Source organism: Teichococcus aerofrigidensis, from assembly GCF_054073225.1.
In genome coordinates this window covers 1-99,605 of the sequence record NZ_JBSXMU010000004.1, presented here as the reverse complement: position 1 = coordinate 99,605, position 99,605 = coordinate 1, and the positions used below count along the sequence as shown (strand labels likewise).

The 99,605-nt window shown below is 72.1% G+C and carries 83 protein-coding genes, 2 tRNA genes and 2 pseudogenes; 23 read left to right on the top strand and 64 right to left on the bottom strand.

Annotated elements, in window-relative coordinates; genetic code table 11:
• On the top strand, positions 1 to 980 hold a 980-nt coding region (locus ACVMLK_RS02535), incomplete at its 5' end, for an AMP-binding protein (RefSeq protein WP_457485518.1).
• Positions 977 to 1,426, top strand: a complete 450-nt coding sequence (locus ACVMLK_RS02530; protein WP_198364419.1) for a MaoC/PaaZ C-terminal domain-containing protein — start codon at positions 977 to 979, stop codon at positions 1,424 to 1,426. The genes ACVMLK_RS02535 and ACVMLK_RS02530, both read left to right, overlap by 4 nt.
• A 10-nt stretch (positions 1,427 to 1,436) precedes the next feature.
• Here ACVMLK_RS02530 and ACVMLK_RS02525 read toward each other — a convergent pair whose 3' ends face one another.
• From ACVMLK_RS02525 to ACVMLK_RS02515, 3 genes are all read right to left on the bottom strand, one after another.
• Positions 1,437 to 2,396 (bottom strand): ABC transporter substrate-binding protein, encoded by a 960-nt coding sequence (locus ACVMLK_RS02525; RefSeq protein WP_457485517.1) that lies wholly within the window; start codon positions 2,394 to 2,396, stop codon positions 1,437 to 1,439.
• Positions 2,397 to 2,647: 251 nt separating this feature from the next.
• Entirely contained in the window at positions 2,648 to 3,418 is a 771-nt protein-coding gene (locus ACVMLK_RS02520) for an ABC transporter ATP-binding protein (protein WP_198364417.1), read from the bottom strand.
• Between the two features lie 4 nt (positions 3,419 to 3,422).
• Complete coding sequence (locus tag ACVMLK_RS02515) at positions 3,423 to 4,274, bottom strand: ABC transporter permease (RefSeq protein WP_422921498.1); 852 nt, start codon at positions 4,272 to 4,274, stop codon at positions 3,423 to 3,425.
• Between the two features lie 459 nt (positions 4,275 to 4,733).
• Between ACVMLK_RS02515 and ACVMLK_RS02510 the strand changes: the two genes are divergently transcribed.
• Complete coding sequence (locus ACVMLK_RS02510) at positions 4,734 to 5,534, top strand: glucose 1-dehydrogenase (RefSeq protein WP_457485516.1); 801 nt, start codon at positions 4,734 to 4,736, stop codon at positions 5,532 to 5,534.
• Positions 5,535 to 5,710: 176 nt separating this feature from the next.
• Here the strand turns inward: ACVMLK_RS02510 and ACVMLK_RS02505 are convergent, their stop codons facing one another.
• The 9 genes and pseudogenes from ACVMLK_RS02505 to ACVMLK_RS02465 all read right to left on the bottom strand — a co-directional run bounded on the left by ACVMLK_RS02505 (position 5,711) and on the right by ACVMLK_RS02465 (position 15,779).
• Positions 5,711 to 6,688, bottom strand: a complete 978-nt coding sequence (locus ACVMLK_RS02505; RefSeq protein ID WP_457485515.1) for a tripartite tricarboxylate transporter substrate-binding protein — start codon at positions 6,686 to 6,688, stop codon at positions 5,711 to 5,713.
• Between the two features lie 103 nt (positions 6,689 to 6,791).
• On the bottom strand, positions 6,792 to 7,865 hold the full coding sequence (locus ACVMLK_RS02500) for a tartrate dehydrogenase (protein WP_457485514.1): 1,074 nt from the start codon (positions 7,863 to 7,865) through the stop codon (positions 6,792 to 6,794).
• 124 nt (positions 7,866 to 7,989) lie between these two features.
• The gene (locus ACVMLK_RS02495; RefSeq protein ID WP_422921500.1) at positions 7,990 to 9,240 is read right to left on the bottom strand and encodes a type III PLP-dependent enzyme; all 1,251 of its coding nucleotides are present in this window, start codon (positions 9,238 to 9,240) and stop codon (positions 7,990 to 7,992) included.
• Positions 9,241 to 9,615: 375 nt separating this feature from the next.
• On the bottom strand, positions 9,616 to 10,518 hold the full coding sequence (gene speB / locus ACVMLK_RS02490; RefSeq protein WP_457485513.1) for an agmatinase: 903 nt from the start codon (positions 10,516 to 10,518) through the stop codon (positions 9,616 to 9,618).
• Between the two features lie 119 nt (positions 10,519 to 10,637).
• Positions 10,638 to 11,840 carry a CaiB/BaiF CoA transferase family protein gene (locus ACVMLK_RS02485; protein ID WP_457485512.1) on the bottom strand — a complete coding sequence of 401 codons (1,203 nt, stop codon included), beginning with the start codon at positions 11,838 to 11,840 and terminating at the stop codon, positions 10,638 to 10,640.
• A 158-nt stretch (positions 11,841 to 11,998) separates the two neighbouring features.
• Positions 11,999 to 12,976 (bottom strand): SLC13 family permease, encoded by a 978-nt coding sequence (locus ACVMLK_RS02480; RefSeq protein WP_457485511.1) that lies wholly within the window; start codon positions 12,974 to 12,976, stop codon positions 11,999 to 12,001.
• 94 nt (positions 12,977 to 13,070) lie between these two features.
• Positions 13,071 to 13,304: pseudogene (locus ACVMLK_RS02475) on the bottom strand (SLC13 family permease); the annotation flags it as partial.
• A 119-nt stretch (positions 13,305 to 13,423) separates the two neighbouring features.
• On the bottom strand, positions 13,424 to 14,980 hold the full coding sequence (locus ACVMLK_RS02470; protein ID WP_198364410.1) for a malonyl-CoA decarboxylase: 1,557 nt from the start codon (positions 14,978 to 14,980) through the stop codon (positions 13,424 to 13,426).
• Between the two features lie 124 nt (positions 14,981 to 15,104).
• The gene (locus ACVMLK_RS02465) at positions 15,105 to 15,779 is read right to left on the bottom strand and encodes a GntR family transcriptional regulator (protein WP_422921505.1); all 675 of its coding nucleotides are present in this window, start codon (positions 15,777 to 15,779) and stop codon (positions 15,105 to 15,107) included.
• A 132-nt stretch (positions 15,780 to 15,911) separates the two neighbouring features.
• On the opposite strand from ACVMLK_RS02465, the gene ACVMLK_RS02460 reads away from it, so the two are divergent.
• Positions 15,912 to 16,838, top strand: a complete 927-nt coding sequence (locus ACVMLK_RS02460) for an NAD(P)-dependent oxidoreductase (protein ID WP_457485510.1) — start codon at positions 15,912 to 15,914, stop codon at positions 16,836 to 16,838.
• A 93-nt stretch (positions 16,839 to 16,931) separates the two neighbouring features.
• Entirely contained in the window at positions 16,932 to 17,918 is a 987-nt protein-coding gene (locus ACVMLK_RS02455; RefSeq protein ID WP_422921507.1) for a Bug family tripartite tricarboxylate transporter substrate binding protein, read from the top strand.
• Between the two features lie 14 nt (positions 17,919 to 17,932).
• Here the strand turns inward: ACVMLK_RS02455 and ACVMLK_RS02450 are convergent, their stop codons facing one another.
• Positions 17,933 to 18,751, bottom strand: a complete 819-nt coding sequence (locus tag ACVMLK_RS02450; protein WP_457485509.1) for an IclR family transcriptional regulator — start codon at positions 18,749 to 18,751, stop codon at positions 17,933 to 17,935.
• 162 nt (positions 18,752 to 18,913) lie between these two features.
• Between ACVMLK_RS02450 and ACVMLK_RS02445 the strand changes: the two genes are divergently transcribed.
• The 3 genes from ACVMLK_RS02445 (at position 18,914) to ACVMLK_RS02435 (ending at position 23,650) form a co-directional block, all read left to right on the top strand.
• Entirely contained in the window at positions 18,914 to 20,302 is a 1,389-nt protein-coding gene (locus ACVMLK_RS02445) for an amidohydrolase family protein (RefSeq protein ID WP_457485508.1), read from the top strand.
• 136 nt (positions 20,303 to 20,438) lie between these two features.
• The gene (locus tag ACVMLK_RS02440; protein WP_457485507.1) at positions 20,439 to 22,022 is read left to right on the top strand and encodes an ABC transporter substrate-binding protein; all 1,584 of its coding nucleotides are present in this window, start codon (positions 20,439 to 20,441) and stop codon (positions 22,020 to 22,022) included.
• Positions 22,023 to 22,051: 29 nt separating this feature from the next.
• Positions 22,052 to 23,650, top strand: a complete 1,599-nt coding sequence (locus tag ACVMLK_RS02435; protein WP_457485506.1) for a M20/M25/M40 family metallo-hydrolase — start codon at positions 22,052 to 22,054, stop codon at positions 23,648 to 23,650.
• 34 nt (positions 23,651 to 23,684) lie between these two features.
• Here the strand turns inward: ACVMLK_RS02435 and ACVMLK_RS02430 are convergent, their stop codons facing one another.
• From ACVMLK_RS02430 to ACVMLK_RS02405, 6 genes are read right to left on the bottom strand one after another with little or no spacing between them, the layout of a single operon-like run.
• Positions 23,685 to 24,332 carry a GntR family transcriptional regulator gene (locus ACVMLK_RS02430; RefSeq protein ID WP_198364402.1) on the bottom strand — a complete coding sequence of 216 codons (648 nt, stop codon included), beginning with the start codon at positions 24,330 to 24,332 and terminating at the stop codon, positions 23,685 to 23,687.
• A 3-nt stretch (positions 24,333 to 24,335) separates the two neighbouring features.
• Positions 24,336 to 24,992 carry an ABC transporter ATP-binding protein gene (locus tag ACVMLK_RS02425; protein WP_198364401.1) on the bottom strand — a complete coding sequence of 219 codons (657 nt, stop codon included), beginning with the start codon at positions 24,990 to 24,992 and terminating at the stop codon, positions 24,336 to 24,338.
• Complete coding sequence (locus tag ACVMLK_RS02420) at positions 24,979 to 25,749, bottom strand: ABC transporter ATP-binding protein (protein WP_198364400.1); 771 nt, start codon at positions 25,747 to 25,749, stop codon at positions 24,979 to 24,981. The genes ACVMLK_RS02425 and ACVMLK_RS02420 overlap by 14 nt, the downstream gene beginning before the upstream one ends.
• Positions 25,746 to 26,687: a branched-chain amino acid ABC transporter permease gene (locus tag ACVMLK_RS02415; RefSeq protein WP_198364399.1), complete on the bottom strand. Its 942-nt coding sequence runs from the start codon at positions 26,685 to 26,687 to the stop codon at positions 25,746 to 25,748. Before ACVMLK_RS02415 ends, ACVMLK_RS02420 begins: the two co-directional genes overlap by 4 nt.
• Positions 26,684 to 27,616 (bottom strand): branched-chain amino acid ABC transporter permease, encoded by a 933-nt coding sequence (locus ACVMLK_RS02410; RefSeq protein WP_422921515.1) that lies wholly within the window; start codon positions 27,614 to 27,616, stop codon positions 26,684 to 26,686. Before ACVMLK_RS02410 ends, ACVMLK_RS02415 begins: the two co-directional genes overlap by 4 nt.
• A 4-nt stretch (positions 27,617 to 27,620) precedes the next feature.
• Positions 27,621 to 28,985: an ABC transporter substrate-binding protein gene (locus tag ACVMLK_RS02405; protein WP_457485505.1), complete on the bottom strand. Its 1,365-nt coding sequence runs from the start codon at positions 28,983 to 28,985 to the stop codon at positions 27,621 to 27,623.
• Positions 28,986 to 29,168: 183 nt separating this feature from the next.
• On the opposite strand from ACVMLK_RS02405, the gene ACVMLK_RS02400 reads away from it, so the two are divergent.
• The 3 genes from ACVMLK_RS02400 (at position 29,169) to ACVMLK_RS02390 (ending at position 32,504) form a co-directional block, all read left to right on the top strand.
• Positions 29,169 to 30,659: a phospholipase D-like domain-containing protein gene (locus tag ACVMLK_RS02400; RefSeq protein WP_422921517.1), complete on the top strand. Its 1,491-nt coding sequence runs from the start codon at positions 29,169 to 29,171 to the stop codon at positions 30,657 to 30,659.
• Between the two features lie 121 nt (positions 30,660 to 30,780).
• Entirely contained in the window at positions 30,781 to 31,785 is a 1,005-nt protein-coding gene (locus ACVMLK_RS02395; RefSeq protein WP_457485504.1) for an NAD(P)-dependent oxidoreductase, read from the top strand.
• 5 nt (positions 31,786 to 31,790) lie between these two features.
• Complete coding sequence (locus ACVMLK_RS02390) at positions 31,791 to 32,504, top strand: metallophosphoesterase (protein ID WP_457485503.1); 714 nt, start codon at positions 31,791 to 31,793, stop codon at positions 32,502 to 32,504.
• A gap of 8 nt (positions 32,505 to 32,512) precedes the next feature.
• On the opposite strand, the gene ACVMLK_RS02385 is transcribed toward ACVMLK_RS02390, so the two are convergent.
• From ACVMLK_RS02385 to ACVMLK_RS02360, 6 genes are all read right to left on the bottom strand, one after another.
• Positions 32,513 to 32,647 (bottom strand): hypothetical protein, encoded by a 135-nt coding sequence (locus ACVMLK_RS02385; RefSeq protein ID WP_255528536.1) that lies wholly within the window; start codon positions 32,645 to 32,647, stop codon positions 32,513 to 32,515.
• Positions 32,648 to 32,723: 76 nt separating this feature from the next.
• Positions 32,724 to 33,785 carry an ABC transporter ATP-binding protein gene (locus ACVMLK_RS02380; protein ID WP_198364393.1) on the bottom strand — a complete coding sequence of 354 codons (1,062 nt, stop codon included), beginning with the start codon at positions 33,783 to 33,785 and terminating at the stop codon, positions 32,724 to 32,726.
• Positions 33,782 to 36,001, bottom strand: a complete 2,220-nt coding sequence (locus ACVMLK_RS02375; RefSeq protein WP_457485502.1) for an ABC transporter permease — start codon at positions 35,999 to 36,001, stop codon at positions 33,782 to 33,784. The genes ACVMLK_RS02380 and ACVMLK_RS02375 overlap by 4 nt, the downstream gene beginning before the upstream one ends.
• A 9-nt stretch (positions 36,002 to 36,010) precedes the next feature.
• On the bottom strand, positions 36,011 to 37,042 hold the full coding sequence (locus tag ACVMLK_RS02370) for an ABC transporter substrate-binding protein (protein ID WP_422921523.1): 1,032 nt from the start codon (positions 37,040 to 37,042) through the stop codon (positions 36,011 to 36,013).
• Positions 37,043 to 37,147: 105 nt separating this feature from the next.
• Positions 37,148 to 37,546, bottom strand: a complete 399-nt coding sequence (locus ACVMLK_RS02365; RefSeq protein ID WP_198364390.1) for a response regulator — start codon at positions 37,544 to 37,546, stop codon at positions 37,148 to 37,150.
• Positions 37,543 to 40,587 (bottom strand): response regulator, encoded by a 3,045-nt coding sequence (locus ACVMLK_RS02360; protein ID WP_457485501.1) that lies wholly within the window; start codon positions 40,585 to 40,587, stop codon positions 37,543 to 37,545. The genes ACVMLK_RS02365 and ACVMLK_RS02360 overlap by 4 nt, the downstream gene beginning before the upstream one ends.
• Positions 40,588 to 40,748: 161 nt before the next feature.
• Between ACVMLK_RS02360 and ACVMLK_RS02355 the strand changes: the two genes are divergently transcribed.
• The 4 genes from ACVMLK_RS02355 (at position 40,749) to ACVMLK_RS02340 (ending at position 47,104) form a co-directional block, all read left to right on the top strand.
• Positions 40,749 to 42,560: an AI-2E family transporter gene (locus ACVMLK_RS02355; RefSeq protein WP_198364388.1), complete on the top strand. Its 1,812-nt coding sequence runs from the start codon at positions 40,749 to 40,751 to the stop codon at positions 42,558 to 42,560.
• 51 nt (positions 42,561 to 42,611) lie between these two features.
• A complete protein-coding gene (locus tag ACVMLK_RS02350) occupies positions 42,612 to 44,114 on the top strand; it encodes a protein adenylyltransferase SelO (protein ID WP_457485500.1) in 1,503 nt (500 codons plus the stop codon).
• A 151-nt stretch (positions 44,115 to 44,265) separates the two neighbouring features.
• Complete coding sequence (locus tag ACVMLK_RS02345; RefSeq protein WP_457485499.1) at positions 44,266 to 45,672, top strand: aminotransferase class III-fold pyridoxal phosphate-dependent enzyme; 1,407 nt, start codon at positions 44,266 to 44,268, stop codon at positions 45,670 to 45,672.
• Positions 45,665 to 47,104 carry an amidase gene (locus ACVMLK_RS02340; protein ID WP_457485498.1) on the top strand — a complete coding sequence of 480 codons (1,440 nt, stop codon included), beginning with the start codon at positions 45,665 to 45,667 and terminating at the stop codon, positions 47,102 to 47,104. Before ACVMLK_RS02345 ends, ACVMLK_RS02340 begins: the two co-directional genes overlap by 8 nt.
• Positions 47,105 to 47,123: 19 nt before the next feature.
• On the opposite strand, the gene ACVMLK_RS02335 is transcribed toward ACVMLK_RS02340, so the two are convergent.
• Positions 47,124 to 48,707, bottom strand: a complete 1,584-nt coding sequence (locus ACVMLK_RS02335) for an ABC transporter substrate-binding protein (RefSeq protein ID WP_457485497.1) — start codon at positions 48,705 to 48,707, stop codon at positions 47,124 to 47,126.
• 46 nt (positions 48,708 to 48,753) lie between these two features.
• Complete coding sequence (locus tag ACVMLK_RS02330; RefSeq protein WP_457485496.1) at positions 48,754 to 51,057, bottom strand: penicillin acylase family protein; 2,304 nt, start codon at positions 51,055 to 51,057, stop codon at positions 48,754 to 48,756.
• A 175-nt stretch (positions 51,058 to 51,232) separates the two neighbouring features.
• Here ACVMLK_RS02330 and ACVMLK_RS02325 point away from each other — a divergent pair, with 175 nt between their 5' ends.
• The 3 genes from ACVMLK_RS02325 to ACVMLK_RS02315 all read left to right on the top strand — a co-directional run bounded on the left by ACVMLK_RS02325 (position 51,233) and on the right by ACVMLK_RS02315 (position 55,505).
• Positions 51,233 to 51,955 (top strand): GntR family transcriptional regulator, encoded by a 723-nt coding sequence (locus tag ACVMLK_RS02325; protein WP_457485495.1) that lies wholly within the window; start codon positions 51,233 to 51,235, stop codon positions 51,953 to 51,955.
• A 67-nt stretch (positions 51,956 to 52,022) separates the two neighbouring features.
• Positions 52,023 to 54,191 (top strand): alpha-ketoacid dehydrogenase subunit alpha/beta, encoded by a 2,169-nt coding sequence (locus ACVMLK_RS02320; RefSeq protein WP_457485494.1) that lies wholly within the window; start codon positions 52,023 to 52,025, stop codon positions 54,189 to 54,191.
• Positions 54,192 to 54,257: 66 nt separating this feature from the next.
• Complete coding sequence (locus ACVMLK_RS02315) at positions 54,258 to 55,505, top strand: aminotransferase class III-fold pyridoxal phosphate-dependent enzyme (RefSeq protein WP_457485493.1); 1,248 nt, start codon at positions 54,258 to 54,260, stop codon at positions 55,503 to 55,505.
• An 18-nt stretch (positions 55,506 to 55,523) separates the two neighbouring features.
• On the opposite strand, the gene ACVMLK_RS02310 is transcribed toward ACVMLK_RS02315, so the two are convergent.
• From ACVMLK_RS02310 to ACVMLK_RS02240, 15 genes are all read right to left on the bottom strand, one after another.
• A complete protein-coding gene (locus ACVMLK_RS02310) occupies positions 55,524 to 57,098 on the bottom strand; it encodes an ABC transporter substrate-binding protein (protein WP_457485492.1) in 1,575 nt (524 codons plus the stop codon).
• A gap of 142 nt (positions 57,099 to 57,240) precedes the next feature.
• Positions 57,241 to 57,426 (bottom strand): hypothetical protein, encoded by a 186-nt coding sequence (locus tag ACVMLK_RS02305; RefSeq protein ID WP_457485491.1) that lies wholly within the window; start codon positions 57,424 to 57,426, stop codon positions 57,241 to 57,243.
• Between the two features lie 395 nt (positions 57,427 to 57,821).
• Positions 57,822 to 57,898 (bottom strand) — tRNA-Arg (locus ACVMLK_RS02300).
• A gap of 60 nt (positions 57,899 to 57,958) precedes the next feature.
• Positions 57,959 to 59,071, bottom strand: a complete 1,113-nt coding sequence (leuB, locus tag ACVMLK_RS02295; RefSeq protein WP_198364377.1) for a 3-isopropylmalate dehydrogenase — start codon at positions 59,069 to 59,071, stop codon at positions 57,959 to 57,961.
• Between the two features lie 55 nt (positions 59,072 to 59,126).
• The gene (gene leuD / locus ACVMLK_RS02290) at positions 59,127 to 59,750 is read right to left on the bottom strand and encodes a 3-isopropylmalate dehydratase small subunit (RefSeq protein WP_198364376.1); all 624 of its coding nucleotides are present in this window, start codon (positions 59,748 to 59,750) and stop codon (positions 59,127 to 59,129) included.
• 3 nt (positions 59,751 to 59,753) lie between these two features.
• Positions 59,754 to 61,184: a 3-isopropylmalate dehydratase large subunit gene (gene leuC, locus ACVMLK_RS02285; protein WP_457485490.1), complete on the bottom strand. Its 1,431-nt coding sequence runs from the start codon at positions 61,182 to 61,184 to the stop codon at positions 59,754 to 59,756.
• 171 nt (positions 61,185 to 61,355) lie between these two features.
• A complete protein-coding gene (gene rplS / locus ACVMLK_RS02280) occupies positions 61,356 to 61,730 on the bottom strand; it encodes a 50S ribosomal protein L19 (RefSeq protein ID WP_198364374.1) in 375 nt (124 codons plus the stop codon).
• Between the two features lie 47 nt (positions 61,731 to 61,777).
• Positions 61,778 to 62,509, bottom strand: coding sequence for a tRNA (guanosine(37)-N1)-methyltransferase TrmD (gene trmD / locus ACVMLK_RS02275; protein WP_422921538.1), 732 nt, complete (start codon positions 62,507 to 62,509; stop codon positions 61,778 to 61,780).
• Positions 62,506 to 63,108, bottom strand: coding sequence for a ribosome maturation factor RimM (gene rimM, locus ACVMLK_RS02270; protein ID WP_198364372.1), 603 nt, complete (start codon positions 63,106 to 63,108; stop codon positions 62,506 to 62,508). Before rimM ends, trmD begins: the two co-directional genes overlap by 4 nt.
• A gap of 27 nt (positions 63,109 to 63,135) precedes the next feature.
• Positions 63,136 to 63,471 carry a 30S ribosomal protein S16 gene (gene rpsP, locus ACVMLK_RS02265; RefSeq protein WP_198364371.1) on the bottom strand — a complete coding sequence of 112 codons (336 nt, stop codon included), beginning with the start codon at positions 63,469 to 63,471 and terminating at the stop codon, positions 63,136 to 63,138.
• 34 nt (positions 63,472 to 63,505) lie between these two features.
• Positions 63,506 to 64,894 (bottom strand): signal recognition particle protein, encoded by a 1,389-nt coding sequence (gene ffh, locus ACVMLK_RS02260; protein ID WP_422921540.1) that lies wholly within the window; start codon positions 64,892 to 64,894, stop codon positions 63,506 to 63,508.
• Positions 64,895 to 65,096: 202 nt separating this feature from the next.
• Entirely contained in the window at positions 65,097 to 66,692 is a 1,596-nt protein-coding gene (locus ACVMLK_RS02255) for an ABC transporter substrate-binding protein (RefSeq protein ID WP_457485489.1), read from the bottom strand.
• A gap of 14 nt (positions 66,693 to 66,706) precedes the next feature.
• Complete coding sequence (locus ACVMLK_RS02250; RefSeq protein ID WP_457485488.1) at positions 66,707 to 68,221, bottom strand: serine hydrolase domain-containing protein; 1,515 nt, start codon at positions 68,219 to 68,221, stop codon at positions 66,707 to 66,709.
• Between the two features lie 84 nt (positions 68,222 to 68,305).
• Positions 68,306 to 69,022, bottom strand: a complete 717-nt coding sequence (locus ACVMLK_RS02245; protein ID WP_457485487.1) for a DUF1428 domain-containing protein — start codon at positions 69,020 to 69,022, stop codon at positions 68,306 to 68,308.
• 180 nt (positions 69,023 to 69,202) lie between these two features.
• On the bottom strand, positions 69,203 to 71,371 hold the full coding sequence (locus tag ACVMLK_RS02240) for an anthranilate synthase component I (RefSeq protein ID WP_457485486.1): 2,169 nt from the start codon (positions 71,369 to 71,371) through the stop codon (positions 69,203 to 69,205).
• Positions 71,372 to 71,799: 428 nt separating this feature from the next.
• On the opposite strand from ACVMLK_RS02240, the gene ACVMLK_RS02235 reads away from it, so the two are divergent.
• The gene (locus tag ACVMLK_RS02235; protein WP_457485520.1) at positions 71,800 to 73,341 is read left to right on the top strand and encodes an ABC transporter substrate-binding protein; all 1,542 of its coding nucleotides are present in this window, start codon (positions 71,800 to 71,802) and stop codon (positions 73,339 to 73,341) included.
• 50 nt (positions 73,342 to 73,391) lie between these two features.
• Here ACVMLK_RS02235 and msrB read toward each other — a convergent pair whose 3' ends face one another.
• From msrB to ACVMLK_RS02220, 3 genes are all read right to left on the bottom strand, one after another.
• A complete protein-coding gene (msrB, locus tag ACVMLK_RS02230; protein WP_198364367.1) occupies positions 73,392 to 73,793 on the bottom strand; it encodes a peptide-methionine (R)-S-oxide reductase MsrB in 402 nt (133 codons plus the stop codon).
• Positions 73,794 to 73,927: 134 nt separating this feature from the next.
• Complete coding sequence (locus tag ACVMLK_RS02225; RefSeq protein ID WP_457485485.1) at positions 73,928 to 74,725, bottom strand: arginyltransferase; 798 nt, start codon at positions 74,723 to 74,725, stop codon at positions 73,928 to 73,930.
• Between the two features lie 51 nt (positions 74,726 to 74,776).
• Positions 74,777 to 77,248 (bottom strand): penicillin acylase family protein, encoded by a 2,472-nt coding sequence (locus ACVMLK_RS02220; RefSeq protein WP_457485484.1) that lies wholly within the window; start codon positions 77,246 to 77,248, stop codon positions 74,777 to 74,779.
• 91 nt (positions 77,249 to 77,339) lie between these two features.
• Here ACVMLK_RS02220 and ACVMLK_RS02215 point away from each other — a divergent pair, with 91 nt between their 5' ends.
• Complete coding sequence (locus ACVMLK_RS02215) at positions 77,340 to 77,717, top strand: YraN family protein (RefSeq protein ID WP_198364364.1); 378 nt, start codon at positions 77,340 to 77,342, stop codon at positions 77,715 to 77,717.
• A 9-nt stretch (positions 77,718 to 77,726) separates the two neighbouring features.
• Here the strand turns inward: ACVMLK_RS02215 and ACVMLK_RS02210 are convergent, their stop codons facing one another.
• The 6 genes from ACVMLK_RS02210 to ACVMLK_RS02185 form a co-directional block, all read right to left on the bottom strand.
• Complete coding sequence (locus ACVMLK_RS02210) at positions 77,727 to 78,491, bottom strand: short-chain dehydrogenase/reductase (protein ID WP_457485483.1); 765 nt, start codon at positions 78,489 to 78,491, stop codon at positions 77,727 to 77,729.
• A gap of 29 nt (positions 78,492 to 78,520) precedes the next feature.
• Entirely contained in the window at positions 78,521 to 79,750 is a 1,230-nt protein-coding gene (locus ACVMLK_RS02205; protein ID WP_198364362.1) for a multidrug effflux MFS transporter, read from the bottom strand.
• Between the two features lie 157 nt (positions 79,751 to 79,907).
• On the bottom strand, positions 79,908 to 80,846 hold the full coding sequence (locus ACVMLK_RS02200; protein ID WP_198364361.1) for a lactate/malate family dehydrogenase: 939 nt from the start codon (positions 80,844 to 80,846) through the stop codon (positions 79,908 to 79,910).
• A gap of 1 nt (position 80,847) precedes the next feature.
• Complete coding sequence (locus ACVMLK_RS02195; protein ID WP_198364360.1) at positions 80,848 to 82,329, bottom strand: DASS family sodium-coupled anion symporter; 1,482 nt, start codon at positions 82,327 to 82,329, stop codon at positions 80,848 to 80,850.
• Positions 82,330 to 83,025: 696 nt separating this feature from the next.
• A complete protein-coding gene (locus ACVMLK_RS02190) occupies positions 83,026 to 83,574 on the bottom strand; it encodes a hypothetical protein (protein ID WP_198364359.1) in 549 nt (182 codons plus the stop codon).
• Positions 83,575 to 83,789: 215 nt separating this feature from the next.
• Positions 83,790 to 84,095, bottom strand: coding sequence for a hypothetical protein (locus ACVMLK_RS02185; protein ID WP_457485482.1), 306 nt, complete (start codon positions 84,093 to 84,095; stop codon positions 83,790 to 83,792).
• Positions 84,096 to 84,223: 128 nt separating this feature from the next.
• On the opposite strand from ACVMLK_RS02185, the gene ACVMLK_RS02180 reads away from it, so the two are divergent.
• Entirely contained in the window at positions 84,224 to 84,376 is a 153-nt protein-coding gene (locus tag ACVMLK_RS02180) for a hypothetical protein (protein WP_422921550.1), read from the top strand.
• Between the two features lie 142 nt (positions 84,377 to 84,518).
• Here ACVMLK_RS02180 and ACVMLK_RS02175 read toward each other — a convergent pair.
• The 6 genes from ACVMLK_RS02175 to ACVMLK_RS02150 all read right to left on the bottom strand — a co-directional run bounded on the left by ACVMLK_RS02175 (position 84,519) and on the right by ACVMLK_RS02150 (position 90,219).
• A tRNA-Lys gene (locus ACVMLK_RS02175) sits at positions 84,519 to 84,594 on the bottom strand.
• A gap of 75 nt (positions 84,595 to 84,669) precedes the next feature.
• Entirely contained in the window at positions 84,670 to 85,818 is a 1,149-nt protein-coding gene (rodA, locus tag ACVMLK_RS02170) for a rod shape-determining protein RodA (protein WP_198366143.1), read from the bottom strand.
• The gene (gene mrdA / locus ACVMLK_RS02165) at positions 85,815 to 87,710 is read right to left on the bottom strand and encodes a penicillin-binding protein 2 (RefSeq protein WP_457485481.1); all 1,896 of its coding nucleotides are present in this window, start codon (positions 87,708 to 87,710) and stop codon (positions 85,815 to 85,817) included. Before mrdA ends, rodA begins: the two co-directional genes overlap by 4 nt.
• Positions 87,707 to 88,249, bottom strand: a complete 543-nt coding sequence (mreD, locus tag ACVMLK_RS02160) for a rod shape-determining protein MreD (protein WP_198366141.1) — start codon at positions 88,247 to 88,249, stop codon at positions 87,707 to 87,709. Before mreD ends, mrdA begins: the two co-directional genes overlap by 4 nt.
• Before the next feature lie 16 nt (positions 88,250 to 88,265).
• Positions 88,266 to 89,129: a rod shape-determining protein MreC gene (gene mreC, locus ACVMLK_RS02155; protein ID WP_198366140.1), complete on the bottom strand. Its 864-nt coding sequence runs from the start codon at positions 89,127 to 89,129 to the stop codon at positions 88,266 to 88,268.
• A gap of 46 nt (positions 89,130 to 89,175) precedes the next feature.
• Complete coding sequence (locus ACVMLK_RS02150; RefSeq protein ID WP_457485480.1) at positions 89,176 to 90,219, bottom strand: rod shape-determining protein; 1,044 nt, start codon at positions 90,217 to 90,219, stop codon at positions 89,176 to 89,178.
• 200 nt (positions 90,220 to 90,419) lie between these two features.
• Here ACVMLK_RS02150 and ACVMLK_RS02145 point away from each other — a divergent pair, with 200 nt between their 5' ends.
• Positions 90,420 to 90,659, top strand: coding sequence for a YMGG-like glycine zipper-containing protein (locus tag ACVMLK_RS02145; protein WP_457485479.1), 240 nt, complete (start codon positions 90,420 to 90,422; stop codon positions 90,657 to 90,659).
• 78 nt (positions 90,660 to 90,737) lie between these two features.
• On the opposite strand, the gene ACVMLK_RS02140 is transcribed toward ACVMLK_RS02145, so the two are convergent.
• The gene (locus ACVMLK_RS02140; protein ID WP_457485478.1) at positions 90,738 to 92,321 is read right to left on the bottom strand and encodes a 2-isopropylmalate synthase; all 1,584 of its coding nucleotides are present in this window, start codon (positions 92,319 to 92,321) and stop codon (positions 90,738 to 90,740) included.
• A gap of 490 nt (positions 92,322 to 92,811) precedes the next feature.
• On the opposite strand from ACVMLK_RS02140, the gene ACVMLK_RS02135 reads away from it, so the two are divergent.
• Positions 92,812 to 93,312, top strand: coding sequence for a GNAT family N-acetyltransferase (locus ACVMLK_RS02135; protein WP_457485477.1), 501 nt, complete (start codon positions 92,812 to 92,814; stop codon positions 93,310 to 93,312).
• A gap of 45 nt (positions 93,313 to 93,357) precedes the next feature.
• On the opposite strand, the gene puuE is transcribed toward ACVMLK_RS02135, so the two are convergent.
• The 6 genes and pseudogenes from puuE to ACVMLK_RS02105 form a co-directional block, all read right to left on the bottom strand.
• A complete protein-coding gene (gene puuE / locus ACVMLK_RS02130) occupies positions 93,358 to 94,284 on the bottom strand; it encodes an allantoinase PuuE (RefSeq protein ID WP_198366135.1) in 927 nt (308 codons plus the stop codon).
• 49 nt (positions 94,285 to 94,333) lie between these two features.
• Positions 94,334 to 95,530, bottom strand: coding sequence for a zinc-binding metallopeptidase family protein (locus ACVMLK_RS02125; RefSeq protein ID WP_198366134.1), 1,197 nt, complete (start codon positions 95,528 to 95,530; stop codon positions 94,334 to 94,336).
• 139 nt (positions 95,531 to 95,669) lie between these two features.
• A complete protein-coding gene (gene ilvC, locus ACVMLK_RS02120) occupies positions 95,670 to 96,686 on the bottom strand; it encodes a ketol-acid reductoisomerase (protein WP_457485519.1) in 1,017 nt (338 codons plus the stop codon).
• A 36-nt stretch (positions 96,687 to 96,722) separates the two neighbouring features.
• Positions 96,723 to 97,247, bottom strand: a complete 525-nt coding sequence (gene ilvN / locus ACVMLK_RS02115) for an acetolactate synthase small subunit (RefSeq protein WP_198366132.1) — start codon at positions 97,245 to 97,247, stop codon at positions 96,723 to 96,725.
• A gap of 57 nt (positions 97,248 to 97,304) precedes the next feature.
• The gene (locus ACVMLK_RS02110) at positions 97,305 to 99,101 is read right to left on the bottom strand and encodes an acetolactate synthase 3 large subunit (protein ID WP_457485476.1); all 1,797 of its coding nucleotides are present in this window, start codon (positions 99,099 to 99,101) and stop codon (positions 97,305 to 97,307) included.
• A 57-nt stretch (positions 99,102 to 99,158) separates the two neighbouring features.
• Positions 99,159 to 99,605 (bottom strand): annotated as a pseudogene (locus ACVMLK_RS02105) (tRNA (adenosine(37)-N6)-dimethylallyltransferase MiaA); the annotation flags it as partial.

Genomic DNA, 99,605 nt, shown 5'->3' with positions numbered 1-99,605 from the left:
CGGGCGCCGGGGCGGGGCGCCGGGCCCGCCAGGCCCCGCGCCGGGGTGGGCGGGCGACGCTGCTCGCCGTGGTCCCGCTCTGCGGCACCTTCGGGCTGATGGCCGCGCTGGGCGCCGTCGCCGGCGGCGCGGAGATCGTCTGCCAGGACCGCTTCGATCCCGCCGTGACCGACCGGCTGCTGCGCGCGCGCCGCGTGACGCACACGATCGGCGCCGACGACATGATCTACCGCCTGGCCGAGGTCGCCGCCGGCCGGCCCTATCCCGATCTGCGCTTCACCGGCTTCGCCAGCTTCAGCCCCGGCGCCGCGCGCGTGCTCGCCCTGAGCGATGCCCTCAACCTGCATGCGCGCGGTCTCTACGGCAGTTCCGAGCTGCTCGCCCTCTTCGCGATCCAGGAGGAGACGGATGCGGAGCGGCGCGGCCTCGGCGGCGGCCTGCCCCTGTCGCCGCGCGCCGAATGCCGCATCCGGGAGGGCGGCGAGCGCGGCGAGCTGGAATGCCGCGCGCCCTCGATGTTCGCGGGCTATCTGGACGATCCCGGCGCGACGGCGAAGGCGCTGACGCCGGACGGCTTCTATCGCACCGGCGATCTCTGCCGGCTGCGCGCCGAGGGCGGCTTCGACTACGAGAGCCGGCTGGGCGACGCCCTGCGGCTCGGCGGCTTCCTGGTCAGCCCCGAGGAGATCGAGGCTTTCCTCAAGGCGCTGCCCGGCGTGGACAATGCCCAGGTGGTGGGGCTGCGCGAGGCCAGCATGGCCGTCGCCTTCGTCACCCCCCGCCCCGGCGCGACACTGCGCGAGGCCGATCTCGCCGCCGCCTGCCGCGCCCGCCTGGCCCGCTACAAGCAGCCGGCCCGCATCCTGCCGCTCGACGCCTTTCCGGTCACGGAAAGCCCGAACGGCGTGAAGATCCAGCGCGTGCGCCTGCGCGAGATGGCCGAGGCGCTGATGGCCGACACCGAAGGAGCCACCCCATGAGCCACGCCCTCTACCTGGAGGATTTCCAGCCCGGCCAGCGCTTCGAGAGCCGCGGCCGCACGCTGACCGAGAGCGACCTGACGATGTTCGCCATGCTGTCGGGGGACTGGAACCCCGTGCATGTCGATGCCGCCTTCATGAAGGAGAGCCGCTACGGCCAGCGCATCCTGCACGGGCTGCTCGGCCCGGCGGTGATGACCGGCATGATGCACACGCTCGGCATCTTCGACGGCAGCGCCATCGCCATGCTGGACGTGAAGGAGCTGCGCTTCCTGAAGCCGCTGCTGATCGGGCAGACGGTGCATCTGGAACTCGAGATCCTCTCCGTCCGCGAGACCAGCGACGGGCAGCGCGGCGTGGTCGACCGGCTGTTCCGCCTGGTCGATTCCGAGGGCGTGACGGTGCAGGAGATGCGCTCGGCGGTGCTGGTGGCGAAGCGGGGCTGAGCCCCCCGCCCTACCCCGTGAGGCCGAAGCTGGTATCCAGCGCGTCCTGGACGCGGACCGGCCGCGAGAACACGCCGAACTCCACCGCCAGGTCGCTCGCCGCCTGCAGCTCCGCCACCAGCGGGGCATCGATCGGCACGGAACGGGTGCGCTGCACCTCATAGGCGCGCCGCAGCATCGGCTCCGGGATTCGCGTCAGCTCCGAGGTGCTGCGGGCGAATTCGGGAATGTGGTCCAGCGCCCAGGCGAAGCCGCGCTGCTGCCGCAGCAGCAGGTCCTGCACCAGCGCCCGCTTGTCGCGCAGCACGGCGTCATGCACGGAGATGAAGTTCACCGTGGGCGTCAGGCCGGTGCCATCGACCAGCACGCGGGCGCCGAAGCCGGCCAGCTCGATGGAGATATAGGGCTCCCAGATCGCCCAGGCATCCACGGCGCCGGAGCGGAAGGCCAGTGCCGCATCCACCGGGCCGAGCGGCACCAGGGTGATCTCCTCCGGCGCGATGCCCTCCCGCTTCAGCGCCGCCCGCACCAGGTACTGCCCCCAGCCGCCCCGGTTGCCGGCGATGCGCTTGCCGCGCAGATCCGCCAGGCTCCCGGCCTTGCTGTCGCCCCGCACCAGGATGGCCTGGGACTTCGGGTCGTGCCGCGTGGCGCCGACCGCCTTGATCGGCGCGCCATTGGCGAAGACGCTGAGGAAGGCGAGGTCGCCCTGGCTGCCGGCGTCGATCGCATGGGCGTTCAGCGCCTCCAGCAGCGGCGCCGCGGCGGGGAACTCGCTCCATTCGATGCGGTAGGGCAGGTCGCGCGCCTGGCCCGACACGTCGAGCAGCGAGCGCAGCCCGCCCTTCTGGTTGCCGACGCGCAGCACCGGCAGGCCCTGCGCGCGCAGGAGGGCGGGAGTGGCGAGGGGCGCGGCCGCCAGGGCGGCGAGCAGGGCGCGGCGGCGCGGCGCCAGGGGAAGCTGGGTCATCGGTTGGCGTCCTTGAAGGAGAGGCTGAGGGAGGGGAAAGGCGGCTCAGCCGCCCCGACATCGTTCCCGCCGAGGGCGCCGCATCGCCTCGGAGCCCGTTCGAGAATGCGGCGGCGGCGGGCTGGCGAGGGATTTTTCGTGCCGGGCAGGACGGTCCGCCGCTCCGATGCGGGGCATCGGGGCAAGGGCCTGCCGCCCCCGGCGCGGAAAGGACCCGGCAGACCGACCCGCGACCATTCCCGAACGGGCTCTCAGGCTGCCTGCCGCGAATCGGCGCCGAAGGCAGGCCGCGCCGCGGCGTCGTGGCCATCCTCGTCCACGCCCAGCGCGCCGAGCAGCCGCAGGCGCAGCGCCTCGAAGGCCGGATCGGCGCGGCGGCGCGGGCGCGGCAGGCCGATCGGGATGTCCTCCACCAGATGCCCGCCGGCCAGCACCAGGGCGCGGTCGGCCAGCAGCAGCGCCTCCTCCACGTCATGCGTCACCAGCAGCACGGCGGGGCGGTGCGCCTGGACCAACTCACCCACCAGGGACTGCATCCGCAGGCGGGTCAGCGCGTCAAGCGCGGCGAAGGGCTCGTCCAGCAGCAGCAGCTCGGGCTCGCGCACCAGGGCACGGGCCAGGCCGGTGCGCTGCGCCTCGCCACCCGAGAGGGTGAGTGGCCAGGCCTCGGCGCGATGCGTCAGCTCGACCTCGGCCAGCGCCGCCTCCGCCTTCCGCCGCGCCTCGGCGGCACTGCCCGGCAGGCCGAGCGCGACATTCTTCCAGACCTTCTTCCAGGGCAGCAGGCGCGGCTCCTGGAAGACCACGGCACGCCGCTCCGGCACCGTGGCGCGCCCCTCGGTCACGGGATCGAGCCCGGCGAGGGTCCGCAGCAGCGTCGTCTTGCCCGAGCCGCTGCGGCCGAGCAGGGCGACGAACTCGCCACGGCGGATGGTCAGGTCGATGCGGTCCAGCACCGGCGGCCGCTCGGGGCCGTGGAAGCGGCGGGTCAGGCCGTGCACCTCGACGACGGGACGGGTCATGGCGTCAGCCCTCCCGCACCAGGCTCGGGCGCCAGGCCAGGGCGCGGCGCTCCAGGGCGCGCACCAGCTGGTCGGCGGAGAGGCCGAGCAGAGCATAGACCAGCAGGCCGACGACGATGATGTCGGTGCGCAGGAACTCGCGCGCATCCATCACCAGGAAGCCGATGCCGGCGGTGGCGTTGATCTGCTCGCCGACGACGAGGCTGAGCCAGGCGGTGCCGAGCGCGTAGCGCAGCCCGACCAGCGCCTGCGGCAGTGCCGCCGGCAGGACGATATGGACGATCTTCTGCGCGTGGCTCAGGCCCAGCACCTGCCCCGCCTCCAGCAGCTTCGGGTCGGTGCTGCGGATGCCGCCGAACAGCGTCAGGTAGATCGGGAAGGTGGCGCCGAGCGCGACCAGGGCGATCTTGGTCGCCTCGCCGATGCCGAGCCAGAGGATCAGCAGCGGCACCAGCGCCAGGAAGGGCAGCGCGCGCAGCATCTGCAGGGTGGCGTCGATGGCGTCCTCGCCGAGCTTCGACAGGCCGGCGACCAGGCCCAGCGAGACGCCAGCGCCGATGGCGATGGCCAGGCCGATGGCCACGCGCTGCAGCGAGACCAGCAGGTGATGGCCCAGCTCGCCGGAGACGATCAGCTCCCAGGCGGCGGTCGCGATGGCGCTGGGCGGCGCCAGCATGCGGGTGGAGATCAGGCCGGCCTCCGCCGCCGCCTGCCAGAGCAGGATCAGCAGCACGGGCACGACGAAGCGGCGCGCCCGGCCGAGACCCGGCCAGCGGAAGGCCCGGCGGAAAGAGGGGCGTGCGGCGGCCCGGACGGGCGGCCTGCCCTCGAGGGCGGTGGTGGCGGAGGCTGGCATGAGGATCACTCCCGGTGCGGACGGCAGGGCCCGGCGGTCGGCCGGAATCGCGGGCGGGTCGCGGGCGCGTCAGCGCCGGCGGGCGAGGCGGAGCATCGGGCGACAGCGGCCCCGGCAGGGCCCGGGCCGGTTCAGGACAGGGAAAACGAACATGGTCAGGAGATTCCACGCAAAGCCATGCGTGTAAAGAAATTCCACCCTCGCACTTCCAGGCGCCCTCACCTCCCCCTCCACATTTCGGGAATTCCTTTAATGCCCTGTAAGGAAACAGTATTCCCCTGAGAATGCCGGGAGCCACGGGGTCCGGCGGGCGGTACGGGAGAATGTCCGTCTCCGGGCCGCCCGGCCCGCAGCATGGCGTTCCACCGGAGCGCTCAACTTTACGAAATTCAACCTCGCTCTCCGGCCCAACCGCCTCGCCTCCCGGGTGTTGCTCAGCAGCGGAGGGGAGACAGGCGCATGGAATGCAGACTCGACGGGCAGGTGGCGGTGGTCACCGGCGCGAGTTCCGGCCTCGGCCGCGCGGTCGCCCTGCTCTACGGCCAGTCCGGTGCCGCGGTGGTGGTGAACTATCACCGCGATGCCGAGGGCGCGGCCGAGGTGGTGCGGCAGATCGGGCAGGCCGGCGGACGGGCGCTCGCCGTGCAGGCCGATGTGGCCGAGGAGGCGGCGGTCGAGGCCTTGTTCGACGCCGCCGCCCGCCATTTCGGCGGCATCGACATCCTGGTCGCCAATTCCGGCCTGCAGCAGGACGCGCCGGTCGCGGAGATGACCCTGGAGCAGTGGCGGCGGGTCATCGACGTCAACCTGACAGGTCAGTTCCTCTGCGCGCGCGCCGCGATCCGCCGCTTCCGCGCCCAGGGCAGGCGGCCCGGCGCCGCCCCCAGCCTCGGTAAGATCCTCTGCATGAGTTCGGTGCACGAGGTCATCCCCTGGGCGGGGCGGGTGAACTACGCCGCCTCCAAGGGCGGGGTGGCGCTGCTGATGCGCAGCCTGGCGCAGGAGGTGGCGGCGGAGGGCATCCGGGTGAACGCCATCGCCCCCGGCGCCATCCGCACGCCGATCAACGCGGAGAACACCGAGGGCGAGGCCGGGGAGAAGCTGTTGTCGCTGATCCCCTATGGCCGCATCGGCACTCCGGAGGACGTGGCGCGCGCCGCGCTCTTCCTGGCCTCCGACATGGCCGATTACGTGGTCGGCGCCACGCTCTTCGTCGATGGCGGCATGACGCTCTACCCCGCCTTCCGCGACAACGGGTGAGGCGCGCCCTTGGCGCGTGATCTGTTCACATTCGTTCACAGAACACGCTTTCCATCCTTGTTCGATCGCGTGATTCACGCCTTTCGGTGATTCCACCTCAGGCGGTCACGCTCTAGCCTTTTGTTTTTGCGAGCATCTTCACCCGATCAGTTGATTTCAACCGATCGGGATCTGCTCTAGTCGGCGTACTGTCCCGCCGCCTGGATGATCGGCCGCCAGCGCGCCACCTCCTCCGCCAGGTAGCGGCGGTGATAGGCCGGCGTCGCGCGCTCGGCGCCGGCCGGCTGGGTGACCAGTTCGCCGAAGCGGGTCAGCAGCCGCTCCTCGCGCAAGGCGGCGCGGATGGCGGCCGAGAGCCGCTCCTGCACCTCGGGCGGCGTGCCGGCGGGGGCGTAGAGGCCATGCCAGGTGCTCATCAGGATGTCCGGCTCGCCCGCCTCGGCCGTGGTGGGCAGGTCGAGGCCCGGCACCCGCCGCGGCAGGGTGACGGCATAGGCCTTGATGCGCTTCTCGCGGATGAAGGGCGCCGTGTTGGTCGCCTGGTCGCAGAAGACATCGATGCGCCCGGCGATCATGTCGGTGATCGCCGGCGCGCTGCCGCGGAAGGCGACGGTGGTGAGCTTCCGGCCCGCCGCGCTCTGCAGCAGGACGCCGCAGAGCTGGTTGGCGCCGCCGAGCCCGGCATGGGCGAGCGTCAGCGCCTCGCCCTTCTCGCGGATCTCGCGCATGAAGCCGGCGAGGTCATCGGCCGGAAAGTCGGGCCGCGCCACCAGCGTCATCGCGGCGTCGGAGACGAGGCCGAGCGGCGCGAAGCTCTCCTGCACGTCATAGGGCAGCTTACGGTAGAGCGTGGCGGTGCTGGCATGGCCGATGTGATGCATCAGCAGCACCGTGCCGTCCGGCCGCGCCTGGGCCACGCGGCCGGCGGCAATGGTGCCGCCGGCGCCGGTGACATTCTCCACCACCACCGACTGTCCGAGATCCTTGGCCATCCCCTCGGCCACCAGCCGGCTGATGACGTCGGTCGGCCCCCCGGCGGCGAAGGGCACCGTCACGGTGATGGCGCGGTCCGGCACGCCGCCGCGGCCCTGGGCCAGGGCGGGGGTTGCCAGCAGGGCGGCGCCGGAGGTCAGGAGGGTTCGGCGGTGGATCATGGATGTCTCCCTTTCGTTGCGTCTGTTTTCGTCCAGTCTGGCCCGTTGGCCGGAGCCGGCAAAGACGCAATCGGGGGACGGAGGCCGCTAGCCCCGCCGCGCCTCAGACATTGGCGCTGCGGATCGCGTCGCAGACCGCCTCGGTCACCTCCCGGGTCGTGGCCTTGCCGCCCAGGTCGGGGGTGAGGAGGCCGCTGGCGGTGACGCGCTCCACCGCCTTCATCAGCCGCGCCGCCGCCTCGCGCTCGCCCAGATGCTCCAGCATCTGCGCCCCGGTCCAGAAGGTGGCGACGGGATTGGCGATGCCCTTCCCGGTGATGTCGAAGGCCGAGCCATGGATCGGTTCGAACATCGAGGGGAAGCGCCGCTCGGGGTCGATGTTGCCGGTGGGCGCCACGCCCAGGCTGCCGGCCAGCGCGGCGGCGAGATCGGAGAGGATGTCGGCGTGCAGATTGGTGGCGACGATGGTGTCGAGGCTCTGCGGCTTCAGCACCATGCGCATGGTCATGGCATCGACCAGCATCTTGTCCCAGGTGACGTCCGGGAACTCGCGCGACACCTCCTCGGCGATCTCGTCCCACATCACCATGCCGTGCCGCTGCGCGTTCGACTTGGTGACGACGGTCAGCAGCTTCCTCGGCCGCGCCTGCGCCAGGCGGAAGGCGTAGCGCATGATCCGCGTCACGCCGACGCGGGTGAAGATCGCCACCTCGGTGCCGACCTCCTCCGGCAGGCCCCGGTGCGCGCGGCCGCCATGGCCGGAATACTCGCCCTCGGAATTCTCGCGCACGATCACCCAGTCGAGGTCGCCGGGCCCGCAGTCGCGCAGCGGCGGGGTGATGCCGGGCAGGATCGTGGTCGGGCGCACATTGGCGTACTGGTCGAAGCCCTGGCAGATCGGCAGGCGCAGGCCCCAGAGGGTGATGTGGTCCGGCACATCCGGCGCGCCGACGGCGCCGAAGTAGATGGCGTCGAACGCCTTCAGCCGCTCCAGCCCATCCGCCGGCATCATGACGCCGTGCTTCCTGTAGTAGTCGGAGCCCCAGGGGAACTGCTCGACATGCAGGCGGAACTCGCCGGTGCGCTGGCTGAGCGTCTCCAGCGCCTGCAGGCCGGCGGCGATGACCTCGGGGCCGATGCCGTCGGCGGGGATGGCGGCGATGCGGTACTCGCGCATGGGGGGCGTCACTCCGGGATGGTTTTCCCGGCAGGATAGACCGTTTCGCCGCCATGCCCATCGGGTGCCAAAGAAAAGGCCGGGGAAGGCGATGCCCTCCCCGGCCCTCTCTCCTCCCCGGCGGTCAGGCCGCCAGGGCAAGCTCCGGCGGTGCCGGCTCGGCCGCCGCGACCTCCAGCATCGGGCGGTCGCGCACCTCGGCCAGGCGGGTCTGGTCGAAGCCGTTGAAGCCGGTGCGCAGGCAGGCGCCATAGGCCCCGAGCTGGCCGATCTCGATCCAGTCGCCCTCGCGGACATCCTCGGGCAGGAGGAAGGGCCCGCGCATGAAATCGGCGCTGTCGCAGGTCGGGCCGAAGAGCGAGAAGCCGCGCTCCGTCGTGGCCGCCCCGCCCTCCGGGCGGATCAGCCGGGAGGGGAAGCGGAAGCCCGGCGCCCCGGCATCGGAGAGGGTGCCGTAGACGCCGTCATTGACATAGAGCGTGTCGCCGCGGCGCATCTGCACCTGCACCACGACGGAGCCGCCGCCGGCCGCCAGCGCGCGCCCCGGCTCGCACCACAGCTCGGCGCCCGGCAGGCCCAGCGCCTCGAAACCCGCCTCGATCTCGGCGAAATAGGCGCCGAGCGGCAGTGGCTCGATCTCCGGATAGGCCACCGGAAAGCCGCCGCCGACATCGACCACGTCGATGGCGACGCCAGCCAGGCGGATCGCCTGTCCGGCCAGCGCCAGGGCGCGGCGATAGGCCAGCGGATCCATGCACTGCGAGCCGACATGGAAGGAGATGCCGAGCCGCGCCGCATGCGGCCGCGCCGCGCGCAGCAGCCCGACGGCCGCCTCCAGCGTCGCGCCGAACTTGCCCGACAGATCATACAGCGCCCCGCCCCCCGGCGGCGGCGCGATGCGCACCACGAGGCCGAGGCCCTCCGCCGCGCCGGCGCCGGTCTCCTCCAGGATCTTGGCCAGCTCGCTCGCATCGTCCAGCACGAAGTCGCGCACGCCCTGGCGGGTCCAGGCCTCGCGGATGGCCGGGCGGGACTTCACCGGATGCATGAAGTGGATCGCGGCCCCGGGGAACATCCCGCGCACCAGCGCCACCTCGGCCGCCGAGGCGCAGTCGAAGTGCCGCACGCCGCCATCCCAGAGCGCCTGGAGCAGCAGCGGCTCGGGGTTGCACTTCACGGCATAGAGCACCGTGCCCGGAAAGCCGGTGACGAACTCCGCCGCGCCCCGGCTCAGGGCGGCGGGACGCAGGCAGAGCATCGGCTCGGCCGGGCGCTCGATGGCGACCAGGGCATCGACGGAGGGCAGGGCCGCGAGGCTCACCCGCGTCGCGGGACGGACAGGCGAGACAGCGGTGCGGGCGCGGAGGAGGCTCATGGCGGAAATCCCCACAACAACAGGCGACAGCGGAGGAGCCGGCGCGGCCGGCGGCGATGCGAGGCGGGCTGGAAGCGTGGCGCTCCCGGCGATGGCCTCAGGCGATGTTGCGATGGGTGGGCATCGCAGGCGTCCGTTCACCGAACATATCCACACTCCCTTCAGGACGCCGGCCCGCGAGGACCGGCCACTTCGAGAAAGGACGCTTCTACGTCGTTGCTGTGCCCCCTCCGGGAGCTCGCGGCACGTGCGATGGCGTCAGAGGCCGCACCATTTGGGTGGCGGCAGGAGGGTTTTAAAGGAATTCGCCCGAATGAGGGAAAAGTTTTCGGTGCCTCAGCCCTGCTCCCGGCGAATAGCGGCCCCTTTCGGGCCTTACTCCGGCTTCCGTCCGGCCATGAGCGCCAGGTATTCCCAGGCGAGCGTGGCACCGGCCAGGGCGGTGATCTCGGACACGTCGAAGGCCGGCGCCACCTCGACGATGTCCATTCCGCGGAAGTCGAGCCCGCCCAGGCGGCGCAGGATCGCCTGCGCCTGCCAGCTCGCCAGCCCGCCGATCTCGGGCGTGCCGGTGCCGGGGGCGAAGGCGGGGTCGAGCGTGTCGATGTCGAAGCTCAGATAGGCGGGGCCGCCGCCCACCACCGCCCGGATGCGCGCCGCCACCGCGGCCGGCCCCATCTCGTGCACCGCCTGCGCATCCAGCACCGTGACCCCCTGCCCCAGCGTCCAGTCCCAGACCTCGCGCTGCACCGGCGAGCGGATGCCGACCTGGATCATCCGCGCGGGATCGACCAGCCCCTCGCGGATGGCGTGCCAGAAGACCGATCCATGTCCCCAGACCTGGCCGAAATTGTCGGGCCAGGTGTCCACATGGGCGTCGAAATGCGCCAGGCCGAGCGGCACGCCGAGGCGCCGGCGCAGCGCCCGCAGCAGGGCCAGCGTCACGCCATGCTCGCCGCCGAGGGCGATCAGGTGGCCGATGCCGGCGGCCTGTGCCTCGATGGCGGCGAGGCTGGCCGGGATGTCGCCGAGCGCGATGGCGAAGTCCCCGGCATCGGACAGGGAGAGCGCCGCCGGATCGACCCAGCTCGCCGGATGCGCGCCATCGACCAGCATGCGGCTGGCGCGACGGATGGCCTCGGGGCCCGAGCGGGCGCCGGCGCGGTTGGTGGTGCCGATGTCGAGCGGAATGCCGGCGACGACGAAATCCGCCGCCGTGTCGTGGCGGGTGACGCCGAGGAAGCCCGGCGGCGTGGCGAAGGTGGGGACCAGGGACATGCCGCAGACCTCCTGAGGGATGGCGGAAGGCCGTCTCCAAGCATGGATCGCCGTGCGGTGCCACCTCGGCCGGGGGAGCTTAACCCCCCCGGCTCCCCGGCCCTACCCCCGCCCCGGTCTCAGGCGATGCCCTCCGCCTTCAGCCGGGCGATGTCCTCCTCCGAATAGCCGAGGCCCCGCAGCACCTCCTCCGTGTGCTGGCCGAGCAGCGGCGCGGCGGAGCGGTAGTCCGGCGGGGTCGCCGAGAGCTTCACCGGATTGGCGATCACCTTCACCGTCTGGCCCGAGGCATGCTCCATCTCCACCACCATGTTCCGCGCCACGACATGCGGATCGGCGAAGACGTCCTTCAGCGTGTTGATCGGGCCGCAGCCGATCTTGAGCGCCTCCAGCTTCTCGATCCACTCCCGGGTCGGCCTGGTCTTGGTCACCGCCGTCAGCGTCTCCGTCACCAGGGCGCGGTTGCCGACACGGGCGGCATTGGTGGCGTAGCGCTCGTCGGCCAGCAGGTGCTCCAGGCCGAAATTGCGGCAGAAGCGCTCGAAGGTCGGGTCGTTGCCGATGGAGAGCACCATGTAGCCGTCGGCGGTCGGGAAGACCTGGTAGGGCACGATGTTCGGATGCTGGTTGCCGAGGCGCGGCGGGTTCTCGCCGGTCGAGAGGTAGTTCATGCCCTGATTGGCCAGCCAGGCCACATGGGTGTCGAGCATGCCGATGTCGATCTGCTGCCCCTGCCCCGTCGCCTGCTTGTGGCGGAGCGCGGCCAGCACACCGATGGTGCCGTAGAGGCCGGCGAAGAGATCGGCCACCGGGATGCCGACCTTCTGCGGCTCGCCCTCGGGCTCGCCGGTGAGCGACATCACGCCGCCCATGGCCTGGATCAGCGCGTCATAGCCCGGGCGCGGCGCATAGGGGCCGCTCTGACCGAAGCCGGTGATCGAGCAGTAGATCAGGCCGGGATAGGTCTCCCGGAGCTGCTCATAGGCCAGGCCGTACTTGGCCAGCGCGCCGACCTTGAAGTTCTCGACCAGGATATCGGCCGTCTCCAGCAGCTTGTGCACCACCGCCTGGCCCTCGGGCTTGGCGATGTCGAGCGTCACCGACTTCTTGTTGCGGTTGACGCCGACGAAGTAGGCGCTCTCCCGCGTGTTCGGCATGTAGGGCGGCGCGAAGCCACGGGTATCGTCGCCGGCCTCGGGGCGCTCGATCTTGACCACGTCGGCGCCCAGATCGGCCAGCATCTGCGTGCAGGTGGGGCCGGCCAGGACCCGGGTCAGGTCCACCACGCGAAGGCCCTTCAGCGGCCCCGTCGGCTCGGTCATGGCTCTCGTTCCTTCATGGCTGGTTCATGGGGGTGTCCCCGGCAGGTAACACCCGGAAAGACGAAAAGAGAAAGGGGCCGGACGGGGATCGCCGGAGGGGGATCGCCGGAGGGGGATGACCGGAGGGGGATCGCCGCCTGGCCCCGGGGAGAGTCGGCCTACAGCCAGCCCGGCAGGATCAGCACCGCCCAGGCCAGCGCCGGGCCGAGCACCACGACCAGCCCGCTGTAGATCAGGAAGCGCCGGAACAGCTGGTCGCGCTCGCCTTCCGGCGCATTGGCCAGCACCAGGGCGCCGTTGGTCGAGAAGGGGCTGACATCGACGATGGTGGCGGAGATGGCGAGGGCCGCGATCATGCCCACCGCGCCGATCTCGCCGCCGGCCAGGAAGGGCACGGCCAGCGGGATGATGGCGCCGAGCACGCCGGTCGACGAGGCGAAGGCCGAGACCACGCCGCCGATGTAGCAGAGCAGCATGGCCGCCAGCAGGGCCGAGCCCAGCGCCGCCACGTTGGTGCTGACCATATCGATGGCGCCCGCCTTCTGCAGCACGCCGACATAGGTGATGACGCCGGCGATCAGCAGGACGGTGGACCAGCTCACCTTGTCGATGGCGCCCTTCTGGGCATTGGGCGAGAGCAGCGCCAGCACGACGGCGATGGTCATGGCCACCATGCCGACGTTCAGCCCGAAGGCCAGCGAGCCGACGCCCAGGATGACCAGCCCGGCCAGGGTGAGGAGCTGGTCGCGGCTCGCCTGGGTGGGATGGGGATGCCCGCTCTCGCGGGGCGCGGCGGGCGTGCCGCCATGTCCGGTCACCGGCAGGGAGGCGCGGGCGCCGTCCTCGAACTCCTCGTGCGTGCCGGTGTCGCGCCGCCCGATCAGCCTGCCGCCGCCGAAGGCGAAGAAGACGCCGATGGCCACCGCGAGGTTGAAGAGCAGGCTGGCCAGGAACAGCGCCGTGTCGTTGCCCGGCAGGCCGGCGCGCTCGACGATCTGGTTGGTGATGCCACCATAGATGGAGATCGGCGAGAAGCCGCCGCCCTGGGCGCCATGCACCACCAGCAGGCCCATCATCAGCCGGTCGATGTCGTAGTGGCGGGCGAAGCGCAGGGCGATGGGGGCGATGATCGCCACCGCCGCCGGGGGGGGCGCCCCCCCCCCCCCCCCCCCCGACGCCGAACATGACCCAGGGAATGGCGGCGACATGGCCGCGCACGCCGCGCACCGCCCAGTGCACCAGCAGGTCGATGGTGCCGTTCTTCTGCGCGATGGCGAAGAGGTAGGTGATGCCGACCAGGGTGACGAAGAGGTCGCCCGGGAAACCGCCCAGGATGGCGTTGGCCGACATGCCCACCGAGAAGGTGCCGATCAGGAAGGCCAGCGCGAAGGCGATGGCGCCCATGTTGATGGGCAGGGCGGTGCCGAGGATGAACAGGACGACAAGCCCCAGGATCGAGGCCATGGCAGGTGACATTCGGGTTCCTTTGCTCGGACGTTTGCTCGGCAGGCAGCTCTTGAAGGGGCTGCGCGGCCGGAAGGCAAGAGGGAGGGCCGGTTTCCCCGCCCCTCCCCGCGATCGCCTCAGGTGGCGCCAGCCTTGCCGGCATCCTCCCGCGCGCCGGACAGCAGGCGGGGCAGCAGGGTCCGGCCGCGCGGCAGGGCGATGGCCGGCAGCGACAGCAGCGCGTCCACCGAGGCCGAGCGGGCCACGGCGCCGGAGCGGGCGAAGGCCTCGTGGTTCGCCTCGATCACCTCCGGGTCATAGAGATAGTTCACCATGACGCCGAAGGATTCCTCCATCCCCCGCGGCGCCGTGTTGCCCAGCCAGTTGATGCGCTCCAGCTTGGCGCCGTTGCCCAGGTGGAAGCGCGCCACGGGGTCGATGGCGCCCATGCCGGTGTTCGGGCGGGTCAGGTACTCGGCGGCCAGGCGCAGCAGCGGACCGCGCAGCGCGGCCTCCCGGATCGGGTCGCGCCACCATTCCCCTTCGGTCAGCATCTCGAGCAGCACGCCGGGGCCGGGGGCGACCTCCCCCTCCCTGGCCTCCTCCCTGGCCTCCTGCCCGGCCTCTTCCCGGGCCTCCTCCCCCCGCGCCCCGCGCCGCTGGGGCGCGGCGATCAGCGCGGCCAGCGCCGCCCGCTCATCCGCCCGCAGCGCGGCATCGTCGCGCTCCAGCTTGCGCTTCAGCCAGCGCCGGAAGCCCGGCACCGGCGAGAGGGTGGAGAAGCGGCGGAGCTGCGGCAGCTCGTCCTTCAGCTCCTCGACCACCTGCTTGATCAGGAAGTTGCCGAAGGAGACGCCGCGCAGGCCCTCCTGGCAGTTCGAGATCGAGTAGAAGATCGCCGTGTCGAAGTCCGGGGGCGGCGCCGTGACGGGGCCGCCGTCGCGCGTCAGCAGCGGCTGGATGGCGCCGGCCAGCCCCTCGGTCAGCGCCACCTCGACGAAGATCAGCGGCTCGCCCGGCAGGGCGCGGTGGAAGAAGGCGAAGCAGCGGCGGTCCGGCGCCAGGCGGCGCCGCAGGTCGCCCCAGCCATCGATCTCGTGCACCGCCTCATAGGCGATGATCTTCTCCAGGATGGCGGCGGGCGTGTCCCAATCGATCCGCCGCAGCTCCAGGAAGCCCTTGTTGAACCAGGAGCCGAAGAGATGCCGCAGGTCCACGTCGAGCGGGCGCAGCGAGCTGTCCTTCTTCAGCCGGCCCAGCATCTCCCGGCGCATCTCGACCAGGGCCGCGGTGCCGCCGGGCGCCATGTTCATCCGGCGCAGCAGCTCCTGGCGCGGCGGCTCGGCGCGCTCGAAGAGGGTCATGGCCCGTTCCGGCGAGGGCTCGGCCAGATAGGCTTCGGCGGCGGCCCGCAGCTGGGCGTGATCGGGCAGGAAGCCATTGGCCAGGAAGTGACGGAAGGCGTCGCGCTCCTCGGGCGAGAGATCGCGCAGCACCTGCAGCAGCTCGCGCGCCACCGCGGCGCCAGAGGCCTCGCCGCGTTCCGAGAGCAATGCGGCCGCCAGCAGGCGGGCCCGTTCCAGGGGGGGCGTGGCGGCGCCCGGCACCGCGGCATAGGGGCGCCCGCGATCGGCGATACCGGACCAGAGGCGTTCCAGCCAGTTGCGCGCGCCAAGGGTGATGGATGGTGCCATGGACTCTCTACTCCCCAAGCCTTGGGCTCGATTAGAACCCTTCGCGGCGCCTGAGACCAGGGGAGAATCCCTTACCATTATTCAAGAACGGTCATGGACCGTGAAATTGTATACGCACATTCGCTCAGGAGGCAGGCGCCGCAACCGTCTCCTGCAGCAGCCGCGTGACCACCGGCACGGCATGCGCCCGGTGCTCGTCCACCGCCCGGAGCAGCGCCGCGGCATCCCGCGCCCGGGCGGCCCGCAGGATCGTGGCGTGCTCGCGGCGCATCAGGTCCCGGTTCTTCGGATCACTGAAGTATACCGCCCGGTACTGGTCCGAGGCATCCCAGATCTGCTCCAGGATGCGCAGCAGGCGGGGCATCCCGCAGGCCTCGAAGAGCGCGAAGTGGAAGCGCCGGTTGGCCGGGATCAGCCCCGCCACATCTGCCGCGGCGCAGGCCGCGTCGATCTCCCGCGTCGCCGCCTCCATCCGCGAGAGGTCGGCCTCGGCCAGGAGCGGAGCGGCGCTCCGCACCGCCTCCGCCTCCAGCACATCCCGCAGCCGGTAGATCTCGCGCAGGTCGTCGGCATCCAGCCACGCCACGGCATAGCCGCGGTGCGGCGTGTAGAGCACCCGCCCCTCGCCTTCCAGGATCCGCATCGCCTCGCGCACCGGCACGCGGCTGACGCCGAACTCCTCGGCCAGCTGTTCCATCGGAATGGCCTGGCCCGGGCGCAGGAGGCCGAGGCCCAGCCGGCGCCGAAGCTCCGCCAGGACCGCTTCCTGCGCCGTCGGTGGCTTCACCCTCTGCGTCATTCCCCGCTCCTTGCGGCCGGCGCCGGGGCGCGCGGCGGAATTGGATTTATCATGTATAAATGCGAGGGTAAAACCATCGCCGGGCGCGCCTGCCCGGCCCAGTCTCGGAAGAACCCCCTGGGAGGAACCCCGATGTCCGAAGACAAGGCCTTGCCCGATCAGGGCCTGCCGGTCCGCCACGCGGTGTCGGACCGCATCGGCTTCATCGGCCTGGGGCAGATGGGCCTGCCCATGGCGTGCTGTCTGCGCGCCGCCGGCCTGGCGCTGACCGTGCACGACACCGCCCCCGACGCGCTCGAGCGGCTGGCGGCGGCCCCCGGCGCGGCGCCGCCGCAGCGTGCCGACAGCCCCGCCGCGCTGGCGGCCGGCAGTGACATCGTCGTGCTGATGCTGCCGAGCAGCCCCGTCGTCGCCGCCGTCCTGGAGGGCCCCGGCGGGCTGCTGGACGCGCTCCGGCCCGGCATGCTGGTGATCGACATGGGGTCCTCCCTGCCCGGGGAGACGCGCCGGCTGGCGGAACGGGTGGCGGCGCATGGCGCGGAGATGATGGACGCGCCGGTCTCCGGCAGCGTGCTGAAGGCCGGCGACGGCACGCTGACCATCATGGCCGGCGGCAGCGCCGGGGCCCTGGCGCGGGCCACGCCGCTGCTCCGCCACATGGGCCGGACCATCATCCCGACCGGCGCGGTCGGCTCCGCCCATGCCATGAAGGCGCTGAACAACTACGTCTATGCCGCCGGGCTGCTGGCCTCGCTGGAGGCGCTTCGCCTCGGCGAGCGGCTCGGCCTCGACCTCGGCGTGCTGACCGATGTCATGAACGCCTCCTCCGGCCGCAATGTCGCCACCGAGACCAAGCTGCGCCAGCACGTGCTGAGTGGCGGCTATGCCGGGGGCTTCCAGCTCGGCCTGATGCGCAAGGACCTGGAGACCGCCGGCAGCATCGCCGGTGAGACGGGCTACGAGGCCCGCTCCCTCGCGCTCTGCCGCGCCGTCTGGGCCGAGGCGATGGAGCGGCTCGGCCCCGGCGCCGACAACACCGAACTGCACCGGCTGCTGTAGCGCCGGGCGGATGGCGGCAGGGGGGGGAGGAAGGATGCCCAGAAGGGCGCGCCCCCCGCCGCCCCCACCACGTCCAAGGGAGATCCATCGATCATGCTGAGATTGCCACGCCGCGCCCTCCTGGGCTCCGGCCTTCTCGCCTCCGGCCTGCTGGCCGGCACCCCCGCGCGCCGGCTGCTTGCCGCCGAGGCCGGAGCGCTCACCCAGCCGCTGAAGATCATCGTCCCCTTCCCCGCCGGCAGCGTCACCGACACGCTGGTGCGCTTCCTGCTGCAGCCGCTCGGCAACGCGCTGCGGCAGACCGTGGTGATCGACAACCGCGGCGGCGGCTTCGGCGTCATGGCCATGCAGGCCGCGGCCGAGGCGAAGGACGGGCACACGGTGGTGGCCTCCAGCGTCACCACGCTCTCGCTCAATCCGGTCACCCTGCCGAAGCTGCCCTATGACCCGATGGGCGACTTCGTGCATCTCGGGCTGATCGCCGAGACACCCTATGTCCTCGCCGTGCCCAATGCCTCGCCGGCGAAGGACCTGCCAGGCTTCGTGAAGCTGGCGCGGGAGAAGGCGGGGCAGCTCACCTATGCCTATGGCAATGCCAGCGCGCAGATCGCGGCCGAGACCATGGCGCGGCAGATCGGGATCGGGTTGACCGGCATCCCGTATCGCGGCGGCGCGGAGGCGCTGACCGATATCGTCGCCGGCCGGGTGGACTGCACCTTCACCGATATCACCAACGGCCTGGCGCAGGCGCGGCAGGGCGCCATGCGGGCGCTCGCGGTGACGACGGCGCAGGAGACCCCCCTCGCCCCCGGCCTGCCGCCCCTGGCCAGCGTGCTTCCGGATTTCGCGCTGACCGTCTGGTTCGGCCTCTCGGCGCCGAAATCCCTGCCTCCCGAGCGGGCCGCCTACCTCAACCGCACCCTCAACCATGTCCTGGCCCAGCCGGAGATGCAGAGGATCCTGTTCGAGCAGGGCTACACGACCCGGCCGATGTCGGGCCCGGACTACACCGCCTTCGTGGCCGAGGAGACCGGGCGCTGGGGCCGGCTGGCGCGGGAGGCGGGGCTGGCGAAGGGCTGAGGCGGCGCGCCGGCTCAGCCGGCGGCCCTGGCCTCCACGGGCATGGCCCAGGCCAGGGCGAGCCGCGCCGCCGCCTCCCGCACCGCCTGGCCAAGCGCCGCCTCGCGCGGCGTCATCGCCCGCTGCGGCCCCGTGCATTGCAGCACCATGCGCGGCTGCCCGCCGGCATCGCAGACCGCCGTGGCGATGCTCATGATGCCGTCCAGATATTCCATGCGGCCGATGGCGAAGCCCTGCCGCCGCGCCGCCTCCACCTCCCGCCCGATCAGCGCCCTGTCGGTGAGGGTGGCGGCGGTGTGGGCGCGCGGCGACATGCCGGCCAGCACCGCCGTGGCGCGCTCCGCCGGCAGCGCCGCCAGCCGGGCCCGCAGCTGGGCCGGCGCATCGGCCGGGTAGCGGTGGCCGATCGGGACGTCGATCATCAGCTCCGGATCCCCCCGCGCGCCCTCGACGCAGGTGAAGCTGCCGTCGCGATTGATGCGGCAGAGCAGGCAGGGCAGGCCGAGGGCGCGCGCCAGGCGCTGCACCACGTCGCGCATCAGCGCGCCGCGATCGTGGCGGCGGATCGTCGCCGCCAGATCCAGCAGCAGGCCCGGCGAGACCGCGTAGCGCTGCCGCTCGGCGTCATGCGCCACCCAGCCCTCGGCCACCAGGGTGCGCAGGATCATCAGGCAGTGGCTCTTGGTGAGGCCAAGGCGGGCGGCGATGGCGGCCAGGCCGAGGCCGGCGCCAGGCTCCGCGTCCAGCAGGCGCAGGATGGACAGGCACTTGCCGACGGCCGGCACGGCGCCGGCAGCGGCACGGCTTCCGGGGAGATCGAGGCTGGCTTCCATGCGCGGCGTGCTTTCCCTGCTCCCAGGGTGGCCGTGCCCGGTTGACAGCTCCGTCAAACGAGCGCCACCATCATTCATACAGAACGATGTTCCATATAGAGAACATCGGCCGCCTGCTCAACCGCCGTAGCGCCGTCCCGCGCACCGCGAGGAGAATGCGCCGTGCGCAAGCTGATCCGGAGTGGCACGATCCTCTCGATGGACGATCGGATCGGCGTATTGCCGCGGGGCGACGTGCTGCTGGAGCGCGACCGGATCCTGGCCATCGGCCCCTCCCTCGAGGCCAACGGCGCCGAGGTGATCGACGCCGCGGGCTGCATCGTGCTGCCCGGCCTGGTCAACGCGCACCTGCACAGCTGGCAGACGGCCCTGCGCGGCATCGGCGGGGACTGGAGCAGCGCCGACTACTTCCGCATCCTGCACGCGCGGCTCGGCCCCCGCTTCACGCCGGAGGACCTGCGCATCGGCACGCTGGTCGGCGCCCTGGCGCAGATCGATGCCGGCACCACCACCCTGTTCGACTGGTGCCATGGCAATGCCACCCCGGAGCATACCGACGCCGCGCTGGAGGGGCTCCTGGAGAGCGGCATCCGCGCCGTCTTCGGCCATGGCACGGTGAAGCCGGCGCCCCGCCCCGGCGAGCCGCATTTCTCCGAGGTGCCGCATCCCGCCGCCGAGATCCGCCGCCTGCGGACCGGCCCGCTGGCCAGCGACGAGGCGCGCGTCACCCTCGCCGCCTGCATCCTGGGGCCGGACTATTCCACGCTTGAGGTCTGCCGCGCCGACTTCGCCCTGGCGCGGGAATACGGCCTGCTCTCATCCGCCCATGTCTGGGGCAACGACAACCGGCTGCAGCCCGACGGATACAAGGCGCTGGCGGCGGAAGGGCTGATCGGCCCCGACCACAACCTGGTCCATGGCACCTACCTCCGGGATGACGAGTTGCGCGTCATCGTCGACAGCGGCGTCTCGGTCACCGCCACCGCCGCGGCCGAGCTGCGCGGCAATGCGCGGGAGCCGCTGAGCGGGCGGGTCGCGGCGCTGGACGGCGCGCCCTCCATCGCGCCGGACACCGAGGTGCTGAATGGCGGCGGCATGCTGGACTGCATGCGCTTCGCCCTGCAGGCGCAGCGGATTTTCAATAACCAGCGCACCGTCGCCGCGCTGCCGGCGGGACGCGGCGCGCCGATGGAGCGCGCGACCAGCGGCTCGCCCATCCGCGAGGTCACGCCGCGGCATGCCGACGTGCTGCGCTGGGCGACGCTCAACAACGCCAGGGCGCTGCGCCTCGACCACCGCATCGGCTCGCTGACGCCCGGCAAGCAGGCCGATCTTCTTGTCGTCGGACGGGACAGCCTGAACATGATCGGCGCGCGGGAGCCGGAGCAGGCGCTGCTCCACTTCGCGCAGGCGGCGGATATCCGCACCGTGCTGATCAGCGGCCGGGTGGTGAAGCGGGAGGGGCGGTTGCTGCATCCGGGCCTGGCGGCGCTGAAGGCGCGGCTGCTGGCCTCCGGCGACCGGCTGCTGGCCGAAACGGCGGCGGGCTGAGCGCCGCCGCGACAAAGGATTGGGACGAGGAAGGCCGCCCGGAAGAAGCTCCCGGTGACAGGGAGCCAGGGCGGGCCAGAGGACGGCGAACCGGCGGAGCATGCGCCCGCCAGAGCAAGCTGGAAGGATATCGGGAATGAAACGACGGAGTCTGCTGCAGGGGGTCGGGGCCGGCGCGACGGCCCTTGCCCTGCCCGCCCGGCTGCGGGCGGCCTCGGCCACGACGCTGCGCTTCACGCCGCAGCAGGACCTGGTCACGCTCGATCCGATCCTGACGACGGGCTACATCACCCGCAACCACGCCTACATGGTCTTCGACACGCTCTACGGCATGGACGGCAACTACCGCGCCACGCCGCAGATGGTCGACGGCCACCGCATCGAGGAGGACGGCCGGCGCTGGGACCTGACGCTGCGCGACGGCCTGTTCTGGCACGATGGCGAGCCCGTCCTGGCGCGCGACTGCGTCGCCAGCCTGCAGCGCTGGGGCAAGCGCGATGTCTTCGGCGCCTCATTGATGGCGGTGGTCGACGAACTCTCCGCTCCCGACGACAAGACCATCCGCTTCCGCCTGAAGAAGCCCTTCCCCCTGCTGCCGATCGCGCTGGGCAAGGCCTCGGTGCCGGTCTGCGCCATGATGCCGGAGCGGCTGGCCAGCACCGATCCCTTCAAGCCGGTGCCGGAGATCATCGGCAGCGGGCCGTTCCGCTTCAAGGCGGATGAGCGGGTGGCCGGCTCGCTGAACGTCTACACGAAGTTCGAGAAGTACGTGCCGCGCAGGGACGGCGCGCTGTCCTGGACCTCGGGCCCCAAGGTCGTGCATTACGACCGGGTCGAATGGCGCTCGATCCCCGACAGCGGCACGGCCACCGCGGCGCTGCTTTCCGGCGAGCAGGACTGGCAGGAATACGCCTATCACGACCAGCTGCCGCTGCTGAAGCGCGCGCGCAACGTGACCACGCGGGTCCTCGACCCGACCGGCTTCGTCACCATGCTGCGGCTGAACCACCTGCACCCGCCCTTCGACAACCCAGAGATCCGCCGCGCGCTGTGGGGCGCCTTCAGCCAGTCCGACTGCATGCAGGCGATCGTCGGCGTGGACGATCCCGCCCTCTTCCACGTGCCGCTCGGCTTCTTCTGCCCCGGCACGCCGATGGGCTCGGAGGCCGGGCTCGAAGTGCTGAAGGGTCCGCGCGAGATCGAGAAGGCGCGGCAGGCGATCCGGGATGCCGGCTACAAGGGCGAGAAGGTCGTCATCATGGCCGGCAACAACACCGCGGCCGGCATGGCGCTCGGCTCGGTGGCGGTCGATGTGCTGACGCGGGTCGGCATGAATGTCGAGATCTACGCCGTCGAGTTCAACGCCATGCTGCAGCGGCGCAACCGCCGCGACCGGCCGGAGGACGGCGGCTGGAGCGGCTTCGTCACCACCTGGTCCGGCACCGACTGGCTGAACCCCGCCGTGCACATGGCGCTCCGCGCCGATGGCAGCTACGCCGGCTGGTCCGTGGACGAGCGGATCAACAGTCTGCGCGATGCCTGGTTCGACGCTCCGGACGAGGCCGCGCAGGCCGTGATCTGCCGCGACATCCAGCTGCAGGCGATGCGGAGCGTGCCCTATGTGCCGCTCGGCCAGTACATGCAGCCCACCGCCTACCGCAACGGCATCACCGGCGTGCTCGACGGCTTCGCCACCTTCTGGAACGTCCGCCCGGCCTGAGCCGGACCGCAAACGGGAAGATTGCTCCGATGGAACAACTGCAGGCGCTGCGCCGATCCGCGATGGATTGGATCAGCGGAAACGAGGCGCGGCTCTCCGCCTTCAACGCGCGGATCTGGAGCCATGCCGAGCCGGCCTGGCGCGAATACCGCTCGATGCGCGACTATGTCGAGATCCTGCGCGCCGAGGGCTTCGCGGTCGAGGAAGGCTCGGGCCAGATGCCGACCGCCTTCGCCGCCAGCTGGGGCGATGGCGGCCCGGTGCTGGCGAGCTTCTCCGAGTACGACGCGGTGCCTGGCAATTCGCAGCAGGTGGTGCCCTACAAGGCGCCGCGCGAGGGCCTGCATCCCTATGCGGCCGGGCACACCGATCCGCATTCCGTGCTCGGCACCGCGGCGCTGACGGCGATCCTGGCCGCCAAGGCGGCGATGCAGCAGCACGGGGTGAAGGGGCGGCTGAAACTGTTCGGCGAGCCGGCCGAGAAGGTCTGCGGCTCCAAGCCGATCCACGCCGCCAAGGGCTATTTCGACGACCTTGACGCCGCCGTGGTCTGGCACCCCTGGCCGGCCAATACCGTCACGGGCGAGACGCATTTCGGCGCCTACTGGAGCGCCGTCATCAGCTTCGAGGCCGAGGCGCCCGAGACCTGGGTCGATCCCTCGCTGATGCCGATCGACGCCTCGCACGCCATCGCCCGCTGCCCCGGCGCGGTGGATGCGCTCTGCCTGATGTACACGACGACGAAGTACACCAAGGAGGCGATGTTCCCGCACACCGGCTCCTGGACGCTGAACGAGTACATCCTCGGCGATGGCGGCGCGACCTCGGACAACCTGCCGCCACGCTTCAGCCAGATCCAGTACTCCTGGCGCTCCTCCTCCCTCGCCATCCAGGAGCAGATCTGGAAGGTGCTGGCCAACAACGCCCGCCATGTCGCCGCCAGCACCGGCTGCCGCGCCTTCGTCCGCTGGGTGACGAAGACCCGCGTCGGCCTGCCGAACACGGCGATGACCGACCTCACCTGGGCCAATCTCCAGGCGGTCGGCGCGCCGGTTTATCCCGAGGCGGCGCTGGAGTTCGGCCGCGCCATCCAGAGGAACCTCGGCCTGGAGCCGATGGCCGATCCCTTCATCGCCAATGTCTCCCGCCTGATGTCGCCGGAGGAGAACGAGGCCAAGCTGCGCGGCGGGCTGCCGCCCTGGCAGATGCACCTCTCGGCCGATGACTATGTCGAGTATTCCTGGCACTGCCCCACGGTGCGCCTGCTGGCCGCGCGCCCGCGGCTGCGGCCGCCGGGTCCGGGCTACGCCTATCCGGCCTGGACCTACAACGCCCTGGGCGGCCTGCCGGAGGCGGTGGATCCGGGGATGTTCGTCGCCGGCCGCACCATGGCGCTGACCCTGCTCGACCTCGCCGCGAAGCCCGGCGCGCTGGAGGCGGCGCAGGCCGAGTTCCGCGAGCGCACCGGCGGCGGCATCGGCGGCTCGAAATGGGTGGGGCCGCTGCTGCCCGCGGATTTCGACCCGCCGGTCGATCTGCGCTGGCCGGAATACGTGACCACGCCGCGCGGCGAGGAATGGTGCATCCCGACGCCGCATCACGGGACGGGCGCCGGCGAGCCGCTCTGAGCGGCGATGGCACGGGGTTGAGGAGCGGCGCCCCTCAACCCTCCTTGGCGCGGCGCATGTACTGCGCGAGCGCGGCGCTGGCCGAGAGCATGTGGCCGCGCATCAGCTGCGCCGCCTCCTCCCCCGCCCCGCGCAGCAGGCGCTCCAGGATTGCCGCGTGCTCCTCGTGGGAATGGCCGATTCGCTGCTCCTCGCGGAACTGCGCGCGGCGGTAGGGGGCGAGCCGCAGCCGCATCGCCGCCGCGTGCGCGGCGAGCACGCCATTGTGGGTGCCCTGGTAGAGCAGGCTGTGGAAGCGGCGGTTGTAGTCGTCATAGACATCCAGCCCCGCCGCCGCGGGATCGAAATCGGCATGCAGGCTCTGCAGGGCGAAGCGCTCGGCCGGCGTCATGCGGAAGGTCGCGAGGCGCGCGCACATCGCCTCGGTCTCGGCCATCAGCTCGAACCACTCGCCCAGCTGCTCGATGCTGACGGCGGTAACGCGCACCCCCCGCCTGGGCGTGATCTCGACCAGGCCGGCCGAGGCCAGCTCGCGCAGCGCCTCCCGCACCGGCGTGCGGGAGGCGCCGAAGCGTTCGGCCACGGCGCTCTCGTCGATCTCGCCGCCCGGCGCCAGCCGCCCCGCGGTGATGTCATCGGCCAGCACCTGGCGGATGGTCTCGGTCAGGGTCGGCTGGGTCATGCGTCAGGCGGCGGCAATCTCGCCCCGCTCGATCACGAAGGTGCTGTCCACCAGCGCGCGGAGAAGATCCGGGCTGCTCTCGGTGATGAGGATGGCGACGTCGGGCAGCGCCGTGCGCAGCCGCGCCAGCGCCTCGGCGTAGCGCAGCGCCAGGGCGGGAGCGAGGCCCTGGAAGGGCTCGTCCAGCAGCACGGCGCGGGTGCCGACCATCAGCGCGCGGCCCAGCGCCACCATCTTGCCCTGCCCGCCCGAGAGCCCGGCGGCCTTGCGCGGCGCGAAGCCGCGCAGCTCCGGCAGCAGCTCATAGACCGCTTCCAGCCGCCGCCGCACCTCCGCCCCGGGCAGGCCGAGCACCTGCGCGGGCAGCAGCAGGTTCTCCTCCACCGTGAAGCTGCCGAAGAGCCTGCGCTCCTCCGGCGCGTAGCCGATGCCGAGCCGGGCGCGATGATGCGCCGGCACGCCGTCGCAAGGCTTGCCGTCCAGCGTGATGCTGCCGCCACGCGGCTCGAGCAGGCCCATCAGGGTCCGCAGCGTCGTGGTCTTGCCGGCGCCGTTGCGGCCGATCAGCGCCACGCGCCCGCCCGCCGGCACATGCAGCGAGACGCCGCGCAGCACCGTCGCCTGCGCGATGTCCACGGAAATGCCCTCAAGCCGGAGCATGGCCAGCCTCCTGCGGCGCGATGCCGATGACGTCGCGCAGCACCTGCGGATCGTTCAGCACCTGTTGCGGCGGACCGAGCGCCATGATGCGCCCCTGCCCCCAGACCGCCACGCGGTCGGCGAAGCGCGCCACCACCTCCATGTCGTGCTCGACGAAGACGGCGGTCACCTTCGCCTCGCGCAGCACCCGCACCAGCGTCTCCACCACGCCCATCTTGTCGGCGGCGGCGACACCGCTGGTCGGCTCGTCCATCAGCAGCAGGCGCGGGCGCAGCGCCACCGCCATGGCGATGTCGGCCAGCTTGCGGGCACCCTCGTTCAGCGCGTCGCCCCGCCGCTCCGCCAGCGCCTCCAGGCCGAACCGCGCCAGCACCTCCTCCGCCTCGCGGCGGAAGGCCGGGCGCAGCAGCGGCGCGAAGGGCGACCAGACGCCCTCCCGCGCGGCGATCGCCAGCGCCACGTTCTCGAGCACCGTGTGCTCGGTGAAGAGCTGCGGAAGCTGGAAGGAGCGCGCCACGCCGAGATCGACGATCCGGCGCGGCGACAGCCCGAGCAGGCTCTGCCCGCGATAGGTGATGCGGCCCGCCTGCGGCTTCAGGTAGCCGGTGGTCATATTGATGAAGGTGGTCTTGCCGGCGCCGTTCGGGCCGATGATGGCGAGGAACTCGCCCTCCATCACGTCGAGATCGATGCCGTCGGCGGCCTTCACCCCGCCGAAGGCGAGCTTCAGCCCCTGGGCCGAGAGCAGCACGCTCATGCCGCACCCCGCTTCGCCAGCAGCGACCGGCCGATCCCCCACAGCCCACCGGGCGCGAAGAGGATGACCAGCAGCAGCACCGCGCCCAGGATCATCTGCCAGGCGTCGGCGACCGTCGCCGCCGCGTAGACCCGCGTCAGCTCATAGGCGATGGCGCCGAGGAAGGGTCCGAAGACGCTGCCCGCGCCGCCCAGGATGGCGATGAAGACCAGCTCGCCCGAGGCGGTCCAGTAGGCGAGCGCCGGGGTGACGTGGCGCGAGGCCATGGAGAGGATGGCGCCGCCGCAGCCGGCCATCAGCGCCGCGAGAACATAGGCCGAGAGCAGCACGCGCCGCGCCGAGACGCCCATGAACTCCAGCCGCGCCTCGCGCGTCTTGATGCCGGCCAGCGCCTGCCCCATCGGCGAGGCCAGGTAGACCCGGACCAGCGCGCCGAAGCCGAGCGCCAGCACGAGCGCCAGGATCAGCACCGCCCAGCCATAGGCCGGGCCCTCCAGCACCTGGCCCAGGAAGCGCACCGGCGGCAGGCGGATGCCGTCCGTCCCGTGGGTGATGGAGTAGAGCTTCTCCAGCAGCGAGTAGAAGACCATGCTGAGCGCGAGGTTCAGCATGCCGAAGAAGATCTCGCGGTAGCGCACCACGAAGAGGCCGACGAGGAGGCCGAGCAGCGCCGAGCCGAGCGCCGCCACCGGCAGCAGCAGCGTCGCCTCCGGCAGCAGCGGCGCCAGGAAGGCGACGATATAGGCGGCGAAGGCGAGGAACAGCGCATGGCCGAAGCTGACCTGTCCGGCGCGCAGCAGCAGCAGGATGCCGAGCACGGCGAGGCCCTTGGCCATGGCGATGGTCAGCACGAAGCGCAGCCAGGGCACCGCCCAGGCGAGGGCGAGCACCGCCGCCGCCGCCAGCAGGGCGAGAAGGAGTTCGGCGGTCCGGCTCATATGCGTCGGGTCTCCGTCACGCCGAACAGCCCTTGCGGCCGCACCAGCAGCACCGCGACCATGATGAGATAGGGCACGACGACCTCCAGCTCCGGCTCGAAATAGACCGCGAAGGAGCGGCCGAGCCCGATCAGCAGCGCGGCGATGGCCGCCCCCTCGATCTGCCCGAGCCCCGCCGTCGCCACCACGGCGAAGGAGAGCACGATGGTCTGCGCGCCGACGCCCGGCACCAGCGAGACGGTGGGCGAGGCCAGCGCGCCGCCCAGCGCCGCCAGCGCCGCGCCGGCGGTGAAGGTCAGCATCGTCACCTTCGCCGCGTCGATGCCCATGGCGCGGGCCGCCTCGCGGTCGGTGGTGACGGCCACGATCATCCGCCCCGACAGCGTCCGCCGCAGGAACCAGGCGAGGCCCGCCAGGGTGAACAGCGCGATGCCCGGCAGCACGAAGAGCTGGTAGGTGTTGAACGGGATGACGTCGGCGCCGAAGGGCACGTCCACGGTGCCGAGCAGCCGCACCGGCGCGTCCGAGACCACCGGCTGCACGCCGAAGAGCAGCTTCTGCAGATCCTCGAGGATCATGAACAGCGCGAAGGTGATCAGCAGCTGCAGCACCGGCTCGTGGTCCTGCATGCGCCGCAGCAGCCGCTCGATCGGCGGGCCGAGCACGGCGCCGACCAGCAGCGCCGCGACCAGCAGCGCCGGGTAGGAGATCCATTCCGGCAGGCCGGCGCCGATCAGGAAGAGCCCCAGCGCGGCGGCCGAGTATCCGCCGATGGCATAGAGGCTGCCATGGGCGATGTTGAGCACGCGCAGCACGCCGAAGACGAGGTTCAGCCCGACCGCCACCATGAAGACCGCCGCCGCGTAGGACAATCCGTCCAGCGCGGCGAGGCCCAGCAGCAGGCCGTTCTCGGCCAGCCAGTTTCCCATCGGTTCAGAGCTTGTGGGCGACGGGCTGCGGCAGCTTGCCGAGGATGTCGGGCGTCAGCGTCTTGAGCCAGTCGGTGCTCTTCTGGCCGACCGGGGTGGTGACCATTTCGCCCGGCATGACCATCATGTCGGTCATCACCGGGAAGGGATACTGCTCGGTCTGCACGGTGGTGCCGATCAGCTGGTCCTCCAGCCCCTGCCCGTCCTCGCGGATGCGGATGGTGCCGGTGAGCGACGGGAACTCGAGCCCCTTGAAGGCCGCCGCCAGCTCGGCGTCGTTCGGCCAGGCGCCACCCTTGCTGGCCATCGCCTTCTCGTAGCCCGCCTTCATGGCGAAGACGGCCTGCGCCATGTGGTGCGTCGAGTAGATCGGGTAGGTGTTGAAGCGCTTGCGGTACTCGTCGGTGAAGCGCTTCAGCAGCGCCGGGTCGCGGGGGCTGGGATGCAGGAACCAGTGGTCGCCGCGGGCGCCGATGATGTGGCCCGGTGGCAGCGCGCGGCCGACGCGCTCCAGCGAGGATTCCGCCAGCGGCAGCACGAAGGTGCTGCGCTCGAACAGCCTGCGGTCGGAGGATTGCCGGATCAGCGCGTCGAGGTCGCCGCCCCAGTGGGTGGAGAAGATGACATCCGGGCGCAGCGCCAGCAGACGCGTCACCTCGGTCGAGTAGTCGGTGGCGCCGAAGCGGGGGAAGAGCTCGGCGGCGACGCGCACGCCGGGCTTCAGCGTGTTCAGCGCGGTGCGGAAGATCTCCCAGGAATCCCGGCCCCAGGCGTAGTCCTGGTTGACCACGGCGATGGAGCGGAAGTCCGGCTTCACCTTCAGGAGGTAGAGGACCGCCGCCAGCACCTCGGGCGTGGCATTGGCCTGGGGCCGGTAGGCATAGCCGTACTTGCCCTCCTCGAAGATGCGCTGCGTGCCGCAGTCCCAGAGCAGGGTCGGGCGCTTCAGCTCATCGGCCAGCGGCGCGCAGGCCAGGCAATCGGCCGACGAGATGCCGGCGAAGATCAGGTTGACGTTCTCGCTCTGCACCAGCCGCCGGTACTCGCCGACGAAATGGTCCACGCCCGGCCCCTCATCGACGAAGATCGGCCGCGCCTTGACGCCGCCGATGCCGCCGGCCTCGTTGAGCTGCTCAAAGAGCATCTCCGCCGCCTGCCGCGCCGGCACGCCGAAGACGCTGGCCGGGCCCGAGAGATAGGTGGCGATGCCGACCTTGATCTCGGCCGGCTTCTGCGTCTGGGCCTGGGCGTGCCGTCCGGCCAGCACCAGGCTGCCGGCGGCCAGCGCCCCCTGGAGCAGGGCGCGGCGCCCGGGATGGGCCGGACGTCCGGACAAGGCGGGGGGGATCGTGGGAACGATCTCAGACATTCGGACACTCCTCCAGCATGGCCTTTGAATCGGCTCTCTGCGGCAGAGTGGCATGGCCGGACGGGACCTGCCAAGCCGGGGCCTGCCAAGCCGCTGCCAGCCCGCCTTTCCGTGCGGACTTCGATCCGGCCCCCGCGCCTGGGGGGCTTGCCCGGCACCCGGCGGCAATGGGATGGAGGAGGCATGGATCTGCAGCCGGCCGCCCCGGATACCCTCCTCCAGCCCGGCGCCGCCTGCTGGCGCATCGAGCCCGCGAGCCGCGTCGCCGTCATCATCGACGCGGACGCCTATTTCCGCGCCGCCCGCGCCGCCATGCTGGCCGCCGAGCGGCGCATCATGCTGGTCGGCTGGGACTTCGACGCCCGCATCGTCCTGCCGGGGGCGGAGGAGGATGGCGGGCCGGAGCGCCTCGGCGACTTCATCCTCTGGCTGGTGCGTCGCCGGCCGGCGCTGGAGGTCAATGTGCTGCGCTGGCGGCTCGGCGCTCTCGCCGCGCTGTTCCGCGGCAATACTCTGCTCTATGTGCTGCGCTGGATGCACCACCCGCGCATCACCCTGCAGCTCGACGGCGCGCACCCGCCGGGCGCCTCGCACCACCAGAAGATCGTCGTGCTCGACGACAGCCTCGCCTTCTGCGGCGGCATCGACATGACCGCCGACCGCTGGGACCGGCGCGAGCACCGCGACGACGAGCCGCGCCGCCGCAAGCCCGGCGGCCGGCCCTACCCGCCCTGGCACGACGCCACCACCGCGCTGGAAGGCGCCGCCGCGCGGGCGATCGGCGACCTGGCGCGCGAGCGCTGGCGCTGCGCCGGCGGCGCGGCACTGGCGCCGGTGCCGACGCGCGGGCCTTTCTGGCCGGAAGGGCTGGGCCCGGACTTCACCGAGATCGAGGTCGGCATCGCGCGCACCCTGCCCGGCAACGGCGATACCGAGGCGGTGCACGAGATCGAGGCGCTGTACCTCGCGCTGATCGCCCGGGCCCGGCGGCGGATCTATGCCGAAAGCCAGTACTTCTCCTCGCGCCGCATCGCCGAGGCCATCGCGCGCCGCCTGGATGAGCCGGACGGGCCGGAGATCGTGCTGATCAATCCGCTCACCGCCCAGGGCTGGCTTGAGCCCATCGCCATGGACACGGCGCGCGCGCGGCTGCGCGAGGCCCTGCGCCGGCACGACCGGAACGGGCGTTTCCGCCTCTACCACCCCTATACCGCGGGCGGCACGCCGATCTACGTGCATGCCAAGATCCTGGTGATCGACGAGGAGGTGCTGCGCATCGGCTCCTCCAACCTGAACAACCGCTCGCTGCGGCTCGACACCGAATGCGACGTGGTGATCGATGCGGCGCGCCCCGCCAATGCCGCGGCCGGCCCCGCCATCGCGGCGATCCGCGACGGGCTGCTGGCCGAGCATCTTGGCGTTCCCCCCGCGGAGATCACCCGGCGGCTGGCGGAGGGCGGCTCCCTGATCGACACCATCGAGGCGTTGCGCGGACCCGGCCGCAGCCTGCGCCCTTACGAGACGCCCGATCTCAACGCGGTGGAGGCTTGGCTGGCCGACAACGAGATCCTCGACCCCGAAGGGCCGGAGGAGATGTTCGAGGCGCCCTCCCGGCGCGGCCTGTTCCGCCGCCTCCGCCTCTGGCGTCCCCGCCTCTGGCGCCGCCATCGCTGAGCCGCCGCTTGCCCCGGGCGGAGCCGGCGCCCAATCTGGCCGGACGCCGGGCCGATCCAGGGACACGCAGGGTCCGGGAACAGGGAGCGACGAACATGCCGAAGCCGCCGGCCCCAGGACGATGCCCGGAATGAAGGTCTATCTCACCCATACCGACGAGGCCTTCGCGGGCTATTTCGGCGACCGCGCGCTGGCCGCGCTGCGCGAGCATGCCGAGGTGGTCCGCAACACCAGCGGCCGCGTGCTGGCCGGCGCCGCGCTGGCCGAGGCCGCGGCCGGCTGCCAGGCGATCATCGCCCACCGCGCCACGCCCGGCCTCGCGGAGACCTTCGCCGCCGCGCCCGATCTCGTCGCCTTCCTGCGCGGCGCGGTGGATGTCAGCACCATCGACCTGCCGGCCGCTTCCGAGGCCGGCGTGCTGGTGACGCAGGCGACACCGGGCTTCGTCGATGCCGTCGCCGAACTCGGCATCGGCCTGATGATCGACCTGGCCCGCGGCATCTCCCATGCCGGCGCGGCCTGGCAGCACAGCGCCGCGCCGCCGGCGCGCCCGGGCCTGCAGCTCTCCACCGCGACACTCGGCCTGCTGGGCTATGGCCGCATCGCCCGGCGCATGGCGGTGCTGGCGCGCGCCTTCGGCATGCGCGTCCTGGCGCATGATCCGGAGGCGACGATCGCGGATGGGGCGGCCGAGCCGGTCTCCCTCCCGGCCCTGCTTGCGGGCGCCGACGTCGTGGTCTGCCTCGCCGCCGCCACGCCGGAGACCGCCGATCTGATGAACGCCGCCGCCTTCGCGGCCATGCGGCGCGGCAGCTTCTTCATCAACCTGGCGCGCGGCGAGCTGGTGGACGAGGCGGCGCTGGAGGCGGCGCTCGAATCCGGCCATCTGGCGGGCGCGGCGATGGATGTCGGCCGCGCCCCGGACCAGAAGCCGAGCCCGCGCCTGGCCCGCCGCCCCGATGTCGTCGCCACGCCGCATATCGGCGGGCTGACGCGCGAGGCGGCGGAGCATCAGGCGATGGACACGGTGCGCCAGGTCGCCGCCCTCGCCGCCGGACGGATGCCGGAGGGCGCGCTGAATCCCGAGGCGGCGCACCGGCTGCGGCGGCTGGGCATCGGAGGCTGAGGCGCGTGCCCGAGTTCCGTCCCGCCCCCGCCCGCCTGCCGGCCGGGCGGCGCATCTACGCGGTGGGCGACATCCATGGCTGCGCCGACCGCCTCGCCGCGCTGCACGGGCTGATCGCCGCCGACCACGCGGCCCGGCCGGGCCCGTCGGGCCTGTTGCTGCATCTCGGCGATTTCGTCGACAAGGGCGGCGACAGCGCCGGCGTGCTGCGCTGGATGACGGGCGCCGCCCTGCCGGAGAGCCTCGCGGTGAAGAACCTCACCGGCAATCACGAGGTGGCGATGCTGGCCGCGCTGGAGGGCGGCCCCGGGGATGTCGCCGACTGGCTCTGGTGCGGCGGCCGGGCCACGCTCGCAAGCTACGGCCTCTCGCCCGAGGCGGCGGCGGCGGACTGGGCGGCGGCCATCCCGCCCGCGCACCATGCCTTCCTGCGCGGGCTGGAGCTGTTCCATCAGGAGGGCGGCTACTGCTTCGTCCATGCGGGGCTGCGTCCCGGCACACCCTTCCCGGCCCAGGCGCGGGAGGATCTGACGCGCATCCGCCAGCCCTTCCTCTCCTGGACCGGGCCGCATGACTTCGTCGTCGTGCATGGTCATACCGCCCGCGCCGAGCCGGAGGTGCTGCCGAACCGCATCAATCTCGACACGGCCGCCTGGTCCGGCGGGCCGCTGACCTGCGCGGTGCTGGAGGAGGACCGGATCGGCTTCCTCTTCGCGTGAGGTCCGGTTCACCCCGGCGGCGCGGCGCGGCCGCCGCGCATGTAATGCCGCTCCGGGCGGTAGGCGTCCTGGCCCAGCCAGCGGCGCAGCAGACGGGTTACGCGGCGCCGGAGCGGCGGAGAGGTCGGGGCGAGGCAGGCCATGAGCGGCGTCCCTGTCGTTGAGAACGCCTGTCGTTATCCGTCACTTCCGTTAACGCATCCCTGATGGCGCGGCCCGTTATCCCGCAAGCACCGCCACGCCGTGGCCGGTCAGGCCGAGCCCGACGGCCTCGCCCGGTGCCCGGCGGGTCTCGCTCGACGAGGCGATGGCGAAGATCGGGCCGAGCGGCGTCTCCAGCGTGTACTCCATGACGCCGCCCAGATAGGCCGCCTTGGTGACCCGCCCCTCCACGGCCGCCGCCGCGTCGCCGGCCGGAAGCAGGCGGATCGCCTCCGGCCGCAGCGCCACCTCCACCGGCCCGTCCGGCCGGTCGCGATGCGGCAGGGTCAGCCGCGTCCGGCCGAGCCGCACCTCGCCCTGCCGCGCATCCAGCCGCCGCAGATCCCCCTTCAGCCGGTTGGCATCGCCGATGAAGCCGGCGACGAAGGCATTGAGCGGCGCGTCGTAAAGCTCGGCCGGCGTGCCTTCCTGGGCGATGACGCCGGTGTTCATGACGATGATCCTGTCGCTGATCGCCAGCGCCTCGCTCTGGTCGTGCGTCACATAGGCGACGGTGACGCCGAGCCGCTGCTGCAACTCGCGGATCTCCTCGCGCATGTGCCGCCGCAGCCGCGCGTCGAGGTTGGACAGCGGCTCGTCGAACAGCAGCACCGAGGGTTCCAGCACCAGGGCGCGCGCCACGGCGACACGCTGCTGCTGCCCGCCCGAGAGCTCCGAGGGCAGCCGTGCCTCGAAGCCCGCCAGCCCGACCGAGGCCAGCGCGGCCCGCGCCGCCTCCCCCGCCGCCGCCTTGCCGCGGCCCGAGACGACCAGGCCGTAGCCGACATTCTCCAGCACCGTCATGTGCGGGAACAGCGCGTAGGACTGGAACACCATGGAGACGTCGCGCTCGGCCGGCGGCAGCGAGGAGACGTCGCGGCCGCCGATCATCACCCGCCCTTCGCTCGGATAGTCGAGCCCGGCGATCATCCGCAGGATGGTCGTCTTGCCGCAGCCCGAGGGGCCGAGCAGGGTGCAGAGCTGTCCGGCGGGGATGGCGAAGGACACGTCGCGCACTGCCGTCGCGGCGCCGAAGCGCTTGGTGACGTGCTCGAAGCGGATCTCGGCGGCGCGGGTCATGCGGCGGCTCCTGGCGTGGCGGTGGGTGCCGTGGCCACCGGCAGGACGGCGCGGCGGCCGATGCGGCGCTGGCCGACCAGGAGCTGCGCCAGCCCCAGCACCGCCAGCATCAGCACGATCAGCACGACGGCGACGGCGATGGCCAGGCCGTAATCGCCGTTGATGACGCGGTTGACGATGAACACCGTGGCCAGCTCGGTCTCCGCCGTGACCAGGAAGATGACGGCGCTGATCGTCGTCATGGCGCGGACGAAGGCATAGGTCAGCCCGGCGATGATCGCCGGCCGCAGCAGCGGCAGCAGGACGCGGCGGAACGCGTCCAGCCCGCCGCCGCCCAGCGTGTGGGAGGCCTCGTCCAGCGAGCGGTCGATCTGCGCCATCGCCGCCATGCCGGAGCGCAGGCCCACCGGCAGGTTGCGGAAGATGAAGCAGATCACGATGATCGCTCCCGTCCCCGCCAGTTCCAGCGGCGGCAGGTTGAAGGCGCGCAGATAGGCGACGCCGATCACCGTGCCGGGCACGGCGAAGGACAGCAGGGTGGCGAATTCCAGCAGCCCCCTGCCGGCGAAGCGGGCGCGGCTGAACAGCCAGGCCGCCAGGATGCCGAGCAGCGCGGTGACGGGCGCGGCGATCGCGGCGAGCTCGAGCGTCGTCAGCACGCTGTTCCAGGCGAGGCCGGTGAGCCGCGGCGCGCCGCCGCTCCACTCGATCTCGAAGGCCTTGACCATGTGGCGCAGCGTCGGCGTGTAGTCGCGGCCCCAGACCTCGACGAAGGCGCCCGAGACGGCCAGCGCGTAGAGCGCGACGGTCAGCCCCGCCCAGGGCAGCGCGACGCCGAGGCAGAGGCGCCGCACCCCGCGCGGCAGCGGCGGCGGCAGGCCGGAATCGCCCTTGCCGCCGATGGAGACGTAGGATTTCCGCCCCGTCAGCCGGCTCTGCGCCAGGAAGACCAGCCCGGCGATCAGCAGCAGCACCAGGGAGAGCGTGGCGGCGCGGCCCGGATCGGCCTGGGCGCCGACCACGGCGAAGAAGATCTCCGTGGCCAGGACGTTGAAGCCGCCGCCCAGCACCACCGCATTGCCGAAATCGGCGATGCTCTCGATGAAGCCGAGCAGGAAGGCATTCGCGAGCCCCGGCATCAGCAGCGGCAGGGTGACGGTGCGGAAGATCTTCGCCGGCGAGGCGCGCAGCATCGACGCCGCCTCCTCCAGCGTCGGCGACAGCCCTTCGACGACGCCGATCAGCACCAGGAAGGCGATCGGCGTGAAGGCGAAGAGCTGCGCCAGGAAGATGCCGGGCAGGCCGTAGATCCAGCGCCCCAGCTCCAGCCCGAACCATTCGGCGGCGGCGATCGAGACGAGGCCCGAGCGGCCGAAGATCAGGATCAGCCCCAGCCCCAGGATGAAGGGCGGCGTCACGATCGGCAGCACGGTGAGCCAGCGCAGCGCGCGGGCGAAGCGCAGCCGCCCGCGCGTCACCAGCAGCGCGAAGGCGAGGCCGAGCGCCGTGGTGCCGGCGCCGGTCAGGACCGCCAGGAGAATGGTGTTCCAGACCACGCCGCAGCGCGGCGCCCCGGCAAGGCAGCCGAGCCCCCACAGCCGCTCATCGGCCAGGCGCGGCACCGAGGCGGTCAGGCTGACCGCGCCGGCGGCGTCGCGGAAGGCGTCGGTCAGCAGCGCCAGGATCGGCAGGAAGGTGAAGAGCAGCACGCCGATCGCCACCGCCGTCGCGGCCGCGGCGGTGAAGGCATCGCCCCGGAAGGCGCCGCGGCCGGCGAGGCCGGCGGCGAGCACCAGTGCCAGCCCCATCGCCGTCAGGCTGCCGCCCCAGCCGATGCCGAACTGCCGGTCGTCCAGCACGCCGAACAGCGTCTCCAGCCCGGCGAAGCGCCAGCCGCGCACGCCGATCGCCTCGCCCTGCGCGACCAGCAGCGCCAGGCCGAGCCCGCCCGCCAGCAGCAGCCACCCGGCCCGCGCCCGGCGGGACAGCGGCGCCAGCGTCGCGGCCAGCGCGGCGAGCGGCGCCAGCACCGCCGGCCATAGCCACCAGCGGCCCTGGCTCAGCGCCTGCCCGAGCGCCGGTCCGTAATCGGCATCGGTGAACCAGCCGAGGCCCAGCTCCGACAGCAGGCCGAGCCCGTCCCGCGTCAGGTACCAGGGGAGGAGAAGCGCGGCGACCAGGGCGATCACCGCGCCGGTCAGGCTGGCGGCGCGCATGGCCCGGCCTCAGCGCGGCAGGCTGTTCACCTCGCGGTCCCAGCGCTCGATCAGCCGGCGCCGCTCGGCGCTGGTGCCGAACTTCGCGAAGTCGTAGTCGATCAGCTTGATCTGATCCATCTGCGGCGCCTCGGCCGGCACCGGCGTCGCGCGGTTGGAGGGGGTCTGGAACTGCTTCGTCTCGGCGCCGAGCTTCTGCGCCGCCGGGGTCAGCGCCCAGTCGTAGAAGCGCCGCGCGTTGCGCTCGTTCCTGGCCCCCTTGATGATCGACATCGAGCCGATCTCGTAGCCCGTCCCCTCGCAGGGCAGCGCGTAGCCGACCGGGAAGCCGCCGAGCTTCTCGGTCACCGCGTCGTGCACGAAGGAGATGGAGACGCCGGTCTCGCCCCGCGCCACCGCCTTCACCGGGCCGGTGCCGGAACGCGGATAGGTGTTGATGTTGCGGTGCAGGTCCTTGAGGTACTGGAAGGCCGCCTCCTCGCCCATCACCTGCACCATGGTCGCGATCATCACATAGGCCGTGCCGCTCGACTGCGGATTGGCCATCTGGATCTCGTTGCGGAACTCCGGCTTCAGCAGGTCCTTCCAGCAGGCCGGCGGCGTGATGCTGCGGCGCGCCAGCAGTTCGGTGTTGTAGGCGAAGCCTAGCGCGCCGGCATAGATGCCGACCGTGCGGTACTTCGAATCACGCGCCTGCTTCTGCGCCCAGTCGTGCAACTCGCCCAGCACGGGAGAGCGGTACTCGGCCGAGAGCCCGTCCTCCGCCGCCTGCAGATGCGGGTCGCCGGTGCCGCCGTACCAGACATCGCCGCGCGGATTCTGGGCCTCGGCGCGGATCTGCGCCAGCACCTCGCCGCTGCCCTTCTGCGCCATGCTGACGCGGATGCCGGTCTCCTTGGCGAAGGCATTGGCCGCCGCCTGGCACCATTCCACCTGCGCCGAGCAGTAGATGTTCAGGCTGCCCTGCGCCAGGGCGGGGGCGGCCGAGAGGGCGAGCAGGGCCATGGCGCCCGGCAGGATGTGACGGAGGGTGATCGGCATCGGTGTTCTCTCCCTGGCGGGAGGCCGGCGCGGCGGCCTTCCCGGACCGGCCATCGCCGGCTTGTCGCAGGAATGCAACAAAACCGTCACATCAACAAGGGATCCTCACGCGGCGGGCGGGCGGTCCTGGCCCTCCTCCCGGCGCAGCAGGGCGGCGTCGATCTGCTCCAGCAGCCGGGCGAAATCGACGGGCTTCGGATGATAGTCGTCGCAGCCCGCCTCGATCACCTTGGCGCGGTCGCCGGCCATGGCATGCGCGGTGAGCGCGATGATGGGGATATGCGCCGTCTCGGGCCGGCCGCGCAGCTGCCGCGCCGCGGTCCAGCCGTCCATGACAGGCAGATTCATGTCGAGGAGGATGATCTCCGGCAGGGCCTGCACCGCCTTGTCCACCCCCTCCTGCCCGTCATGCGCCAGCAGCACCTCGAAGCCCCGGCGGCGCAGCCGGCGGGAGAGGAAGTCCCAGAGCTCCTCGTGATCCTCCACCAGGAGAAGCGTGGTCATGCGGTTCGTCCTTCCGTATCCAGATCCTGCCGACCCCCGTCCCGGAGGTTCTCCCCGCCGGCGGCGGGCCGCGCCATCTCCGCCGGGCCGGATGGCGCAACAACGCGCGGGACGAGGGTCGCGATGCGGCGCAGCTCGCGCAGCAACTCCTCCCGCATGCCCTCCTCGGCCGGCAGCAGGCCCTGCACCCGGTCGCGCAGCCGCTCCAGCGCCTCCTCCTCCACCGCCCCGCCAGCCAGGGCGATGATCGGCAGCGCCCGCCATTCCTCGCGCCGCCGCAGCTCCTGGATCAGCGCGAAGCCCTCCCCACCGCCCTGCTGCACCGCGACCAGCGCCAGGGCGGGCGGCGGCGGCAGGGCCAGCCGGGCCAGCGCGGCGGCGGCATCCGCCACGGGCTCCACCACCCAGCCGGCCGCCTCCAGCAGGCGGGTCAGCTCGCCGCGATGCGCCGCGTCCTGCTCCAGCAGCAGCGCGCTCCCCGGCTGGGGCTGCGCGCGGAACCGGTCGAGCACGCGCTTCAGGCGGCTCCATTCCACGGGCTTGTCGAGATAGTCGGCGGCGCCCAGCGAGAAGGCCAGGCCCCTCTCCCGCACCATCGTCACCATGACCACCGGCGTCTCGACCAGCACGGGATCGGCCTTCAGCGCCGCCAGCACCGCCCAGCCATCCATGCGCGGCATCATCACGTCGAGCAGGATGGCATCGGGCCGCAGCGCGCGCGCCTGGCGCAGCGCCTCCTGGCCGTCAGCGGCGAGGCGCACGGCGAAGCCCTCCCGGTTCAGGAAGCGCGACAGCAGCTCCCGCGCCGCCGGGTCGTCGTCCACCACCAGGACCAGCCCGGCCCGCCCCTCGGAACCGGCGGGAGGCGCCTCCGGCACCGGCGCCGCCGCCGGCGCCCCGAGGTCGAGCGGCAGGCGCAGGGTGAAGAGGCTGCCCTCCCCGGGCCGGCTCTCCACGGCGATGCCGCCGCCCATCATTGCCGCGAAGGCGCGGGTGATGGCGAGGCCGAGGCCGGTGCCGCCGAAGCGCCGGGTGGTCGAGGCATCGGCCTGGGCGAAGCGCTCGAAGAGACGCGCGAGCTGCTCCTCCGTCATGCCGATGCCGGTATCGGCCACGCGCAGCCGCAGCCAGCCGGGGTGGCCCTCCGCCTCCCCCGACTCCACCTCGGCCGCCAGGGTGACACGGCCGCCCTCGGTGAACTTGGCGGCATTGCCGATCAGGTTGAACAGGCACTGCCGCAGCTTGACCGGGTCCGAATGCATCCGCGGCAACCGCTCGGGGATCCGCAGCTCCAGCGCATTGCCCTTCTTCTCGACCAGGCCGCGCACCGTCTCCGCGACCTCCCGCAGCAGCGCCGCCGGGTCGAAATCCTCGGCCTGCACCTCCATCCTGCCGGCCTCGATCTTCGACAGGTCGAGCACATCGTTGATGAGCGAGAGGAGGTGCCGCGCATTGGCGCGGATCTTCACCAGGTCCTCGCGGAAGGCCGCGGTGCCGGGGAGGTCCTGCGCCTCCTCCTCCAGCATCTCGGCATAGCCGATGACGGCGGAGAGCGGCGTGCGCAGCTCGTGGCTCATATTGGCGATGAACTGGCTCTTGGCGCGGTTGGCCTCCTCCGCCGCGCCCTTGGCCACGGCCAGCGCCTCCTCGGCCTCGCGCATCGCGGTGATGTCCGTGTTGGTGCCGAACCAGCCGATCAGGCGGCCCTCGGGAAACTCCTCGTCCGGCGGCTCGCGCAGGGGCAGCGCGCGGGTGAGGAACCAGCGGTAGCGGCCATCGGCGCCACGCAGCGGAAAGCTGTCCTCCCAGCCCTCGCCGGCGGCGATCGCGGCGCGCAGCCCGGCCGCCACCGCCTCGGCATGGTCGGGATGCAGCGCCACCTGCCAGCCGAAGCCATGCATCCTCTCCGGCGTCTCGCCGGTGTAGTCGAACCAGCGGCGGTTGAACCACTGCACCGCCCCCTGGTCGTCGGTCATCCAGGCCAGCTGCGGAATGGAGTCGACCGTCATGCGCAGCCGCGCCTCGCTGCGCCGGAGCCTCTCCTCCATGCGCCGCCGCGCCGAGACGTCGCTGGCGGCAAGGCCGACGCCGTCGCCCCGCGCCGCCGGGCCGCCGAGCGGGAAGAAATCCATCACCAGGTGCCGCTCCGGCCGCCCCGGCGGCCTGATCCGCACCTCGACGCCGGATTCCGCCCGGCCATCCCGCAGGACGCGGCGCAGATGCGGCTCCATCTGCGACCGCACCTCCGTCGGCAGGGCGCGGCCGGCGCCGCCCAGGAGGCTCTCGCTCAGCGCCATCAGGGCCTTGTTGGCATGGGTGACATGCAGGCCCCGGTCCAGGAAGCCGAGCCCGACCGGCGCATGCGCCATCACCCCGCCCAGCAGGGCCACGGCATGGCGCTCGGCCCGGCGGCGGGCGAGGCCATACAGCAGCAGCAGCAGGGCGGCGCCGCCGGCGGCGGCGGCGGCGAAGGCGATCAGCAGCAGCGTCCTGCGGTCATTCTCCGCCTCGAGCACCGCCATCCGGGCGCGGGTGGTCGACTGCACCTCGGCCACCGCCCGGCGCGCCGCGTCCATGACCGCCTTCCCTTCCCCCGTCGCGGTCAGGCGGATGGCGGCCTCGAGCCCCTCCTGCCGGCGCGCCGCCACCACCCGGTCCGACCAGGCGAGCTTCGCCTCGGTCAGGGCGCGCAGCCGGTCGGACGGAAAGCCGCCGGCCTCGGGCGAGGCGGCGCGCTCCAGGCGGTCCAGCGTGGGGCCCAGCGCGAGCCGCGCCCCCATGGAGGTCTCGAGATAGGTGTCGTCGCCCACCAGGACGAAGCCGCGCTGCCCGGTCTCGACATCCTTCAGCGCCGAGAGCAGCGCCTCGGCATCGAGCACATGGGCGTTGCCCGCCACCTGCAGGGCGCGGGCGCGGTCGGCCGCCATCCAGGCGGCGACGCCCGCGCCGACGGCCAGCAGGGCCAGCAGGGCGGCGCCGGCCAGCAGCCGGCCGCGCGGGCGGGAGAGGAAGGCGGCGGTGGCCGAGGCGGCGTCAGGCAAGGCATTGGTTTCCAGGCGATGGGGTCGTAACGCCGCGATCGCGCGGCGGGTTCTCGAAAAAGAGAAGAAGCCACGTCCAGGCTTCAACTCCGGCACCGCCACGGGCGTTGTCCCGGCGCGCCCGACCGGTGGGGACCGGCGCCTTCTCCAGGATGCCGCCCGTGAACCTGCCCCAATCGCTTCCCGACCCGACGCCCTCCCCGCCCGCCACGGCCATCCTGCGCTGCCTGCAGGGCATCCTGGGCCTGCTGGCCGCGGCGCTGACCATCGCCGCCCTGTATTATGGCCGCGACATCATCATGCCGCTGGTGCTGGCGACACTGCTGGCCTTCGTCCTGGCCCCGGTGGCGTCGCTGCTCACCCGCCTCTGGCTGCCGCGCGCCCTGGCGGTGGTGCTGACCGTGCTGCTCGGCGCCGGCGCCATCCTCGGTCTCGGCATCGTCATCGGGCGGCAGGCCGCCGCGCTGGTCGTCAACCTGCCCGAGTACCAAGCCAATCTGCGCGCCAAGCTGGAGGGGCTGCGGCTCTCCGAACTGCTGGCCGATGCGCGGCGCGCCATCGAAGACCTGACCGGCTTCATGGGCGACGGCGTCATCATGCCCTTGCCCGGCGCCGCCTCCTCGGCACCGCCCGCGGCCGAGGGCGGGACCACGCCGCTCGACATCCTGCAGGGGGTCGCCGCCCCGGTCCTCGCCCCCTTCGCCACCGCCGGGCTGGTCGTGCTCTTCGCCATCTTCGTGCTGATCTACCGCGAGGACCTGCGGGACAGGGTGATCCGGCTGGCCGGCAGCCGCGATCTGCACCGCACCACCGTGGCGCTGAACGACGCGGCCCGGCGGCTCTCCCGCTTCTTCCTGGCGCAGGTCGCCCTCAATGCGGGGCTGGGCGTCATGGTCGGGCTGGCGCTCTGGGCCCTCGGCATGCCCAGCCCGGCGCTCTGGGGCATCCTGGCGGGGCTGATGCGCTTCGTGCCCTTCCTCGGCCTGTTCATCGCCCTGCTGCCGACGCTGCTGCTCGCGCTCGCCGTCGATCCCGGCTGGTCGCTGGCCTTCTGGGTGCTCGGCCTGTTCCTGATCGCGGAACCGCTGATGGGGCAGGTGCTGGAGCCCACGATCTATGGCCACAGCACCGGCCTCTCGCCCGTCGCCGTCATCATCGCGGCGATCTTCTGGACCTTCCTCTGGGGCCCGATGGGCCTGCTGCTGGCCATGCCGCTGACGCTCTGCCTGGTGGTGCTGGGCCGCCACGCGCCGAGCCTCGGCTTCCTCGACGTCATCCTCGGCGACCGGCCCTCGCTGCTGCCGGAGGAACGCTTCTACCAGCGCGCGCTGAGCCGGGACCCCGAGGGGCTGATCCGGCAGGCGCGGGAACAGCTGCGCCTGGAACCCTCCCTCACCGCCTATCACGACGGCGTGGCGCTGCGCGCACTGGTGATGGCCGATCAGGACTGGTCGCGCGAGGTGCTGGAGGCGGAGAAGCTGGAGGATATCCGCTTCTCCCTCGCCGGGTTGCTGGAGGAGCTGAAGGGGGAGGAAAGCGACGGGGAGGAAAGCGACGGGGAGGTAGCGCCGCGTATTCTCTGCACCGCCGGGCGCGGCCGGCTGGACGACCTCGCCGCCGCCTTCGCCGCCCAGGCGCTGCGCTCCGAGGGGCTGCCCGCCCTGGCGCTGGCCGAGGGTGCCGAGCCGCCGCCCGGCCTCGTGCCGAACCTCGCGCTCTGCTGCATCGCCGTGCTGGAATCCGGCAGCAGCGCGGCCGGCATCCGCTATCTGGTGCGGCGCTGGCAGCGCCTGCTGCCGGGAGCCCGCATCGTCGTCGGCCTCTGGCACGCCGCCCCGGACAGCGCGCTGCTCGAGGCGCTGCGCCGCGAGAAGGCGGGCGAGGTCATCGTCACCTCCCTCGGCGAGCTGGCGGCGCTCTGCCGCACGCTGGAGGAGGTGCCGGAGCCGCGGCGCGAAGCCGGGTCCGCCTGAGGGATGCGGCGGGGGTTGCGGCTGGCGGCGCGCGTCGCGATCTAGCCTCGCATGACCCCGCGCTTCGCCTTCGACAACAGCTTCGCCCGCCTGCCGGGGGGCCTTCCCGGAGGCTTCCACGCGCGGCTGGCGCCGACCCCGGTGGCCGAGCCACGGCTGATCCGCCTCAACCGGCCGCTGGCCGAGCTGCTCGGCCTGGACCCGGAGGCGCTCGCGAGCCCCGAGGGCGTCGCCATCCTGGCCGGCAATGCCGTGCCGGAAGGCGCGGAGCCGCTGGCCATGGCCTATGCCGGACACCAGTTCGGCGGCTTCGTGCCCCAGCTTGGCGATGGCCGTGCCATCCTGCTGGGCGAGGTGGTGGGGCGCGACGGGCTGCGGCGCGACATCCAGCTCAAGGGGTCCGGCCCCACCCCCTTCTCCCGCCGGGGCGACGGGCGGGCGGCGCTCGGCCCGGTGCTGCGGGAATATCTGGTCAGCGAGGCCATGGCGGCGCTCGGCGTGCCCACGACCCGCGCCCTGGCGGCCGTCTCGACCGGCGAGGCGGTGCTGCGCGAGACGCCGCTGCCCGGCGCCGTGCTGGCCCGCGTCGCCTCGAGCCACCTGCGCGTGGGCAGCTTCCAGTTCTTCGCCGCACGGGGCGATGTCGCGGCGCTGCGCCGACTGACTGACTATGCCATCGCGCGCCACGATCCGGGGGCCGCCGGGGCGCTCCGGCCCGCCCGCGCCCTGCTCGACGGCGTGGTGGCCCGGCAGGCCGCCCTCGTGGCGCAATGGCTGCTGCTCGGCTTCATCCACGGCGTGATGAACACCGACAACACCAGCATCTCCGGCGAGACCATCGACTACGGCCCCTGCGCCTTCCTCGATGCCTATGAGCCCGGCAAGGTGTTCTCCTCGATCGACCTCGGCGGCCGCTATGCCTACGGCAACCAGCCGCGCGCCATGCACTGGAACCTGGCGCGGCTGGCCGAGGCCCTGCTGCCCCTGCTCGACGAGGAGGAGGAGGCCGCCATCGCCTCGGCGCAGGAGGCCCTGGCCGGCTTCGGCCCCGCTTTCGAGGCGGCCTATCTGGCAGGCCTGCGCCGCAAGACCGGGCTGCTCTCGGCGCGGCGGGACGATGCGGAGACGATGCAGGCCCTGCTGGACCTGATGGCGGCGCAGCAGGCCGACTTCACCCTCGCCTTCCGCGCCCTGGCCGACACCGCCGGGGCCGATGCGGCCGGGGCCGGCGGCGAAGAGGCCTTTCTCGCGCTCTTCGCCGAGCGCGAGCCGGCCACCGCCTGGCTGGCGCGCTGGCGGTCCCGGCTGGCGCAGGAGCCCCTGTCGCCGGCGTCGCGGGCGGGCGCGATGCGCGCCGCCAACCCGGCCTTCATCCCGCGCAACCACCGGGTCGAGGCGGCGCTGGGGGCGGCGATCTGGCAACGCGACCTCGGCCCCTTCGAGACCCTGCTCGGCGTCCTGTCCCGTCCCTTCGACGACCAGCCGGAGCACCGCGCGCTGATGCTGCCGCCCCAGCCGGAGGAACGCGTCGAGCGCACCTTCTGCGGCACCTGACGGCCGCCTCCCGCGCGGCGCCACAGGCAGGGGGGTGGTGGACAGAGGGCGCCCCGGACCATAGCCTCGGCGCGGTAACAGTCGCGGCATCGGCCGCGCCGGGAGGCTGGCCGGTCCAAAGCGGCTCCATTCGAACGGAGCATCCCTCGCCATGTCCGACCCCCGCCCGGCTTCCCCGCCGGGCATGCCCCTCCCCGGCATGCCTCCCGCCGACCTGTCTCCCGCCGACCTGTCTCCTGCCGACCTGTCTCCTGCCGACCTGTCTCCTGCCGACCTGTCTCCTGCCGACCTGGCCGAGACGGCCCGGCGGGTCCTCCCGGGCGGCGGCTTCGGCAACATGGCGGGGGAGATCGTCATCCGCGAGGGCCGCGGCGGCCGCGTCCGGGATACCGAGGGCCGGGACTACATCGACTTCCTGCTGGGCTCGGGCCCCATGCTGGTGGGCCACGCGCATCCCGAGGTGAACGCGGCGGTGATCGAGCAGCTCGGGCGCGGCTCCACCTTCTTCGCCAGCAACGAGCCGGGCATCCGGCTGGCGGAGGCCATCGTCGCGGCGGTGCCCTGCGCCGAGCAGGTGCGCTTCGCCTCCACCGGCACCGAGGCCGATGCCTATGCGATGCGCCTGGCCCGCGCCCATCGCCGCCGCCCGAAGATCCTGAAGTTCGAGGGCGGCTATCACGGCATGAGCGATTATGCGCTGATGAGCCTCTGGTCCGCCGCGCCCGGCAATTCCGCCACGCCGGTCGCGGATTCCGCCGGCATTCCCGACAGCCTGCGCGGCGAGATGCTGGTCTGTCCCTACAACGACCTGGAGGCGGCGCGGGCACTGGTCGCCGCGCATCACGACGAGATCGCCGGGGTCATCGTCGAGCCGATGCAGCGCTTGATCCCGCCGCGTCCCGGCTTCCTGCAGGGCCTGCGCGACCTCACCGCCGAGCATGGCATCCTGCTGATCTTCGACGAGGTGGTCACGGGCTTCCGCCTCGCCTATGGCGGCGCGCAAGAGTATTACGGCGTGGTCCCGGACCTCTGCACGCTGGGCAAGGTGATCGGCGGCGGCCATCCGCTCTCCGCCATCGCCGGCCGGGCGGAGATCATGGCGCATTTCGACCGCGCCCGGGCGGGGGATGCCTTCCTGCCGCAGATCGGCACGCTGAGCGGCAATCCGGTGGCCGCCGCGGCCGGCCTCGCCACGCTGGAGATCCTGCGCCGCCCCGGCGCCTATGAGCGGATCTTCGCCACCGGGCGCGCCCTGCAGGCGGCGCTGCGCGAGGCCCTGGCGGAAGCCGGCATCCCGGCCCTGATCCTGGGCGAGCCGCCGATGTTCGACGCCGTCTTCACCACGCGCGCCACCATCACCGAGCATCGCGGCATGCTCGACACCGACAAGGCGATGAGCGGGCGTTTCAACGCCTTCCTGCGCGCGCGGGGCGTCTTCAAGAGCGAGGGCAAGATCTACGTCTCGCTGGCGCATGACGCGCGCGACATCACCGAGGCCGGCACGGCCTTCGCGGAGGCGGCGCGGCTGGCCAAGGCCCCGTCCCCGGCCCATGCGTGAACCCGGAGAGAACGGCATGACGGAACTGAACTGGCTCCCGGCGGTGGAGATGGCGGCGCTGGTGCGCGGCAAGGCGGTGTCCCCGGTGGAGATCGCCCGGGCCGTGCTGGACCAGGTCGAGGCCTGCGAGCCGCGCATCAACGCCTTCAGCGAGCTTCTGCCGGAGCGCTTCCTGGCCGCCGCCCGGGAGGCCGAGCGCGCCGTCATGGCCGGCGAGGCCACCGGCCCGCTGCACGGCGTGCCGGTCACCATCAAGGACCTGACGGTGATGCGGGGGCTGCGCATGGGCAGCGGCTCGCTCACCCAGGAGGGCGTGGTGCCGGCCGAGGACGCGCCCGTCGTCACGCGGCTGCTGAACGCGGGGGCGATGCCGCTCGGCAGGACGACGACGCCGGAATTCGGCTGGACCGGCGTCAGCCGCAGCCCGCTGACCGGCGAGACGCACAATCCCTGGAGGCATGGCTACAACGCCGGCGCCTCCTCGGCCGGGGCGGGCGCGGCGGCGGCGGCGGGCTTCGGGCCGCTGCACCAGGGCAGCGACGGCGCGGGCTCGGTGCGGATGCCGGCGCATTTCTGCGGCATCTTCGGGATGAAGCCGAGCTTCGGGCGCGTGCCCTATTATCCGGTCAATGGCGGCGACTACGCCTCGCATGTCGGCCCTATGACCCGCACCGTCGCCGATGCGGCGCTGATGCTCTCGGTCATGGCCGGGCCGCATCCCTGGGACCACACCTCGCTCGAGGCGGCGCCGGCCGACTATCCCAGGCGGCTGCACGAGCCGCGCGCGGGCCTGCGCATCGCCTACAGCGCCGATCTCGGCCATGCCCGTGTCGATCCCGAGGTGGCGCGGCTGGCGCGCAAGGCGGCGGAGGATCTGGCCGCCGCCGCCGGCGCCGCGCTCGTCGAGGTGACGCCGGGCTGGGGCCCGCTCGGCCCCGAGATCGGCCGCTTCTTCTGGTCCTCGCACCTGACGCGGCTGGCGCCCCTGCTGCCCGACTGGGCGGCGCGCATGGACCCCGGCCTGGTCGCCTGCGTGAAGCAGGGGCTGACCCACAGCCTGTCCGAGTACCAGCGCATGCGCCCGCGCAAATACGCCTATGTCGCGCAGATCCACCGCTTCTTCGAGGAGGTGGACCTGCTGCTCACCCCCGCCGTCTCGGTGCCCGCCTTCCCGCTGCCGCGCCTGCGCCCCGCGGACTGGCCGGAGCATGCCTGGGACTGGCTGGCCTGGGCGGAGTTCTCCTATCCCTTCAACCTCTCCGGCAACCCGGCGGCGAGCCTGCCCTGCGGCTTCACCGCCGAGGGGCTGCCGGTCGGGCTGCAGGTCGTGGGGCGGCGCTTCGACGATCTGGGCGTGCTGCAGGCCTCCGCGCTGTTCGAGAAGGCGCGCCCCTGGGCCGACCGCCGGCCGCCCCTGGCGCGGCGGGAATGACCGGCGGCCGGGCCCAGGATCATCCCTTGCGGATGTTGTGGAAGATCGGGAAGCCGTTGAGCATGCCGGTGACAGCGGCGCGGAAGGCGGTGGGCTGGGTGAAGGCGCCCGTCGGCAGGTAGGGGATATCCTCGAAGGCCTGGCGTTGCAGCGCCTCGGCGAGGCGCTTCTGCTCCGCCGGGTCCTCCGCGTCCATGAACCGGTCGCGCAGCGCCTCGATCCTCGGCAGGTCCGGCCAGCCGTAGGTGCCCGCCCGTCCCGGCCCGCGCAGGTAGGATTGCGTGGCCGGGCTGGTGGCGATGATGCCGGGGATCGTGTTGCACCAGACGCTCCAGCCGCCCTGCTCCAGCGGACCGCGATTGGTCAGCCGACCCGCGATCGTGCCCCAGTCGCCGGTCTGGTAGTCCAGGTTGACCCCGCTGCGGCGGAACATGTCGCCGGCGATCTCGCTCATGGCGTTCAACCGGGCATTGTCCGTGGGCACGACGAAGACGACCCGCTCGCCGCGGTAGCCGGCGGCCTCCAGGTTGCGCTTCACCCGCTCGTGGTCCGGCGCGCCGTCCATCGCCTCCAGCCCCGCCTCCGTCGCCAGCGGGCTGCCGGGCAGGAAGAAGCCGCAGCGATCGGTCCAGAGAGCCCGGTCCTCGCCCATCACGGCGGTCATGTAGTCGGCCTGCCGGATGCCGGGCAGGAAGGCGCGGCGGATGGCCGGATTGTCGAAGGGCGGCTGGAGGTGGTTGAAGCGGATCATGGACATCGAGCCGGTCCTGTCCTTCACTTCCAGCCGGATGTTGCGGTTGCGCCGCAGCAGCGGCAGCAGGTCGGGCGTCGGCTGTTCCCACCAGTCCACCTCGCCCTGCTGCAGGGCGGCCGCCGCCGTCGAGGCGTCGGGCAGCGTGTGCCATTCCACCCGGTCGAGATGGGCGCGCTTGCCGCCGGCGAGGAAGCTCGGCGGCTCGTCGCGCGGCACATAGCCCTCGAACCGCTCATAGGCCGCCCGCACCCCGGCCATGCGGTCCGCCGCGACCCAGCGGAACGGGCCGCTGCCGACGATCTCCGTCACCTGTGTCGAGGGCGGGTTGCGGGCGAGGCGCTCCTGCATCACCGGGCAGAAGGAGGAGGGCTTGGCCAGGGCGGCGGCGAGCAGCGGGAAGGGCCGGCGCAGCCGGATGTCGAACACCCGGTCCGAGACGACGACCATCTCCTCCGTGATGGCGCGGATGTTCTGGGCCAGAACATCCGCCTGGCTCCAGCGCGCGATGCTGGCGATAACATCGGCCGCGCGGATCGGCGTGCCGTCGTGGAAGGTGATGCCCTCGCGCAGCGTGATGCGCCAGCGCCGCCCCTCATCCTCGATGACATGGCCCGCCGCGAGCTGCGGGCGCGGCTCGTAGGATTCGTCGAGACCGTAGAGCTGGTCATAGACCATCATGGCATGGTTGCGCGTGACGAGCGCCGTGTTGAAGACCGGGTCCAGCAGGGCCAGGTCCGCCTGGGGCACGAAGCGGAGCAGGCTCCGCGCGCCGGCCGTCCCCTGGGCCCGGACGACCGAGGGCGCGGCCAGCACCGCGGCCGGAAAGGCCAGCATCTCACGACGTTTCATGTCTCTCTCTCCCGAGCGTTCGTCATGCGGGGCAGCCGGGCGCCATTCACGGCCGCAGCACCTGGCGCGACCGCGCCGCCTGGCGGACGGAATCCCACCCGTAGAGCATCGGCACCATGCGGGCCGCCGCCCAGTCGGCATGCTGATCGGCGTAGTGCGGGCTGCCCGGACGGCCGGAGACACCATGGAACACCACCCACCGGCTGTTGTCCCAGTCCCCGACATCGAAGACGTAGCGCGCCAGCGCGCCGTATCCGGCGGCCGGGCCGGAAGCGGCCAGCAGGCCGTTCGCCAGCACCGTGTCGTTGTCGCCGCCGATCGGCAGGGCGGGCGGGTCCAGCAGCGCCGCCGCCGCGGGGAAGAGGGCGGAGAGGGGATGCGCGAAGCGCGGCCGATGCGTCTCGCCCCAGGGCTGCTCCGTGGCGCCCGCCACCTCGCGAAGCGCGGCGCCGATCGCCTCCTCCCAGCGCCATCCATCGAGCAGCGCGGCGTCATCCCGTCGCAGCAGGTTCGGCAGCGTCCACCAGAGCTGGTTCATCGGCGCGACGCCCGGCGCCACCGCCAGCCAGGGATGGCCCCCGGCGCCGCCGAGGCCGCTGCGCTCGGCCAGGATGCGCGTCAGGGCCCGACGCAGCGCGACATAGTCGGTGGGTGCCGTGGCGTCGGCGCTCATCCGTCCGTCCCAGGCCAGCAGGCGCTGCCGCAAGGCCTCCGCCTCGCCTTCGAGCGGCGCCAGCGCGGCCAGCCGCTCGCGGAACAGCAGCGCGTTGGGCGAGAGCGTGTCGCCATGGATCGCCGCCGCGTCCTCCGGCCCGAAGCCCGGCGTCCCGCGCAGCCGTTCCAGGATGCGCGCCGCGCGGTAGGGCGGATGGCAGTCGGTGCAGAGATAGTCCGGGTGGTCATCGGCCACCACGCGGTTGTTGGCGGTGACGATCAGGCCCTCCTCCGGGTCGATCGCCCGCGGCATGTCGTCATGCGCGATCCAGCCGCGCCAGGCGTGCTCCCCCGTCCATCCCGGCATCGGCAGCCAGCCGCTCTGCCGCCCGCGGCGCGGCACGCGCGCGCGCACCAGGTGGCCGATATGCCCTTCCGTGTCGGCGGCGACCAGGTTGTGGTCGATCAGCCCCCAGCCGCGTGTCGCCTCGAACAGGTCCTCGACATTCGTGGCGCGCGTCATGCGCGGCAGGCAGTCGAAGGAGAGGTCCGTCTCCGCGAACTGCACCGAGCGCAGCGAGAGGGCCGTGCCGTGGCGCGCATCGCCCGCGATCACCGGGCCGTTCGGTGTCTCCACCACCTCGAAGCGGCGGGGCGCCTCGCCGCGCACCGCGATCGTCTCCTCGCGCCGGCGGGCGGGAACCCACTCGCCCGCCTGCATCACCCGCGCGCCATCCGCCTCGAAGCGTTCGAGGAAGACATCGTGGATGTCCATGAAGGCATGCGTCACGCAATAGGCGACGCGCCCGTTCTGCGCGAAGTGCGGGAAGCCCGGCACGCCCGGCACGGTCAGCCCGATCATGTCGAAGGCGTCGCAGGCCACGTGGTGCTGCGCGTACATGTTCGGGATCTCGAAGACCCGGTGCGGGTCGCCGGCCAGCACCGGCCGCCCGGTGCCGCTGCGGGCGGGGCCCACCGCCCAGTTGTTGCTGCCCCCGCCGGTCTCGTCCCCCTGCAGGCCGAGCGACTCCAGCAGCGCGCGGATGGCCGGCGCCAGCACCTCCAGCTCGGCCTCGAAGCGCGCCGCCTCCGCCCCGGGAGGGATGCAGAGCAGGTCGCGCCCGCCATCGTCGTAGCGCAGCGCCCCGACACGCGCCGCGCCCACCACCGGCAGCGCCGCCGCGCGCCAGAGCTTGAACCAGACGGAGCCCATCAACAGGCCCAGCCGCCGCATCACCGCGATGCTGTGCCAGCCTTCCCAGGGTTCCGGCCGCGCCTCCAGCAGCGCGTATTCTACCGGCAGCGGCGCGTCCGAGGCGAGGAAGGCGTTCACGCCGGCGGCGTAGGATTCCAGCATCGCCCGCGCCGCCTCCCCCAGCGCCGCGTGGTCGCGCCGGCAGGCGGCTTCCATCCCCAGCCGGCGGACCAGGATATCCGCCTCCGCGGCACCGGGCCCGAGCCATTCGGCCGCCCGCCCCAGCGCGCGCCGCCGTGTCAGCTCCATCTGGAACAGGCGGTCCTGCGCGTGCACGAAGCCGAGGGCGAACCAGGCATCGCCGGTCGGGCCGGCGCGCAGATGCGGAATGCCATGGGCGTCGCGCAGGATCTCCACCGGCGCAGCCAGTCCCGGCACCTCCAGCACGCCCTCGAGCGGCGGCAGCGCCGCCCGCAGCCTGCGCGCGTCCACGACATCCATGTCCATTCTCCCCTGTTCGGGGGAGTTTGGAACCGACTTGCGGCCATTGTCGATATATCAAATACTATGTTTCGACAGCATCGCCTCGCCGATGGCGCGAAGGTCGCCGGAGCGCCATAAGGCGCGCGGAAGCCGGGACGGGGGAACGGCCGGCGCGGCGATGGAAGACAGGACCATGAAGACCATGCCCGAAGCGACGAACGTGCTCGATTTCGTCGCCCCGGTCGGCCGGGAGAACCTGGCCGGCCGCGTCTACGAGGAGCTGCGCACGGCCCTGTTCGAGGGCCGCATGCGTCCCGGCCAGCGCCTGAAGATCCGCGACCTGGCCGCCGCCATGCAGGTGTCCGAGACGCCGGTGCGGGAGGCTGTGGTGCAGCTCGCCCGCGAGCGCGCGCTGCGCCTGGAGGCGGCCCGCTCCATCACCGTGGCCGGTCTCAGCCTGCAGCAGTATCTCGAGCTCCGCACCATCCGCCTGGAGCTCGAGGGCCTGGCCGCCGAGGCCGCCGCGCTCCGCATCACCCCGGGCGACCTCGGGACGCTGGAGCGCGCCCATGCCGCCCTGGCCGCGGCCGAGGCGGCGGAGGAGGCCACCGCCGCCAACCGCGCCAACTGGGCCTTCCACCACACCCTCTACGCCGCCGCCGCCATGCCGGAGCTGCTGTCGCTGATCGAGAGCATCTGGCTGCGCAACGGCCCGATGCACGCCTTCCTCTACCCCGAGGCGCGGCCGACCTATCCGGGCCGCCACCGGCACCTCGACATCATCGAGGGCCTGCGCGCGCGCGACCCCGAGGCGACCCGCGCCGCCCTCCGCGCGGACCTGATGGAGGGCGGCGCCAACCTCGTCGCACTTCTCGGCCGCCAGGAACGCGACGCCGCCTGGACGGCCCCGCCCTGAGCCCGGGGCGAACAGGGCCCCCGCCAACACGACGCCGTCCGGGCGCCAGAGAGGAACAGGTCCGATCATGCAGCGCATCCCCATCGCCACCGACACCCCCTGGTTCCGGCTGGAGGTCGACGATGCGGACTGGGCGGCGGAGGATCCCGCCGCCCTCGCCCGCTGGATGGAACAGCTCCTGCTCATCCGCCGCTTCGAGGAGAAGATCCTGGAGCTGCACGGCCAGGGGCTCGTCCATGGCCCGGCGCATGCCTCGATCGGCCAGGAGGCCGGCGCGGTCGGCGCCATGTCGGTGCTCGGCACAGGGGACAAGCTGAACGGCACGCACCGCGCGCATCACCAGATCCTGGCGAAGCTGGTCAACAGCGCCCTGCCCGATGGCTACGATCCGCGCCGCGACGCGCCCGTGGCGCCGGCGGGCGACCTCGTCCGCCGCGCCATGGCGGAGATCATGGGCCTCGCGGAAGGCTTCTGCGGCGGGCGTGGCGGCTCCATGCACATGCGCTGGGCCCCCGCCGGCATCGTCGGCACCAGCGCCATCATCGGCGGCAACCTGCCCCATGCCGTGGGCTACGGCCTGGCCGACAAGGTGCTGGGGCGCGAGCAGGTCTCCGTCGCCTTCTTCGGGGACGGCACGCTGATGGCCGGCCAGTCGATGGAGGCCATCAACCTCGCCGCGCTCTACAACCTTCCCGTCATCTTCTTCCTGGAGAACAATTTCTACGCCGTCTCCACCCATGTGCGGGAGCAGACGCGGGAGACGCGGCTGACCACGCGCGGCGCCATGTTCGGCGTGCCCTCGGTGGAATGCGACGGGATGGACCTCGTCGCCGTGCGTCGCGCGATGCAATGGGCGGTGCGGACCATCCGCGAGACCGGCGGCCCCGTCTTCGTCGAGGCCATCCTCTACCGCTTCCTGCACCAGAGCGGCCCGCTGCTGGGCAGCCAGCTCGGCTACCGCGGCAGGGAGGAGGAGGCGGCGTGGCAGGCCCGCGACCCGCTCGCGACCATGCCCGCCCGGCTGAAGGCCCTGGGCGTGCTGGACGAGGCCGGGCTTGCCGCCCTCGATGCGCGCGCGACCCGCATGGTGGCGGAGGCCGCCGCGGCGCTGACCGAGGTGCCGCGCGACTCCAACACCCTTCAGATCCGCGCCGGCGCCTTCCCCGGCACGGCCGAGATCGAGAAGGGCATCCGGGGCGACCTCTCCGAACTGGCCGGCGCGCGCGTGCTGGAGGCGGCCTCCGTGCCGGCCGGGGCGCGGGCGGAGATGAAGTATATCGACGCCATCGCCGCCACCCTGCTGCGCAACATGGAGCGGGACCCGCGCATCGTCGTCATCGGCGAGGATGTGCACCGGCTGCGCGGCGGCGTCTCGGGCTCCACGCGCGGCGTGATGGAACGCTTCCCCGAACGCGTCTTCCCCACGCCGATCTGCGAGAACGGCTTCACCGGCATGGCGCTCGGCGCCGCCGTCTGCGGGTTGCGTCCGGTGGTGGACATCATGTTCGGCGATTTCTGCATCGTCGCGGCCGACCAGATGTTCAACGGCATCGGCAAGTTCTCGCACATGTTCGGCGGCGGCTTCGGCGTGCCGGTGGTGGTGCGCGCCCGCGTCTCGCCGCAGGCGGGCTATGGCTCGCAGCACTCGATGGACCCCTCGGCCCTCTTCGCGCTCTACCCGGCCTGGCGGATCGTCTCGCCCTCCACCCCGCACGACTACATCGGCCTGATGAACGCGGCGCTCCGCTGCGACGACCCGGTGCTGGTGATCGAGCATCAGGACCTGTTCCAGACCACCGGCCCGGTGCCGAAGGACGACCTGGACTACATCGTCCCGCTCGGCCGCGCCCGCACCGCTCGCCCGGGCCGCGCCTGCACCGTGCTCACCTATTCCACCATGGTGCCGGCCAGCCTCCGGGCCGCCGAGGCGGCGGGCGTGGACGCCGAGATCCTCGATCTCCGCAGCCTCGATCCCGGCGGGCTCGACTGGCCCGCCATCGAGGCCAGCATCCGCCGCACCAACCGCGTGCTGATCGCCGAGCAGACGGCGCGCGGCACCAGCCATGGCGCGCGCATCGCGCAGGAGATCCAGGAGCGCTGCTTCGACTGGCTGGACACGGAGATCCTGCGCGTCACCGGCGGCGCGGCCGCCCCCGTCGTCTCGCGCCCGCTCAATCTCGCGGCGCTGGGGGATACCGCCGGCATCGAGGCCGCGTTGCGGCGGCTGACGGCGTGAGGGGCCCCTTCCCGCCCGGCATTGAAATATGATATATCAAAATAAACGCAGCCAAGGATCCTTCCCATGTCGCAGGCTCTCCTCCCCGCGAAGCCGGGCGCCATCCCGCCGGACGATGCCCTGCGTGCCCGCGCCCGCGCCGTCATTCCCGGCGGCCTCTGGGGCCATCTGAACGCGGCCAGGCTGCCCGAGGGATATCCGCAATACTTCGCCTCGGCCGAGGGCTGCCGCCTGCGGGATGTCAACGGACGCGAGTACATCGACTTCATGTGCGCCTGGGGCCCCGTGGTTGTCGGCCACCGCCATCCCGCCGTGGAGGCCGCCGCGCGTCGCCAGGCCGGGCAGGGCGACTGCATGAACGGCCCCGCCCCGGTGCTGGTCGAGCTGGCGGAGCTGCTGGTCGGCACCGTCGCCCATGCCGACTGGGCGCTCCTGGCCAAGAACGGCACCGACGCCACCACGGCCTGCGTCACCATCGCCCGCGCCGCAACCGGCCGGCGCAAGGTGCTGGTCGCCCGCGGCTCCTATCATGGCGCGGTGCCCTGGTGCTCCCCCTCGCTGGCCGGGGTCACGGCGGAGGACCGCGCCCATATCCTGCCCTTCGACTACAACGACACCGCCAGCCTGGAAGCCGCCGCGGAGGCCGCGAAAGGCGATCTGGCCGCGGTGATCGTCACGGCGTTCCGCCATGATTTCGGTCGCCACCAGGAACTGCCCACGCCTGAATTCGCGCGCCACCTCCGCGCGCTGTGCGACGCGACCGGCGCCGCCCTCATCCTGGACGACGTGCGCGCCGGCTTCCGCATCGATCTCGGCGGCTCCTGGGAGCCGCTCGGCGTCCGCCCCGACCTTTCCGCCTTCAGCAAGGCCATCGCCAACGGCCATCCGCTCGCCGCCGTCACCGGGCGGGACCGCTTCCGCCAGACCGCGACCGAGGTCTACACCACCGGCTCCTTCTGGTGCGGCGCCGTGCCCATGGCGGCCGCCGTGGCCACCATCCAGGAGTTGCGCCGCCTCGACGGCCCGGCCCACATGCGCGCCATGGGCGAGCGCCTGCGCGCGGGGCTCGACGCCCTGTCGCGCCGGTACCGGCTGCCCGTCCGCCAGACCGGGCCGGCGCAGATGCCGCTGATGATCTTCGACAACGATCCGGACTGGGCGAAGGGCGACGCCTTCTGCGCCACGGCCCTGCGGCACGGGGCCTACTTCCACCCCCGCCACAACATGTTCCTCTCCTGCGCGCACACGGAAGAGGATATCGACCGCGCGCTGGAGGCGGCGGAGGCCGGGTTCCAGGCGGTGGCCCGCGGCTAGCCGGCGGGCCAGCGCGCCCTACAGCTCCACCTGCCAGAACAGCGGGAAGCTCGACTGGATCAGGTTCCGCAACCGCGCGCGGTATCCGGCCGGACGCGAGAACTGGCCCCACATCACGCTCGGCACCAGCTCGTAGGCGACCCGCTGGATGCGCTCGGCCACCTCGCGGCGCGCCGCCGCATCGGGGGCGCGCGCGAAGTCCGCCAGCAGGGCGGTGATCCGCGCGTCGCAGCTCCGGCCGGGATAGTCGGAGCAGTTGTTCGCCACGTAGAAGTGGTTCAGCGGGGATACCATGTCCACGCCATTGGCATAGACCGGGAACAGGCTCCAGCCGTCCGGCCGGGCGCGGCGCGCCAGCACCGTGCCCCAGTCCATCACCTGCTCGTCCACCACGAAGCCGGCCTGCTTCATGTTCTCGGCCAGCACATGCCCGGCGGTCTGCGAGATCGAGCCGGAGACCTCCAGCATGACCACCGGCTCGCCCTTGTAGCCGGTGCGCGCCAGCTCCGCCTTCGCGGCCCGGACATCGAAGCGCGCGACCTCCGCGCCGGCGGCGGTCTCCAGCGGCGCGTCGCACATCCAGAAGGAGGGGCAGTTCTCCACCCGGAAGCGCGGCGGAATGCCGATGGCGCCCAGGATCTCCTTCTGGTCGACGAGCTTCCACATCACCCGCCGCACGGCGGGATCGGCGAAGGGGCCGCTCGCATGGTTCAGGCGGAAATTGCCCTGGAACATGTCGATGCCCTTCAGCTCCATCAGCCGCAGGTCGCGGTTGCGGCCGAGCAGGTCGAGGAAGTCGAAGGGCAGGTACTGCATGTAGTCGATCTCGCCGGCGATGAGCGCGTTCACCCCGGTGGTGTCATCGGGCATGGTCTTCAGCACCAGCTCGTCGATCCTCACCGCCTTGCCGCCGGCCAGGAAGTCCGCCGGCTCGGCCCGCGGGACGTAGCGCGCGTTCCGCCGCAGCACCATCCGGTCGCCCGTGCGCCACTGGTCGCGTGCGAAGGTGAAGGGGCCGGAGCCGATGATCTCGGTGATGCGCGCATCGCCGGCGGGGAGGATGCGGGCGGGCATGATGAAGGGCACCGGGGCGTTCGGCTTGCCCAGCACCTCCAGCATCAGCGGAAACGGCTCCTTCAGGGCGATGCTGAAGCTGCGCGCATCCTCGGCCCGCATCGTCCGCATCGCCGCCAGCAGCATGCGCCCGAGGCTGTCGCGCGAGGCCCATCGGCGCAGGGAGGCGACGCAGTCCTCGGCCGTCACCGGCGCGCCGTCGTGGAAGGCCAGGCCGTCGCGCAGGGTGAAGCGCCATTCCAGCCCGTCGGCCGAGACGGTGTGGCCCTCCGCCATCTGCGGCCGGACCGTGCCGCCGGAATCCTGGGCGAAGAGCGTGTCGAAGACATGATAGCCGAAGCTGCGCGTGATCGCGGCCGTGGTCGCATGGGGATCGAGGACCACCACCTCAGATTCCAGCATCACCGTGATGGAACCGGCGGCGCGCGCCAGGCGCGGCGCGGCGAGAAGCGCGGGCATGGCGACGGCGCCCGCCCGGAGAAGACCGCGGCGCGTGGTGCTCAGCTCGAACATGGACATCCCCCTGTCTGCCGGGGCGGTTCCTGACGGCCCCGGTGCCTCTGCGCTCATCCTAGGCCATGGATGTCCTCTTGCAACATATGATATATCATTGAGGAGCCGACAGTCCGGGCCCCTGACTAGGCCCGGCCTCCGGGTGCCCTCAGTCCGGCTCCGGCAGGGTCGGCGCGTCGGTGAGGCGGTCGTGGATCGCCAGCAGCGCCTTGAGCGGATCGGTCTCCTTGCCCGCCGGCGCCGTGGCCGCGCCCTTGGTCGTCCAATAGACGGCATCCTCGACCCAGCGGATCAGCTGCCGCCGCGTCGCCGGAGAGCTTGTCGCGCTGGTCATAGGCCTCGGCGTTGATCGCACCCAGCAGGGCGGCGGCATCTCCGCAACGGCGTGATCGAGGTGCGGCAGGTCAAGCGGGAAGCCCGCTGCAGGTCCCCATGCATCCGGCCCTGGCGGTCGAGCTGGCCCATGTGCCATCCGACCGGATCACCTTCCTAATACGACAGGACAGCGGCGCGACGCCTGGCAGAGGCCGCAGCGGCCATCCATCAGATGGCGGCCATCACCGGCCATCGCACATTGTCGGATGTGGAAAGATACACGCGGGCGGCGGAACAGCCGCGCCTGGTCCAGGCCGCCATGGCCCGAATGGCGAACGGCGGCTTGCTAACCAAATCCACCGAAACTCGCAAACCGGAAGAAACCGGCACTGAATCAGTATTTCGGGGAATTTCTGGCGCGCCCGAGAGGATTCGAACCCCTAACCTCCAGATCCGTAGTCTAGCGCTCTATCCAGTTGAGCTACGGGCGCTGGCCAGTGGCGGGGGAATAACCGAGGCCCTCCCCCCGCGCAAGAGGCATTTTTGCGTTGTTACGCGGCCAGCTTGTCCAGCTCGCGCAGCACCGCATCGCCCATGACGCTGGTCCCGACGCGCGCGGTGCCATGGCCCATGATGTCGGCCGTGCGCAGGCCGCCGGCCAGGACCTTCTCCACCGCCTGCTCGATCATCGCCGCATCCTCCTCCATGCCGAAGGACCAGCGCAGCAGCATGGCGAAGGACAGCAGCTGGGCGCAGGGATTGGCGATGCCCTTGCCGGCGATGTCCGGCGCGGAGCCGTGCACCGGCTCGTAGAGCGCGTGGCGGCGGCCGGAGGAATCCGGCGCGCCCAGCGTGGCCGAGGGCAGCATGCCGAGGGAGCCGGTCAGCGCCGCGGCGAGATCGGAGAGCAGGTCGCCGAAGAGATTGCTGGCGACGATGACGTCGAACTGCTTCGGCCGCGAGCAGAGCTGCATCGCGCAATTGTCGGCATACATGTGGCTCAGCTCGACATCCGGATACTCGGACTTGCCGACCTCGCTCACCACGGCGCGCCAGAGGCGGCCCGACTGCATGACATTCGCCTTCTCGACGCTGGTCATCTTGCCGGTGCGCTTGCGCGCCAGGTCGAAGGCGACGCGCGCCACGCGGGCGATCTCGTCCTCGGTATAGACCTCGGTGTCGATGCCGCGCCGCTTGCCGTTGGGCAGCGTCTCGACGCCGCGCGGCTCGCCGAAATAGATGCCGCCGGTGCTCTCGCGCACGATCATCAGGTCGAGCCCGCGCACCACATCGGGCTTCAGGCTCGACGCATCGACCAGCGGCTCCAGCACGAGCGCCGGACGCAGATTGGCGAAGAGACCCAGCTCCTTGCGCAGCCGCAGGATGCCGAGCTCAGGCCGCTTCTCGAAGGGCAGGCCATCCCATTTCGGGCCGCCGACCGAGCCGAAGAGCACGGCATCCGCGTTCAGCGCGCGCTCCACCGTGGCATCCGGGCAGGGCGAGCCCTCGGCATCCAGCGCGGCGCCGCCGACCAGCCCTTCCTCGAGCGCGAAGCTCACATGCCGGCGCCGGTCCATCCATTCGATGACGCGGCGCACCTCGCGCATGACCTCGGGGCCGATACCATCGCCGGGGAGAACCAGCAGTTTCTTGTTGGCCGACATGGGCGTGTCTCGTCCCTCTTTCTCTCCGGGCCCGCCGCCAGCCGGCGGGCCACCCTCATTCGGCAGCGTCCTGGTACAGCCAGGGCTGCGCCGCGCGCCGCTTCGCCTCATAGCCATCGATGGCCGAGGCACGCTGCATGGTCTGGCCGATATCGTCGAGCCCGTTCAGCAACAGGTGGCGACGCAGCGGGTCGATCTCGAAGGGGATCTCCTCCCCGTTCGGGCGCACCACCACCTGCCGCTCCAGATCGATCGTGAGGCGCGCATTCTCGCCCATGCGCGCATCCTCCATCAACTGATCGCAGATCTCGCGCGGCAGCTTCACCGGCAGGATGCCGTTCTTGAAGCTGTTGTTGTGGAAGATATCGGCGAAATCGGGCGCGATGACGCAACGGATGCCGAAATCCAGCAGCGCCCAGGGCGCGTGCTCGCGCGAGGAGCCGCAACCGAAATTCTCGTGCGCGATCAGGATCTCCGCCCGGCGGTAGGGTTCCTGGTTGAGCACGAAGTCCGGATTCTCGCTGCCATCCTCGCGATAGCGCAGATTGGCGAAGGCGGCCTTGCCGAGGCCGGTGCGCTCGATGGTCTTGAGGAAGCGCGCCGGGATGATCTTGTCGGTATCGACATTGGCCATCGGCAGCGGCGCGGCGATGCCGGTCAGGGTGGTGAAGGCGTCCATGGATCAGTGCCTCCCTTGGGCGGCGAGCTGGCGCACATCGGTGAGGTGGCCAGTGATGGCGGCGGCGGCGGCCATGGCCGGCGAGCAGAGATGCGTCCGCCCCCCCGGCCCCTGCCGCCCCTCGAAATTGCGGTTCGAGGTGGAGGCGCAGCGCTGGCCCGGCGTCAGCTTGTCCGGGTTCATGCCGAGGCACATCGAGCAGCCCGCCTCGCGCCACTCGAAGCCGGCCTCCCGGAAGACGGCGTCCAGCCCCTCGCGCTCGGCCTGCTGCTTCACCAGGCCCGAGCCCGGCACCACCATGCCGCGCACGCCCTCGGCCACGCGGCGGCCGCGCACGATCTCGGCGGCGGCGCGCATGTCCTCGATGCGGCTGTTGGTGCAGGAGCCGATGAAGACGACATCGACCTTGAGATCGGTCAGCTTCTGGCCGGGCGTCAGGCCCATGTACTCGACCATGCGGCGGAGCTGCGCCCGGCGCGCCTCGTCCTGCCCGCTCTCGGGGTCCGGCACGGTCGCGGTGATCGGCAGCACGTCCTCGGGGCTGGTGCCCCAGGAGACCATCGGCACGATCTCGGCGGCGTCCAGCACCACCTCCCTGTCGAAGACCGCGCCCTCATCCGTCGGCAGGCTGCGCCACCATTCGATGGCCCGCTCCAGCATCTCGCCCTGCGGCGCGAAGGGGCGGCCCTTGATGTACTCGAAGGTCGTCTCGTCCGGCGCGATCATGCCGGCGCGGGCGCCGCCCTCGATCGACATGTTGCAGACGGTGAAGCGCCCCGCCATGTCGAGCGCGCGGATGGCCGAGCCGGCGAACTCGATGACATGGCCGGTGCCGCCCGCCGTGCCGATCCTGCCGATGATGGCCAGCACGATGTCCTTCGCCGTGCAGCCCGGCGGCAGGGTGCCGTCCACCGTCACGCGCATGTTCCTGGCGCGCTTCTGCAGCAGGGTCTGGGTGGCGAGCACATGCTCGACCTCGGAGGTGCCGATGCCGAAGGCCAGGGCGCCCATCGCGCCATGCGTCGAGGTGTGGCTGTCGCCGCAGACGATGGTCATGCCGGGCAGCGAGAGGCCCTGCTCCGGCCCGATGACATGCACGATGCCCTGGCGGGCGTCGGTCAGCGGGATATAGGGAACGTCGAAGGCCTTGACGTTCTTCTCCAGCGTCTCGACCTGCAGCCGGCTCTCGGGGTCCTCGATGCCGGTGTAGCGGGAGGCGTCGGTGGCGATGTTGTGGTCGACCACCGCCATGGTGCCCTCGCGGCGGCGCAGGGAGCGGCCGGCCATGCGCAGCCCCTCGAAGGCCTGCGGGCTGGTCACCTCATGCACGAGATGCCGGTCGATGTAGAGAAGCGCGGTGCCGTCCGGGAGTGTCTCGACGACATGGGCGTCCCAGATCTTGTCGTACAGCGTCCGCGGCTTCGTGGCCGACATCGTGTGGTTTCCTCGTGGCAGGTGGTTCATGCCCGCGCGGCGCGGGGCTGGGGCCCATACCGCCCGGGTAGCCATTCGCCCGGGGGCCGAGACCCCAGGGCCGGCGCCGGCCCCTCTCGGGGACCGGCTCCCGCCATCAGGTTGCGATCCCCGATGGCGGAGGCAAGGGGCTCACTCCTTGGCGCGCGGAGCGGCCTTCTCGGCGATGCGGGCGGACTTGCCGGTCCGGCCACGCAGGTAATACAGCTTGGCGCGGCGCACCTTGCCGCGGCGCAGCACGGCGATCTCGGCCACGTTCGGGCTGTAGAGCGGGAAGACGCGCTCGACGCCCTCGCCGTAGGAGAGCTTACGCACCGTGAAGTTGCTGTGCAGGCCCTTGTTGGAACGGGCGATCACCACGCCCTCATAGGCCTGGGTGCGGGTGCGCTCGCCCTCGACCACCTTCACCATCACGCGGACGGTGTCGCCGGCGGCGAACTCGGGCACGGCACGGGCAGAGAGCAGGCGCTCCTTCTGTTCCGTGTCGAACTGCTGCAGCAGGTTCATGGCAAAAATCCTCTCGTCAATCCGTTTAGGCGGCGCGGGCCGCCCGTTCAATCCTGTGTCTCAACAAGCCGGCCATGCGGGCCGCCCCGCCGGGCCCATAAGTCGGGCCGCCGTTCGCGCGTCGCCGCCTCCGCCTGCTCCCGCCGCCATCGCGCCACCGCCGCATGGTGGCCGGACAGCAGCACCTCCGGCACCCGCCGCCCCTGCCACTCCACCGGGCGGGTGTAGTGCGGGTATTCGAGCAGCGGCGCCGCGGCCTCGGCGAAGCTTTCCTCGGTGGCGCTCTCCGCCCCGCCCATCACGCCCGGCAGCAGCCGCACGCAGGCATCGAGCAGGACCAGCGCCGCCGGCTCGCCGCCCGAGAGCACGAAGTCGCCCACCGAGACCTCGCGCAGGCCGCGCGCCTCGATCACCCGCTGGTCCAGGCCCTCGTAGCGGCCGCAGACCAGGACCAGGCCCGGCCCCGCCGCCAGCTCCCGCACCAGCGCCTGATCGAGCAGGCGCCCGCGCGGGGTCAGGTAGATCAGCGGGCGGGCCGGCCCCTCCGCCAGGGCGGCGGCGCAGGCGGCATCGACCACGTCCGGCCGCATCACCATCCCGGCGCCGCCGCCGCAGGGCGTGTCGTCCACGCTGCGGTGGCGGTCGGTGGCGAAGTCGCGGATCTGCAGCGTGTCCAGGCGCCAGAGACCCTCCCGCAGGGCGCGGCCGGCCAGGGAATGGCCAAGCGTGCCCGGAAACATCTCCGGGAAGAGGGTGAGCGCGGTGGCGTGCCAGCTCACGCGCCGCCCCCCCGCACGCCGCGCGGCCCGCTGCGCCGCGGCGCGTCCTGCCGGCGCGGCAGCGACTGCAGCGGCTCCGGCGGCGCGCCGGCCTCGGCTTCCGGCGCCGCCATCACCGCCTCGGGCGGCGCGGCGACGAGGAAGCCCCCGGCCAGATCCACCACCGGCACGGCGGCCCGGGTGAAGGGCAGCAGCAGCTCCCGCCCCTGATCCGCGGCGACGGTCAGGAAGGCGCCGGCACCGTAATCCTCCACCGCCCGCACCTGGCCGAGCGCCCGACCCTCCGCATCGCGGACGTCGAGGCCGATCAGGTCGGCGAGGTAGAATTCCTCCTCCTCCGGTGGCGGCAGCAGGTCGCGCGCCAGATAGAGCCGGGTGCCGGTCAGCTTCGCCGCGGCCTCGCGGTCGGCGACGCCCTCGATGCGCGCCAGACCGCCACTCAGCCAGTGCAGCACGAAGCGCGTCCCGCCGCTCTCGTCGGAGAGCGGGCCGTAAGCGGCGATGGCCGCCGGGTCGGCGGTGAAGGACTGGACACGGACAAGGCCCCGCACACCGTGCGGCCGTCCGATCTCCCCCACCAGGATACGCTTGCTGCCCATGGCGCGTGACGATCAGCCGCCTGGACTTCAGCCCGCGGCGGCCGCGGCGGCGCGCTCCTGCGCCTTCTTCTTCGGCGCGGCCTGCTTCGGCTGCTCGCGGAAGACCGGCATCGGCGCCAGCTCGGCGCGGCCGAGGAACTTCGCCACGCGGTCGGTCGCCACCGCGCCGTTGCTCAGCCAGTGCTTGATGCGCTCGTCGAACAGGCGCACGCGCTCGGCGTGGTCGGAGGGCAGCATCGGGTTGTAGCTGCCGACCTTCTCGATGAAGCGGCCGTCGCGCGGGGAGCGGCTGTCGGCCACCACGATGTGGTAGTAGGGGCGCTTCTTGGCGCCGGCGCGCGCGAGGCGGATCTTCAGGCCCATGATCTTTGGCTCCGTAGTGGGTGTCGTCGGTGGTTCAGAAGGGGCGCTTGCCGCCCCCCATGCCAGGAAGGAGCGCGCCGAGACCGCCGCGCATCAGGCCCTTCTGGCCGAGCTTGTTCATCCGCTTCATCATCGCGGACATGTCGTCGAACTGCTTGAGCAGCCGGTTGACCTCCTGCACCGAGGTGCCGGAGCCGGCGGCGATGCGCCGCTTGCGGGAGGCCTTCAGGATCTCCGGGCTGCGGCGCTCCTTCGGCGTCATGCTGCCGATGATCGCCGCCTGGCGCTTCAGGATGCTGTTGTCGAGCTTGGCCTCGTCGATCTGGCCCTTCAGCTTGCCGATGCCCGGCAGCATGCCGAGGATGCCGGACAGCGAGCCCATCTTGCCGATCTGCTTCAGCTGCGCCGCATAGTCCTCCAGGTCGAACTGACCCTTCTGCATCTTGGCGGCGAGCTTCTCCGCCTCGGCCTTGTCGATCGTCTCGGCGGCGCGCTCGACCAGGGAGACGATGTCGCCCATGCCCAGGATGCGGCTGGCGATGCGGTCGGGGTGGAAATCCTCCAGCGCGTCCAGCTTCTCGCCGGCGCCGAGCAGCTTGATCGGCGCGCCGGTCACGGCCCGCATGGACAGCGCGGCACCACCGCGCGCATCGCCGTCGATCCGGGTCATGACGATGCCGGTGAGGCCGACGCGCTCGTTGAAGGCGCGCGCCGTCTGCACCGCGTCCTGGCCGGTCATGGCATCGACGACCAGCAGGCTCTCATGCGGCCGCACCGCGGCCTTGACCTCGGCCACCTCCGCCATCAGCGCCTCGTCGATCGAGAGGCGGCCGGCGGTGTCGAGGATGACGACGTCGTAAAGCTCGCCGCGCGCCACCTTCATGGCGCGCTCGGCGATCTGCAGCGGGGTCTGGCCCTGCACGATCGGCAGCGAGGTGACGCCGGCCTGCCGCGCCAGCGTCTCCAGCTGCAGCTGCGCCGCCGGGCGGTGCACGTCGAGGCTGGCCAGCAGCACCTTCTTCTTGTCGCGCGTGCGCAGCCGCAGCGCGATCTTGCCCGAGGTGGTGGTCTTGCCCGAGCCCTGCAGGCCGATCATCAGGATCGGCACCGGGCTCGCCGCGGCCAGGCTGAGGCCGGGGACATGCTCCACCCCCTCGCCGCCGCCGAGCGCCTCGACCAGGCAGTCGTTGACGATCTTGATGACCTGCTGGGCCGGCGAGACGGAGCGGATGACATCGGCGCCGACGGCGCGCTCGCGCACCTTGGCGACGATGTCCTTGACCACCGGCAGCGCGACATCGGCCTCCAGCAGGGCGATGCGCACCTCGCGCGAGGCCTCGGCCACGTCGGCTTCGGTCAGCGCGCCACGGCGGCGCAGCCGGTCGAACACCCCGTTCAGCTTGCCCGAAAGCGCCTCGAACATCCGCCCTCACTGCCGGCGCCCTGCCGAGCGCCCAAAACAAAACGCGCCGCTGCGCGAGCCTTCGCGGAGCGACGGAGCCGGGCCTCTCCGGGAGGCGGCCGACCATGATGACCGGGCACAGGCCCGGGCCGGGGCGATGTAGTTGATCGGCGGCGGGGGGTCAAGCGGAACCGCCCTCCCCTCCGCCACCGGCCCGCGCCGGCTACTTCTTCTCGATGTTCCAGAAGACCAGGATCGGCGCCGTCAGCACGCCCGAGACATTGCTCCGCCGGGCATAGGGCTGGTCGTACTGGCCGAGCACCCGGTAGGGCTGCACCTCGGCCAGCCGCCGGTGCAGCGCCTCGGTCGCCGCCTTCTGCGAGGCGGCGTCCACCGCCTCGACCACGCCGTTGCGCAGCCGCTCCGCCTCGGCATCGCAGGGCCAGCCGGCCCAGGCGCGCTCGCAGGCCATGTTGGTGCCGATATTGGTGATCGGCGACTGCATGGTGGCGCCGGAGGCGAAGGTGACGAAGAGGTTCCAGCCGCCCTGGTCGAGCGTGCCGCGGTTCTGCTGCCGGGTCGTCACCGTGCCCCAGTCGGAGAACTGCAGGTCGACATTCAGCCCGGCCTTGCGCAGCGATTCCGCCGCCACCTCGGCCATGCGGCCGATCGGCGCGATGTCGTAGGTCGAGGTCAGCACCACCCGCTCGCCCTTGTAGCCGCTCTCGGTCAGCAGGCGGCGGGCGGTCGCCAGATCGGGCTTCGCATAGCCCGCCGCGCCGGCCTCGGTGCCGTTCGGGCTGCCGCAGACGAAGTAGGAGTCGCAGCGCCTCCACCACTTCTCGTCACCGAAGCCGGCGGTCAGGAAGTCGGCCTGGTCGGTGGCATAGGCGAGCGCCAGCCGCGCGCGCGGGTCGTTGAAGGGCGGGTGCAGGTGGTTGGGGCGCAGCATCGCCTGGCCGGGCAGGCTGGAATAGGTCTCGACCTTCACGTCGCGGCTCCGGGCCAGCACCGGCACCAGGTCCTGGCTCGGCTGTTCCCAGAGGTCGATCTCCCCGGTCTGGATCGCCGCCGCCGCCGTCGCCGCATCGGGCATGATCACCCATTCGACGCGGTCGAGCTTCACCACCCGGCCCCCGGCCAGCCCGTCCGGCGGCTCGGCCCGCGGCACGTAGTCGGGGTTGCGGTCATAGACGACACGGGCGCCGCTCTGCCACTCGCCCCGGTTGAAGCGGAACGGGCCGCTGCCGACGGTCTCCGTCACCGGCTTCATCGGGTCGGTCAGGGCATCGCTCTCGCGCATGATGACCGGGATCTGGCCGACGCCGGAGCCCAGCGCGAAGGGCACCATGCCCGTCGCCGTCTTCAGCCGCAGGGTGAAGCTGCGCCCGTCCACCGCCTCCAGCGCGGCGGTGTATTCGGCAAGCTTCACGCCGACCGTGTCGCGCGCCATCCAGCGCTTCAGCGAGGCGATGACATCCTTCGTCGTCACCGGCTGGCCATCGTGGAACTTCAGCCCCTCGCGCAGGCGGAAGGTCCAGACCAGCTTGTCGTCCGAGACGCTGTAATCCTGCACCATCATCGGCTGCGGCTGCAGCTTCGAATCCCAGGCGAAGAGCGTCTCGTAGATCATCAGCCCGTGCATGCGGGTGATCAGGATCGAGCCATGCACAGGGTCGAGCGACTTCAGGTCGGCATGTGGCGCGACGCGGAGCACGCTCTTCGGCGCGGGCTGCGCCGCGGCGCCGGGCGCCCCGGCCAGCATCAGGGCGGGAAGCAGCGGCAGGGCGAGCAGGGCCGCGCGGCGGGAATGGGTCAAGGAGGCTCTCCGAATCAGGATCTGCGGTGAAGATGCAAGACCCGTGCCCGGTGGCTGGCAAGCCGCAGGCTGCCATCGGGCTGCAGCCACAGGCAGGGGCGGTGCCGCCAGGGTCCGTGCGACAGGTCGGCCAGGGCGCGGCCGCCCGGCAGGGGCGTCAGCCGGCAGCGCGCGCCGATGCCCCCGGCCCAGTCGAAGCGGGCCTCGCCCTCCGGCGTGACGCGCAGCCCCGTGCCGAGGACGGGATCGGTCCATTCGCCCGCCAGGGCCGGATCGGGCGCCAGCCCCTCCGGCACGCGCAGCAGGCGCCGCGCCACCCCGCCCACCATGCCGGCCAGCGCATCCGGCCCCTCGGCGCGCAGGCGGATGTCGAGATAGGCCGGAAGGCTGCGCCATTCGCCGCCCGGCGCCGCCACCAGCCGCTCGAAGCCGCCCATGACGCTGATCGAATCCGCCGCCAGCTCGGCCCAGAAGGGACCTTCGGCGGCGGCGAAGAGGCCGGGCGGCACCGCCGGGGGTGCCGCGGGCAGCGGCTCGCCGGTCAGGGCGGCCATGACGCGCAGCGCCGGCCAGAGCGCCTCCTCCTCCCGGTTGGTCAGCACCACCACGCCGAGACCCAGCTCGGGCGCCATCAGGACATGGTTGCGATACCCCGGCAGCGAGCCGCCATGCCCCACCAGCACCACCCGGCCCAGCGCGCTGCGGACCAGTCCCAGGCGATAGACGCTCTCGCTGCCATCGGCGAAGCGGCGCGGCGCCGCCAGCCGCTCCAGGATCCCGGCCAGCGGCCCCCGCCCGGCCATCAGCGCAGCCGCCCAGCGGGCCAGCGCCGTGGCGCTGCCGGCCAGGCCGCCGGAGGCGGAGAAGTGCAGGCCATAGCGCCCGCGCCGCCAGCCGGCCCCATCCCACCAGTAGCCGGTGGCGAGGCCCGGCACGGGCACGCTCTCATCCTCGGGGAAGGCGAAGGGCAGGTCCAGCGGTGCGAAGAGCCGGCGGCGCAGCGCCTCGGGATAGCTGACGGCGCGCCGCTCTGGCAGGATGCGCTGCGCCAGCCGCCAGCCGGTGTTGGAATAGGCCATCTCGGTGCCGGGCCCGGCATTGAGGGCGGGGATGCGGCGGGCGACCGAGAACACCTCCTCCGCCGTCAGGCTGGCGGTGAAGGGCACGCCCTGCTGCCAGAGCAGCTCCATCATGTCCGGCAGGCCGCCGGTCATGTCGAGCGCGCGCTCCAGCGGGACCGCCGCCACCGCCGGTGGCAGCCCGTCCAGCAGCGTGCCCAGGGGCGCCTCCAGCGGGATCTCCTCCAGCAGCAGCGTGGCGGCCAGGAAGTGCTTGCTGATCGAGGCCAGGCGGTTCGGCGTGTCGGGGGTGAAGGGAAGGCCGTGCTCCAGGCTGGCGAAGCCGCCGGCCGCGGCATGGCGGATGCCGGCCGTGTCGAAGAGCAGGATGGCCCCGCCCGGCCCCCGTGCCTCCGACCAGGCGCCGGCGAGGGCGGCGGCCTCCGCCGCGGCGGCATTCCAGTCGGGCATGGTCCTGCGCTCCTCACCGGTGGGTGGGACGCATTCTTCGGCGCGCGGGCGGAAAGGGGAAGCCCCGGCCGCGCGCCGGCCGCGTCAGGCGTCGAGCAGCACGCTGAAGCCGCCCATGATCATGCGCTTGCCATCGAAGGGCATGTCCTTGGGCGGTTCCTTCATCCGCTCATCCGTCATCATCGCCTGGACGGCGGCGTCGCGCGCCGCGCGGTCGCGATACTCGATCCAGGCGAAGACCACCGCCTCCTCCTCCGTCGCATGGACGGCGCGGCGGAAATCGGTGCGCTGACCCTCCGGCACGTCATCGCCCCAGGCCTCGACCACGCGCAGCGCGCCGAGCTCCCGGAAGACCGGCAGGATCCCGCGCGCCATCGCGACGTAATCCGCCTTGCGCCCCCGCGGGACCGGCAGGACGAAGCCATCGACATAGCCGCCGGTGCCACTGCCCTCGTCCATCAGCGGGGCGAAGCCGCCATGGATCAGCCGCCTGCCATCGAAGGGCATGGCCGCGCCCAGGGCCTGCATCGCCGGGTCGGTGCGGAAGCGCGCATTCGCCGCGTCGCGCGTGGCGCGATCGGGGTACTCGACCCAGGAGAAGACCACCGTCTCCTCCGGCGTCGCCTGCACCGCGCCCCAGAAGTCGTTCAGCTTGCCCCTCGGCACGTCGTCGCCCCAGGCCTCGACGCAGCGGGTGGCCCCGAAGCCACGGAACAGCGCCGCGGCCTCGGCGGCGTGGCGCGCATAGGCCTCCCTGCTGCCGGTGGGAACGGCGACCACGAAGCCTTCCACATAAGCCATGCCTGGGTTTCCTCCTCCCGTTGACCCACGCTTCCTGCCGCGATTTTAGGTTGATATCAACCATAAACCCCATGGCCGGGGCGCGCTTGGCGCGATCGTGAAAGTCCGCTCCTTCCGACCCTTTCCGCGGGAGGGGGCGCGACCCCCTCCCTCCTCCCGACTCCGGGCGCCAACGCGCCCCTACGCCACCGCCGCCGGCTGCCGCAGGGCCGCAGCGATCAGCGGCATGCCGATCCGCGCCGGGTCGGTCATCAGCGACTCGGGGTGGAACTGCACCGCCGAGAGCGGCAGGCGCCGGTGCTCGATCGCCATGACCACGCCATCCTCCGTCTCCGCCGTCGCCACCAGCTCCGCCGGCAGGTCGAGGCGCCGGGCGTGCAGGGAGTGGTAGCGCCCGACGGTGAAGGTCCCGGGCAGCCCCGCCAGCAGCCGCCCGCCGAGGTTGCGGATGCGGGAGGGCTTGCCGTGCATCGGCCGGGACAGCAGGTCCAGCGTACCGCCGAAATGCTCCACCATGCCCTGCAGGCCGAGACAGACGCCGAAGCCCGGCAGGCCGCGCCGGATGAGGAGGTCGAGCGTGTCCGACATGGCGAAGTCCGCCGGCCGGCCCGGCCCCGGCGAGAGCAGCACGAGGTCCGGCGCCTCCCCCTCCCGCAGCGCCTGGCGCGCCATCCCTGGCCGCAGCGTGCGGACCGAGGCACCCGCGGCCCGCAGGTAGCCGGCCAGGGTATGCACGAAGCTGTCCTCGTGATCGACCAGCAGCACCCGCGCCCCCATGGCCGGGCGCGGCGCGGCGGGCGCGGCCGCCACCGCCGCCTCGCCGCGCAGCGTGGCCAGCATGGCGCTGGCCTTGAGCCGGCATTCCGCCTCCTCCGCCGCCGGGTCGCTGTCATGCAGCAGGGTGGCGCCGGCGCGCACCTCGGCGATGCCGTCCCGCAGCCGGATCGTGCGCAGCGTCAGGCCGGTGTTCATGTTGCCGTCGAAAGTCATGCGGCCGATGGCGCCGCCGTACCAGCGCCGCGCCGAGCGCTCCTCCGCCTCGACATGCCGGATCGCCCAGCGCTTCGGCGCGCCGGTCACCGTCACCGCCCAGGCATGGGAGAGGAAGCCGTCCAGCGCGTCCATCTCCGGCAGCAGCCGGCCCTCGACATGGTCCACCGTGTGGATCAGCCGCGAGTACATCTCGATCTGCCGCCGGCCGATGACCTTCACCGTGCCGGGGACGCAGACGCGCGACTTGTCGTTGCGGTCCACGTCGGTGCACATGGTGAGCTCGCTCTCCTCCTTCTCGGAATTGAGCAGGGCGCGGATGTTCGCCGCGTCCTCCAGCGCGTCGGCGCCGCGCCGGATGGTGCCGCTGATCGGGCAGGTCTCGATGCGTCCCTCCTCGACGCGGACGAACATCTCCGGGCTGGCGGCGACCAGGAACTCGCCCTCGCCCAGGTTCATCAGCGCGCCATAGGGCGAGGGATTGACCCGCCGCAGCCGCTCGAAGAGCACGCTCGGCGCCTCGTCGCAGCGGGCCGAGAAGGTCTGGCCCAGCACCACCTCGAAGAGATCGCCGCGCGCGAAGGCCCGCTGCGCGCGCTCCACCATGGCGGCGTATTCCCCGGGCGCGAAGTCGCTCTCGGGCGGGGTGGCCTGCCCGCCGGGCCGGTGGGGGTCGGCCGGCGTCGCGCGCGGCAGCGCCTCGGTGGAGCCGCTATCGAGCAGGAAGTCGTAGCGGTGCAGCCGGGCGGTGCCGCGCATATGGTCCACCACCAGGATCTCGTCCGGCAGGTAGAGCACCAGGTCGCGCTGGCCGGCGTCGCGCGGCAGGCGCAGCGGCATCGGCTCGAACTGGAAGACCAGGTCATAGCCGAAGGCGCCGTAGAGGCCGAGATGCGGGTCCTCCGCGCTGCCGAAGAGATCGCGCAGCGCCCGCAGCACGGAGAAGACGGAAGGCTGGCGGGAGCGCTCCTCCTCGGCGAACTCCGCCTCCGGCTCGCGCAGGGAAAGATGCAGGCTGTCCGCCTCCCGCCGCATCGCGGCCAGCGCCGGCAGGCCGCGCAGCGCCGGGGCGATGACGCCGAGCAGCCGCCGGCCCCGCTCGTTCAGCCCGCGCAGCACCATCTCCCGCCCCCGGGCCGCGATCATCAGCGGCGGATCGGCGAAGCCCAGGTCCCAGCGGGTGTAGCGGCCGGGGAACTCGAAGGAGGAGGAGAGCAGCACGCCGCGTTGCCGGTCCAGCCGGCCGGCGAGCTCGGCCAGGACCTGCCCGACGGGAGGGCCGCCGGCCCCTTCCCTGGCGAGATCCAGGGTCTGGCGCTGGATGGTGAGACCGCCCTGGGTCTGGTAACGCGTCTGCATCGGTCGCTCCGGGCTGGGCTGCCTCGGGTCCGGTGCGCATCGGCTGTCAGGATATGAAGATGGCCGCCCGGTACCCCGAGGCGGCCATGAAAAGGTTCGAGATCACACGGCCGCCTTATGAAAGGGGCCACCACCAGCTTGCAGGTTGGATGCGCGTGATCATGCGGGGAGCGTAGCGAAGCCCCCTGTCGCCCACAAGGGGAGAAACGCCATCCCACGGCGCCTTGCCGCCACGCCGCACGAGGCCGCACACTGCCCGCGGAGATCCGGCCCATCGGCGAAGCCGCCCCGGCAGAGGGCGGCGGCCGTGGCGCCGGCGGGATGGCAAAGGCCCGGTACGACCGGCCCCTCTGAGGAGATCCGCTTCCGTGCGACGCAGACAGTTCCTGCAGGCCAGCCTGGCCCTCCCCTTGGCTGCTCCCCTGGCCATGACCGGCCTCGCCGCCCCCGCCCTGGCGCAGGCCGCCCGCCCGCTGCGCTTCGTGCCACATGCCGACCTGGCCAATTTCGACCCGATCTGGGGCACCCAGTACGTGGTGCGGAATGCCGGCATGCTGGTCTGGGACACGCTCTATGGCGTCGATTCCGCGATGCGGCCGCAGCGGCAGATGGTCGAGGCGGAGGAGGTCTCGGCCGATGGCCTGACCTGGACCTTCCGCCTGCGCCCGGGCCTCAGGTTCCACGACGGCGAGCCGGTGCTGGCGAAGGACGCCGTCGCCAGCCTCGCGCGCTGGTCGGCGCGGGACGGCATGGGGCTGATGATCCGCGCCCTCCAGCAGGAGCTGGTCGCGGTCGACGACCGCACCTTCCGCTGGGTGCTGAAGCAGCCCTACCCGAAGATGCTGCTGGCGCTCGGCAAGAACAACGCGCCCTGCGCCTTCGTCATGCCGGAGCGGATCGCGCGGACCGATCCGTTCCAGCAGATCACCGAGTATGTCGGCTCCGGCCCGATGCGCTTCCTGCGCGACGAATGGCTGCCCGGCGCCCGCGCCGTCTTCCAGCGCTTCGACGGCTACGTGCCGCGCGATGAGCCGGCCTCCTGGCTGGCCGGCGGCAAGCGCGTCGCCGTGGAACGGGTCGAATGGGTGATCATCCCGGATGCCGCGACGGCCGCCGGCGCCCTGCAGAGCGGCGAGGTGGACTGGCTGGAGACACCGCTGGCCGACCTGATCCCCGTGATGCGGCGCAACCGCAACATCGCGGTCGATATCGCCGATCCGCTCGGCAATGTCGGCGCCTTCCGCATGAACCACCTGCACCCGCCCTTCAACGACGTGCGCGCCCGCCGCGCCATCCTGATGGCGATGAGCCAGGAGGATTACATGCGGGCCATCGTCGGCAGCGACGATTCCCTCTGGAAGCCGATGGCGGGCTTCTTCGCCCCCGGCACCCCGCATTACAGCGAGGCCGGCGGCGAGATCCTGAAGCGCCGGCCGGACCTCGACGCGGCGAAGCGCCTGCTGGAGCAGAGCGGCTATGCCGGGCAGCCCGTCACCTGCATGGTCAGCCAGGACCTGGCGCCGCACAAGGCGATGGGCGACGTCACGGCCGACCTGCTGAAGCGCCTCGGCATGAGCCTCGACTTCGTCGCCACCGACTGGGGCACGGTGGTCGGGCGGCGGGCGCAGAGGACGCCGCCGGGCCAGGGCGGCTGGAACATGTTCCACACCTGGCATTCGGGCGCCGACTGCGCCTCGCCTGTGGGCTATTCGGCGATCCGGGGCAATGGCGAGAAAGCCTGGTTCGGCTGGCCCGAAAGCCCGGCCACGGAGGCGGGCATCGCCGAATGGTACGCCGCCGCCACCCCCGCCGCCGAGCAGGCCGCCATCGACAGGATCAACGCCGCCGCCGTGGAGGATGTCGTCTTCGCGCCCCTCGGGCAGTTCATGGCCTACCAGGCCTGGCGCAGCAACGTCTCCGGCATCACCAAGGGGCCGGCGCCGCTGTTCTGGGACGTGAAGAAGGGGTGAGGCCCGCACCCGGGAGGGGGCACCGCCCCTTCCCGCGGGGCGGCGCGCCGTCAGTCGGGCCGGAAATCCATCGCCACCCCGTTGATGCAGTAGCGCTGGTGCGTGGGCGGCGGCCCGTCGGGAAAGACATGCCCGAGATGGCTGCCGCAGCGGGCGCAATGCACCTCGGTGCGGATCATGCCGTGGCTGCGGTCCGTGGTGGTGCCGACGGAGCCCTCGACCGGCGCGCCGAAGCTCGGCCAGCCGGTGCCGCTCTCGAACTTGCCGCCCGAGGCGAAGAGCGGCTGGCCGCAGCCGGCGCAGAGGAAGGTGCCGGGGCGCTTCTCGTGCAGCAGGGCGCAGCTGCCGGGCCGCTCGGTGCCATGCCCCCGCATCACGCGGTACTGCTCGGGGGTCAGGCGACGGCGCCATTCCTCCTCGCTGAGGGTCACTGGATAGGTGATCTGGTCCATGCGCGGTCTCCCGTCATCCCTGCCCGGCATATTGGGCGTGGCGCGCGGCGGGGGAAGGCCTGGTGGAGGGGAAGCCCGGTGGAGGGGAAGGCCCGGTGGAATTGTCCGGTGGAATTGTCCGGTGGAGCGGCGCCTCAGCCGCCCAGCGGGGTGAGGCGCGCCGCGGCGCCGGCCTCGCGCTCCCCGGCGGGCGCGCCGAGCGCGATATCGGCCTCCTCGAGCCGGCGCCAGGCCCCCCCGCTCAGGATCTCGCTGGGCCGGAAGCGGGACTTGTAGGCCATCTTGCGGCTCTGCGGCACCCAGTAGCCGAGATAGACATAGGGCAGGCCCAGCTCCACCGCGCGGCCCACCAGCCAGAGCACGACGAAGGTGCCGAAGGAGCGCTTCTCCAGCTCCGGCTCGTAGAAGGAATAGACCGCGGAGAGGCCGTCGCTGAGCCAGTCGGTCAGGCAGCAGGCGAGCAGCGCGCCGCTGGTGTCGCGGAACTCGACCACGCCGCTCGAGATCGGCGTGTCCTCGACCATGGCGCGGTAGTCGTAGAAGCCCATCGCCGCCATGTCGCCATCCTGGTGGCGCGCCCGCTGATAGCGCTGGAACAGGGCGAACTGCTCCGCCGTGGCCCGGGCCGGGGTGGAGCGGCCCTCCAGCCCCTCATTGGCGCGCAGCACCCGGCGCTGGGTCCTGTCGGGCGCGAAGGCGGCAGCGTCGATGCGGATCGGGATGCAGGCCTGGCAGCCGTGGCAGACCGGCGAATAGGCGATGTTGTGGCTGCGGCGGAAGCCGGCGCGGGAGAGGCGGTCGTGCAGGGGCTCCGCGTCCGGGCCGGTCAGCTCGGTCACGATCTTCCGCTCCATCCGCCCGGCCAGGTAAGGGCAGGGCAGCGGCGCGGTCGTATAGAAGAACTGCGGTCGGCGGGCGGAGCGGTGGAGCATGTTTCCGGCAGTTTCCCCGGCCCCGACGCCGGACGCAACGACAGATACGCCTCATTCCCCAGGAACCAGGGAAAGCCTGCCCCCCGACTGGCGCGGGGCGGTCCCCAGTGGCAGCAGCGGCCGCCCCTCCGCCCCGCCGCCCCCCGCCCAGAGCGGCGCCTGATCGGCCCAGTGCGGCGAGAGCGGATGGCCCGACTGACCGGTGGCGATGACGGCCATGGCCCCCTCCGGGTCGCCGAGGTCGAAGACGGCGCGCAGCCCGGCCCCCTGCACATGGGCGAAGTCGCCGCGCATGCCGCCGCGACTGATGGTGTGGTCGTCGCCGGCGGTGGGCAGGACGATGCCGCTCCAGGGGCCCAGCACAGGCAGGAAGCGCAGCAGGGGATGCTCCAGCCGGGCCTGGTGCGCCGCGCCCCAGCGCCAGGCGGCGGGCTCGGGGCCGAAGCGGCGGGCGAGATCCGCCACCGCCTCGCGCAGGGCCGTGGCGGCCAGCGCGGCGCAGGCGCCGCCCTCGGCGAAGGGCGGCGCGGCCTCGGTGGCCCCCGCCCCGGCCCCGGCTCCGGCCTTCGCCGGGCGGCACCAATGCGCCCCGCGCCCGTCCGGATGCAGCACGAAGCGCAGGAACTCCGCCGTCGGCGGCCAGCCGCCCTCGGGCACGCCGCCATGCGCCAGCGCCAGCCGCGCCGCCCGTGGCCACCAGGCGTTGAAGATCAGCGGCTGCGGCCGGTCCGGCGCCATCTCCCCCTCCCAGCCCAGCAGCAGGTCGCGCGCCGCCCCGGCCGGTCCCTCGGGGCGCGGCAGGGCCCGCAGCAGCGGCAGCATCTCGCGGGCGAAGAGGCTGACCGCGTCCCGCTGCATCACCGCCAGGTCGCCGGGCGCGTGGCGCTCGCGCTGCGCCAGCAGCTCGCCGATGCGGCGGAAGCGCCAGTCGCCATACCAGTCGCGGCCGAGATAGGGCCCGGCGCCCTCGGGCTGGATGCGGTTGTTGGCATTGGCCAGCGCGCCCCCGGGCGGGTTCTCGCGATGCGGCAGGTCGTCGAAGGGGACGAAGCCCAGCCAGTCATGGCTGCCGTCCCAGCCCGGCGCCGGCAGGCCGCCATCGCCGGCGCGGCGGACCGGCGTCCGGCCCGTCAGGTAGAGGGCGATCCCCTCCCGCGCCGAGGCCACCATCAGGTTCTGCGGCGGCGAGGAGATCAGCGCCGCCGCCGCCCGTGCCGCCGCGAGCGAGGTGGCCCGGTTCAGCGCCAGCAGGCCATCCGCCGCGCGGTCCTGCGGCGCCAGATTGGCCATGCTGACGGCGAGCACCGTCCCCGCCTCCGCCCCCTCGCCCCCCGCGCCATCCAGGTCGCTCACCACGGGCCCGTGCCGGGTCTCGCGCACCCGCAGCACCTCTGGCTCCCGGCCGCGGACGCGGATCACCTCCTCGCGGATCGTGAAGGGCCGCGGCCCTTCCGGCGTCTCGTAGCCCGCCGGCCCGGCCAGGCGCTCGACGAACAGGTCCTGGGTGTCGGAATGGGTGGTGGTGAAGCCCCAGGCCAGGGCCTCGTTGCGGCCGATCGGCATCAGCGGGATGCCGGGCGCGGTGGCGCCGGCGCGGAAGCGGCCACCGGGCAGCTCGATCCGCGCCAGATACCACAGGATCGGTGCCTGGAAGCCGAGATGCGGGTCGGAGGCGAGCAGCGGCGCCCCCGTCACCGAGCGGGCGGCGGAGAGCGCCCAGGCGTTCGAGGCCGTGGAGGGCAGCGGGGCGTCGAGCGGGAAGCGCGGCAGGGCGGCGGCCAGGCGCGCGAGGCGCGCCGCCGGCGGCAGGTCCCGCGCCAGGCCGGCGAGATCGGCGCGGCCGGGGCTTTCATCCGCCGGCCAGAGCTCGGCCAGCCGCTCCGGCGGCAGCAGCGCCGCCAGCCGCGCCCGGTCCAGCTCGGTGCGCCAGTTGTTCGACAGCCACAGGCCCATGGTCTTGGCCCAGAGCAGCGAATCCGCCGGCCGCCAGGGCTCGGGCGCGCCGAGCGGCAGGAATTCCGGCGCCGCCAGCCGGCCGCGCTCGCCGATCCAGGCATTCACCCCCTCGGCATAGGCCTCCAGCATGTCGCGCCCCTCGGGCGAGAGCGCCAGGACATCCGCCTCGGCGCGCTGGCGCAGGCCGAGGGTGCGGCTGAAGCGATCGGCGCGCAGCGCGGCCGGGCCGGCGATCTCGGAGAGCCGGCCGGCGGCGCTGCGCCGCATCAGCTCCATCTGGAACATCCGGTCACGCGCATGCAGCCAGCCCAGCGCCAGGGCGGCGTCACGCTCGCTCGCGGCGGTGATGCGCGGGATGCCGTGCGAATCCTCGACCACCTCCACCGGCGCCGCCAGCCCGGCCAGGACCAGGCGCCCCTGGCGCGGCGGCAGGCTGGCCCAGAGCAGCCCCGCCACCGCCGCCCCGGCCAGGACCAGCACGGCTGATCCGGCCCAGAGGCCCCGCCGGAGGATCAGGCGCAGCGGGCGGCGCCGCGAGGGGGCCTGGCGGCCGGCATCTCTTCGCATGGCTTCCGATGTAGGGCAGAACCGGCGGCGCCACAGCCGGGGCCGTGCAATTTCATCGGGGACCCCAAAGGGGGAACACAGGAGCGCCGCCATGCCCGAGGAGACCCGCAGCGCCGCGGAGGCGCGCGGCCGCGAGGCCGAGGCCCGTGTCGCCGCCCGGCTGGAGGCGGAGGGCTGGCGGGTGCTGGCGCGCCGCCAGCGCGCCGGGCGCGGCGGTCCGGCCGGCGAGATCGACCTGATCGCCGAGCGCGAGGGGCTGCTGGCCTTCATCGAGGTGAAGCGGCGTGCCCGGCTTTCGGAGGCGGCGCTGACCCTCGCCCCGGCGCAGCAGGCCCGGCTGCTGGCGGGGGCGGAGGCCTGGCTGGCGGCGCATCCCGGCCACGGCGCGGCGGGAGTGCGCTTCGACCTCGTGCTGGTGGATGCGGCCGGACGGATGCGGCGGATCGCCGATGCGTTCCGGCTGGAGTGAGGCGGCCGGCTACCCGCCGCCGCCGTCGATGGTCAGGATGGTGCCGGTCGTGTAGCCCGAGCAGGGGCTGGCCAGGAAGGCGACGGCCTGGCCGATCTCCTCCGGCTTCGCCGCCCGGCCGAAGGGCATGGCGGCCTGGAACTCGCGCCAGCGCTCCGCGTCGCCCAGCTCGGTCTGCGCCCGGTGCCGGGCCAGCATCTCCTGCCGCTCGGTCGCCACCGGGCCGGGATTGATGCCGACCACGCGCATCCCGTCCTTCGGTGCCGCCTTGCCGAGCGCGCGGGTGAAGGCCATCAGCGCCGCATTGCCCGTGGCTCCGGCGATATAGCCCGGCGGGAAGCGCTCGCCGGCGGCGCCGATGACATTGACGACCACCCCGCCCCCGCGCGCCGCCATCGCCGGATAGAGCGCCCGCGTCAGGGTGATGAAGCCGAACACCTTGAGGTCCCAGGCGCCGCGCCAGGTGGCGTCGTCCACCGCCTGCAGCGTGCCCGGCGGGATGGCGCCGGCATTGTTCACCAGGATATCGACCGGCCCGGCGGCCTCGGCGATCCGCCGCGCCTCGGGCTCCCGCGAGAGGTCGGCGGGCGTCACCGTCACCGCCACCTGGTGACGGGCGCGGATCGCCGTGGCGGCCGCCTCCAGCGCGGCGGCGTCCCGCGCCACCAGATGCAGGTCGCAGCCCTCCGCCGCCAGCACCTCGGCCGTCGCCCGGCCGATGCCGCGCGACCCGCCCGTGATCAGGGCGCGTCGGCCCCGCAGCCCGAGATCCATCCTGTGTTCCCCTCCTGGATTCGTTCCGCTCACCCGGCCTCCCGCCGCAGGGCGAGCCGGAAGGCAGCCTGCCCGATCAGCGCGGCGGCGGCCAGCACCACGGCGGCGGCCAGCGCCGGGTCGCCGCCGATGCCGGCCAGGGCGGCGCACAGCGCGCCCACCGCCATCTGGCTGAAGCCATAGAGGCCGGCGGCCGAGCCGATCACCTTCGGGTTGACGCTGACCGCCTTGGTCAGGGCCAGCGGGCTGGCCAGGCCGACGCCGATGGCGAAGATCAGCGGCCCGCCCACGGCGATGGCGAGGTTCAGCCGGTCCAGCAGCACGGCGCCGAGGAAGAGCAGCGCGCCGCCGACGCCGATCAGGCTGCCGAGGCGCAGCAGCCGCGCCAGCCCGACCGGCGCCACCAGCCGGTTGGCCAGGATATTGCCGAGCGCCGTGCCGGCCACCAGCACCACATAGACCAGGCCGACCTCATGCACCGGCCGGCCGAGCTGCTGCACCAGGATGAAGGGCATGGCCGCCAGATAGGCATACCAGCTCGTGGTGGCGCAGCCCCCGCCGATGGCGAAGCCCAGGAAGGCCGGCGAGCCGATGAGCTGCCGGTAGTCCCGAGCCAGGGCGGCGACCCCCCTGCCCCTCACCTGCCGCCCCGTCTCCGGCAGGCGCCACCAGGCGAGGCCGGTGGTCAGGGCGCCGACGACGCAGAGCGTGACGAAGATGCTGCGCCAGCCGAGGGTCTCGGACAGCGCCGTGCCGAGCAGCGGCGCGATGCCTGGCCCCACCGAGACGGCCAGGTTGAGCATGGCGAGCCGCGAGGCGGCCTCGCGCGGCTCCGCGGTGTCGCGGACCATGGCGCGGCCGAGCGCCAGCCCGGCGCAGCCGCCCAGCGCCTGCAGCAACCGGGCGCCGATCAGGAAGCGCACCTCCGGCGCCAGGGCGGCGGCCAGCCCGGCCAGACTGTAGAGCGCGAGCCCGGCCAGCAGCACCGGCCGGCGCCCCAGCGCGTCCGAGACCGGGCCATAGGCGAGCTGCCCCAGTGCCAGCCCCAGGATGTAGAGGCTGATGGTCAGCTGCATGGCGCCGGTGCTGACGCCGAACTCCGCCGCCGCCTGCGGCAGGGCCGGGACGAAGATATGGATACCGACGGTGCCGGAGGTGGTGATCAGCACCAGGAGCCAGAGCGGGGGGCGGGGCGGCGCGGCGGACACGGCGCCAGCCTCGCCCTCGATGCGAGCGCGGCGCGGGGAGGAGTCGGACATCCGGCCAGCTTTCCGCAAAAGCCGTGGCGGCGGCAGGGCCTATCTGCCGCCATCCGGCGCCCCCCGGACCGGGCCTGACCACGGGCGGGGCAGCCGGGCAGGCCGGGCGCCCAGGCTCCAGGCAGATCCGGCCCGATCAGGCCGGGCCGGCCAGCCCCTAGGTCATCCCCTGGCGGATCGCCTCGTGCAGCACGCCGGCGCTGTGCGTCAGCGCCGCCGTCTCGGCCTCGTCGAGCGGCGGCAGCAGCGGGCGCGAGGCGCCGCGCGCGCCCAGCACATGCGGCAGGGAGATGCAGGTCTCGGGCACGCCCAGCACCTCGTCCATGAAGGTGGAGACGCTGAACAGCACATGCTCATCGGCGACGATGGCGCGGGTGAGCCGGGCGATGCAGCCGCCGATGCCGAAATTGGAGACGCCCTTGCCTTCCTTGATCCGATAGGCCGAGGTGCGAACCTCCTGCGAGATGACCTGCCGCAGGGGCGGCGGGATCGGCTGGCCGAGGGTTTCGGCGAAGCGTTCGAGCGGCATGCCGCCGGCATGCGCGCCGCTCCAGTGCAGCACCTCGGAATCGCCGTGCTCGCCGAGGACATTGGCATGCACCGAGCCGGGCGAGACGCCGAGATGCTGCGCCAGCCGGTCACGGAAGCGGGCGGAATCCAGCGCGCAGCCGGTGCCGATGGCCCGCCCTGGCGGCACGCCGAAGCGCCGGACCGCGATGGCCGGCATGACATCGACCGGGTTGGTGGCGAAGAGCAGCACCGTCTCCGGCGCCACCTTCAGCACCCGCTCGATGATGGCGGCGACGACGCGGACATTGGCCGCCATCAGATCGAGCCGCGTCTGCCCCGGCTTCAGGCTGGTGCCGGCGGTGATGACCACCACGTCGGCGCCCGCCAGATCGGCGTAGTCGCCGGCGCGGATATGGCCGCTGCCGCCGAAGGCCGCGGCATGGGCGATGTCCTGGGCCTCGGATTGCGCCCGCGCGCGGTCGAGGTCGACCAGCACGATCTCGCCCACGCCCGGCGTCAGCGCCAGGAGATAGCCCGCCGCCGCGCCGACCAGCCCGGCGCCGATGATGCCCACCTTGCCGTTCATGTCACAGCGCTCCCATCCAGGGCCAGATCGTCGCCGAGAACAGCGCGATCAAGGCCACGCCCGCCGCCGTCATCACCAGACCGACCTTGGCGAACTGCGTCGTGCTGAAGGCGCCGGTGCCGTAGCAGAGCATGTTCTGCGGCGCGTTGGTCGGCAGGATGAAGCCGAAGGACACCACCCAGCTCTGGATCAGCACGATGCCGAAGATGGTGTGCTGCGGGAGGGGCAGGGTCTGCGCGAAGGCGATCATGATCGGGATCAGCGTGCTGGCGAGGCCGGTGGCCGAGGCGAAGCCGAGATGCAGGATGATGCTGAACAGCGACAGCGCGACGATCACCATGACCACCGACATGCCGGCCAGGCCGAGCTGCCCCAGGGTGACGCCGGCCAGCCAGGCGGCGGCGCCGCTGCGCGAGAGCAGGATGCCGAGCGAGATGCCGGCGGCGAAGAGCACCACCGTCCCCCAGGGCACCTGCTTCTCCGCCTGGGCCCAGTTCATCACGCCGATGCGCGGCATCAGCAGCAGGGCGATGCCGAGCTGGGTCGTCGTCGTGGTGTCGAGCGGGTGCAGCCAGCCCTCGGTGGACCAGAGGATCAGCAGCATCACGGCGACCAGCATCAGCCGCCGCTCGGCCGGCGTCACCGGGCCGAGGCCGGCGAGCTCCTCCTGCAGGCGGCGATTGGCCTCGCCGGCTTCCGGCACATGCGGGCGCAGCAGGAACAGGGCGGTGAAGAAGAGCACCGCGCACATGCTCAGGGTGAAGGGCAGCGCGGTGATGAACCAGCCGCCCCAGGTCACGGTCTCACCGAAGGCGCCCTGCATGAAGCTCAGGCTGATCAGGTTCTGCGCCGCGCCGGTCTTGATGCCCATATTGAAGACCGAGCAGACCTGCGCCGTGACGATCATCAGCGTGGCGCCGAGGCTGCTGGTGACCGGCAGGCCGAGGGCGGTGACGATGCCGACCATGATCGGGATCACCGCGCCGACCCGCGCCGTGGCCGAGGGGATGAAGAGCGCCAGCACGAAGCCGACCAGCATGGCGCCGATCAGCAGCCGCGCGGGCGAGATGCCGACCTTGCTCATGACCAGGAGCGCCACGCGGCGGTCCAGCCCGGTGATCTTCAGCGCGACGGCCAGGAAGAGCGCGCCCGCCACCAGCAGCACGGCGGAGGAGGAAAAGCCCGTCAGCATCACCGCCAGGGCGGAGGAGGAGGTCATGGGCTCGCCCCCCGGGGTGAGCGACTTGCCCATCAGCCCCAGCACGGCCATGCCGGTCAGCACGATGGCACTGGCGGCCGGAGAGACGCATTCGGTGACCCAGAGGATGATCACCAGCGCCAGCAGCCCGAGCGCGACCTGGCCAGCCGGGTTGAGGCCGGCCGGCGTCGGCAGCATCAGCACGGCGCCATAGACCAGGAGGGCCAGGGCCAGGAAGGCGAGCTTGCGGTTGGAGGTCGGTTCGGCGGGCGAAGACAGAAGCATGGATCTTCCCTCATCGGGTGGCGTCATCCCGGCTTAGACGCAACACCGCGATGACACCCGTTACATTGCCGCGATGCTGCGCTGCCCGCCTTGCTCCAGATCAATCCTCGGGAAGATGGGCGAAGGGGGGCGGCGGCCTGGACGGGGGTGTCCGGGCCGCCGCGGAATGCCTCCGGGGGCGGAGACATGCCGAAGTGAAGTCTGGGGGTCCTCGGCTGCCGGGAAGCGTAAGCGAAGCGGCCGGGCAGAAAAGCCCTCGGCCACCCCCCTCCTGTCTTCATGGACACACTGTTGCTCTGATGTCACAGAAACTCACCTGAGAGATGAATGGCCATTGCGCCGGAGCTACCGGGCGGGGCATCCGGCGCGGCACCACCCGCTGTTCCGCCGGGTCGTCCTCCTGCGGGAGAGGCCGGGATACGGCGCCGGCGCGCCGCCGCCGAGTCCCGGCGAGGCGGCGCGCAGGAGCGACGGGCCAAGGACATCGGCGTGTGGCCTGACAAGGCGGGAGAGTGGATCGACCGCCTGGTCAGTCCCGAAGGACTGGAACCCGCTCAGTCGCGAAGATGGCAGGGCAGGCTCCGGGCGGGGCGCAGGGCGGCGCGGGAGGCAAGGTCCCGGCGGTCCCGGCCGAGGCGGAAAAGGCCCCGACCGTATCTGACCAGCCCATAGCCACCGAGGCCGATCCCAAGGAGACTAGCGCCCCAGATCACGGCGGCGAGGATATCCTGCGGTCCCATCGACCATGCCGTCCCCGTCCAGCTTCGGCGAAGTATGGCCGCTGGCGAGGACGAATTCCAGCCTGACGACATAGGCAAGCGACATCACCGCCGTCGCCGCCAGGGCGGCGCCATAGGCGTGGAACAGGCTCGGCTCCAGCACCCGGGCCAGGGTCGGCGGGTCCGACATGGCGACCAGCCCCAGCGCCGCCGCATGGCCGCAGAGAAAGAACAGCAGCATCGCGCAGAGCCAGCGGTTGAGCCCGCCGGCGCATTGCCAGGCACGCTCCGGCGCGCAGGCCCGGAACACCAGGTCCGAGACCGGCCAGAAGGCCAGGGTCAGGCCCAGGGCCGAGGCCTGCAACCCATAGCGCACCAGCAGGTCCCCGAGCTCCGCGGACGGCACGGGCATTCGGTAATGGTCCCGGAACATCACCGTCAGCGTCCCCAGAAGGCCGAAGGCCTGGGCCAGCGTCCAGCGCGCCAGGTTCTCCATCGCCACCTCCTCGCCGACAGCATCTGCCATGCCTGCGCCGGCCCGGCAATGTTCTTGTTATGTTCCTATCATCAACCTCTGCGGAACGCAGCTGAAACCTTTCATGGCGTTGAAAATCCTCGGTTCTCCGGCGGCGGACTCTGCGGAGGACCGGAAACCGGAGTTATCCCCAGTTTGCGTGGACAGCCCTGTGGGCAAGTCGAGGGATAATCGGTTCGGCCCGGTGGACAGCCGCCCCGCGCGCCTCAGCAGAACAGCATCTCCAGCAGGCTCAACACACCCCCGACGGCGAGGAACAGGGAGCCCAGCATGATCAGCAGAAGGCCCACGACATATTTCAGCGTCTCCACCCCGAGAGCGATCAGCCACCAGCCGAAGGCCAGCGCCTGCCGTCCCTGCTGGCAGCGGGGCCGTTCCGGCTCCTGACGCGGGGCGGCGGTGAACGGACCGGACCATGACGGACAGGACCCCGCAACGACCGTGAGAATCCGGCCCTGCGGCCGCATCGCGCTGTCCGACCAGGCAGGAGACGGGTTCAGGAGGCCGATCACGAGGAAAGGGGACAGGAGATATCGCAACACGGCAGAATACAATTCCAGGTTGAGTTCCGCTTTTTCACTCGCCTTTTAACCAGAAGTTATGCATAGTCCTGCAAGCCATTGTTCCGGATGTCGATCCCATGGATCCGATTCCTGACCCCGCCAATTCGAACCGGAAGCCGCCGGAGACCATGGCGGCCGACGCCGAGCCCCGGACCGTGGCTTTCGCGAGCTACATGAACAACTGGCTCCGGCGGCCCGTCGAGGATGCTCCGACCAAGTCCGAGAAATAGGCAGGGCCTTGCCACGAAGGCAAAGCCGCCAGCGACCCGGACGGGCCACGTCGAAACGCCAAAAGGCCCGTCGGGGACGGGCCTGGATCACATGCCGGACTATCGACTTCTCACGGGGTGGCCGGATCGCGGTCCGGTGGAATGGTGGGCGCACTAGGGCTCGAACCTAGGACCCGCTGATTAAGAGTCAGCTGCTCTACCAACTGAGCTATGCGCCCCACCCGGATCTCGGCGGTGATGGCCGCCGTTCCGTGGGGGCGGCTTTTACCGCATCCGCCCGGCTTGGCAACCCCCTAATCGCCGCCCGCGCCAAATTCCGTGTCCCGATGCACATGGACGGAGGCCAGCAGGCCGAAGCCCACCATGCTGGTCAGCATGGCCGAGCCGCCATGGCTGATCAGCGGCAGCGGAACACCGCCCACCGGAATGCTGCCGGTAACCATGGCGATGTTCACGAAGACATAGAGGAAGTAGTTCACCCCGAGCCCCAGGGCGACCAGCCGCCCGTACTGGCTGCGGCAGCGCAGCGCCGTCAGCAGCGCGAAGATCACCACCAGCGCCAGCAGGGCCAGCACGGCCAGCGAGCCGACCAGGCCGAACTCCTCGGCCCACATCGTGAAGATGAAGTCGGTCTGCTTCTCCGGCAGGAAGTTCAGGTGCCCCTGCGTCCCCTGCAGGAAGCCCTTGCCCCAGAGCCCGCCCGAGCCCAGCGCGATCTTCGACTGGATGATGTTGTAGCCGGATCCGAGCGGATCGCTCTCCGGATCGAGGAAGACCAGGATGCGGGCCTTCTGGTAGTCGCGCAGGCGCTCATAGGCCAGGGGCGCGATGGCCAGGGCCGCGCCGCCCACCAGGGCGAACTTCCACCACCGCACCCCGGCCGCCCAGAACACGGCGCCGCCGACCATCAGCGTGATCAGGCCGGTGCCCAGGTTGGGCTGCTTCAGGATCAGCCCGACCGGCAGCAGCACGGCCAGCAGCGGCGGGACGAGGAACAGCGGCTGCCCGATCCGCTCCTCGCCGGCGCGGTGGAACCACGCCGCCAGGGCCAGGACCAGCAGGATCTTCATCAACTCGGAAGGCTGCAGCTGGAAGGGACCCAGCTCGATCCAGCGCTGCGCCCCCTTCCCCACCTGGCCGTGCAGCGCGACGAGGACCAGCAGCCCCACGCCCAGCGCATAGCCTGCCCAGGACAGCCGCGCGACCAGCCGCAGATCGGTCATGGCCAGGCCCAGCATCAGCACCAGGCCGAAGCCGAAGCGCAGGGCATGGCGGCCGGCATAAGGCTCGGGCGAGCCGCCGCCGGCGGAATAGAGCGCGACATAGCCGACAGCGGCGATGGCGCAGAGCAGCAGCACGAAGCCCCAGGGGATCAGCCAGAACTTCTCCAGCAGGCCGGGGCCGCGGTTGCGCGTCAGCAGGCGGCGCTCGAAGACCGTCACGGCCGGCCTCCCGCCGGCGGTGCCTCGGCCAGCCGCCCCGCCTCCGCGGCGCCTCCGGCCTGCGGCGCGGCGGGCGGCCGCAGCCGGGTCATCACCTCCACCATCACCTCCCGCGCCAGCGGCGCCGCCGCGCCCGAGCCGCTGGTGCCGTGCTCGACCACCACCGAGATGGCGTAGCGCGGATCGTCATAGGGCGCGAAGGCCACGAAGAGGGCGTGCGGCCGCCATTCGCGCGGCTGGCTCTCGACCCGGAAGCCCCGCTCCCGCTGCTCCCGGCTGACGCGCCGCACCTGGGTGGTGCCGGTCTTGCCGGCCAGCGCGCCGAGGCCCGGCGGCAGCTGCGCCACCCGCGCGGTGCCCCCGGCCTCGTTCACCACCGCCCACATCGCCTCCCGGACCAGCTTCAGGTCACGCTCGGCCAGGCCGAGGGAGGGCCAGTCCTCCGCCCGGGCGCCCATGACCGGCCGGCCGCCGATGGCCTGGGTCAGGTGCGGCTGCACCGCCCGCCCGCTGGCCAGCCGCGCCGCCATGGTGGCGAGCGAGAGCGGGGTGAGCTGATAGAAGCCCTGGCCGATGCCATGCACCACCGTGTCGCCCAGGTTCCAGGGCTTGCCCTGCCGGGTGCGCCATTCCCGCGTCGGCACGAAGCCGGGGCGGGTTCCGGGCAGTTCGATCTCCAGCTCGACGCCGAGGCCCAGCCGCTTCGCCATGGCGGCGATGCGGTCGATGCCGAGCCGCCGCGCCACCTCGTAGAAGTAGACGTCGCAGGATTGCTTCAGCGCCCCGCGCAGGTCCAGCGCGCCGTGGCCGCGCCGGTTCCAGCAGTGGAAGCGGCTGTCGCCCAGGTCGTAATGCCCCGGGCAGGTCAGGCGGTCGGCGGGCGTGATGACCCTGGCCTCCAGCGCCGCCAGGCCGACCACCATCTTGAAGGTGGAGCCGGGCGCGTAGAGGCCATTGGTGGTCTTGTTGATCAGCGGCGTGGCGCGGCTGCGCGTCCATTCCCGCCATTGCGCCGCCGAAATGCCGGAGCTGAACAGGTTGGGATCGAAGCCCGGCTGGCTGGCCATGGCCAGCACCTCGCCGTTCCGCGCATCCATCACGACGACGCTGGTGCCCTCCTCGATGCGGTCGCGCACCGCCTTCTGCAGCCCGGCATCGACCGAGATCCGCACCTCCCGCCCCGCCACGCCCTCCCGCCGGTCCAGCTCGCGGATGACGCGGCCCACCGCGTTCACCTCCATCTGCACCGTGCCGGCGCGGCCCCGCAGCACGCGCTCGTGATGCCGCTCGATGCCGGCGCGGCCGACGCGGATGCCGGGCAGGCTGAGCAGCGGGTCGCCATCCATGTCGGCTTCCGCCGGAGGGGCGACATAGCCCACGACATGCGCCAGATGCTCGGCCAGCGGATAGGTCCGCGTGGTGCCGACATCGACGCTGATGCCGGGAAGGTCGGGGGCATTGGCCTCGATGCGAGCCATCTCCTCCCAGCTCAGGAACTCCTGCACCACCACCGGCACGAAGCGGCGGCGGCGGCGGATGTCGCGCTCGATCCGCGCCACCTCGCCCTCGGCCAGGGGCAGCAGCCGGCCAAGGGTCGCGAGCGTGGCGCCGACATCCTCCGCCTGCTCGGCGGTCAGCAGCACGCGCCAGTTCAGCGTGTTGGCGGCGACCACGCGGCCGGCGCGGTCCAGGATGCGGCCGCGCGGCGGTGCCAGCAGCCGGGTGGAGATGCGGTTCTCCTCGGCCAGGGTGGCATAGCGCTCGCCCTCCTCCAGCTGCAGCTTCTGCAGCCGGTAGCCCAGGAAGCCGAGCAGGCCGAGCTGCCCGGCGCCGAGCAGCAGGGCGCGGCGGGTGAAGAGGGCGCGACGCCGCTCCTCCTCGCGCCGGCTCACCCGGCCGTCTCCTCGGCCCGGCGCATCGCCCGGTGCAGCGCGGTGAGTGGCGCCGCAAGGGCGGGATAGAGGCCGAGGCTGAGGGCGCCCTGCACCAGCGCCGGAACCGGCGAGGGCAGCCGCCAGCCCAGCAGCGCCGTGAGCAGCCAGCCGAGCCCCGCCGCGGCCAGGGCGAAGCCCGAGAAGGCCAGCCAGACCAGCGCGAAGGGCTGCCGGGCCAGCAGGCGGCGCAGGCGCAGCACCGTGCCATGGGTGAGCAGCAGGGTCAGCACGCCGATGCCGAGCGGCGCGAAGCCCAGCAGGTCCTGCAGCAGGCCCAGGGCGAAGCAGGCGGGCGGCGGCATGACGGCGGGGCGGAACAGGGACCAGAAGAAGACGCAGCCGAGCGCCACGGCCGGCACCGCCGAGGGCAGGCCGGTGGGCGCGGAGAGCAGCACCATCAGCAGGGCCGTGCCGGCCGCCGGGCAGGCGGCGCGCGCCAGGGCATCGAGCCGCGTCAGCAGCCCCGGGGGCGATTGCCGGCCGCCGCTCAGCACCATGCCCGCCCGCCCCGGCTCAAGGGCGGCCGCGCGCTTCGGGCCGGGCAACCGCCTCGGGCGGCAGGATGCCGGACAGCCCGAAATCGAAGATCCGCAGCAGGTCCAGCCGCTCCAGACGGGCGAACAGCTCCACCTCGGGCGCCCCGCCCTCCGGCCAGCGGACCACGCCCACCGGCAGGCCGGCGGGAAAGATGCCGGCCTCGGCGCTGGTCACCACCCGCTCGCCCTCGCGCGGGGGGCTGCCCTCCGGCCAGTGCTGCAGGCGCGGCCGGGCGCCGTTGGTGCCGGCCAGGATGGCGCGGGACCGGCTGTCCTCCAGCGCCACGGGGAGGCGGCTGTTCATGTCGGTGAGCAGCAGGACGCGGGCCGACCGGCTGCCGACCTCGGTGACGCGCCCGGCGAGCCCGTTCTCGTCCAGCGCCACCTGCCCCTTGCGCAGCGTGACGCCCGGCGGCGTGGCCAGCAGCACCGCCCGGGCGTAGGTGCCACCGGCATCGGCGACGACACGGGCGGTCTGGAAGGCCGCGGGCGGATCGGGGATGAAGCGGAGCTGGCGGCGCAGCAGGGCGTTCTCGGTCTCCAGCGCCAGGGCGGCGGCCTGCCAGCGGTGCAGCCGCCCGTTCTCCTCCCGCAGGCGCCGGTTCTCGGCCTGGATCTCGGAAATCTGGCGCAGCTCCTGCAGGGCGCCGCGCACCGCCCCGGCCGGCCGGGTCAGCAGGACGTAGAAGGGGGTGAGGGCGTCGGCCAGGGCCATGCGCCCGCGCTCGACCAGCGCCGGATCGGCCTTGCCGAGCAGCACCAGGCCCAGCGCCACCGCCAGGAGCATCGGCAGGAACAGGCGGGACAGGGCCTGGCGCAGCGGTATGCTGAGACGGATCAAGCAGCCTCCAGAAACCCGCCTTGGGCGGGCCCGGCGCCTTTATACCTCAGTACATGGTGGAGAGGACGTGGCGCAGTCGCTTCATCTCATCGAGCGCCCGTCCTGTGCCCAGCGCGACACAGGCCAGCGGGTCCTCCGCCACCGACACCGGCAGGCCGGTCGATTCGCGCAGCACCTGGTCCAGCCGCTGCAGCAGCGCGCCGCCGCCGGTCAGCACGATGCCCTTGTCCACGATGTCGGCGGCGAGCTCCGGCGGCGTGTTCTCGAGCGCCACCTTCACCGCCTCGACGATCTGCGTCACCGGCTCGGCAATGGCCTCGGCGATCTGGCGCTGGCTGACGACGATCTCGCGCGGCACGCCGTTCATCAGGTCGCGGCCCCTGACCTCGGTCACCGGCCCCTCGCCGCCATAGTCCGGGTAGGCGGCGGCGCCGATCTCCAGCTTGATCCGCTCCGCCGTGCTCTCGCCGATCAGCAGGTTGAAGTGGCGGCGGATGTGGGAAATGATCGCCTCGTCCAGCTTGTCGCCGCCGACGCGCACGCTGCGGGCATAGACGATGCCGCCCAGCGAGATCACCGCCACCTCGGTCGTGCCGCCGCCGATGTCCACGATCATCGAGCCGGAGGGCTCGGTCACCGGCAGGCCGGCGCCGATCGCGGCGGCCATCGGCTCCTCGATCAGCAGCACCTTGCGCGCCCCGGCCGATTCGGCGCTCTCCTGGATGGCGCGGCGCTCGACGGTGGTGGAGCCGGAGGGCACGCAGACGATGATCAGCGGCGAGGCGAAGCCCCGGCGGTTGTGCACCTTGCGGATGAAGTGCTTGATCATCTCCTCCGCCACCTCGAAATCGGCGATGACGCCGTCGCGCAGCGGCCGGATGGCGGCGATGTTCCCGGGTGTGCGGCCCAGCATCATCTTCGCCTCCTCGCCCACCGCCAGCACCTGCTTGCGGCCCCGGATCTCGGCGATGGCGACGACGGAGGGCTCGTTCAGCACGATGCCCCGCCCCTTCACGTAGACCAGCGTGTTCGCGGTGCCGAGATCGATGGCCATGTCGGCCGAGAGGAAGCCGAACAAGCGGGAGAGCATGCAGCGCACCTTCCTGGTATCAGCCGCCCCCGCGCCGGGCCGGGGCGCCGGCGAAAGGGCGCAGAGGCTTACCCTTCGGCACCGCCGGCCTCAAGCCGCAATCGTGAGCCATGCCGTGCCAAGAATGACACCCCCGCAACCTTCAACCCAGGAGCGCGTTTCACAGCGGCAAGTTCCTGCAGACAAAGGAAGCACAGCCCATGCGGAAAATCCCCCTCCTGCTCCTGGCCATGGCGGGCCTGGGCCTCTCGGCCTGCGGCTACAGCACCGGCGACCGCGCCGCCTCCGGTGGCCTGCTGGGTGCCGGCACGGGTGCCGCCATCGGCTCCCTCTCCGGCAATGCCGGCACGGGGGCGCTGATCGGCGGTGGCGTCGGTGCCCTGGGCGGCGCCGTCACCAGCTCGGACCAGGTCAACCTGGGCCGCCCGGCCTGGCGCTGAGGCCGCGCCCGGCCACCAGGGACGGAAAAGGCCGGGGAGGGCAGCTTCCCCGGCCTTTTCCCGTTCCGGCGCGCCGGATCAGGCGCTGCGCATGATCTCCGGCGGCGCGGTGCGGGCGCGCTTGGCCAGAAGCTTGTTGAGGGCGTGCACATAGGCCCGGGCCGAGGCGATGATGGTGTCGGTATCCGCCCCCTGCCCGTCCACGAGTTTGCCGTCCTCCTCCAGCCGCACGGTGACGCGGGCCTGGGCATCGGTGCCGCCGGTGACGGACTGCACGGCGTAGAGCTTCAGCTCGGCGCGGTGCGGCACCACCTGCTGCAGGGCGTTGAAGGTGGCGTCCACGGCGCCGTCGCCGCCGGCCACGCCGTCGCACTGCTCGCCATCCACCTCCAGCGCGACGCTCGCCGTCGGCCGCGTGCCGATGCCGGTGGCGACGGTGAGCGCCACCAGCTTCACCCGGTCCTTGATGCGCACCACCTCGTCATCGACCAGGGCGATGATGTCCTCGTCGAACACCGTCTTCTTGCGGTCGGCCAGGTCCTTGAAGCGCCGGAAGGCGTCGTTCAGCTGGTTGTCGCCCAGCGTGTAGCCGAGCCCGGCCAGCTTGTCGCGGAAGGCGGCGCGGCCGGAATGCTTGCCGAGCACGATGGAGTTGGTCGTCCAGCCGACGCTCTCGGGCGTCATGATCTCGTAGGTGGACTTGTCCTTGAGCACGCCGTCCTGGTGGATGCCGCTCTCATGCGCGAAGGCGTTGCGGCCGACGATCGCCTTGTTCGGCTGCACGTCGAAGCCGGTGATGGTGGCCAGCAGCTTGCTGGTGCGGAGGATGTTCTGGGTGACGATATTGGTGCGGTAGGGCAGCGCGTCATGGCGCGTGCGGAGCGCCATCGCCACCTCCTCCAGGCTGGCATTGCCGGCCCGCTCGCCGATGCCGTTGATCGTGCTCTCGATCTGCCGCGCGCCGGCCTGGATGGCGGCGATGGTATTGGCCACCGCCATGCCGAGGTCGTTGTGGTTGTGCGCCGAGAGGATCACCTGGTCCGCGCCCGGCACCCGCTCGCGCAGCGCCCGGAAGATCGCCGCCATGTCCTCCGGCATGGAGTAGCCGACGGTGTCGGGGATGTTGATGGTGGTCGCGCCCGCCTTAATGGCGGTCTCGACGCAGCGGCAGAGGAAGTCGATGTCGCTGCGGCTGCCATCCTCGGCGCTCCACTCGACATCCTCGGCATGGTTGCGGCCGAGCGTCACGCTGCTGTGGATCAGCTCCAGCACCTCCTCGCGCGACATCCGCAGCTTGACGCGCATGTGCAGGTCGGAGGTGGCGAGGACGATGTGGATGCGGCCCCGCGCGGCGGGCTTCACCGCCTCGGCCGAGCGCAGGATGTCGGCCTGGGCGGCACGGCTCAGGCTGGCCACCACCGGCCCGTCCTTGGCGAAGCGGGTGGCGATGGAATGCACGCTGTCGAAATCGCCCGGCGAGGCGATGGCGAAGCCGGCCTCCATGACGTCGACGCCCAGCTCGGCCAGGGCGTCGGCCATGCGCAGCTTCTCCTCCAGGTTCATGGAGAAGCCGGGCGACTGCTCGCCGTCGCGCAGCGTGGTGTCGAAGAAGATGATGCGGTCGTCGTCCAGCTTGCCGAAGCTGGGATGATGGATGGCCATGGAGAGCGTCCCTCGATAATTCCTGCCGCGATTCTGGGCCCTGGCGGGCGCGGCCGTGACGGTGCCGGTGGGGCGCGCGAAGGCGCCCGGGTCTCCCCTGAGGGGACTTCCCCTGAGCGATGCCGGCCGGTCAGCCGGGCGTCACGCCCAGGGGCGGCTAAGTCGAAGGAGGAGGCCGGCCAGCGGACGCGCACCGAGGACGGCGGTGAGGCCGTGCTGCAGCTCGAAGGCGCGCGGGGTCGGGATCATGGCCGGAACGATAGGCAGAGCCGCGGCGGGATGCAAGCCGCGGCCGCCGGGCGGAGGCGGAAATCGGTTTCGATGAAGCTTTTCTGACGGGCTGCCGGATGACTGGCGGCCCCCCGCCGGGCCCCGCTATCCTGGTGGCGTGCGGCGCCAGGGCGCGCCGCGCCGACAAGGGCCGCCGCAGGCGGTCTCCGTCACAACAGCAAGGTGCCTTGTGCGCCCCCGAACTATCGAGCTCCGCGCGATGCGGAGCGATGTCGAGCGGACCCGCTACCACGCCATCCGCGAAACCTGCATTTTCGAGCTGTATCACCATGCGGACGGGCCCTATCCCTGCCGCTACGACCCCGGACATCCGGATGAGTCCGCGCCGGGGCACCACCCCCTGGTGCTGTGCCTCGATGGCGCGGTGGCGGGCACCATCCGCATCGACATGAAGCCGGATGGCCGCGCCGTGCTGCGCCTGATCGCCATCGCGCCGGAATACCGCGGCGAGGGGCTGGGCGGGGCGCTGCTGGCCGAGGCCGAGGCCTTCGCGCGGCGCGCCGGCGCCACCCGGCTCTGCGTCAACGCGCGGCGGCCGGCGCTCGGCTTCTACAGCCGGTCCGGCTTCCAGCCCGGCCGCTGGGATGGCTGCACCACCTGCCCCGAGGGCGTGCCGCTGGTGAAGCCGCTCGCGGCCAGCCTGGACGGACGGGCCACCACCCGCCGCGCCCCGGCCGCCGCGGTGCGACAGGCCGCGTGACGAAGAGGCCGGGGGCCCAAGGCCCCCGGTTTCAGCTCCCCGCCCTCAGGGGCCTGGCGGATGCACCGCCATCCAGTGCCGGGCGATCTCCTCCCGCGTCGCCACCCAGACATCCTTCTGCGCCACGACGTGGTCCAGGAAACGCTCCAGCGCCGCCGCGCGCGCCGGCCGGCCGACCAGCCGGCAATGCAGCCCGACGCTCATCATCTTCGGCGCCGTCGCCCCCTCCCGCCGCAGGAAGTCGAAGGCATCCGTCAGATGCTGCGTGAAGCCGTCATTGGCCGAGAAGCCGGGCGGCACCGCGAACTTCATGTCGTTGTTGTCGAGCGTGTAGGGGATGATCAGAAGCGGCCGACCGGCGACGGTGACGTAGTAGGGCAGGTCGTCGTCATAGGCATCGCTGTCGTAGAGGAAGCCGCCATGCTCGGCGACGAGCCGGCGCGTGCGCGGGCTGATGCGGCCGGTGTACCAGCCCACGGGCTTCTTCCCGACAAGCGTCTCGATGGTCTCGACGCATCGCGCGATATGCGCGCGCTCCGTCGCCTCATCCACCGCCTGGTAGTTGATCCAGCGCCAGCCATGGCTGGCCACCTCGTGCCCCGCCTCGGCGAAGGCGCGGCCGATCGCGGGGTTCAGCTCCAGCGCGCGGCCGACGCCATAGACGGTCAGCCTCAGCCCGCGCTCGGCGAAGAGCCGCAGCACGCGCCAGACCCCGGCGCGGGCGCCATAATCGAACTGGCTTTCCTTGCCGATGTCGCGGGCGCCCATGACCGGATCGCCGCCCGGCGTCTCGTTCAGATAGATCTCGCCGCCCGGGTCTCCGTTCAGCACGCTGTTCTCGCCGCCCTCCTCGTAGTTCAGCACGAAGGACAGGGCGAGCCGCGCGCCGCCGGGCCAGCGCGGGTCCGGCGGGTTGCGGCCGTAGCCGGTGAAGTCGCGGGGATAGGGGCTGTCGGGTGCGAGGATGGTCATGGCGGCCCCAGCCTGGATCGGCCGGGGCCCGCGGGTCAATCGCTCCCGGTCATGCCGCCACCGGCACCGCCTCGGCCTGGGCCCCGGGCAGCTCGCCATGCACGAGGGACTGGATGAAGGCCAGCTTCGCCACCACCGCCGGCGAGAGCACGAAGGGATAGAGATCCGGCGTGCCCATGCAGCGGTTGAGGCTGTTCACCGCCGCGGTCAGCGGCACCCAGGCCTCCATCAGCGGTTCGATGCGGGTCTCGCGATAGGGGTCGAAATCCACCTCGGCGGTCAGCGTGCCGGACTTGTCGGCATGCGGGTCGATGCCGAGGCCGAAGGCGCGCGCCATCTCCAGGGTGTCGACGATGTGCAGATAGTGCGCCCAGGTTTCGGCGAAGTCCTCCCAGGGATGCGCGGTGGCGTAGGTGGAGACGTAGTTCTCCTGCCAGTCGGCCGGCGGCCCCTCGTTGTAGTGGCGCTGCAGGGCGGCACCGTAATCCTGGCTGTCGTCGCCGAAGACGGCACGGCACTGCTCCAGCCGGCCGCCATCCCGCACCAGCCGATCCCAGAAGTAATGCCCGGATTCATGGCGGAAATGGCCGAGCAGCGTGCGGTAGGGCTCGCCCATCGCCTCGCGCCGGCGCACCCGCTCGGCATCGTCGGCCTCGGCGAGCGCCAGGGTGATGAGGCCGTTGTCATGCCCGGTCATCACATTCGGGCCGCCATCCGGCATATCCGCCAGGAAGTCGAAGACCAGGCCGTTCTGCGGATCGTCGACCCGGTTGGGCAGCGGCAGGTCCAGGCGGATGAAGCCGTAGAAGGCGCGCCGCTTAGCCTCCTCGATCTTCTGCCAGCGCGCCAGGTTCAGCGGATCGGAGATATCGGGGATGGTGCGGTTGTGCCGGCAGGCCAGGCAGAAGCGCTCGGGGGAATCGTCCGGCACCAGCCAGTTGCAGGCATCCTGCGCGGCATTCTCGCAGAAGCGGTGGAGCCTGTCCGGATCGGCCCGCGGCCGCCAGAGCTGGCGGGGGGGTGCCGAGGCCGTCCCCGCCTGCTCGCCGTCGAGGTCGCCCGCCGCCTGCTTGTCAGCCTCCTCCGGCGAGACCTCCTGCGGGATGCCCTCCTCCGGCTCTATCGGGTCCAGCGCCGAGAGGCGGTTCCGCCCGGGCAGATAGCCGAGCGTCGCGCCGCACTTCATGCACTGGGTGTTCTCGAAATAGAGCAGCTGGCCGCAGACTTCACAGTTGAACAGACGCATGGGGGGTCCTCCGGCGCGGGTCCTGGCTGGAACGGCACCATGGGCGGGTGGTTGCGATGCCGCAATCGCGCATCTCCTCCTCGCCGAACGCAAAAGGGGCGCCGAAGCGCCCCTCCCCTGTCCGAACCTGATCGCGGGCTCAGTTCCGCGTCTTGTCGACCAGCGCGCCCTTGGTGATCCAGGGCATCATGCCACGCAGCTTGGTGCCGACCTCCTCGATGGAGTGCTCGGCCAGGCAGCGGCGGGTCGCCTTGAAGGAGGCCTGGTTGACCTTGTTCTCCAGCATCCAGTCGCGGGTGAACTTGCCGGACTGGATATCGTTCAGCACGCGCTTCATCTCCGCCTTGGTCTCGGCGGTGATGATGCGCGGGCCGGTGACGTACTCGCCATACTCCGCGGTGTTGGAGATGGAGTAGTTCATGTTGGCGATGCCGCCCTCATAGATGAGGTCGACGATCAGCTTCACCTCGTGCAGGCACTCGAAATAGGCCATCTCGGGCGCGTAGCCGGCTTCCACCAGCGTCTCGTAGCCCGCCTTGATCAGCTCGACGAGGCCACCGCAGAGGACGACCTGCTCGCCGAACAGGTCGGTCTCGCACTCTTCCTTGAAGGTGGTCTCGATGATGCCGGAGCGGCCGCCGCCGACGGCGGAGGCGTAGGAGAGCGCGATCTCCAGCGCGTTGCCCGAGGGGTTCTGGTGCACGGCGACGAGGCAGGGCACGCCGCCGCCCTTCTGGTACTCGCCGCGCACGGTGTGGCCGGGGCCCTTCGGCGCGATCATGAACACGTCGATATCGGCGCGCGGCTCGATCAGGTTGAAGTGCACGTTCAGGCCATGCGCGAAGGCGAGCGCCGCGCCTTCCTTCATGTTCTCGTGCAGATGGTCGCGGTACAGGTCGCCCTGGCCCTCATCGGGCGTCAGCACCATCACCACATCGGCCCACTTCGCCGCCTCGGCCGGGGAGAGCACCTTGAAGCCGGCGGCCTCGGCCTTCCTCGCGGAGGCGCCGGGGCGCAGGCCGATGACCACCTCGGAGACGCCCGAGTCCCGCATGTTCATGGCATGGGCATGGCCCTGGCTGCCGAAGCCGATGACCGCGACCTTCTTGGCCTTGATCAGGTTCACATCCGCATCGCGGTCGTAGTAGACGCGCATCTCGCGCACTCCCAGTGGGTTGGCTGAAAAGGAAGGTCAGGCCTGCAGCGCGGCGGTGCCCCGGGCGATCGCCACCGCGCCGGTGCGGCTGACCTCCACGAGGCCGAGCGGCCGCATCAGGTTGATGAAGGCATCGAGCTTCTCGCCGCTGCCCGTCATCTCGAAGACGAAGCTCTCGATGGTGGCATCGACGACGCGGGCGCGGAAGGCGTCGGCCAGGCGCAGCGCCTCCTGCCGCGCCGAGCCGGAGCCCGCGACCTTGACGAGCGCCAGCTCGCGGTTGAGATGCGGCCCCTCCAGCGTCAGGTCGGCCACCTTGTGCACCGGCACCAGCCGGTCGAGCTGCGCCTTGATCTGCTCGATCACCATCTCGGTGCCGGAGGTGACGACGGTGATGCGCGACAGGCGGCCCTCGGCATCGACCGGCGCCACGGTCAGGCTGTCGATGTTGTAGCCGCGGCCGGAGAACAGGCCGATGACGCGCGCCAGCACGCCGGCCTCATTCTCCACCAGCACCGCGATGGTCGCGGCCCGGAAGCTGTTGTCGGTGGGATCGGGCATGGTTCGTCCAGTCGGGGATCGGGGGCGCGGGGCGAAAGGGGGGATGGCGGCGCGGCGTCAGACCAGCGCCGTCCCCTCATCCGTGACGCCCGCCCCCGCGGCGATCTGCCCCGGCGCCAGCAGCATCTCGTTGTGCGCGGCACCGGAGGGGATCATCGGGAAGACGTTCTCCTTCTCGTCGACCGCGACATCGACGATCACCGGCCGGTCGATGGCGATCATCTCGCGGATGACGCGGTCGAGGTCGTCCATGCCGGTGGCGCGCAGGCCCACGCCGTGGAAGCTCTCGGCCAGCTTGACGAAATCGGGCAGCGCCTCGCTGTAGCTCTCGGAATAGCGGCCGCCATGCAGCAGCTCCTGCCACTGCCGCACCATGCCCATGTACTGGTTGTTCAGGATGAAGACCTTCACCGGCAGGCGATACTGCGCCAGCGTCGACATCTCCTGGATGTTCATCAGGATCGAGGCCTCGCCGGCGATGTCGATCACCAGCGCATCCGGATGCGCGACCTGCACGCCCATCGCCGCCGGCAGGCCGTAGCCCATGGTGCCGAGCCCGCCCGAGGTCATCCAGCGGTTCGGCTTCTCGAAGCCGAAGTACTGCGCCGCCCACATCTGGTGCTGGCCGACCTCGGTGGTGATGAAGGTCTCGCGCCCGCTCTCCCGCGTCAGCTCGTAGAGCCGCTTCACCGCGTGCTGCGGCTTGATGATCCGGCCTTCCTGCACGTAGCGCAGGCAGTCCCGGCCGCGCCACTGGTCGATCTGCCGCCACCAGCCGGCCAGCGCCCCGCGGTCCTGCGGCGCGCCATCGGCCTCCCAGGCGGCGATCAGCGCGCGCAGCACGGCGGCGGCGTCGCCCACGATCGGCACCTCGACCTTGACGTTCTTGTTGATCGAGGAGGGATCGATATCGGCGTGGATCTTCACAGACCCTGGCGCGAAGGCGTTCAGCCGCCCCGTCACGCGGTCGTCGAAGCGGGCGCCGATGTTGAACATCACGTCGCACCCGTGCATGGCGAGATTCGCCTCGTAGGTGCCGTGCATGCCCAGCATGCCGAGGAACTGCGGGTCGCTGGCGGGATAGCAGCCGAGGCCCATCAGCGTGTTGGTGCAGGGCAGGCCCGCCATGCGGACGAACTTCGTCAGCAGCTCCGAGGCCTCGGGGCCGGCATTGATCACGCCGCCGCCGGCATAGACCACCGGCCGCTTCGCCCCCTTCAGCAGCGCCACCGCCTTGCGGATCTGCGCCACGTCGGGCTCGAACTGCGGGCGGTAGGAGCGGTGCTCGGTGGTGGGCGGCGGGGTGTAGCGGCCCTTGCCGATCAGGATGTCCTTCGGCAGGTCGATCACCACCGGGCCGGGGCGGCCGGAGCGCGCCACGTAGAAGGCCTCGTGCACCGTGCTGGCCAGCTTGTCCATCTGCTTGACCAGATAGTTGTGCTTGGTCGCGGGCCGGGTGATGCCGGTGGTGTCGGCCTCCTGGAAGGCGTCGTTGCCGATCAGGTGCGTCGGCACCTGACCGGTGAGGCAGACGATCGGGATGCTGTCCAGCAGCGCGTCCACCAGCCCGGTCACGGCATTGGTGGCGCCGGGGCCGGAGGTGACGAGCACGCAGCCCACCTTGCCGGTGGAGCGGGCATAGCCCTCGGCCGCGTGCACCGCCGCCTGCTCGTGCCGCACCAGGATGTGGCGGATGGCGTTCTGGTTGAAGATCGCGTCATAGATCGGCAGCACGGCGCCGCCCGGATAGCCGAAGATGACCTCTACGCCCTGATCCTTCAGCGCGCGGAGGACGATCTCGGCACCCGTCATCGACTGGGCCTCGGATCCGGCGGGAAGGGTGGCGGAGGACATGATGGGTACTGGCTTTCCTTGGTTCGGCCCGGCGGCAGCCGTGCCGGGGGCCCCGATCTAAGCCCCCTGCCCCGTCGCGTCAACGCGTCGTCGAACAAACGAGAAAATTTCCTCACTTTCTCTTTCCGAAAATTGCTCAATATCCGTCACTCGCGCATGGATCGTATGCGTTTCGCTGGGGTCGGCCAGCGCCTGATGGCGGAACCAGGTGGCCTGCCGCTTGGTGTACTGGCCGATGGCGAGGCAGGCGCGCCGCCCCGCCTCCTCCAGCCCGGCCTCCCCACGCAGCACGGCCGAGAGTTCCGGCACGCCATGTGCCCGCATGGCCGGCAGGGCGGGATCGAGCCGCCGCGCGAGCAGGGCGCGCACCTCCTCCATCGCCCCCGCCGCCAGCATCGCCTGCCAGCGTCGCCCGATCGCCGCGCGCAGCGCGTCGCGCGGCGGGTCGAGCCGCAGGGCGGCGAAGCGCCAGGATGCGGCGTCCCCGGCCAGCCCCTCCCCGGC

Bases quoted from the DNA above. Each gene is read 5' to 3' on its own strand.
- ACVMLK_RS02530 (WP_198364419.1), top strand. From the start codon at position 977: ATGAGCCACGCCCTCTACCTGGAGGATTTCCAGCCCGGCCAGCGCTTC.
- ACVMLK_RS02525 (WP_457485517.1), bottom strand. From the start codon at position 2,396: ATGACCCAGCTTCCCCTGGCGCCGCGCCGCCGCGCCCTGCTCGCCGCC.
- ACVMLK_RS02520 (WP_198364417.1), bottom strand. From the start codon at position 3,418: ATGACCCGTCCCGTCGTCGAGGTGCACGGCCTGACCCGCCGCTTCCAC.
- ACVMLK_RS02515 (WP_422921498.1), bottom strand. From the start codon at position 4,274: ATGCCAGCCTCCGCCACCACCGCCCTCGAGGGCAGGCCGCCCGTCCGG.
- ACVMLK_RS02510 (WP_457485516.1), top strand. From the start codon at position 4,734: ATGGAATGCAGACTCGACGGGCAGGTGGCGGTGGTCACCGGCGCGAGT.
- ACVMLK_RS02505 (WP_457485515.1), bottom strand. From the start codon at position 6,688: ATGATCCACCGCCGAACCCTCCTGACCTCCGGCGCCGCCCTGCTGGCA.
- ACVMLK_RS02500 (WP_457485514.1), bottom strand. From the start codon at position 7,865: ATGCGCGAGTACCGCATCGCCGCCATCCCCGCCGACGGCATCGGCCCC.
- ACVMLK_RS02495 (WP_422921500.1), bottom strand. From the start codon at position 9,240: ATGAGCCTCCTCCGCGCCCGCACCGCTGTCTCGCCTGTCCGTCCCGCG.
- speB (WP_457485513.1), bottom strand. From the start codon at position 10,518: ATGTCCCTGGTCCCCACCTTCGCCACGCCGCCGGGCTTCCTCGGCGTC.
- ACVMLK_RS02485 (WP_457485512.1), bottom strand. From the start codon at position 11,840: ATGACCGAGCCGACGGGGCCGCTGAAGGGCCTTCGCGTGGTGGACCTG.
- ACVMLK_RS02470 (WP_198364410.1), bottom strand. From the start codon at position 14,980: ATGGCACCATCCATCACCCTTGGCGCGCGCAACTGGCTGGAACGCCTC.
- ACVMLK_RS02465 (WP_422921505.1), bottom strand. From the start codon at position 15,779: ATGACGCAGAGGGTGAAGCCACCGACGGCGCAGGAAGCGGTCCTGGCG.
- ACVMLK_RS02460 (WP_457485510.1), top strand. From the start codon at position 15,912: ATGTCCGAAGACAAGGCCTTGCCCGATCAGGGCCTGCCGGTCCGCCAC.
- ACVMLK_RS02455 (WP_422921507.1), top strand. From the start codon at position 16,932: ATGCTGAGATTGCCACGCCGCGCCCTCCTGGGCTCCGGCCTTCTCGCC.
- ACVMLK_RS02450 (WP_457485509.1), bottom strand. From the start codon at position 18,751: ATGGAAGCCAGCCTCGATCTCCCCGGAAGCCGTGCCGCTGCCGGCGCC.
- ACVMLK_RS02440 (WP_457485507.1), top strand. From the start codon at position 20,439: ATGAAACGACGGAGTCTGCTGCAGGGGGTCGGGGCCGGCGCGACGGCC.
- ACVMLK_RS02435 (WP_457485506.1), top strand. From the start codon at position 22,052: ATGGAACAACTGCAGGCGCTGCGCCGATCCGCGATGGATTGGATCAGC.
- ACVMLK_RS02430 (WP_198364402.1), bottom strand. From the start codon at position 24,332: ATGACCCAGCCGACCCTGACCGAGACCATCCGCCAGGTGCTGGCCGAT.
- ACVMLK_RS02425 (WP_198364401.1), bottom strand. From the start codon at position 24,992: ATGCTCCGGCTTGAGGGCATTTCCGTGGACATCGCGCAGGCGACGGTG.
- ACVMLK_RS02420 (WP_198364400.1), bottom strand. From the start codon at position 25,749: ATGAGCGTGCTGCTCTCGGCCCAGGGGCTGAAGCTCGCCTTCGGCGGG.
- ACVMLK_RS02415 (WP_198364399.1), bottom strand. From the start codon at position 26,687: ATGAGCCGGACCGCCGAACTCCTTCTCGCCCTGCTGGCGGCGGCGGCG.
- ACVMLK_RS02410 (WP_422921515.1), bottom strand. From the start codon at position 27,616: ATGGGAAACTGGCTGGCCGAGAACGGCCTGCTGCTGGGCCTCGCCGCG.
- ACVMLK_RS02405 (WP_457485505.1), bottom strand. From the start codon at position 28,985: ATGTCTGAGATCGTTCCCACGATCCCCCCCGCCTTGTCCGGACGTCCG.
- ACVMLK_RS02400 (WP_422921517.1), top strand. From the start codon at position 29,169: ATGGATCTGCAGCCGGCCGCCCCGGATACCCTCCTCCAGCCCGGCGCC.
- ACVMLK_RS02395 (WP_457485504.1), top strand. From the start codon at position 30,781: ATGCCCGGAATGAAGGTCTATCTCACCCATACCGACGAGGCCTTCGCG.
- ACVMLK_RS02385 (WP_255528536.1), bottom strand. From the start codon at position 32,647: ATGGCCTGCCTCGCCCCGACCTCTCCGCCGCTCCGGCGCCGCGTAACC.
- ACVMLK_RS02380 (WP_198364393.1), bottom strand. From the start codon at position 33,785: ATGACCCGCGCCGCCGAGATCCGCTTCGAGCACGTCACCAAGCGCTTC.
- ACVMLK_RS02375 (WP_457485502.1), bottom strand. From the start codon at position 36,001: ATGCGCGCCGCCAGCCTGACCGGCGCGGTGATCGCCCTGGTCGCCGCG.
- ACVMLK_RS02370 (WP_422921523.1), bottom strand. From the start codon at position 37,042: ATGCCGATCACCCTCCGTCACATCCTGCCGGGCGCCATGGCCCTGCTC.
- ACVMLK_RS02365 (WP_198364390.1), bottom strand. From the start codon at position 37,546: ATGACCACGCTTCTCCTGGTGGAGGATCACGAGGAGCTCTGGGACTTC.
- ACVMLK_RS02350 (WP_457485500.1), top strand. From the start codon at position 42,612: ATGACCCCGCGCTTCGCCTTCGACAACAGCTTCGCCCGCCTGCCGGGG.
- ACVMLK_RS02345 (WP_457485499.1), top strand. From the start codon at position 44,266: ATGTCCGACCCCCGCCCGGCTTCCCCGCCGGGCATGCCCCTCCCCGGC.
- ACVMLK_RS02340 (WP_457485498.1), top strand. From the start codon at position 45,665: ATGCGTGAACCCGGAGAGAACGGCATGACGGAACTGAACTGGCTCCCG.
- ACVMLK_RS02335 (WP_457485497.1), bottom strand. From the start codon at position 48,707: ATGAAACGTCGTGAGATGCTGGCCTTTCCGGCCGCGGTGCTGGCCGCG.
- ACVMLK_RS02330 (WP_457485496.1), bottom strand. From the start codon at position 51,057: ATGGATGTCGTGGACGCGCGCAGGCTGCGGGCGGCGCTGCCGCCGCTC.
- ACVMLK_RS02325 (WP_457485495.1), top strand. From the start codon at position 51,233: ATGAAGACCATGCCCGAAGCGACGAACGTGCTCGATTTCGTCGCCCCG.
- ACVMLK_RS02320 (WP_457485494.1), top strand. From the start codon at position 52,023: ATGCAGCGCATCCCCATCGCCACCGACACCCCCTGGTTCCGGCTGGAG.
- ACVMLK_RS02315 (WP_457485493.1), top strand. From the start codon at position 54,258: ATGTCGCAGGCTCTCCTCCCCGCGAAGCCGGGCGCCATCCCGCCGGAC.
- ACVMLK_RS02310 (WP_457485492.1), bottom strand. From the start codon at position 57,098: ATGTCCATGTTCGAGCTGAGCACCACGCGCCGCGGTCTTCTCCGGGCG.
- ACVMLK_RS02305 (WP_457485491.1), bottom strand. From the start codon at position 57,426: ATGACCAGCGCGACAAGCTCTCCGGCGACGCGGCGGCAGCTGATCCGC.
- leuB (WP_198364377.1), bottom strand. From the start codon at position 59,071: ATGTCGGCCAACAAGAAACTGCTGGTTCTCCCCGGCGATGGTATCGGC.
- leuD (WP_198364376.1), bottom strand. From the start codon at position 59,750: ATGGACGCCTTCACCACCCTGACCGGCATCGCCGCGCCGCTGCCGATG.
- leuC (WP_457485490.1), bottom strand. From the start codon at position 61,184: ATGTCGGCCACGAAGCCGCGGACGCTGTACGACAAGATCTGGGACGCC.
- rplS (WP_198364374.1), bottom strand. From the start codon at position 61,730: ATGAACCTGCTGCAGCAGTTCGACACGGAACAGAAGGAGCGCCTGCTC.
- rimM (WP_198364372.1), bottom strand. From the start codon at position 63,108: ATGGGCAGCAAGCGTATCCTGGTGGGGGAGATCGGACGGCCGCACGGT.
- rpsP (WP_198364371.1), bottom strand. From the start codon at position 63,471: ATGGGCCTGAAGATCCGCCTCGCGCGCGCCGGCGCCAAGAAGCGCCCC.
- ffh (WP_422921540.1), bottom strand. From the start codon at position 64,894: ATGTTCGAGGCGCTTTCGGGCAAGCTGAACGGGGTGTTCGACCGGCTG.
- ACVMLK_RS02250 (WP_457485488.1), bottom strand. From the start codon at position 68,221: ATGCCCGACTGGAATGCCGCCGCGGCGGAGGCCGCCGCCCTCGCCGGC.
- ACVMLK_RS02245 (WP_457485487.1), bottom strand. From the start codon at position 69,022: ATGGCTTATGTGGAAGGCTTCGTGGTCGCCGTTCCCACCGGCAGCAGG.
- ACVMLK_RS02240 (WP_457485486.1), bottom strand. From the start codon at position 71,371: ATGCAGACGCGTTACCAGACCCAGGGCGGTCTCACCATCCAGCGCCAG.
- ACVMLK_RS02235 (WP_457485520.1), top strand. From the start codon at position 71,800: ATGACCGGCCTCGCCGCCCCCGCCCTGGCGCAGGCCGCCCGCCCGCTG.
- msrB (WP_198364367.1), bottom strand. From the start codon at position 73,793: ATGGACCAGATCACCTATCCAGTGACCCTCAGCGAGGAGGAATGGCGC.
- ACVMLK_RS02225 (WP_457485485.1), bottom strand. From the start codon at position 74,725: ATGCTCCACCGCTCCGCCCGCCGACCGCAGTTCTTCTATACGACCGCG.
- ACVMLK_RS02220 (WP_457485484.1), bottom strand. From the start codon at position 77,248: ATGCGAAGAGATGCCGGCCGCCAGGCCCCCTCGCGGCGCCGCCCGCTG.
- ACVMLK_RS02215 (WP_198364364.1), top strand. From the start codon at position 77,340: ATGCCCGAGGAGACCCGCAGCGCCGCGGAGGCGCGCGGCCGCGAGGCC.
- ACVMLK_RS02210 (WP_457485483.1), bottom strand. From the start codon at position 78,491: ATGGATCTCGGGCTGCGGGGCCGACGCGCCCTGATCACGGGCGGGTCG.
- ACVMLK_RS02205 (WP_198364362.1), bottom strand. From the start codon at position 79,750: ATGTCCGACTCCTCCCCGCGCCGCGCTCGCATCGAGGGCGAGGCTGGC.
- ACVMLK_RS02200 (WP_198364361.1), bottom strand. From the start codon at position 80,846: ATGAACGGCAAGGTGGGCATCATCGGCGCCGGGCTGGTCGGCGCGGCG.
- ACVMLK_RS02195 (WP_198364360.1), bottom strand. From the start codon at position 82,329: ATGCTTCTGTCTTCGCCCGCCGAACCGACCTCCAACCGCAAGCTCGCC.
- ACVMLK_RS02190 (WP_198364359.1), bottom strand. From the start codon at position 83,574: ATGGCAGATGCTGTCGGCGAGGAGGTGGCGATGGAGAACCTGGCGCGC.
- ACVMLK_RS02180 (WP_422921550.1), top strand. From the start codon at position 84,224: ATGGATCCGATTCCTGACCCCGCCAATTCGAACCGGAAGCCGCCGGAG.
- mreD (WP_198366141.1), bottom strand. From the start codon at position 88,249: ATGGTGCTGAGCGGCGGCCGGCAATCGCCCCCGGGGCTGCTGACGCGG.
- ACVMLK_RS02150 (WP_457485480.1), bottom strand. From the start codon at position 90,219: ATGCTCTCCCGCTTGTTCGGCTTCCTCTCGGCCGACATGGCCATCGAT.
- ACVMLK_RS02145 (WP_457485479.1), top strand. From the start codon at position 90,420: ATGCGGAAAATCCCCCTCCTGCTCCTGGCCATGGCGGGCCTGGGCCTC.
- ACVMLK_RS02140 (WP_457485478.1), bottom strand. From the start codon at position 92,321: ATGGCCATCCATCATCCCAGCTTCGGCAAGCTGGACGACGACCGCATC.
- ACVMLK_RS02135 (WP_457485477.1), top strand. From the start codon at position 92,812: ATGCGGAGCGATGTCGAGCGGACCCGCTACCACGCCATCCGCGAAACC.
- puuE (WP_198366135.1), bottom strand. From the start codon at position 94,284: ATGACCATCCTCGCACCCGACAGCCCCTATCCCCGCGACTTCACCGGC.
- ACVMLK_RS02125 (WP_198366134.1), bottom strand. From the start codon at position 95,530: ATGCGTCTGTTCAACTGTGAAGTCTGCGGCCAGCTGCTCTATTTCGAG.
- ilvC (WP_457485519.1), bottom strand. From the start codon at position 96,686: ATGCGCGTCTACTACGACCGCGATGCGGATGTGAACCTGATCAAGGCC.
- ilvN (WP_198366132.1), bottom strand. From the start codon at position 97,247: ATGCCCGATCCCACCGACAACAGCTTCCGGGCCGCGACCATCGCGGTG.
- ACVMLK_RS02110 (WP_457485476.1), bottom strand. From the start codon at position 99,101: ATGTCCTCCGCCACCCTTCCCGCCGGATCCGAGGCCCAGTCGATGACG.